Here is an 85,880-nt window from a genome sequence, read left to right as displayed (position 1 = left end):
CGCGACTCATAAGTGCTCGGTTATATGCGGGCCAATTGGTTGTGCGGTAGATTTTGTGTGCAGGCTTCTTCATTTGAAAATTATATCGCTGAAAAAGCCTTTACAGATAGGTTTGTGCAACAAAGCCACTATAAACAAAAGAAAATAAAACTGTATCATTCATATCATATGTAATTGACTCTACAGAATAATCCCAACCAAATGTTTCCAATAAAGATTTGCAAATAACATTCTTTACAGAATCTGATTTTGCATACTCTTCTAACAAATATATTTTATCTTTTGGAAATGTATAATTATCCATCTGATATATTAATTTAATAGTTGCACCATCTCTGTATATATCTTTCCAAACTGTATATGCATTATTTTTCTTTGGCAGCGTTTGTTTAACGTCGAGAATTGCATCATCTACAAGCAACAAATTTTCATCAGCACCGCTTTTTGCCGTACAACTAACCATTAACATAACAAATATAAATAAACTTAGTATTTTCATCTAATTCTCAAAATAATTTTCAGTGTGAAAATATGTACAATGGATTTATCTTACAAGATTCCTCCACGTTCTTCTTACTTCAATATTGAAACGCATTCAAGGAAATTAAGAAAAAATCAATCATAGCCACCGCTCCCTAAATTTTGTAGAATAGCGTTTTTACCCCATGGTGCTTTTCTATGACCGCTTGGACTGCTCACGTCACTGTTGCGACAGTCGTTGAAAAAGACGGAAAATTCCTATTTGTTGAAGAACATACAGAAGGTGTGACCCATACTGTATTTAATCAACCAGCAGGTCATGTCGAAGCTGGCGAAACCATCATTGAAGCAGCCATTCGAGAAACCATGGAAGAAACAGGTCACGATGTAGAAATCACGAACCTTCTAGGCATATATACTTATACTCCCCCGATGTTCCCTGATCGTACTTATTTCCGTTTCTGTTTCTTAGCTAAAGACATTCAGCACCATGCCGATGCACAATTAGACACAGGTATTGTCGGTGCAGTATGGATGACGCTTGATGAACTCATTGAGTCTGCTCGTGCGCGCAGTCCATTAGTCATCAAAGCTGTACAAGATGCTCTTTCAGGTCAAAAATTTCCTTTATCGCTCATTTACGAGCACCAAAATTCTCCCTTAATTTCAAATTTGGATGCTTAATCCTATGCAACAACGTGTCATCGTCGGTATGTCTGGTGGTGTAGATTCTTCTGTATCTGCAGCACTTTTACTTCAACAAGGTTATCAAGTTGAAGGTCTTTTCATGAAAAACTGGGAAGAAGATGACGGCACGGAATACTGTACGGCAATGGAAGATCTTGCCGATGCTCAAGCCGTTTGTGACAAAATTGGTATCAAACTTCATACCGCAAACTTTGCGATGGAATATTGGGACCGTGTCTTTGAGCATTTCTTAGAAGAATATGCCGCAGGTCGTACACCAAACCCAGATATTCTCTGCAACAAAGAAATTAAATTCCGTGCATTTCTAGACCATGCTGTGAACTTAGGAGCTGACTTTATTGCGACAGGCCACTATTGCCGTCGTGGTGAAACGCTAAAAAATTCACGTGGTGAAGAGTATGCCCCTCTACTGCGTGGCGTAGATCAAAATAAAGACCAAACCTATTTCCTACATGCAGTGCATGGTCGTGAAATTAACAAGACCTTGTTCCCTGTGGGTGAAATTGAAAAACCACAAGTACGTAAAATCGCTGAAGAATTAGGTCTAATCACCGCGAAGAAAAAAGATTCAACAGGAATTTGTTTTATTGGCGAACGTCGATTTAATGACTTCTTAAAGCAATATTTACCTGCTCAACCCGGAAAAATCGTCTTAGACACGGGTAAAGAGGTTGGTGAACATCACGGCTTAATGTACTATACGCTCGGCCAACGTGGTGGCATCGGTCTTGGTGGTCTAAAAGGTGCTGAAGAAGGCGCTTGGTTTGTACTGCATAAAGATATCGAAGGTAACCGCCTAGTCGTTGGTCAAGGTCATGAACATCCACTCATGCAAAGCACCATTTTATGGTCTGAAGCGATTGATTGGGTGGCTGGCGAACAAGAGATTCCTGAATCAGGTTTCCGCTGCACAGCGAAAACTCGTTATCGTCAGCCTGACCAAGACTGTACATTATTTAAAGACTCTACAGCGCCAAATGGTGTGCGTGTCGAGTTCGATGAGCCACAACGTGCTGTTACACCGGGTCAAAGTGTGGTGTTCTACACCGGTGAAGTTTGTTTAGGTGGTGGTGTGATTCATCATACCAATGCCCCTAAACCGGATTTTATTGAATAAGGATTGTTTCGGATGACAGAGTTACCGTTTCAACAGCCTCAAACTCTGAATACTCGCCAAAATCGCGCATTGGCGTTAGCTGCTGTTTTTCAAGCGACACAGCTAACCCATATGACCGCATTGACGGGTACGCAAAGTATTGGTGAAAGCGGTAATTTTTATTTTGAACATCTCATCAAAGCCAGTTTGAATATCCGTCCTAAATCCAATCAGTCCAATCAAACGCTCGATTTTTTTGATAAATTGGCGGATATTTCTCTCGGTTTAAAAACTTTAGAAAGCAGCATTACCCAGCCATTTAACACTTCCCCAAAATCTAGATTGCCTAAACTTGCAAATACTAAACTTCCAATGACCTATGCAATGACTTTATTGCAATTAGAAAAGAAAGTGTATAGCAATCCGAAGTTCGTTGAAATTATTGAACAATCCCAACAAAAAATCCTAAGACAGCTTTCATTTTTCGATAATAATTATTTACATCCAAGTATCATTGCAAACCTTGCCCAAACCTATATTGAAACTGCGGGTTCGATCAATCCTCGCATTATGGTTCGAGGCAACGCTGAAGCATTTAAAGATACAGCACATACCAATCGCATTCGCGCGACATTATTCACAGGCTTACAAATGGCTCACTTGTGGCGTCAGCTCGGCGGTAGCTCGTGGGGTATGATTTTCAGCAAGCGTAAGCTGCTCCAAGATATTCAAGATCTCGCTCGTTTACAGTATCAGGTGGTTTAACTGATGGCTGTGATGAACTTTGTTTTACGTTTAATTCCAATGTTTAAGGAATCGCTATGAACGCTTTAACCGCACTTTCTCCATTAGATGGACGCTACGCTAGCAAATGTGATGCTCTACGTCCTTTCCTCTCTGAGTTTGGTTTAATCCATGCTCGTGTGACTGTTGAAGTGCGTTGGTTACAAGCGCTTGCGAACCGTCCAGAAATCACTGAAGTTCCTGCATTCAGCGCTGAAACAAATGCAGCACTTGATGCAATTGTTGCGAACTTCTCTGAAGACAATGCAAACCGCATTAAAGAAATTGAACGTACAACAAACCATGACGTAAAAGCCGTTGAGTACTTCTTAAAAGAGCAAATCGCACATATCGATGAGCTTAAAAATGCAGGCGAATTCATTCACTTCGCATGTACATCTGAAGACATCAACAACTTGTCTCACGCTTTAATGCTTAAAAATGGCCGTGAAGTTTTAGTTACAGCAATGCAGCAAATCATCGATTCAATCGTTGCTTTGGCTGAACAACACGCTGAACAACCAATGTTGTCTCGTACACACGGTCAAACTGCAAGCCCAACAACTTTGGGTAAAGAAATGGCGAACGTGGCTTACCGCCTTGCACGTCAAATCAAACAATTCAAACAAGTTGAATTACTTGGTAAAATCAATGGTGCAGTAGGTAACTACAACGCGCACTACTCTGCTTACCCAGAAATTAACTGGCCTGCTCATTCACAAGCATTTGTTGAATCATTAGGTTTAGAATTTAACCCGTACACCACTCAAATCGAACCACATGACTACATGGCGGAACTTTTTGATGCGCTACGTCGTTTCAACACAATCTTAATCGACTTTAACCGTGACGTTTGGGGCTACATTTCACTTGGTTTCTTCAAACAACGTTTGAAAGAAGGCGAAGTTGGTTCTTCAACTATGCCGCATAAAGTAAACCCAATTGACTTCGAAAACTCTGAAGGTAACTTGGGTATTGCAAATGCAGTACTTGCGCATTTAGGCGAAAAACTTCCTGTATCTCGCTGGCAGCGTGACTTAACTGACTCTACTGTTCTACGTAACATGGGCGTTGGTTTTGCACAAAGTTTGATCGCATTTGAAGCTTGCTCTAAAGGTATTGGTAAACTTGAATTAAATGCTGCACGTATTCTTGAAGACCTTGATCACGCTCAAGAAGTTCTTGCAGAACCGATTCAAACTGTTATGCGTCGTTATAACGTTGAAAAACCTTACGAAAAATTAAAAGCCCTTACTCGTGGCCAAGCAATGACCCGCGAAATGATGGTTGACTTCGTAAATGGTAACGAATTAGAAGCTGTTCCAGCTGCTGACCGTGCACGCCTTGCAGAAATGACACCTGCAACTTATACAGGTAATGCATCGACTCAAGCAAAACAAGTTGCTGATTTAATTTCTAAGATCTGATTTCTAAAATCTGATTTTAGATAGATCAAAAAAACGAGGCATCATGCCTCGTTTTTTGTTTCCACCTATATACTCCTACTCCCTTTGGGATGAAGAGCATGCTCCGCAAGGAGATAGAAAATTTAGACGTAATTTTATTCTGCAGGGCAATATTTCGCCCAATCATCTTTCATCCGTTGTAATTCACAGCCTGTTAAAACATCTGAGTAATAAACATAATATGTGGCATTGGGATACTGAATTTCATGGCGAAACATCATGCCGCGCAAAGATACAGAGAGCTCTTCTGGAAAATCATCTGTTAAATTAAGTTCTTCAAACTCATAGTTAAAATAACAATTTTGAGTCGCAATAAATGCCTCAACAACGGCCATAGTTACTTCCAAATACTTAAACATCGATATTCATCTGAGTTTAATACAATCTTTTTAAAAATACATATCCCCAGCCGCAAACTAAAGACATTTGAAAAAATAATGCACAAATTCTAGCACCGTCTAACTAACACTTTTCATCGCATTATGGCTATACTTGCCGCGAATTATAAACATTGCACACCGATAAAAAATTTGAGCTTTGCCTTTTCATGATTGATTTCAAATTAAAACTTAAGCACATCTTAGCTTTTGCGTTATTAACTCTTGCCATTGTGATCGCCAGTATCCAACCTTTAGAAATGGAAGCGTATATCCTCCATCAAATCGGCACAGCGTTTATGCTGATCGTGTTACTCGTTTTCCTCTATAAAATAGGGCTAACTTTCACAACAGTTTGCCTGTATCTTGGCTTTTTACTGATTCATGTCATTGGTGCCCATTATTTATATTCTTATGTGCCTTATTCTGAATGGACACAAGCTCTCCTCGGTTTCAATCTTGACCAAAGCATGGGATGGAGTCGGAATATGTATGATCGGCTTGTACATCTTGCCTATGGTTTGCTGCTCTACCCGTTCTTTTATCGCATATTTCAAATCTGGCTACCGCAGTTAAAAGCCGGAACACTCTTTTTATTGGTCGTACAATTCGTCATGGCGACCAGTTTATTTTATGAATGGATCGAATGGCTGATTGCCATTGGCTTATCACCAGAGGAAGCTGAAAATTACAATGGGCAACAAGGTGATATTTGGGATGCACATAAAGATATGCTACTTGCAACACTTGGTGCGATGATCACTGGCGGCCTTTTATATTTCAATCAGAAAAAATCCTAAATAAAAAAAGCACTCATCAGAGTGCTTTTTTTATCGCTATATTCATGAATGGATGTATTAATTATTAATAGAGTGGTAGCACATTTAAGGATTGATCTAACGGATCTAAAGTGCCCCACGCTGTTTGGAACGCTGCATTCGAAACTGCTGTCCCACCCGATACAGGGTTGATAGACGCATTTAAATAAGATGAATCATCTGATATTACATCAAGAGCATTGTTTGGCTCTTGATTGATCAATAAGCTGTTCAAATTGATTTGATCATCAGAAATAAAAGAGCTTGTTTCATTTAAGCCAAAGCTCGAAACACTTTGCTGTGCAAGTACATCAAACACAGTATTATCACCTGTTAACAGTGATGCCTGATCATGTAATTCAACCGAAGCCTGTTCTTCTGACATCAAGAATAAACTCACTTTGGCAACTGTCATCGCTTCAACGGTAAAATCAAATGCTGAGCTTTTGGCACTGGTATTTCCAGCCAGATCCGTTTGGGTAAAACTATAGCTATACTTACCTGCCGCTAAGTCAGATTCTGGTGTATACAACCATTTCCCACTAGTATCCGCTTTGACTGTTGCTACAGCGACGCCATTTTTATAAATGGTAATCGTGGCATTGGCCTCACCTTTACCTTCAAAACTTGGGGTTGAATCTTGAGTGCTCTCACCCTGCTTAATGGTGAGCTTTGTAGTATCGCGATCATCATACACAGTCGTCAATGTCGGCGCGGAAGGAGCAATCGTGTCCTTTGTTCCAATGACTTGCGTGCTCTTTGAGCTATTGCCAGCCGCATCTGTCGCAGTCACTTGGACAACATTATTATCTGTTATTGCGCTGCTTAATTTCACCGTATAGCGCCCATCGTCGCCTACAGTTGCAGTACCAAGCGTATTTCCTGCACTGTTTTTAATGGTAATTTTGGCACCAATTTCAGCGCTTCCCGACACTTCTGTACCATCTGTATTGATTGTTGCTGTTGGTGCAACGGGTGCCGTATTATCCGTTCCAGCAGTGACATTTAACGGTATCGATTGATTGCCTGCCGCATCAACCACAATAATGGTTGTCTTATTACTATCCGACAGTGCTGGGGACAATGTTAGTTTAAATTGACCATTGGCATCTACCGTAGTGGTAGCAATGACTTGTAAATTTGCATCTAATATTTGAATGGTGCTATTGGCTTCGGCAGTACCAACCAGTTCAGTTCCGGCTTTATTCACTTCAATCTTAGGTTGATCAGGTCGAAGCGTATCTTTGCCCATCTCAACTGACTGCGCTTCAGATTTGTTGCCGGCTTTATCTTCTACAATGACTTTAGCCGTCTCACCTGCTTGTAAAGTATTACTTAATGCAATGGAGAAATTGCCATCACTTGCCGCAGTCACAGGCCCACCTAAAAGCGTTGTGCCATCTGCAGCATAAACATAAACTTTTGAACCCGCTTCGGCAAAACCAGAGACAAACTTACCGCTTTCATCCACTTGTGCATTTGCAGCGTCTGGGGCGATCGTATCTTTACTACCCGTTAAAATCGTCGATTGAGAACTATTTCTCGCCTTGTCTTTCGCGTACAAAATCACGCGATTGCCGTCTGTAATCGCGTCATCTAAAGTAATTTTATAGTTGCCATCGGCATCTGCTTTAGATTGACCAATCGTATTGCCTTTCGCATCTACGATATAAACCGTTACACCCACTTCCGCCTTACCGGACACGACTTTTCCGTCACTATCAAAACTTCCAGTTGGCGTACTTGGCGCTGTTTTGTCATTGCTAGAGGATTTATCATCTTCTTTGTCAAATGCCAGCAGGTATACCGCTTCTGCACCCAAGATCGCCAATCCTGCCTTAAGTAGTGATGGCGAACCATCATCCTCACTTGCAACTTCCGTAGCTTGAGCAGGTGTTGTCGCTTGATTTAACTGTGTCGATGCAGCTAAAGGTTGCATAAATTCATTCACAGAGCGATAGCTCACCGTTTTGCCATCGACATCAATTTCAACCAGCTCAAATTGCTCTGGCCCACTATGTAAAACCAAAGAATTATCAGAGCCAAAGTCAGCTGTATAAAAATCATCAATCACGATTTTTTGACCATTTTTCAGGGTAATCACACATTGATTCCCTACTCGATGGATCGATTGAATATCGATTGGCTTGAGTTCTAACTGAATAATTGAAGGTTGAGATATTTGTATTTTGTTGGCATGAGTTTCTTTTAAAATCGTTTGATCTTTCTTCGATATCACGACAATTTTTGTCATTTCGCCCTCAGTGTTATTATGTAATAAACATCTAATAAATAATTAGTTAAGTACCTTATCAAATTGGTGCTGAACAGACAAACCCTAATATATAATTATTTATTGAGTAATTTTGGCATAGAAAAAGCCAATGTAATATATGAGTTGATTCGTATTACTAAGTATTGGGTAATCTTCTAGATTCATAAAAATATAAGGTTTAAAAAGACAACATATGCTAAAAGATAAGCTTCTAACTACCTAAAATGCTATTTTTACTAGGAACACTCTTCCAGTCCCAGAATAATTACTCACACATTATAATTAAACAAAAAAGAACCGTATTATTTATTTCATTCATGAGAATTATCATATTTCGAACACTGACTAAAATGGCTATTTCTTGAATGATAAAAATTAATATTCCATTCTTCATCCAATTGTCTAATGATATCCCCCTCTTCATTATCTACATTTTTAATTAATATCTTCGGGGGAATAATCTCTAACTGGCGACTATTTTGACAATAAATATATGACTGGGCCATTTTTTTCAGAAAAACCCATTCGTTTTTCTTCAAAATTTCATCATGATAAATTAAAAAATCAGCAATACTGAAATCTTTATAATGGATACTATAAAGTACATCATGCGAGGAGTAAGAACTATAACTTCCTTCCAATATAAGAATATTGCCAAAAATTTCTTGGGCCTTTTGCTTCAATTCTAAATTTATTGGGTGTTGGCTATCCGTTATTTTAATTTCCTCAGACTGCTGATTATTAGAAATATAGTCAAAAACTAAAAAAGAAGTAAGGATAAAAAATAATAATATCAAACGAAAATTAAATACAGATTTCAGTTTTAAAGCCCTTTATTTGAGAAACCCAACCATTAAAAGCCAATCTTTGGATTGGCTTTTAAACTTAAAGAATTAAAGCTTTGGATCACGCAACTGCACAAGACTCGAATTGGCTTTACTCAATGACTCCATCACTTTAGACATGACTGCAGGAACCAATGAGTCCGCAATTTGTGCTGCTTGTAAGCCTAACTTCTCACCAAGCGTTGGCTTTTTGCGGGTTTCAATCATATATACATCATGTTGTGGCATGAGACTTAACAGATATTCATCTGACGTTTGGAGCTTATCGACTAGATTAAGATCAATGGCATCTTGACCATACCAATGCTCACCTGTTGCAACTTTATCGACATTAAGCTGAGGACGGTATTTTTCAACAAAGTGTTTAAACAAGTTATGCGTTTGCTGCAACTCTTCTTCAAATTTGGCTTTACCTTCAGCCGTATTTTCACCAAACATAGTGACGGTACGTTTGAACTGACCTGCTGTATACAGTTCAAAATCGATATGTTTTTCTTTCAATAAACGGTTAAAGTTTGGCACTTGTGCAACCACGCCAATCGATCCCACAACTGCAAATGGAGCTGAAACTATTTCATTTGCAATGCAGGCCATCATATAGCCACCACTTGCAGCAACTTTGTCCACACAAATGGTTAAGTTAAATCCAGCATCACGTAAACGTACCAATTGTGCTGCAGCTAAACCATAGCCATGCACCATCCCGCCTGGGCTCTCTAAACGTAAAACCACGCGGTCGCGCCCAGCTTTTGCTGTCGCTAAGATTAGGGTAATTTCTTCACGTAGACTTGTTACCGCAGATGCAGCGGTATCACCATTAAAATCGATTACATAAATTTTTTGGTTATTCTTTTTACGTGCGCGCGCTTCTTTTGATAATTGTTGGCTTAGTTGCAGCAGCTCAAGTTTAGATGCAGTCGTTTGCGCAATTTTTTTTCGTTGTTCATTAATACGTGCATTTAAATGGCTTACACGAATTTCCGCAGGCAACTTGGGATTATGAAATAGCATAAAATTGAAACTCATTTAATTCATATTTATGTTGTATAACATGTGGGTTGCATCACAAAAATTCAATCTATTTTTTGAAAATAATTCTCATTGAGCCAAATTGAGCATTTTATTTTTATCAAGACTTTTTGACCTAATTATTGACTTCATAAAAAAAGAGCCTTTCGGCTCTTTTTTAGACAGACTAGATTAGCCAAAACGCCCGGTAATATACGCTTCAGTCAATTGATGATCCGGTTGAGTAAAGACTTTTTCAGTGGAATTCACTTCAATCAAATCACCCAAATGGAAATATGCGGTACGGTCAGATACACGTGCTGCTTGTTGCATCGAGTGCGTCACAATCGCAATGGTATATTGCGCTGAAAGTTCAGTGATGAGTTCTTCTACTTTTGCAGTTGCAATCGGATCGAGTGCTGAACAAGGTTCATCCATCAAAATCACTTCAGGACTGACTGCAATGGTTCGCGCAATACATAGACGTTGCTGCTGACCACCTGAAAGCCCCGTACCCGGTTGGTTCAAACGATCTTTCACTTCATCCCAAAGCCCCGCTTTACGCAGGCTATTTTCTACAATTTCTTCCATGTCATATTTATCACGTGCCAAACCATGAAGTTTTGGACCATAAGCGACATTATCAAAAATTGACTTAGGAAATGGGTTCGGCTTTTGGAAAACCATACCCACTTGGGCACGAAGTAACACCACATCGAGATTTGGATCATAGATATCTTGATTATCCATGAGCACTTGCCCTGTCACACGACAAGAATCAATCGTGTCATTCATACGGTTGAGCGTACGTAGAAACGTTGACTTACCACAACCAGACGGTCCAATAAAGGCGATCACTTCATTTTCATAAATATTCAGATCAATTCCTTTGATCGCTTCAGATTCGCCATAGTACACATGCACATCATTTGTACTGATTTTCACATTGCTCGATTTCGCATCTTTTTTCGCGCTAGATTGCGTATCGAATTGTGACACAAACGCAGTATTGGTTTGTTTTTGGCTGCCTTGGGCAGAGGTAAATTGTGTTTGTTCTGGATTCACGGACTTATCCTGATATAAGGAATTCTTTTCAGTTGTAATGACGCTATTCATATAATGCCCTCAATTACCAGCGTACTTCAAATTTCTTACGTAACCAGATGGCTAAACTGTTTAAGCCGATCATGAGAGCAAGAAGTACAATGATTGCTGCTGCGGTACGTCCTTCAAAGAAGTTACGTAGCTCATTACCTTGCCAAAGGAAAATTTGTACAGGTAATGCAGTGGATTGATCTAAAGGAGTGGCTGGTACACTTGCCACAAAGGCACTCATACCAATCAATAATAATGGAGCAGTTTCTCCTAGGGCTTGCGCAACACCAATAATGGCACCGGTTAAGATACCTGGTAATGCCAGTGGCAAGACGTGGTGAAATACAGTTTGTAAACGTGATGCACCCAAACCTAAAGCGGCTTGGCGGATCGATGGAGGAACAGCTTTTAAAGATGCACGTGTTGTAATAATTACGGTTGGTAGTGTCATTAAACTCAAGACCAAACCACCAACCACAGGTGCCGAAAGCGGCATGTGCATCCAACCAATAAAAATCGCAGCACCGAGCAAACCAAAGACAATCGAAGGAACCGCTGCTAAGTTGTTAATGTTGACTTCGACAACATCGGTAATCCAGTTTTTAGGTGCAAATTCTTCTAAGTAAATTGCGGATGCTACACCGATTGGAATCGAAATAATGATCACGATCAGCATCATAAATAACGACCCCATAAACGCCCCTGCTAAACCTGAAGTTGCAGGTGAGCTACGAGAGTCTGGATTTTTAAATATTTCAGTATTAAATGAGTTGGTGATAACACCGTCAGCTTTGAGTTTATCTGCAAGTTGGCGTACTTCTGGGCTCAATTGTTGCTGTTCATCAGGCAAGCTGCGGTCAATATTACCAGCCAACCAGACATCGACATTAGCATCTGCAAGGATTTTAAAATCTTGTTTTTGACCAATCAATGACGGATCTGCCATTACCATGTCACGTAAGCGATAAGCTTCTGAACTTGTATATAAACTGTTGAGATCATCACGTTGTGAGGCAATCGCTGGATCTTTTGCTATGATGCCATTTACGATGAGCGCATCCCAATCCACCATGCCCATTTCAGTTTGCCAAGCAATGTAACGCTCTTGGAACTGTGCAGGTGATTCACCTTCTTTTTGAATTGGTTTCGCACCAACTTTGACAATGTTTGGATCAAAAAACACAGGTACCGTCATTGAGCTTTGCCAAAATGCAGGTAAACCTTTGGCTAAAATACTACCAAACAATAGCACGACGAAAAATAAACCAGTCACTACTGCACTAAAGCCCAAGACACGGAAGGTCTTTTCTTTACGATGTCTTTTCGCCAAAGAGTTTTCAATGATTTTCTTACGTTTTTCACGAAGCTCAGCGGCTGCATGTGAATCAAATTTTTGATCCATGTTTGATGTATTCGTCGTACTCATTCGTATTGCTCACGGTATTTACGCACAATGTACAGTGCAACAATATTCAGCCCTAAGGTAATCACAAACAGTGTTAAACCGAGTGCAAAAGCAACCAATGCTTGAGGACTCGCAAAGTCTGTATCACCTGTTAATTGGTTTACGATGGTAATGGTGACTGTAGACACTGCTTCGAGCGGATTAATGTGTAGTAAAGGACTGTTCCCTGCTGCAAGTACCACAATCATGGTTTCACCAATTGCACGAGATGCTGCCAATAAGAATGCACCGATAATGCCCGGCAAAGCTGCAGGTATCACTACTTGGCGAATAGTTTCTGATTTTGTTGCACCCAAACCGAGTGAACCGTCACGAAGCGCGCGAGGAACTTGAGTAATGATGTCATCAGATAATGATGAAACGAATGGGATAATCATAATCCCCATCACAAAGCCTGCTGTTAGAGCACTGGTTGCATTAATATCGAGTCCAATATATGCGCCAAGCTGTTTTGCAAAGGGTCCAATAATCATTAAGGCAAATACACCGTAAACGATGGTTGGAATACCTGCGAGAACTTCTATGGCAGGTTTTGCCCAAGCACGGAAACTTGGCTTTGCATATTCAGCCAAATAAATCGCAATCATCAGACCAACCGGAACAGCTACCAATAAAGCGATACCACTCACCATGAGCGTACCCCACAATAAAGGTAATAAGCCATAGCTGCCTTCTGCACTTCCCGAAGTACTAAAACCTGGGTTCCATTCAGTACCAAAGAAGAAATCGAGTGGACTGACAAAACTAAAGAAACGCATGGCTTCACTGAACATTGACATCACAATGCCAACTGTTGTCAGGATTGCGACCCCCGAACACAGTGCCAATGCGATATTAATAACTTTTTCGACTTGGTTACGTGCACGATATTTTTCTGCGATGCGGCGTTTAGCCATAACTAAACCAATCAATGCCGCACAAATCACAACGGCTAATTTTGCATATGAGCCGATGTTTTCAATTTTCTTTAACTGTTCTGCTGCTGCAAGTTCATATGCAGCTGGCGTATCACTTACTCCAAAACCAGAAGCAATCGCTTGGACGCGGTCAGCCATTACGCTTGTGCTTGCAGGATCTAAACCTAAACGAATATTTTCTGGGACATTATTTAAAATAACGTGTTGAAAAATACTCGGTTCAACCAAGTTCCAAACAATCAAGATTAAAAAAGCGGGAATCCCACACCATAAAGCGACCAAAACACCATAATAGCCCGGTCGTGAATGCAACATTGCTGAGTTATTGCCTTTACCTGCAAGTTTGCGACTTTTGGTCAGTCCAACTTGATAAGCGATTGCAATAATTGCGAGCAACACACCAATTAGTAGCAGATTCATGTAATCTCCACTGTTTTTTCAAAAGCCCTTCTTGAAAAAACTGTTTCTTTGCAAAAAGCCAATGGCAGGTCAATCCTGCCATTGGCTGTTTCAATCCAATTATTTAACTGCTTTACCAGCTTTAAAGTTTGCAAGAACTACAGCGCGCTCTTTATCAGACATTGAAATTAAGCCTGCTTTTTCTAGCTTAGAACCTTTACCTGATACTTTTTTACTTAGGAAGAATTCTGTGAACTCTTTTAAGCCTTTAATTGATTTTAAGTGCTCACCCTTTACATAGAAGAACAATGGACGAGATACTGGGTATGAACCATTTAAAATTGTCTTCTCAGACGGCGCTACATTATTCACTGTTGCTACACGTAACTTGTCACGGTTTTGGTCATAGAAACCTAGACCGAATACCCCTACCGCATTAGGTGAAGTTTTTAAGCGTGCCAATGTCTCTGTATAGTCACCTGCGATTTCAATCACACGACCATCTTTACGGAATGTAGAACATGCCTTTTTCTTTGCATCTTTATCTAGCTTCGCAAATGCTTGGTAAGTTTCACAGCCAGCATCGACCATTTTTTCTTGGAACACTTCACGTGTACCATGGTTTGATGCAGGAATAACTAAAGTGATTGCTTCGTTTGGTAAAGTTGGGTCGATTTGATTCCAACGTGTGTATGGGTTTGGAACCAATTTACCTTTTGAAGGTAATTCAGCAGCAAGTGCAGCAAATACGTGCTGTGGGCGAAGTTTGAATGCGGCTTTTTTAGCGTTTGATGCAAACACGATACCGTCATAACCTACTTTAATTTCTAAGATTTGGTTAACGCCCGCTTTTTTACATGCGGCCAATTCAGTACCTTTAATTTTACGAGATGCGTTTGCAACGTCAATTGTGTTATCGCCTACACCATTACAAAATTGTTTCAAACCACCTGAAGTACCGCCTGAACCTACGACAGGTGCTTTAAATTGTGGGAATGTATTACCAAACTCTTCTGCAACAATACTTGCATAAGGCAGTACAGTTGAAGAACCAGCAATTTGGATCGTGTCACGAGCTGCATTTGCAGTTGTAGCGACTGTTGCCCCAGTAGTGAGTACCATAGCAAGTGCGATATGATTTAAGCGCATTCTCATCTCTCTTAATTGATGCATTTATTGGAGTACGCCACTTTTATTTTTAAAGTCTTGTACTTTTTCGATATCTGCATTTTGATTTTAGAGTATGACAGTTAGGTTACATCTTTATGACGCTTTTATGATAATTGATGATTGCTCATTGATTTAAATATAATTCTTTATTTTTCAATACGTAATGAAATTTATCAAAGTATTGGTCTTATTGATTTCTACTTTGATATTCGTAAGAATTCATGTCACTGTCATATTTTGTCTTATTTTCTTTTTTCAAATTGTCCTCTTTTTCTGAATGATGCACATTTGCATGTTCGATTTTTTATTCCATGTTATTCCAATAATTGAAATTTCATTACATTTTTAGTTAGCTCAATATGCAACTTTACATAAAAACAGAGCCTAAAATAACCAGTAAAGCCATTGCGACATTTAATCCAGACTTGCCTGTGCATATGACTTTTGAAAAACATGACTGGCACTTACTTGCGAAATATTGGTATCCGATTGCACTCGCTCGAGACATTACAAAACAGCCTTATGGCACCATGCTTTTAGATATGCCGCTCGTCATTTATAAAATGGGAGATGAACTGATTGTAGCTAAAGATGCCTGCCCACACCGCGGCGTACCCCTAAGTTTAGGCAAAAATGATGGTCTAGGGGTAGTTGCCGATATCATGGCTTACGCTTTGGTGAATCTGGTCATTGTAACCGCATCCCTGCACATCCTGAGCACAAAATTTCACCTCGCTTTAACTTGCGTACTTATGCCGCTGTTGAGCGTTATGGACTGATATGGTGCTCACTTACTGCCGCCAAAGATGCTGCACCGAATATCCCTGCAATGCCATATTGGGATGAAGCCGAGTTTCAGCAACTGGTGTGTCCAACGGTCGATTTTCAATGTTTTGCAGGCCGGCAGCTTGAAGGCTTCATTGATGTCGCGCATTTTGCTTGGGTACATCCCGATACCTTTGGCGACCCTGAAAATGTAGAAGTGCCTGACTATAAAACCATTGAGACTGAAACAGGATTTAATGCAGACTATTGGAGCAGTGTTGGGCGCTACCCGATTGGATTAGAACAGCGCGGACAAGAAGGCTTTGAATGGCTGCGGCATTTTGAGATTCATCTACCCTTTACTGCAACGCTCACCATACATTTTCCAAACGACAGCAAGCAAGTAATTATGAATGCGGCTTCACCGATGACCGCCCGCTCTACTCGCCTATTTGCGCCTATCTGCCGTAATTATGATAAGGACTTGCCTGTAGAAGATGCTTATGACTTTAACCTGAAAATATTTGAGGAAGACCGTCTCGTGTCTGAATCACAAAAGCCTGAATATTTACCGTTAGATTTAAGCATCGAAGCGCATTTCCCGGCGGACCGCAGTTCCAGCATGTACCGCAAATTATTGCGTAAAAAAGGTTTTAGTCCATTATTTGCGGCATAACATCAATATCGTATTGCATTCACCTCACCCTAACCCTCTCCTACAAGGAGAGGGAAACTCCTTTACAAGCCTTATATTGGTTATAAATATTGTGGTATCTCATTCATCAAATGATAAACATCAATGAATATCGCGACTGGCGACAGGAATGTCACTATAAGGTAATGGTCACATGGATGTACCTTTTACCTGAGAAGGATTTTAGATACTTTGATCCCTCAAAGTAACAATCTGCCTACTCAGTAAACTATCATCACTCAATGAAAAATTGCGGCCATGCAATAAATTAAGCGCCTTTTCATTTTTTAAAAAAAAGGAGCTCTTACGAGCCCCTTCTTCTACAATTACAAAATGACAATTAGTCAATTGCAGGTGTATATGTACCATCAGCGATTGGGCCTTTGATACGATCCGCTTCTGCTAGCACAAGAGCAAGCAAATTCTTCACGTTGTCTAAAGTCGCTACTGGACTTAAAGTCGTCATTTTCAATGATTGAACTTGACCTACTTTAGTTACACCAATATTCGCTTCACCCCGAGCAAACAATTCGTCTGCAACGTTTTGGTTCAATGTATCTAACAATTCAGCTGGGTAACCTGCTGGTACTACACGGAACAATACCGATGCAAATTGAGGATCAACCAGCATTTCTAGACCGTCAGTGGCAGTAATATAGTCTGCAACATCACGTGTTAGACCTACACCATGATCAATCATCGAACCGTAAAGCTCTTCACCTAACGCTTCAACCGTCATCCACAATTTCAACGCGTCAAAACGGCGAGTTGTTTGTAGTGACTTAGATACTAAGTTAGGAACGCCATGCTCTTCATCATAAGCAGAGTTTAAATACTCAGCTTCATAATGCATGAAACGATAGTTCGCTTCGTCTTTCAGCAAGAACGCGCCACATGAAATCGTTTGGAAGTAATGCTTATGGAAATCAAGCGTTACCGAGTCAGACAGTTCAATACCATCTAACATTGAACGATAGTCATTTGAAAGAATCAGTGCACCGCCCCATGCTGCGTCGATATGCATCCACGCGCCATACTTGTTGGTGATTGCACGCACTTCTTTCAATGGGTCAATTGCGCCTGCATCGGTTGTACCCGCAGTTGCAACCACACATGCTACAATTTTACCTTCAGCTTGAAGGTGCGCCATGGTTTTCTCAAGCGCGTCTATATCCATGCGTGCATTTGCATCTACAGGAACAGTGACAACAGATTGGAAACCCATACCCATCATGGCCATGTTCTTTTGCACAGAGAAGTGTGCATTTTCAGAACAGATCACTTTTACGTTACGCATTGCTTCCGCAGGTACGCCATCACGCTGAACAGACCACGGGTTACCGTTTTCGTCTTTCCAGTTTTTAGCAATACATGCATCACGTGCAAGCAAAACACCCATTAAGTTAGACTGCGTACCGCCAGAGGTGAATACACCTGCTTGACCTGCACCATAGCCAACTTTTTGGCGAAGCCAATCAATCAATTGAACTTCCATCAATGAACCTGCAGGGCTTTGATCCCATGAGTCCATAGATTGGTTAGTCGCGTTGATCAGTACTTCAGCGATTTGGCTTGTCACCATCGTTGGGCAATGCAAATGCGCTAAAGAATGTGGGTGATGTACTTTTAAGCTTTTGTTTAAGAACAGCTCAACCATACGGTCTAGTGATTTTTGTACACCCATACCTTCTTTAGAAGGATTGAATGCAATTGCACTACGAAGCTCTTTAATACTACCGCCGGTGTACATTTTGTCATTTTGCAACCATGCAGAAACGGCTTTTACCGCTTCGCCCATTGCTGACTGGTAGTCAGCAATAGATTGTGCATCATTGCAGAATAACGCTTTACGATGTTCTGCAAAATCAACCATTACGCGCCTCGAACTGCAACTAGTGCTTCAGCAAGTGCTTTCTTGAAGCGAACGATCACTTCTTCACATTCAGCTTGGTTAATGATCAATGGGCAAAGTAAACGAATGACTGTACCGTTACGACCACCTTTTTCTAACAACAATTTGTTGTTAAAACATGCTGCTTGAATTGCTGCTGCCAATTGAGAATCACCTGGTAAAGAACCCATGTGATCTGCTTTTTGACGTTCATCAACAATTTCAACACCAATCATCAAACCACGGCCACGTACGTTGCCGATACATGGGAATTCTACCGCTAATTTTTTAATTTCAGCTTGTAAGAAGTCACCACGCTCTTGTGCATTTTGCGCAAGATTTTGCTCTTTGATGGTTTTGATTGTTGCAAGACCAGTACCCATAGCAAGTTGGTTACCACGGAATGTACCCGTGTGACCCGCTGGTTGCCATGCGTCAAACTTACGTTTAATGCCCAATACTGCAAGTGGTAAGCTACCACCTACCGCTTTAGACATTACAATAACGTCTGGCTCAATACCTGCATGTTCAAAGGCAAACATTTTACCTGAACGTGCAAAGCCCGCTTGTACTTCATCAAGAATCAACACGATGTTGTGCTTTTCAGTCACTTCGCGGATTTTCTTTAACCATTTTACAGGTGCAGTCACTACACCGCCTTCGCCTTGGATTGCTTCCAAGATTACAGCTGCAGGTTTCGTTACACCGCTTTCTACGTCTTCAATGAAGTTTTCGAAATAATACGTTAATGCATCAACACCCGCTTCACCACCAATGCCTAATGGGCAACGGTATTCATGCGGATACGGCATAAATTGAACACCTGGCATTAAGCCGTTCACAGCGTTCTTCGCAGACAAGTTGCCTGTCATTGCTAAAGAACCGTGAGTCATACCATGGTAACCACCTGAGAAGCTGATTACTGAGCTACGACCAGTGTAAGTTTTTGCTAATTTAATTGCTGCTTCTGTACCATCTGCACCAGACGGACCACAGAACTGTAGGCAATACTCTTCTTTACCACCAGGTAATTGCTCAAGTAGTGCTTCAGTGAAAGCATCTTTTAAAGGCGTTGTTAAATCCAAAGTATGCAATGGGAGACCACTTGCAAGTGTATCTTGGATACTTTGAATTACCGCAGGATGATTATGGCCTAATGCCAATGTTCCTGCCCCAGCTAAACAATCGAGGTACTCTGTACCTTCAACATCAGTAACCCAACAACCTAAAGCTTTTGCTATCGCAAGTGGAAGTTTACGCGGATAGCTACGAACATTGGATTCCATCTGGCTTTGGCGAGTCAAATAGTATTCGTTAGTAGAATTAGTGGCAGGGTTTACAGAAGAAACGCTCATATCGAATTACCATCTCTGATATGGGTTGAAAGAAATAAGTCGGGTGACTTGCGGTCCTTTGACTCGGTGCTTTATGAGTTTCTAGTTAGCTTTAAAAGCTCTTTAAGTATGGGCTAACTAGGAGGCGGATGATACAGACTTTTTCAAGAAAATAAATCACTTTTATGATCAAATAAAAAGATAATTTAGAGAAAAAACAGATCTATTCCATGGATATCTTGAATTATCATCTTACAGTGTGACAAAACAAAGAAAACCTTTTTATTTTATGCTTTTTTACAACTTATGAATGATTATTGTAATCTTCAATTATTAAAACAACTAAGCACTGATTATTTAAATAAATATTCATCAAGCACTACATTTATTTTTCTTGAAAGATTTACAATCCCACCACAGATTTTCCTTTAATCCATCATAATCACCTTTTAAGATAACAGCATAAGCTAAATTAGTCATTCTGAAAGAAGAATAGGTCATAACAATGCGTAAAATTATCTTATCTACTGTTTTATTAGCATCCAGTCTAGGTTTGGCAGCAGCAACTCAAGCAGCTGACCCACTCAATTACAACATCGTGAACATTCAAGCGGATGCCACTCGCCAAGTGTCGAATGACCAAATGCATGCCGTTTTATATATTGAAAAATCAAATAAACAACCGGCTGAACTTGCTACCCAAATCAACCAATTGATGACCCAAGCGGTGAACACAGCCCGTAAATACCCTGCGGTAAAAATCGAAACGGGGTCTCAAAGCACCTACCCGATTTATGACAATGACAGTCGTAAATTGAAAGAATGGCGTGGTCGTGCCGAAGTGCGTTTAGAAAGTACAGACTTTAAAGCAGCTAGCCAATTGGTGAGCGAGTTACAACAAAATTTCCAAACTCAATCCATCAGCTTTAGCGTGTCAGATGCACAGCGAAAAAAAGTAGAAAATGAACTCATGGTTGAAGCCTCTAAAAACTTCCAACAACGCGCGCAAACATTGTCACAAGCGTGGAATAAGTCAGGCTATAACTTGGTGAATATCAATTTAAATACCAGCAATTATGGTGGTCAGCCAGTTCCGCGTATGGCGATGATGAAAGCTGCAAGTGCCGATACTATTCCTGAACAAGAAATGGCAGGTGGTGAATCTAAAATCACGGTCAGTGCAAATGGCTCTATCCAGTTCAAATAATTAAATTCATTTTAAGAAACCGTGCTTTAGCGCGGTTTTTTGACTATAAATTCCATCTAATCTTTATTTAAACCAAACAGTATTTCACCCGTTCATCAGATGCAACAGGTGGTAAATATATAGGGCAACCACGTACCTTCTTCTTACAAAACTTCATTCGACTTTTAAACTGGTCTAAATATAAAGATCCCACCAAGTGTGGGATTTTTATTGAATAATATATATGGACATCCATATATTCATATGTAAAGATATATGAAAATCCATATATACAGATAAACATGGAACAGACTGAATTTTTCAAATTACTTGCAGATGAGACTCGTCTGAACATCATCATGCTGTTGGCTTGTAAAGGTGAACTCTGCGTCTGCGAACTCACTGAGTCCCTTGAATTGAGCCAACCTAAAATTTCGCGTCATTTGGCATTACTGCGTTCATCAGGTGTGCTGAGTGATCAACGTAAAGGTCAATGGGTCTATTACTCCATTCACCCTGCACTGCCTACTTGGTGTACACAAATACTCGATGTCATGCGTCACCAAGAACGATTTAAAGACCTCGATTTAAACTCCCCGAAAGGCACTACCACATTGTGTGAAACGCTATGAATTTTTTATTTCTATGTACTGGCAATAGCTGCCGCAGCATTTTATCCGAAGTACTTTTTAACCAGCGTGCCCCTGAAGGTTTCCGTGCTTATAGCGCAGGCAGTAAACCTTCAGGACAAGTCCACCCATTTACCTTAAAAACCCTACATAACCTCAATCTACCGACTGAGGGCTTGTCGAGTAAAACCATCACAGCATGTGAACAATACCAACCCGATGTGGTAATTACTGTCTGTGGTTCTGCAGCTCAAGAAGCTTGCCCAATTTACTTAGGCTCTGCCATCAAAGCACACTGGGGTTTAGAAGACCCTTCCCATTTAGAGCTTGCAGATGACGTAAAACTCGCAGCTTTTCTTGATACCGTGGCGCATATTAACCGCCGTTTAGATGCTTTATTTGCACTCGATTTTACGCAATTAAGTCGCGAAGAACTCAACCAAGAAATCCAAAATATTTCAGAGATTCAATAATGGCTGCTGCAAAACTGTCATTTCTAGACCGCAATCTAACGCTATGGATTTTTATCGCAATGGGGCTAGGCATTGCGATTGGCGTGTATATTCCAAGTGCTTCAAGGGCTTTAAATCAACTCAATATCGGTGATGTCAATATTGCGATTGCCATTGGTTTAATCCTGATGATGTATCCGCCTTTGGCTAAAGTGGATTACAAAGCCCTGCCTGAAGTGTTTAAAGATAAACGTACCTTATACCTTTCACTACTTCAAAACTGGTTAATCGCACCTTGCCTGATGTTTATTTTGGCGATCGTTTTTTTACAACACTACCCTGAATACATGACCGGTTTGATTCTGATTGGTTTAGCACGTTGTATTGCGATGGTTCTGGTTTGGAATGATTTAGCTTGTGGGGATAACCAATACGTTGCGGCTTTAGTGGCATTTAACAGTATTTTCCAAATTGCATTTTTTAGTACCTACGCATGGTTCTTTTTGAGTTTTTTACCGCCATATTTTGGTATCGAAGCACAAGTGATCCAAGTCAGCTTTTGGACCATCACACATGCAGTATTGGTGTATCTAGGCATTCCCTTCCTGCTCGGTTTCCTAACGCGTGCCATATTGGTAAAACAAAAAGGTCTGGATTGGTATAAAAATCAATTTATACCCAAAATCAGCCCCATCAGTTTAATCGCATTACTCTTTACCATTGTGGTGATGTTTAGCCTCAAAGGTGCAGATGTCGTGAGCCTTCCGATGGATGTACTGCGTATTGCCATCCCCCTCACGATCTACTTTGTGGTGATGTTTTTCATTAGCTTTTTGATGAGCAAATGGATGGGCAATAACTACGCCAAAACCACTGCGATATCCTTTACAGCAGCAGGTAATAATTTTGAACTTGCCCTCGCTGTTGCCATCGCCACCTTTGGCATTGCATCTCCGATTGCATTTACCACGATTATTGGCCCATTGGTTGAAGTGCCTGTGCTTATTGCATTAGTGAGTGTATCGCTCTGGCTAAAACGCAAATGGTATAAAGAGAACTAAAATGAAGCTCCCCAATATTCAACTAGATTTACTTGAAACACCGCGTTTTGAACAAGTTCAAGCTAAAGCACTTGAACATCCGCCACGCATTCTGCTGCTATATGGCTCTAACCGTGAACGCTCATTTAGCCGCCTAACGGTATTGGAGGCGGGTCGAATCCTTGAACATTTTGGTGCAGAAGTCAAAATTTTTCATCCTAAAGGTCTTCCACTACCGGAAGATGCTGAAACCTCCCATCCCAAAGTTCAGGAATTACATGAATTACTTGCATGGTCTGAAGGCATGGTTTGGTGTTCGCCAGAACGACATGGTGCGATGAGCTCTATATTGAAAGCACAAATTGATTGGATTCCTTTAGCCGCAGGTGCCATTCGTGCTACTCAAGGTAAAACGCTGGCGTTAATGCAAGTCAGTGGTGGTTCGCAATCTTTTAATGCTGTTAACCAAATGCGCATCCTTGGGCGTTGGATGCGGATGATCACGATTCCAAATCAATCTTCCGTTGCAAAAGCATTTTTAGAGTTTGATGAAAATGATCGCATGAAACCTTCCTCCTATTACACTCGCATTGTCGATGTGATGGAGGAATTATATAAATTTACCCTACTCACACGTGGTCAATCTGCCTACCTCACAGATCGCTATTCTGAACGAGTTGAAAGTGCGGAAGAACTCTCTAAACGAGTTAATCAAAAGAACCTTTAATGAAAAACTCCTGCATCTGTGCAGGAGTTTTGGTCTAAAATATCCATCCGTTTCAACTTAAACTAATAATTTATAAAATAATGTCGTTGAATCTATAGTACCTGTAGGGCTCAATGCAAATTGCGGGATGATCCCAGCTTTTATAAAGTTAAATTTTTCATATAGCTTTTCAGAGACATCGCCTGTACGCGTATCAAGTACAAGTAATTTCAAGTTCAAGTGTTTTGCTTTATCTTCTGCAAGTGTTAATAGTTGGTGAGCAATGCCTTGCTGACGTACCTTTGGATGCACCATAAGTTTTTCAATCTCAGCACGATGCAGTGCATTGGCTTTGGTGGCACGAACCAATTGTACTGTGCCCACAATTTCACCGCTTTGTAGCGCCGCCCACAAAAAGGTTTTATGCTTTTGAATATCCTTTGCCACAGCAGACCAATATTCATCATAGTGCGACTTAGATTCTTTAGTTAAAAAACCCAGTGATGCACCATCTTGCACACATTGTGCCAATAATTCACACAGTTGAGCCTGCTCATCTTTTAGATCTTGAATGTTTAAATATTGAATTTCGCTCATCTTCTTTTCCTCTTATTTCTATTTTTATCGTTATATTCAAATGGCATGCCATAAAAAATCCCGCTCGGAAGCAGGATTTTGATTTTCAATTTAGTAAATCGACATATGATTGCGATGGATCATTTCAAGTGATCGGGCTTCCCCTAAAACTTGATGAACTTTATCTGAGGCCAAACCTTTAACGATTTCTGCCGAGCGTGAACTGAAGTTTACACGACCGACGGCAACACGATGACCTTGTGTATCGACACATTCCACCACATCACCACGTTCAAAATGCCCTTCAACTGCTTTCACGCCTACAGGTAATAAACTGCGGTGATTATCACGTATTGCCTTTACAGCACCATCATCAATCACCAAACGTCCAGCTGTTTGTAAATGTGCAGCTAACCATTGTTGATGGGCTGTCACACGATCATTGTCCGTAATGAATAAGGTACCGAGTAATTCACCTGCCATCACACGTGAAAGCACATTATCGCTATCACCGCTCGCAATGACTGTTGGACAACCAGACTTGGCTGCCAAACGTGCCGCACGAACTTTGGTCAACATACCGCCACGACCGAATTTACCGCCGCCACCAGCCATATCGAATAATGATTCATCCATTGCGCGTACTGTATGAAACAGTTTTGCATCTGGATTGGAACGAGGGTCTGAGTCAAACATGCCTTCTTGGTCAGTTAGAATCACCAAAAGGTCTGCATGAACCTGACCTGCCACCATCGCAGCCAAAGTATCGTTATCACCAAAGCGAATTTCATCGGTAGAGACCGTGTCATTTTCATTAATGACAGGAATCACGCGCCAATCAATCAGGTGTTGCAAGGCATCACAAGAGTTGAGATAACGACGGCGGTCAGCCAAGTCATCATGCGTTAACAGAACTTGTGCTGTACGAATAGAACGCTGTTCTAAAACGCTTGACCAAGTATGAATTAAGCCCATCTGACCAATGGCAGCACAAGCCTGTAGACTAGGTAGATCTGTGGGTCGGTTGTCCAAATTCATACGAACCATCCCTTCAGCCACAGCACCGGAAGACACAAGAATGATCTCGTGTCCTGCATTGTGTAGTTCTGCAATTTGTCCCGCCCAATGCGAGATTGCATCCAGATCTAACCCTTTTCCGTTTGCTGTGAGTAGTGATGATCCGATTTTAACAACGATACGTTTACAACCCTTGAGCTGACGTTGCCCATCTACCACTTCTATCATCTTGTCCTCAGACTTGTTTGCTTTGACACTTATTCAGCAATTAACGTACGTAGTACGATTCTGCCTCATCATCACCGTCTTCAAATTCATCATCAAAGTCTTCACCTTGACCTGCCAGACGTTGTTGACGACGCATTTCACGATATGCTTCTTTCGCAGCAAGCGTTTGCTCACGTGTTTCAGCTTCAAGCTGATCACGGAACGCTTTAACTTCTGCAGCATATTCAGGATCTTCAGTTTCGCGTTCGCGCTGCTCTTCAATTTGATCCATCAGGTAATACACAACGTCTTTAGTACCTTCAAACGTTAAACCTGAAGTTTTGAATACAGGGCCTTTCCACTGCAACTCTTCGAGAATGTGATCACACCATTCATCACGCGTTTCAGCCGCCAATTGGTCTACTTTATTGAGTACCAATACAACAGGTAATTTTGAAAGTGTTGGAGAGAATTTTTTCAACTCTTCCAAAATTGCTTTTGCATTGTACGCAGGGTCTGATCCATCAATCGGTTGAACATCTACGATGTGCAATAAAATACGTGTACGAGCCAAGTGTTTCAGGAATCGAATACCTAGACCTGCACCTTCTGCCGCACCTTCGATTAGACCTGGAATATCCGCCATTACAAATGAACGGTGACTATCGGCATCAACCACACCTAGGTTTGGCACCATAGTGGTAAATGGATAATCTGCAACTTTTGGTTTTGCTGCTGAAACTGCACGGATAAAGGTTGATTTACCCGCATTTGGCATACCCAACAAACCAACGTCTGCGAGTACTTTTAATTCAAGACGAATTTCACGATATTCGCCTTTTGAGCCGTGTGTACATTTACGTGGAGAACGGTTGGTTGAAGATTTGAAGTGAGTATTACCCAAACCACCTTCACCACCTGCTGCCACTAACACACGCTGACCGTCAGCCACTAAGTCGCCGATGATATCGCCAGATTCTGTATCTACAATTGTTGTGCCCACTGGAACGAGCAATACGGTATCTTCACCGCCACGGCCTGAGCAGTTCGCTCCACGACCATTTTTAGCACGTTCTGCACGGAATTTACGTGTATAACGATAATCTACTAGGGTACTTGTGTCGTTGTCGGCTTGAACGTATACGTTACCGCCACGACCACCATCACCACCATCTGGACCACCAAATGGTACGAATTTTTCACGGCGAAAACTGGCTACGCCATTGCCACCGTCGCCAGCCTCTACGGTAATGACTGCTTCATCAACAAAGCGCATATTTGCCAATCCTCTAAAAACTTTAAAACCGCTTATTCTGCCATATTTTAAAGAATTTCTCGAACAATATTATTCAGCAATACTATAAATTTCATTTATCTTGGTACTGATGCAAATTTTTAGGAAAATCCGCACCTCGCTCGAAAATCTTTAGCTCATCATCAAAATACCGTTGATAAATGGCAAACGAATTTCACTCCCCATTTCCGAAAGCTATTTACGTGCATTTTCCTTGGCTTCAATAATTTCAGGCAATGTTCGTTCAACCCAACCAATCAGATGCATTAACTTTTCTGCAGCCTGTGAGCCCATTAAAGTCAGTTGATATTCAACTTTGGGTGGCACGACTGGATAGACTGTCCGTAGGATAAAACCATCTTGCTCGAGCATTTTCAGCGTTTGAGCCAGCATCTTTTCGCTCACCCCTTCGATCCGCTGCTTAAGTTCACTAAAACGGTGTACCCCTTCAGTCAAACAACGCAAAACTAATACTGACCATTTATTGGTGAGATGTTCCAATATTTCTCGAGATGGACAATCTGTGGATAAAACTTGACCTAATAATTTACTTGTAGCGTATGTGTTCATTAAATCTTTCCTCAAAGTCACTAACTTACTTTTTGGTACGTACTTACATTTAGTAAGTTAACAGATTAAGATTCAACCATCAAGATCATTTATTCAACAATCAGAGGGTTTAAATATGAAAATCGCAATTACAGGTGCAACAGGTCAACTAGGCCAATTGGTCCTTCAATTTTTATTGAAAGAAACCGCGGCCGAAAACATCATCGCTTTAGTTCGCTCAACAGAAAAAGTAGCATCTCTACAAGCTCAAGGCATCGAACTTCGTCATTTTGACTATGATCAACCAGATACACTGGTTCCTGCACTACAAGGTGTCGATAAATTATTACTCATTTCTGCCAATGAAATTGGTCGTCGTACTCCACAACACAAAGCCGTAATTGATGCTGCAGTAGATGCGAAAGTTCCATATCTTGCTTATACCAGCCTGTTACGTGCTGATACATCGCCATTGGGTTTATCTCAAGAACATCGTGAAACAGAAAGTCTGATTCAAGCTAGTGGTTTAACCTATACCTTCTTACGAAATAACTGGTATGTCGAAAACTATCTTGCTGCTGCAGGACATGTGGTTGAAACAGGTACCTTATTTGGTGCGGCAAAGGATGGAAAAATTAATGCAGCGACACGTGCTGACTATGCTGAAGCTGCTGCAAAAGTACTTACAAGCTCTGGTCATGAAAATAAAACCTATGAACTTGCAAGCTCAGACAGTTTCACATTGGCACAGCTTGCTGAAACCCTACAGCAAGTTTCAGGTCAAAATGTTCACTATCAAAATTTAACTGCAGAAGACTACACACAAGGCCTATTACAAGCTGGCTTACCTGCTGGTCTTGTAGATGTGATCGTCGATGCTGATATCAACAGCATTGACGGTGCAATGCAAAGTGATCGTAAGGACTTGGAACAGTTACTCGGTCACCCAACCACTTCTCTACGTAGTGCTGTTGAAGCTGCTTTAAAATAAGATCAAACCAACAAAAAAGCCCGAATTGATTCGGGCTTTTTTTTGAGTTAAATCTAACTTATGGATGTACATTTTTTATCGGCAAATCCATATTCATATCTAAATTTGCCTTGGTATTACGCTCTGCGTTGTACATCGTGGCATTAAAGGTTGCGATTTTTCGCATGGTCATCGGGTCATTGAGTTTTAGCTGTGGTGCAAACTGATGTACCACGTGCAAATCAACTTTTTCATTAAACTCAAAATACACAGGACCATTAAAATTAATTCGAATCGGAATGTTATAGGTTCGTTTTAAGTGAAATGGGACATCCAGTTTTATTGGTATATCCATTTTTAGCGGAAACTTCGGCACAAGTTTATTTTTAATCACCAAATCTGTGGTCGCCTCAAGTGGCATCGTCTGGTTAATTTGAATATTGGTGGAATAATCAATATCCACAGAGATGGGAACCTCTACACTAAACTGCAAATCTGCCAGATATTTTCCCTTCAAGGGTAGTTGCAGCTTCCGATCTAAAGCAATCTGCGTATCCAACGTCCCAATAGACTGCGTTTGCAAATAATTACCAACGGAAATTTTGGTGGGTAGTGAATGCGACAATTGAATATCAGCATTTTTTGCACGTACTTGCATCGACGCATAAATATTTAAATACAACCAAAATAGTACCGCAACCAATAACGCAACTGCGATAAAACTCAAAATGATGCGCTTCGCCGATTGAAATATCCACATGGCTTACTCCTGAGCTTTCGCTTCAGTTTTGGCATGCTCTCTGTTGAGTCGCATTGTTTTTAGTGGAATTACCAATTCACCCTTTTTAATTTGAACCGGCAACGTATTTTGCACATCCACTGTCGCTTTTAATGCCGTTTTAATTGGAACATTTAAATTACCTTCAATAGGAATGTTGGTTTTTAAATTTGCATTCAGTGGAATATGTAGGTTTTCTTTCAGTACGGTTTTGACTGGCGCATCAAATTTTAAATGTACTTTTTGCTCCAAAGGCACATTCATATTTACTGGAATATCCAATTGTATCGGGATATCACCTTTGAGCGGCAAAGTCACATCCTGCCCCATGACTTTAACTTTCACTTTGGTATTCACAGGAAGGTTTTGATTCACTTTCAAAGTTTCACGCACTGGAATCGTGGTCTTAATCGGGACTTGATTATCAAAATACACCCGTGGCGTCAGCGTTTGAGTTAAGGGAATATTTAAATTTTCATGTATCGGAATTTCAGCATTCACCCTCCCTGTCACGTCCACATCCAAGGCATCATGAATTTTGACTTCGGCTTGTAACGGCTCTTGCAGGTCAATATTGACGTCCTGATTTTCTAGCGGGATATAAATATTAAAGTGCTTAAACACCCAAATGGCGATAAGTACACCACAGAGCGCAGCAAACACAATAAATGCCAATCCACTGAGCATGTGCTTTGCTTGCAAACTAAATTCCTTTTGCTTTTTATTTTTTACAGTCTCATTTTGAACACATTATACAAACCAGTTTGCAATTTTTTGTATTTAATTCTTTAATAATTTCATTAACTTAAAACTTGAATATTTTAGTCAGCTTTTCATTATAAATGACTCACACTCATCTAACAGTGGCAGAAAAAACAAGAACTTTTGATGCTTTTGATCAATCCATTCGTCATCTATGCCTTAAGTTTTTAACCCATACTCTTTAGATAAAAAAAGAGCCTCAAATGAGGCCCTTTTTTTACAGCGTGAACTAATTAAGCATTAGTTTCAGCAGGAACTTTTGGATAGCTTACGCCGCCCATTTGCTCAGCAATACGCAATACTTGGCAGCTATAACCCACTTCGTTATCGTACCAAACATAAGCAGTTAAACGGTTACCAGAAGCGATTGTCGCTTGAGCGTCAAACACACCAGCAGTACGTGAACCGATAAAGTCAGACGATACAACTTCAGTTGAGTTTGTATAACCGATTTGACCTTGAAGATTAGAGTTGATTGAAATTTGGCGAATGTATTCATTCACTTCTTCACGGTCAACATCTTGACCCAAAGTAAGGTTCAAAATTGCAAGAGATACGTTTGGAGTAGGTACACGTACTGAGTTACCAGTCAATTTACCTTGAAGAGCAGGAAGTGCTTTAGCAACAGCTTTAGCAGCACCAGTTTCAGTGATTACCATGTTTAAAGTAGCAGCACGACCACGACGGTCAGCTTTATGGTAGTTGTCGATCAAGTTTTGGTCGTTTGTGAACGAGTGAACTGTTTCAACGTGACCATTAATCACTGTGTACTTGTCATTTAACACTTTAAGTGTTGGTGTAATCGCGTTTGTTGTACAGCTTGCAGCAGAGATGATTGTATCTTCATCAAGGATGTCAGCTTGGTTCACACCGTATACAACGTTCTTCATATCACCTTTACCAGGTGCAGTTAGAATTACGCGTGCAGCACCTGGACATTTAAGGTGCTGTGCAAGACCTTCAGAATCACGCCATTTACCTGTATTATCGATTACAAGTGCATTGTTAATACCGTAAGCAGTGTAATCAACTTCAGATGGGTTAGACGCATAGATCACTTTGATGAAGTTACCGTTAGCAATGATTGCTTCGTTTTCTTCATCAACAGAAATCGTACCTGCGAATGGACCATGAATAGAGTCACGACGTAACAAAGACGCACGTTTTTCTAAGTCACCGTCAGATGATTTACGAACAACGATTGCTTTAAGGTTAAGACCACGACCTAGACCAGATTGGCTGATCATCAAACGTGCAAGGATACGACCGATACGACCGAAACCGTAAAGTACAACATCACGGTTTTCAACGTTAGTTGCATTGCCTTCAAGTGATTTCACAGCGTCAGCAACGAATGCGTCAACATCACCGCCTTTTTCTTTGAACTCAACAGCAAGTTTGCCAAGATCAATTTCAGCAGTACCGATGTTTTCGATTTTCGCCAAAGCTTCAAGAATTGGGAAAGTGTTCACAACTGAAAGTTCAACGTCAAGTACGCGAGTACGACGATGCGCTTTAAGAATTTGGATAACCGAACGGTTAATTAAAGAACGACCGTATACTGTAGCTACGATGTTTTTTTCACGATATAACTGACCCACTAGGGCAATCATACGTTCCGCGATTTCTTCACGGTTTTTCCAGCGACCTTGGTGCTCTGCATGTAGGGCAACGATAGTGTCTTTGCTCACAGATACGTCCTCTAATTAATTGTAAATCTAAGCATAAATTTCAAAACCCCACAATTGTAATGGAAAACTGAAAATTAATGAATCTAAAAGCAGATTTCGACAAGGTTATTTTGTTATATATTCACTATCAATTTTCAAAATAATCATGATTAGTATTATGATTTTATAGCCGAAAGTTGAAAAACTGGCTTTTTCGCAGATTTTTGTCACAAAATTTCAAATGTAGTTTTATCAACCAGATCTCTGCATATTTAGCTCAAAGATGCACGAATATTTATAGTTTTCAAATTGTGCTGTTTTTTTATTTTGCTCAATTTATAGTATTTTTACTGATGTTAAGCTCGTAATAATAATTTCACATTTTTAAATGATTTTTAAGAATATTCGATGGAGTCTTACACCTGAGTTTTGAATAAAGGGTTTAGCCTTCAGCTGGAGGTACTCTTACGAAACGTTGTTTCTCATTTGGCAAAATGAGAAGCGAAGCTTCGTAAGGAAACCATCTTGCGGAGCAATGCTCCTCACCGCAAAACTCGTTCACTACCGTCAATTTATTCAAAGTATCGCAAAAACATTTTTTATTAGAAGTAACCTTGTCTTAGACAATTGCGGATAACATTACCGCGTATCGTTCTTTTATTTGAATTAAATTACGCCTCTAATGTTACTGCCTAACATTAGTTTTAAAGTCAGATCAATATTTAAAATTCAGTTAATTTTTCAGATTCTCAGCAAACTTTTCCAGATTAAAATCAAAGAAATTTACACTCAGCTCTAATACTTTCGGTAGTGCATTTAAACCATTCTCTCCAGCATTAATCGCAAAATATCTCCGATCACTAAAAGACTGCACCTTTAAGGCATTTTCACATGACTCAAAATCAAGATTGACGAGCTGTGGCGCATGTTCCTTTAGCAACATTAAAACCTGCATATAAGTCTGGCGCTTTTTTTGCTGCTGCGCTTTTAAAGTATCGGCTTCAAGGCTTTCATACTCCCCTGTTTTCGTCATGCGTTTGGAAAATCCAACATGCGCGCCATGGGCACCCGTATTTTCTACAATTACGTCTTTAGCAAAGATCTTCTGTTGATCATCGACCGGCTGCAAGATCGCCTTCAGCGCCGTATGAATTTGCTGTGACTGCTGATGATGTAATTCCCACTCATCTTCGTTTTGAACATGAAAAATTTGAGCACGCCGTTTCAACAAAAGCACCTGCCAAGCCTGTAGTTGAAGTCGCAGTCGTTTTAACTCCAAACTCGCCTCAAACTTCGGGCAGCTACTTAAGACGTTTAGACTCGTGATGAGCTTCTGAGATATTTGCATGCTATGGAAAAATAAAAAATCATGCTGTATCTGCTCACTCAGTTGATATTGAACAGTCTGATGCAATGGCTTCAAGATCAATGTATTGAACTGCTGCTCAAAAGTAGGTAAAACCGTCACTAATTGAGTGGCATCCTCTACATGCAGCATTAAAAGTAGATGCTTATCTACCCGTATATGTAGTTGCTGCATTAAATTTTGCAGATCTAAATGTATAAAACCTGCAATAGATGCCAGCTTAGAGACTTGAATTTTTAATTCGTCTATTTGCTGATTCTCTAAAGCAGTAGTTAAATCTAAAGCCAACCCATCAAAAACGTCGTCTGCTAGGGCGTCATTATGTTTTGTCGATAAAAACCGAGTTGCTGAATACTGCGTCGTCCAATCTAAATCAGGCGACAAAATATAAATAAACTCAGATGTTTGTACAATTTGTAAATAACGCGTTTTTTGTTCACGCTTTAAATAATATTTAAAAATCGGATGTTGCCAAACCTCAGATGATTTTGGGATAGAAGCATCAAAAACTTGCCCTAACATATGTGACTTTAAGAAAATTTCGATCAAGAAAATTTTAACTTGCAGAGCAGTGAGTTGACGTGCATCACTCGGCGCAATCAAATCCATTTCACGAATGATTTGTGCGGCATTTAAAATGAAATGCTGATGTAATACATTTTTTTCATACTGTAATTCAAAATCTTCTTCGGCATCTATTTTATTGATATAGGCTAGGTTTTCTTCTAATTTTTGCGCAACTTGAATACTCATTGTCAATATTCGAAGTTCTTCGAGCTGTGTTGCCAAATACTGTGCATGCTCACGCATGACATCATATTTTAGTACTTTCATCAGCATGCCCAAATTCATCGGTACATCTCTTTGATACGACTGTGATGAAGACTCCCAACGAATACCTTTTTGCGATAACACCTGCTGTATCTGTGCTAAATTGGATTGATCAAGATCAGTGCATACTTCAGATACAATACTCCGCCAATGCTGATCCAACACAGGCTCTAGCTGTAAAAGTTTAGCGCTTTGATGAAATGGGACAACCACTGACTGCTTCCTGTATCTTGGTTCTTTAATCGATCTTTTATCGATTTCAGTTTATTTTTATCTAAAATAAATATTTTTGTACACCATCATTCAATACTGTTCTTCCTAAACAATGAATTGAATCATGGCGTGTTTTAGTTTTCTAAGTTTAAAATTTTCTTAAAAAACAGCAAGTGTTAATTGTGAACTGATCAATTTATCGTACCAATATTTTCAGTCTAAGAATCGATTCGATCATTTAACGCTTTTACATTTTTAGCTAACGCACGTTCATTTTGCTTTTGTTTAAACAGATGCAAGATGCCTTCTATCACCAACAACAACACTGCACCCCAAATTGGAATATAGGTCAGCCATTCTTCGGCTTCTACTCGCTCACCCAATGCGATCGATGCAAAGGCTAACAAAACGGGCTCTAAATAACTCAACAAACCAAAAATCACAAATGGCAAATAACGACTCGCCAACATATAGCTACCTAAGCCAAGCGCACTCAGAAAACCCAGTCCTAAAACCGCCAAAATCAGATACGGGAATAACGACATCAGCGCTAAACTATCGCTATGAATAAATCCTAAATAAAAGGCTACAGGCAAAATTAAGCAAAGATCCCACCAAAAACCACCCAAATGATCGGTTTTAAAGGTACGACGTAAAAAGAAATAAATCGGATAAGCCACAGCGACATAGACAGTTTCCCACGCGATACTGCCAATACGCCAAATTTCGTGGCCGACCCCTAAAATTGCCAATGCCACGGCAGCCATCTGCCATTTAGACAGCTTTTCTTTATACAGTACACATCCAACCAGAACCATCACTAAGGGCAATAGAAAATACCCTAAAGATACTTCTAGCCCTCGGCCATTAATTGGTCCCCACAAAAACAACCAAAGCTGTGTAGTACATAAAAATGAACTAATGATTAACCAAATGAGAAAGATCGGTTGCTTGACCACACGCCAAAAAATTTCACTGACTTTGTTTAAATCTTTCATCCACCACATAAATAAGGTTAAAAATGGCAAGGTCGCTAACATGCGCCATGCAAAAGTTTGCTCGCTATCTAGAGGTTTTAAAAAGATGGTAAAGAAATACAAAATACCAAAAGTGACCGATGCCAATACAGACAATGCAACGCCTTTATACATCTTTCACTCCAGTCCCGAATACACCATAAATTTGATATTTTGCTTGATTGATCAAGCTTTTCGCAGAGACATTCTAGCAAATAAAAAACCATGCACAGGCATGGTTTTTTAGCATTTGTTCAAATATTTAGATTTATGGTTTTACTGTCTGCTTGGTATGAATTATATCTGATAAGTCATAACCGACAGATTGAGCATAATTCAGATATTCCTGAATCACTTCCTGATCTGGATGAGCCGAACGAGAAAGCACCCACATATATTTACGACGGGGTTCACCTACCAAAACTGTTTGATAGTCTTCATCGGCTTTGAGTACCCAATAATCACCACGCCCCACAGGCAACCAACGAATGGCTTCTGGTAAGAAACTAACTTTTAATTTCGAGTTAAACGGTGCATTTTGTACAAATGCCTCGCCTATTGATTGCTTCTTGGTACCATCTTTAGATACACAGCGATTATTGACATTAATGTTGCCATTTTCATTTAGCGTGTAAACCGCAATCACATCACGGTCACAGCTTTTTTGAAAAACCATAGGCTTACGAGCTACTTCATACCACATACCTAAATAACGATCGAGCTCAACTTTTTCCACAGTCTGTAATGGTTTCGTCTGTGCATAGGCCATTGTGGCTGCACCCAAACCAATTAACACTGCTGCGCCAAGTGCAATTTTCGCGAGCTTAAAACCTGCTTTGGGAATATTCGTTGTTGTCATTTTTATGCCTCATTTCGATGCAAAACATTCGATGAAAATTAAGTAATTCTTTCTCTCGTGTTTTTACTCTAGCGGAAAAAATTGCCCTAAAAATCATTTTCTTGTCTGAATTATGTATGTAATTCAGACAATATTCCGCATCTTGTCTAACAAAATTATGAAATCATCTGTGCTTTTAAACGCAAGATTTCATCACGTAATCGAGCAGCTTGTTCAAACTGCAAATCTTTCGATGCTTTCAGCATTTCTTTTTCCAGCTTGTTCATATGTTTTGCTAAAAGTTTTGGATCAGACATCAAATGACGTTCATCTGCAGTTAACGCCTTAGCCTGATCTGAAATTTTTGCATCGATTTCATCATCTGTCAGCACTTCACCTGTATCAATATCATTGACGTTTTGACGCACTGCACTTCGTGGCGTAATGCCATGCTCAAGATTAAATGCGATCTGTAAATTACGACGACGATCCGTTTCATCAATGGCTTTTTGCATGGAGTCGGTCATACGATCTGCATATAAAATCGCTTTACCATTTAAGTTACGCGCTGCACGACCGATGGTTTGAATCAAAGAGCGCTCAGAACGTAAGAAGCCTTCTTTGTCTGCATCTAAAATGGCGACTAGAGACACTTCTGGCATATCTAAGCCTTCGCGCAGTAAGTTAATACCAACGATTGCATCGTACACACCCGAGCGCAATTCATGGATAATTTTAGTGCGCTCAACAGTGTCGATATCTGAATGTAAATAAGCGACTTTAATGCCGTATTCTTTCAAATACGAAGTTAAATCTTCTGCCATGCGTTTGGTTAGTGTTGTGACTAACACACGCTCATTTAAATCTTTACGATTATTAATTTCTGAAAGTACATCATCCACTTGTGTTAGGACTGGACGTATTTCAATTTCAGGATCGACCAAGCCTGTAGGTCGAACCACTTGCTCAACGACTTGTTCAGATTTTTCAATTTCATAATGTGCGGGGGTTGCACTAACATAAATGGTCGACGGAACAATCCGCTCCCACTCTTCAAATTTCATTGGTCGGTTATCGAGCGCACTTGGTAAACGGAAACCATAATTCACTAAGTTTTCTTTACGCGAACGGTCACCTTTATACATAGCCCCAATTTGCGGAACAGTCACATGCGATTCATCGATGATCAATAAGGCATCATCAGGTACATAATCAAACAAAGTCGGCGGTGCTTCACCTGAAGGACGACCTGACAAATGCCGTGAGTAGTTTTCAATACCGTTGGTATAGCCAAGCTGCTGCATCATCTCTAAATCATAACGTGTGCGCTGTTCGATACGTTGAGCTTCGAGTAATTTATCATTTGCACGAAAGAACCCCAGTCGGTCTGTGAGTTCTTCACGAATCGTCCCAATTGCACGCTGCAAGTTATCTTTAGGCGTCACGTAATGACTCTTTGGATAAATCGTAATACGTGGCACTTTACGGACCAACTTGCCCGTCAAGGGATCAAACCATCGAACTGAATCAACTTCGTCATCAAACAATTCGATACGAATGGCATTTTGATCCGATTCTGCAGGGAAAATATCAATAATTTCACCACGGATACGGTATGTGCCACGTAGGAATTCGAGTTCATTTCGGGTGTATTGCATTTCCACCAAACGACGAATGATGTCATCACGGCTGATACGGTCACCTTCCACGATATGCAAAAGCATACTCATATAGGCATTCGGGTCACCTAGACCATAAATGGCTGAAACTGACGCTACAATAATTGCATCACGACGTTCTAATAATGCTCGGGTTGCCGAAAGACGCATTTGGTCAATGTGATCATTAATCGATGAGTCTTTTTCAATAAAGGTATCTGAAGATGGCACATAGGCTTCGGGCTGATAATAGTCATAATAACTAACGAAATATTCCACAGCATTATGCGGAAAAAAGGCTTTAAACTCGCCATAAAGCTGTGCAGCCAAAGTTTTATTATGCGCCATAATAATTGTTGGACGTTGCGTGCGTGCTATTACATTTGCCATGGTATAGGTTTTACCTGAACCTGTTACCCCTAAGAGCAACTGATCATGCATTCCTTTTTCAATCCCCTTCACCAATTTCTCAATCGCTTGAGGCTGATCACCTGCCGGCTGATATTGTGTTACCAGTTCAAAAGGCTGTTCCTGCATCACACTCTTCTTCAACAGTTTTATATGGCTTTATTATGAGGGCAAAGTTGCACAAAACAACGCTAAATTTATGTAAATACCAGAGGCGTGTACGGACTGTAAAATTATAATTCAACATAAACCCATAGATTTTTCTCATGTTTGAAAAATAATTCGCCTGATTTCGCATGTTTTTCTTGAGGAAACTCTTGGCTCTAAAAAAACTCAAGAATAAAGCGTTCATTTATCCCTTATTGATACTTGACCTATATAAATTTCACCTGCAACATGAACAAAAGGACGCCACAGATCAAACTTATGACTTACCAATATCATGACGAAAGTATTGTTAAAAACCTACCCGAAGATACTATTTTTGTTTTTGGCAGCAATATGGCAGGTCAACATACTGGCGGTGCAGCGCGTACTGCCCTAGAGCATTTTGGTGCAATGAATGGTATTGGTCGTGGATGGGCTGGTCAAAGTTTTGCTATTCCAACAATGAATGAGCATTTACAACAAATGCCATTGTCTCAGATTCAACATTATGTTGATGATTTTAAAATCTATACCAAGAATCATCCGAAGACCAAATATTTCATTACTTCGATTGGCTGTGGTGTCGCTGGCTATAAAGTTGAAGAAATTGCTCCCATGTTTAAGGGGATTTCCAGAAATGTTATTTTTCCAATTTCATTCCGTCCTTTCGTTGAAAAAGCTTTACCTAAACTTACTTCGAAACTTCTACATACAATTTTTCAAGACTCGGTAATTTTTGCACCTTCGGCAGATGAATTGGTTGATGTTCTGGCCTTAACAGATAATGAAAAAAGTCTTGCGAAAATTGTGCTGAATACCCAAATGTACCCGACAGATAGCAATGGTCGTGACCGTATTTTTGAAATTGAAGATATTTTGCATGCCCTGAATGGGAAAATATTTGAGTTTCAAAGCAACTCAGAAGGCCCAATGATGTTTGGCGGCGTCATTTTAGCCCTACTTGAACTGTACAATATTAATGAAAAAGATTTCATTGATGTTTGGAAAGCTGAACGTGAAATCGCTGCACCAAAGCCTGAAAATAAAGCTCGTAAAGCCAGCCGCTAAAGACTATTTTCACCTCATTTCCCCCCAAAAAAAGCCAAAGTCTAAATTGGCTTTTTATCTAAGGTGGATTAACAACTTTTAGCGACATTGGTCACATTAAAAATAAATTTTATTTCACATATCACATTATTTTAATATCATTTTTTTCGTCTTATACTACTTGCTGACATTATTATAAAGAATGACGAGCACATAAAATAGACATGCTAGATTCTCCTTTTTTTGAGCTATCCCCCATTGCCATGTGGCTTGAAGATTACAGTGAAGTCAAAAAACAATTGGATCTCTGGCGTCAGCAAGGTGTGCAGGATCTCTCCACTTTTCTTCAACAAGATGAATCACGTATTCTGCAATGTGCAAGAAAAATAAAAATCTTACAGGTCAACACAAAAACGTTAGAACTGTATCAAGCGCGTGACTTTGAACATTTATGTCAAAACCTTGATCTCGTTTTTCAGGCGGAGATGTGTCAAACACATATTAGAGAATTGGTTGCATTATGGAATGGGGAAACACATTTTTCCCATTCTGCCGTAAACTATACACTCAGTGGGCAACGTTTAGACATTCAACTCAAAGGCATCGTCCTACCAAATCATGAGCAGGATTTATCAGCAGTCTTAATTACAACTGAAGATATCACGTCTTATACCGAAGCTTGCCGTTTACAAGAACAAAGTCGTCATTTAGCGGAAGCGCGTTTCCATTATTCGCCAACCTCTCTTTGGGTAGAAGATTTCAGCCGGATTAAAATAAAATTAGATCAGCTTCGCGCTTTAGGTATAGAAGATTTTGTGACATTTTTGGATGTTCACCCCGATTTTGTACAAGAGTGTATTAAGGAAATACTGATCGTTGATGTTAATCAGGCCACCCTTGATTTGTTTGGCGCTTCGGACAAAGAAATCTTGCTCAAAAATGTACATAAAGTATTTGCCAAAGAGATGCTTCAAACATTTAAAGAACAACTGATTGAACTTTGGAATGGTAATCTACATCATCAACGTGAAGCTATAAATTATGCACTTGATGGCAGTATTCGCCACGTCTTACTACAATTTACTGTATTTCCTGATTATCTCGACGACTGGAGCACCGTGCAGGTTGCATTAACCGATATTACCGCACGTAAAAAGGCTGAAAATTATCTTGAGTATTTAGGTAAGCACGACGTATTGACCAAACTCTATAATCGTTCATTTTATATAGCAGAACTCAAGCGTCTCGAACGCAATCAATTACGTCCTGTTTCTTGTATTTTTATTGATTTAAATGGACTAAAAGAACTCAATGACAGTATTGGGCACGATGCTGGTGACAGTATCCTCAGACGTCTGGGCAACATTTTAAACCAACTTATTCAGCATACGCCCTATTCTGCTTCGCGCATTGGCGGTGATGAATTTGTCATACTTTTACCGGGTGCTGATGATGCAGCATTGCAAAACTGTTTACAAAGTTTGAATGAGTTGTTATTGGTCGATAACCAATTTTATTCAAATCAACCGATGAGTATATCAATTGGTTCTGCCACCAATACTTTGAATGAGCGAATGGAAGATATGCTTAAACGTGCTGATCTTGACATGTATCGTCAGAAAAAAAAGTATTATCTCAATAAAGACCGTAGAATTCAGTCTAAAATACGCAATTAGCATCAATCATTTGCAATAAAAAAGCCATGGTTTGAACCATAGCTTTTTTATTTAAATCTTTTAACGCTTACCCATCGAACGACGTGTACCGCGTGGTGGCATCCAAGTACGATCAGCATAACGCTGAGGTTTTGGACGCATATCTTCAAAGATTTCATCCGAAGCATTATCTTCAGCTTTTTTAATCGGAAAAGGCAAATTGACTAAAGCCTTTTTCTTGGGAGGGTTTTGCGTACTCATACGAATAACTCAATTGAATCTGGCGCTATTGTACAAAAAAAATGGTTTTGGTGTAAAAGGCTTTGAGTGATTAGACTCGATTGGCATATAAAGACTCACTGATCAGCTATGAATTTTATATCTATAGAGGACAACAGCACAAAAAAGTGCTTTGAATATGGTCGTTTTAAACTATTTTATTGACCCAATTCAACCAATACACTGTCACTTATGTCAATAAATATTGAATATTTACAAAGAGATAGAATCATTTCAAAATTTCAAAAAAGTAAGATTTTTTTACACAAATACCTACTTAAAGCCCTCAAATAATACAAATCATCAAAAATGTTACAGGACTATTACGTTTATTCTTGTTTTCTATAACATTTTTTACGCACTAATTTTGAATAATGGGCACTTAGAAAAATTATTATCAATTTACGGACATGGAGTCCTTTCAAATGAAAAAAAGTGTATTGTGCATTGCTGCTTCTATGGCAGCCCTACCTATGCTCAGTCATGCAGACTCACCATATTTTAGTTTAAAAGATGGCGATGGCTTCAAACGTTTTTCTGTCTCTGTTGGTGCCTTACATGTTATGCCACAAGGTAAAGCGCAGCCATTTCGTGTAAATACTGCCATCAATGAAGGCTATGAGGCAGAAGTCGGTGATGTTAAAACACAAACAGTAAAAGACAATATTCGAGAAGGATACAAAGTCCCTCCACTGCTAGCAGGTGCACTAGATCTTTTAGACACCGTTCCTGCTTCAATGAGTGGTAAAGCCACGATTTCAGGGCTTGAACAATGGGACAATCCAGGGACAGGTCTTGAAGCAGACGACGTCACCACGCTTGGGATCATGACCAACTATTTCTTCACTGACAATGTATCACTAGAAATGAAAGCGGGTATTCCGCCAAAAGTTGATTTACAAGGCTCAGGGAAAATTTATGCACCATTTTCTGCCATTGCAAAACCACTAGGCGGTGCACTGGGAAATCTTGAACTTGAAAACGATATTTTCATTACCGACTTAGGTGCACATGGTGCCGCAGCTTCTGCACGTGCATGGACTCCGGCTGCTGAAATCCAATATCACTTTGGTAAAACTGGCGTCAATAAATTCCGTCCCTATGTGGGTCTAGGCGTGATGTATGCCTACTTCAATGAATTGGAAATGAATCCACAAATTGAGAAAGATTTGATTGCCGCAGGTCACATGATTGCTAACATTAAAGAAGGTAATGCAGGCGCCTCTTTAGAAGGAAAGCCAAGTAAGGCTAATCCAAAAGTTGATTTAGAGGCAACTGATGTATTTGCTCCGGTTGCGACGGTGGGCTTCACTTATGATTTCAATGATAAATGGTTTGCTGTTGGTTCTGTTAGCTATGCACACCTTCAAAATGAAACAACCATTACCGTTACAGATGCGACACACGGCGAACTGATCAAATCTAAAGCGGATATTGAAGTAAACCCGATCCTTGCATATGCAGGTATCGGTATGCGTTTCTAATTAATAACCTGAATATAAAAAAGACGGCTACAGCCGTCTTTTTTATTAGGCTATATATGGTCTTTTATTCTGAGATATCTTTTCAATCTCTTTTAAACACTTTTGAATTTATGCTGAGGCAATTTCCTTTATTCATCCATAGTTACCTATAAAAAAAATTTATTGTTTGGTGAATTAAATTTAATCGCAACTCTGCGTTTATTCGAATACCATTGGATTAAATTTAAAAAATGTAGACTGCTGTATGTCTGATACTCGTTTCTCAAAGCCCCTGATTTACATGCTCATCGGCAGTGCTATTATTTTGGCATTGTCTTTAGGGGTGCGTCATGCATTTGGCCTCTATCTCGTGCCGATGAGTGATGAATTCGGTTGGGGACATAACGTATTTAGCCTTGCCATTGCCATGCAAAACTTAATTTGGGGTGCTGTGCAGCCAATTACTGGGGCTTTTGCAGATAAATATGGCAGTAAGATCGTGGTCGCCGTCGGTGGTGCATTATATGCCCTCGGACTATTACTCATGGCCGTCAGCTCCACCGGTTTACTGCTTAATTTAAGCGCAGGTTTAATCCTAGGTTTGGCTCTCTCGGCCACTTCATTTCCAGTATTACTCTCGGCCGTAGGACGTGCAGCGCATCCAGACAAACGTAGTTTAGCCATGGGTATTGCCAGTGCCGCAGGTTCTTTTGGTCAGTTCATTATGCTGCCCTCTACATTACTGCTACTGCAAAAATTGGGTTGGTCTTCGGCTTTGGTGGTCAGCGCCATTTTAATTGCGCTTATTATTCCTTTAGCTTGGATGCTAAAAGCACCAATGTATGTTGCACCAAATGCAACTAATACGCATGAAGCCTCTCTGACTTTTAAACAAATTTTGCAATTGGCTTGGGAGCATAAACCCTTTTGGTTTCTAGCACTCGGTTTCTTCGTCTGTGGCTTCCAAGTGGTGTTTATTGGCATCCATCTTCCGGGATATTTAATCGATCATGGCTTTAATGCCACTACGGGCACTATTTTCCTAGCGCTCGTTGGACTGTTTAATATTGTCGGCACCTACACAGCTGGTTGGCTCGGTGGCAAATATTCCAAACCAAAGCTGTTGATGGGACTGTATGGATTACGTGGTATTGCCATTATTGCCTTTCTTTTGCTGCCTTTAAGCACATGGACAATCTATGCTTTTGGCGTCATTATGGGTCTATTATGGCTTTCTACCGTACCACTCACCAACGGTATTGTGGCCAATATGTTTGGCGTTAAATATCTCAGTATGCTGAGTGGTATCGTGTTCTTTACTCACCAAGTCGGTTCATTTTTTGGTGGCTGGTTGGGTGGTGTGAACCACGACATAACCGGTAACTATAATGCCATTTGGATTTTTTCGATTGTCCTGAGTATTTTTGGGGTATTGGTTCATTTCATGGTTAATGAGGAAAGTGTCATTCATGACTAATTCAACATTATGGTTCAGACTCAGTATTGCTATCAGTATTCTGGCCTTGTTAGCCTTATCCATCGGCTTATGGAGCCAAACACCTGAATTATTTGAATACTTTAACCAAGCGTTTTGTGCGCATTAAAAACGTATTGAAATCTTAATTCCGACCCAAACTGCTGTTTTATCAACACTACAACAGCAGTTTTTTAGCTATTTTCTACACGATTCAATAAAAGCTGCATTTTCAGCATATTAGTATTAATAATACGTTTTTTCATAAACTTAGCTTATTTTTTAATTTTCCATCCTGTGCTTTCTTCCATAGATTAAGTCTCAATAAAGAACAAATTGAGAACTTATGAAATGACCGCATTAACTCAACTTTCGCAAGCCATCCATGATGCTCCACGTTGGCATCAAGCAGAACAATTTCAAGATGGCAATGAAATTCGTATTGAAGCGCAACATGACCAAGCTTTGGGGGCTGTGGTTTATGGTTTAGATGCGCGTAAAGCACAGTCTGGGGAAACCATCTATCGTTTAAAACAAGCGCTGGCAGAACACTTGATTTTAATTTTCAAACATCAAAGTCTAGATGATTTACAGTATCTCGCGTTTGCAAGCTACTTCGGTTCAATCTTCCGTCCCGGTGCAGATATTCCAGTGTTAGCGTCACAAGATGATACCGGTACACCACCAGACGTGGTACCTGTGTCAAATGCAGTCGGCAAAGGTGACTACACTGGACATGGTGAATTGGCTGCGCATGCAGACCATCAGTGGACTCCGCTGCCATCTTTTGGTTCATTACTCTATGCCATTGAACTACCGCAAGACGGTGGACAAACCTCATGGTATAACACCATTAAAGCCTATGAAGCTTTAGATGAAGCGACACAAAAACACTTAGACCAACTTCAACTCATTACCTATAACCCATTTGTCCGTGCCAAAAATAATAAAGGCACAACGGGATATGGCGCTACACCGCTTTACCGTTTCAAAGACCAACCGATTGTTGGACATGCCTATCCACATCCGCTTGTACGTACCCATCCAGAAAGTGGCCGTAAAGGGCTGTGGTTAAATGAACGGTCTGAAGTGGAATTGGTTCATTATGATGATCAGTCAGGCAGTGAATTGATTGCATCTTTACGTGAACATTTATTGAAACCTGAGTTTCGATATGAACATCAATGGGAAGAAGGTGACATTGTGTTTTGGGATAACCAAGCCACTTTACACTCACGCCGCCCTTTCCCTTCAGACCAACGCCGCTTATTAAAGCGAATTAGCCTAGCAGGAGGACGACCATACTGATGTTGAACTTCATGCCAACAATAAAAAATAAATACCCCTGTAAAATCCGTGTTTGAGCAATAACCCCAAATAATTAAAATATTAAAACAATAAGAACACTGCTCAAATTACGGATGATCTATATCTAAGGCCTTAAAACCTGAAATCAAATGGTCTAACATCGCACGCACACCCGGCAGCATACCTTGTCGTGTTACGTAGGCAACATGGATGACCCCTTGCGGCAATTGCCATTCAGGAAACAGTTCAATTAACTCACCACTTTTTAAAGCATCACGTACAAACACTTTGGGCAAAGAAGCGATTCCCACGCCAGAAAGAGCAGCCGAAATCATCGCACTAAAACTGTCAGTTCTTAAGCGTGGATGAAATTCAATTTGTTGAGTTTCACTTTTTTCACGATGTCGGAAATCCCAAAAATGTTTAGGACGGTCAAAACCTATACACGGAAAATTTTGAATCTCAGCCAATTGCTGTGGTATTTCACGCTCGAAGAAAAGTTGTGGCGATGCCACCAAAACATGATCCCAAGCATCTAAATCTCGAACGATCAAATCACTATCCAATAAAGGCATGTTACGCACACGAATGGCTAAATCTACACCTTCCTCAATGACATCAACCCGATGATTGGTCGCTATCAGATGCACACTGATGTCTGGATATTGCTGCATAAAATCGGTGACCATTTTTGCAACAGGCATTTCCACCAAAGCCACAGGACAAGAGATTTTAATTTGGCCACAGAGTTGATCGTTCAACGTACTGAGCACAAAGTTTTCCGTTTCGCTGACTTCCTCTAAAATTTTTAAGCAGTGTAAATAGAACTGTTGTCCTATTTCAGTTACTGTAAATTTACGCGTATTACGCTGAATCAGACGCACCCCCAAACGGGTCTCTAATTCTGTGATACGGCGTGATAGTTTAGATTTTGTAATACCCAATGCTTCACTGGCTTTGGTATAACCTTGGTATTTCACCACTTGCACGAAATAGTAATAGTCATTTAAATTTTGCATGATTGTTTCATTTTTAGAATAATCTGTTGAGTTTTTCGCCCTGTCATTCCCTCACTATACCTCAATAATAGATCTCAGAAGCAATAAATTGAGGGCTGAATTATGAATTCAATCAAACGTGTTTATCATAGTGATCGTAGGACTTGGGTGGGCGATGGCTTCCCAACAAACTCTATGCTCCCTATGCAAGAAATGGGCAATCAAACCAGTCCATTCCTCGTTATGGGCTATACCGGCCAATATCATTTCTCTCCAAGTCATCATCAACGTGGTGTTGGGTCACATCCACATCGTGGGTTTGAAACAGTAACCATTGTTTATGAAGGAGAATTGGAGCATTTTGACTCCAAAGGAAATCACGGCAGCATTGCCAAAGACGAAGTGCAATGGATGACTGCGGGTCGAGGCATTATGCATGAAGAACATCATTCTAAAGATTTTACCAAAACAGGCGGAAATTTAGACATGGTACAACTTTGGGTCAATTTACCTCGTCATGCGAAAATGACTGAACCTCGCTATCAAGAACTGACTAAAGCCAATATTGCTGAAGTTAAACTTGCACAAAATGCTGGCGTGGTACGCGTCATTGCTGGCCAATTTGAAGATACATTGGGCGCCGCTGAAACCTTTAGCCCGATGAATGTATTGGATGTGCGCTTGAATGCAAATGCTGAACAGGAATTTTCATTCAACCCACAGTGGAATAACATGATTTTTGTATTAAGTGGGGCGATCGAAATTGAAGGTCAACGCTTTGATGCGAAACAGACTTTATATGTGAGTGACCAAGTATCGTCCTTGAAACTTAAATCTTTTGAAGCAACCAAACTGCTTATTTTAAGTGGCGAAGCTTTAAATGAACCGATTGCGGCACATGGACCATTCGTCATGAATACTGAAGATGAAATACGTCAGGCATTTTATGATTTTCAACATGGTCATTTTGCTTAAATATTTCCACGATAAAGTCCCAATAAAAAAACCGCCTTCTGGCGGTTTTTTTATATCTATGTTGGTATGAATTACGCATCACGCTTTCAACAGATTATTGCGTGACTTTTTGATAAAACGCATCTATTGCATTGACCATTTGCTCAAGTCCCGGCTGTTCCAAAGGATAATGTCCTGCATTTTTCAACAGCACGACATCGACTGGAACTTGGTGAATCCGTGCTAAAAATGGCTGACTTAAAGCCAAAGGCGTCCAGCGGTCTTGTTCAGGCTGCGTTAGTAAAATTGGGCAGACATCAAACTGCTCCGGTGGCGTGTCATTTTTATAATATAAATACGAATCTAGAAATTTAACCGATACACTATTCCCAGCTGACGTTTTATCTTTTAAAAAGACCTGCAATGCTGCGTCATTATTCACCAAGCGATGCATTTTACTTACCCACCGCATCGGCATTGGCAATGCTGAAAATGGTGTATGTGCTGTCACATGAGCCAGTGGGCTGCCCACGCGGCTCATAAATTTATTCAAAGAGACTTGATCACGCACAGTTTTATTTGAAGTGTCTAGAAAGGTCATACCGACGATACCTTTCACCTTTTTATTTTTTGCCGCCACGTGATAGGTCAACATACCACCTGCACTAAGCCCATACAAAACGATAGGACGATGATCTTTTTGTAGCTCGGCTTCAATGAGGTCATTACCTGCTTGAACCCAATCATCATAACGAATTTTTGAGCCCTTTTTGACTTGGGTGAGGCCATAACCGGGCATATCAATAGCGATAGTTTCATAGCCACGTTGTGCTAAAGGATAACCCAAAATCATCGACATTTGTCGACCATTTGTTCCCACACCATGAAACAGAATCACCTTCACTTTTGCCTGTGGATTCCGATAAGTATCTAAGTGAACAGTATGACCTTGCCAGTTCCACCACTCTTCTTTGGGTCGCTGCGTTTCGTCTAAATGGTATTCTTTGGGTAGATAGTGCTGAATTTCCTGCCAACTGTTTTGATCTGTATAACTTGCTAATGCTTGTGAAGCAAGTAGCTGATCATCTGCAAATGCCATGATTGAAAGTAACGATGCAATGCCACTCATCAACCACTTCAATAAAGCGCTCAAAATTTCTGATAAGGTGTCTGATTTTGGAGAAGTCATTTTTAGACAATTTTTTATGTGTATGTGCTGATGCTAATCAGCGGCGGAAACCGACGCCATGTGCATGTGGGACAGCACTATGTCACTTCGTCCAATTATCTTTTTCCCTGCTTAGCACTTCAAAATATTTTTGAAGCAGGATTTACATACTCCTGCAATAATCAGCCTTTAAGATCTTTTAACTTTAATAATTTTATCCTTTAGAAATTCATAACCTTACTTTTGATTTTAAATATTGGTAACGCATGAGCCAGTCCAAACCACAACGAAACCTTGTCATCTTTCTCACCTTTTTAAGATTAGGGTGTATTGCATTCGGTGGACCTGCGGCACATTTGGTGTTGTTTTTTCAATATTTTGTGAAACAAGAAAAATGGATAACAGAGCATGAATATGTGCATTTGCTTGCCTTGGCTCAAGTCCTTCCAGGCCCAACAAGTAGCCAGCTCGGCATGGCGATTGGATTTCAACTCAACCGCTATCAAGGTGCTTGTTTTGCATGGTTAGGATTTACTTTACCTTCAGCCCTGCTGATGTGTGCCGCGGCCACTTTAAGTATAAAACTCAGTAATCAACTCTCAACTTTATTCTTTCATGTTATTCAGTTAATTGTACTAGCCGTTGTTGCATGGGCATTTTGGCAAATGATGCGAAGCTTCTGTAAAACAAAATTTCAGTATCTAATCATGCTTTTAGCTGCATTTTTTATTTATTTCTTTCAATTTTCTCTAAATCAAGTTTTGGTGATTTTATGCGCTGCAATTATCGGTTTAGTTTTATCGTCAAATCAATTACGCAGCCAAAAGCCAAATATCACCAAAACAGTTCCACCCAAACATGACAGTTTTAGCCAAAATGCACATGAAAATACTCGCACCTCTTGGCTATGGCTTCTCGCCTTTATCAGCCCTTTTTTCGTTCTGCCATTCTTCGATATACAACATAGCAATGTATTGGCTTTCAGCTTAGAAAGCTTTTACCGCACAGCATCCTTCATCTTTGGTGGTGGACATATTATTTTGCCATTTTTACATCAGGACTTTGTCTCTACAGGACTGATCAGTAATGAAAATTTTGACTTAGGCTATGCCCTTGCACAACTCGTGCCGGGACCTTTGTTTAGTTTCGCCGCCTATCTCGGCACACTTTTACCCATGACTGATGTGCCAATCTTGAATGCCGCACTCGCGACGTTAGCGATATTTTTACCATCATTTTTATTATTGTTTGGCTTATTGCCCTATTGGAATAAATTGATGAAATACCCGATACTTTTTGGCACCTTAAAAATAATCAATGCGGCTGTCGTTGGTTTATTACTGTGTCTACTATTTCAAATGAGCCAAAAATACATCATTCAATGGACAGACTTTATATTTGTTGCCGTCGTTATTGCTTTACTTCGCAGCAAACTGCCAGTTTGGTTCAGCTTAATAAGCAGTTTTATCGGCTATTACGCTTTTTTAACTTTTCTGCCTTTTTAAACTTAAGCAAAAAAAACTAGAACTCAAGGAGTAAATTAATCCTCATCGATTAAGCTTGCGCCCTTGACCACAGTTTTCCCCTCGACTTGATCTAGTTGATAATGCTGCACATCACTATACTGTTTGATCATTTCAACCAGTTCATTGGAATGTGTGGTCAACCAAAGCTGCGTATAGCGACTTGCTTCGGCAATCAGCATCGCCAAGGCAGATAATAAATCGGGATGTAAGCTATTTTCTGGCTCATTCAGTGCCATAAAATTTGGGGGTCTTGGACTCAATAAAGCCACAGCTAAACACAAAAACCGTAAAGTCCCATCTGAAAATTCAGCACTTTCCAAAGGTCTTAAGATCCCTTGCTTTTGCATCATCATTTGAAAGCGCCCACCCATTTCCTGCACATAAAATTGGGTCTGCGGAAAGGCTTTTTCTAGTACTTCAAACAAGGTTTCACTGTTGCCACGCTCACGTAAAGTTTCAAAAGCCGCAGCTAAATTTGTACCATCATGCGCTAAAACTGGCGAACGAATGCCCACCTGTGGGACACGGATCGGTGAATTTCCACTGACTGAAAACTCATGATAAAAGCGCCAGTTTTTCATGGTCTCACGCACTTGTGAAACTTCGGGATATAAATGTGGGTCGGACAATTGTCCAAACACCGACTCTTCAGGTGTTAAAGACATCGGATAAGCAATCCGTTCTTCATCAACATTTTTAAGAAATGCCGCTTGGTTGGTTCTCTCTAACAACTCGCTCATTTTTCGACGTTGATAGCCGCTTAACCAAATCCCTTCAACTTTGACCAAAGGATCGAGTGCAAACAAGGTGATGAGCGGTTCAGGAAAACCAATTTCAAGTTGATATTCATAATGCTCCATCTCCACTGCAAGCTTCATGCGCTTAGGGTCTTTCGATCGATCACCCGCACGGTGACCACCTGCCCACATGATTTTTTGAATCCCGCCCTCATTTGCAATAGCTTGGGATAATTGGCCATTTGCAGCTTCATGCAGGAGACGTACAGCTTTATATAGATTGGATTTACCACAACCATTCGGACCACTGACAATATTCAGACGTGACAAGGTCAGACTCATATGATGAATAGATCGAAAACCTTGAATAGTCACTGAACGGATCGTCATGAGTTACCTAAAATGAGTTGGAAATGTTGATGATTATAAGTTTATTGCTTGTATATTTTTCATGCACTTTATTCTAACAATAAAAAACCCGCAAGCCGAAACTTACGGGTCTTACATTGCACAATCTAAGTTAAATTTAACCTTAGAATAAGCGGTTCATACCATTCAATGTTGCAACACGGTACGCTTCCGCCATAGTCGGATAGTTAAATGTGGTTTCTACGAAATATTTAATCGTATTGTTCGGGCTATTCATCACGGCCTGACCAATGTGAATAATTTCCGCAGCATTATTACCGAAGCAATGAACACCTAAAATTTCTAAAGTATCACGATGGAACAAGATTTTAAGCTCGCCCACGGTGTCACCTGTAATTTGCGCACGTGCCAAATGACGGAAAGATGCCTGACCCACTTCATACGGAATTTTTTCTTCCGTTAACTGTTGTTCAGTTTTACCAATCGAAGAAATTTCAGGAATTGTATAAATACCTGTAGGAATATCCGTTACAGGTGCAATTCCTTCTTCACCGCTCATGTTAGAACCAGCACAGCGACCTTGGTCATATGCAGCAGATGCAAGTGATGGCCAACCGATTACATCACCCGCTGCAAAGATATTCTCTACTTCAGTCTGATATTGATCATTCACGGTTAGTTGACCACGGCTGTTTGGTTTGATGCCTACATTTTCTAGACCTAAACCATCTGTGTTACCAGAACGGCCGTTACACCACAAAATCGCATCCGCTTTAATTTTCTTACCACTTTGCAAGTGAAGCACCACGTGGTCATCATGTGTTTCAAGATGATCAATCTGTTCGTTGTGGCGAATCAGTACACCCTGCTCACGTAAACGATATGACAATGCATCTGAGATTTCATCGTCTAAATAGCTGAGTAATTTGTGCTGTGTATTGATCAAATCGACTTTGTGGTCTAGACCAATAAAGATAGAGGCATATTCACAACCAATCACACCTGCACCATAAATGATGATTTTTTGGATTGAATAATCCAGATCCAAAATTTTATCTGAATCAAATACGCGAGGATGATTAAAGTCTAAAGCAGCTGGACGGTAAGGACGTGAACCTGTTGCAATCACTAATTGCTGGAATACTAAAGTTTCCGTCATACCTTCATTACTAAAAATCAAAACAGTGTTTTGATCTTGGATATACGCACGGCCGTGGAAAATATCAATTTTATTACGGTCATAAAAACGTGAATGCGTTTCAACTTGTTGTTGAATCACTTTATGCGCATTACGTAACACCTGTTTCATCGTGAACTGTTTCCATTCACCGACTTTTTGGAACATAGGGTCACGTTGGTAACGTAAAATGCTTGAAACGGTCTGACGCAATGCTTTACTTGGAATTGTTCCTACATGGGTACAGTTACCACCAAGCTGTTCACGCATATCTACAATTGCAACTCGCTTACCTGATTTAGCAAGTTTCATTGCAGCGCCTTCACCCGCAGGGCCAGAACCCAGAACTACCGCATCGTATTTCACGAAAGTTCCACTAACGACCTCTTTCTTACGTGGCATTCAACGCTCCTTTACAAATATTCTTTAATCTAGGCTGTATTATGACGTATATCCTAACTTTTTTGGATATTTAGCTCACATATATTATGTGATAACCACATTTATTATATGAATATCGTTTTCCCCCTATTTAAGCTCAAGTCCGCTATAATGATCGAGCTAATTTTTTGAATATCTCCTCGTCAAAAACAGTGGAAAAGTTGAATATGTCTGAGAACCGTAAACCTGTACAGGGTGTAAAACTTCGTGGCGCAGAAAAAGTCGCTCGCATACCTGTGAAGGTTGTGCCAACGGTTGAAACGCCTCGTAAGCCTGACTGGATTCGGGTCAAAATGGCTGCCCCTGATGAAGTTCAACGTATTAAAACAACTTTGCGCGCACAAAAATTACATACCGTGTGTGAAGAAGCGGCTTGCCCGAACTTACCTGAATGTTTCGGTGGCGGTACTGCAACCTTTATGATTATGGGCGATATCTGTACTCGTCGTTGCCCATTCTGCGACGTTGCGCATGGTCGTCCCAATGCTCTTGACCCAGATGAACCACGCCATATGGCAGAAACCATTGCCAATCTTGGTTTGAAATATGCCGTAATTACGTCGGTCGACCGTGATGACCTAGTTGATGGCGGCGCACAGCACTTTGTTGACTGTATTAAAGAAGCTCGTGACTTGAGTCCAAAAACACTTTTGGAAATTCTAGTTCCTGACTTCCGTGGTCGTATGGATGTTGCCCTTCGTATTATGACGGAGTGTCCACCTGATGTCTTTAACCACAACATTGAAACCGTGCCACGTTTGTATAAAGCAATGCGTCCGGGTTCTGACTACCAACACTCTTTAAACTTATTAAAAATGTTTAAAGAATACTGCCCAGATGTTCCTACCAAATGTGGTTTGATGGTCGGTATTGGTGAAACTGAAGAAGAAGTGATTGCGCTATTAGACGACTTAAAAGCACACGATGTTGACTATGTCACCATTGGTCAGTACTTACAGCCCTCTAAAGAACATGCCCCGATCGATCGTTTCGTTACACCTGAAGAGTTTGATCGTTACACTGCACATGGTCAAAAGCTTGGTTTCAAAAACATTTGGGCTGCACCAATGGTCCGTTCAAGCTACTTTGCTGACCGTCAATACTATGGTGAGCCAGTACCTGCGGTACGTCGTAAAACTGATCCTGCAAAGAAAATTGCAGTTCAAACGATTGAAGCTTAATCACGCAAAGATTTAAAACATCGCAAATTAAAGCCCTCATTGATTGAGGGCTTTTTTTGTGGCTTTCACACACTCAGCCTAATTCGTTTCCCAATATAAGATCTTTCGAAAATTGTCCGTTCCTTAAACGTTATCCAATATATCGAATCATCCAAGTTTACGTAATGTGACATTTTTTTGCCCGATAGGGATTGTATTGTGATTATTTATTAATCAATCTATTGATAACACATTATTAGCGCTTTCATTATATTCGCGCAATTGTCCAATCACACTCACCAGCCGAGTGATGCCATTTTGACAGTCTCATGCACTTTAAAATCAGAAAGACAAAAGATGAGATCATTTTTAAACGCATGTAGGCTGTTTTAAACGCATAACGCTCTGGCCCTTGTCACTGGAGCCATAACAAATGCTATTTATACTCAGTGCAGTACTCTTTATTTTTGCTCTTTGGGCCGTTTTTTTCTTTGAACTTTCACGAGCTGTAGGCGCAATAACACTGATATTTGTTTCAATTGCACTCGCCTTTTTAACCCCATGGTCATTAATACTTGGCATCCCGCTTATTGCTTTAAGTTTAGTTATGTTGATTGACCCACTGCGGCTCAATCTGCTCACCAAACCTGCCTATAAAACCTTAGCAAATGCGATGCCGAGTATGAGTACTACGGAACGTGAAGCGTTGGATGCAGGAACAAGTTGGTGGGAAAAAGAGCTATTTATGGGTGCGCCTGATTGGAAAAAATTTGAGGCTTATCCCTATCCACAGCTTAGTGCTGAAGAACAATCCTTCATTGATAATGAAGTCGAGCAACTTTGTGCCATGCTCAACGAGTGGGATATTCACCATAAACATAAAGACCTCCCACCAGAAGCTTGGCAATTCATTAAGGATAATGGTTTCTTAGGATTGGTGATTCCAAAATCTTACGGGGGCCGTGAATTTAGCTCATTTGCACAAAGCCGTGTCATGAGCAAGATTGCATCTCGCTCACTCACTGCCGCAGTCAGTTGTATGGTGCCCAACTCTCTTGGACCGGGGGAATTACTTCTACACTATGGTACCGAAGCACAAAAAGACCGATACCTCCCTGGCCTTGCAAAAGGTGAAGAAATTCCATGTTTTGGACTCACCAGCCCTGAAGCAGGCTCAGATGCAGGCGCTATTCCAGATACAGGTGTCGTCTGTTATGGCACTTTTGAGGGACAACAGGTGCTCGGCTTAAACATGAACTTCTCCAAACGCTGGATTACTCTTGCACCAATTGCCACCGTCATTGGTCTTGCATTTAAGTTATACGATCCAGATGGCTTATTGGGAGATAAAAATAAAACGGAATATGGTATCACCTGCGCGCTGCTACCGGCGAGTCATGACGGTGTCGTTACAGGCCCTCGTCATAATCCAGGCTCACCATTTATGAATGGGACAGTTGAAGGTAAAGATGTCTTTATTCCCTTAGACTGGATCATTGGAGGGATTGAAAATGCCGGCAAAGGCTGGCGTATGCTGATGGAATGTTTAGCGGTCGGTCGTGGTATTTCACTCCCTGCATTGTCAACAGCAGCCGGAGAAATGGCATATTTAAATGTTGGTGCATTTGCCAAAGTTCGTCAGCAATTTAAAATTTCTGTAGGTAATTTTGAAGGTGTACAAGAAGCATCGAGTGATATCGCATCAGATGCATATATGCTTGAAGCATTCCGCTATTTGGTGACTTGTGGTTTAAACCAAGGCGGCAAACCTGCTGTAATGACTGCAATGGCCAAATACTATGCCACTGAAACCATGCGGAAAGTGGTGAATCATGGCATGGACATCGTCGGTGGACGTGCTGTGCAAATGGGACCTCGTAATTTTTTAGCTTTGAATTATCAGGCCATTCCTGTGTCAATTACTGTCGAAGGTGCCAATATTCTAAGTCGCTCTCTGATGATTTTTGGACAAGGCTCAATGCGGTGCCATCCATATTTATTTGAAGAGCTACAATTACTTCAAGCCGAAGATAAAAACACTGCACTCAATGCATTCAATGAAATGCTCTTTAAGCACTTAGGGTATACCTTTAACCGAACTGCACGTGCTTTTGCTTATGCCTTCACTGGTGGCCCATCAGACTCACCTGCTTCAGCAGATGAATTTAGCCGCCCCTACTATAAAAAAATTAATCGATTCAGTGCTGATTTCGCGCTGACTGCTGATATGTGTCTCGGCCTTTTAGCCGGCGATATTAAACGCAAAGAAATGCTTTCGGGACGTTTGGCGGACATTCACTCTTATTTATTTATAGCAACGGCTATTCTTAAATATTATGAACAAGGTCAAAGAAGTGAAGCTGAACAATTACATGCGCAACTTGCATTAGATAAAGCTTTGTACAATGTTGAAGAAGCTTTCCAGGGCTTATTTGACAACTTCCCAATGCGGCTGGCAGCAAGCGTAGTAAAAATCATCTGCTTTCCGTTGGGACGAGTTGTTGCTAAACCGACAGACCGTTTAAAACGTGAAGTTGCCACTCAAATGATGCTAGACAATACTTTCCGCCAAGAACTGAAAAAGCACGTGTATTACAGCACTGCAGCAGATGAAGTTTCTGGTCGTATGGAAAATGCCTTTTTACAATTGTTGAAAATTGAACCGCTGTGGAACCAATTTAAAAAAGCTGAATCTAAAGGCCAATTTAAAGGTTTAACTTTTGAAGCACATATAGCCGATGCAATTGCACAAAAATTCATTACAGCCTCTGAAGCTGAACAGCTCAGCACTTACAACATTCAACGTTATGACAGTATGCTCACAGATGTATTTGACATGCAGCTCATCCACGAACTTGAGTTATCCAATCCACATTTAACCGTTACACCAGAAGTAAAAAAGCAACAACACACCGATGATGAACCAGAAGCCTTCCTGCGTTATTAATCAACTTCTGCATCGCTTTTAAGCTTTATTTTTCTCAAAAATAAAAGCCATTCCACTGTTAAACAATGGGATGGCTTTTTTATACGACCATCAGCCAATGGTATCGCAGAGTCAAAGGTATAGGCTGTACTGCAAAATTACATCACAGAGGGTTTGCTGCATGTCACAACAAGATTATGAAAATGGCTTAAAAGTTCGTACTGAAGTTATGGGTGAAAGTTTCGTCAAACGTGCTCAAGACAATACCGTGCCATTTACTCAACCTTTGCAAGATTGGATTAATGAGCATGCATGGGGTTCAACTTGGCAGCGTGAAGGCGTTTTACCCCGTAAATATCGCTCACTGATTACCATTGCATTTTTAACTGCACAAAAAAGTCCAACAGAACTCAAAGGTCATGTCCGAGGTGCTTTAAATAATGGGGCGACTGTAGAAGAAATTCAGGAAGTGTTACTTCATAGTTTGCCATATTGTGGCGCACCGGCGACTCAAGAAGCCTTTCGTGCGGCACTTGAAGTCATTAATGACAATCAAAAATCTAAATAAGTTACTGCGTTATAAAACGGCTTTAGAAAACTACGATTATCGTGGTTTTCTAAAGGGTTTCATCTTGTTTTTAACTTAGGACCTTAAATGCAGTGAATCCCGAATCAAATCCAGTAGACATTAAAATTATAGAAGAATTCATTCACTTCAAATCGAACTTGATATCCCAATTCTGTAAGCTCAGCAGATAGACTTCGAATCTCTTCTAAAGCTAAGTGCTTGGGTAAAACCGTAAATACGGCGGTATTCCCCTGTTTGGCATTTTCTTCAATCAGCAAAGCCAAACGTGCCTTATATAAGGCGATATCTAAATTGGCTTGACTGGATAAAACTTTGGCATGTTCTGCGGGTAAAAAGCTCATATTCTTATACGCTTATCTGATTATTATTGCTTATAAATTAAGCCAAATTCAGCAAAGTGTGCAATGCTTTTTTGTAATTAATATTTCAATTTTAAAGCACATTGTTTGGCCCAAACGATGCACGTCAAAGCGTTATGCAAAAAAGAATTCAAAAAAATCCCTCATGAAGAGGGATTTTCTATACTAACGTGGTAATGGAATATATTGCGAGTCACTGTTTTGAGTTTGCGGTTTACGCTCTCCTACTTGTACCGGCAATGTCATCGCCTTACCATCTCGCTCAATATCAATTTGCATAGTGCTCAATGGCGCTTGCTGTGCAACGTAATTGATTAAATGTGAGGTCGAGGTAATTAGCTCATTATTCACTTTCATGATTTTATCACCACGTTTTAAACCTGCTTGTGCTGCAGGTCCATTACGAATAACATCTGCCACAATCACACCATTCACCCGTGGATCTAAAATATTTTCTTGTTTAATTGGAAGTAAACTAATACCTAACCAACCACGTACCACTCGCCCATCTTTTAAAATAGCGTTCAGCACTTGTTGGCACACTTTTGCAGGAATGGCAAAACCAATCCCCAAAGAGCCACCTGACTGCGAGAAGATCGCGGTATTTACACCAATTAAGTTCCCTGCAACATCAATTAAAGCACCACCAGAGTTGCCGGGGTTGATCGCAGCATCTGTTTGAATAAAGTCTTCGTAAGTGTTGATTCCCAAATCTGAACGACCTGTAGCTGAGATAATCCCTTGCGTAACCGTCTGACCCACGCCAAAAGGGTTACCAATCGCTAGGACGACATCACCGACTTCATTGCCACTTAGCTTAAATGGCAAAACTGGTAATTGACTCATTTCAATCTTAATCACTGCTAAGTCTGTATCTGGGTCTGTACCCACAACTTTCGCTTCAGCACGACGACCATCATGTAAAGCCACAACGATCTGATCGGCCTGTGCGATCACGTGGTTATTCGTCAAAATATAGCCATCTGGACGAACAATCACACCTGAACCTAAACTATTTTCGTTTTGATTGGTTTGATCTGGAAGTTGATTACCAAAAAACTCACGGTAAACAGGATCATTTAATAAAGGATGATCCAATTGTTTCACTTTTTGCGTAGTGAAAATATTGACAACCGCTGGAGCAGCAACTTTTACCGCAGCACTATACGAAACTACACCGCCTGTACGCGACGTATCAATGAGGGGCTCAACCTTTTCTGCAGGCATTTTAACCCCATCTGGGGCAATGGGTGCTTTAGGTTTTTGAACCTGTTGCCATGTAAAGAAACCGATGATCACAAGTATTAATAATACCCAAGGTAACCATGTAAAGGTCCGACGCACGTCTATATCCTCTAAATTTTATAATTCATTGATGGCTAAATAATTTATATCGTATTGTAATGTAATATTTTCAACAAACTTAAAAATAAATACAGAGATTTGTGATTCTTTAGTTACAATTTAAACAATCGTAAATTTTGATGCATCTCTTTGAGATTTTGGACAGTATATGGCTCAGTTAAGTGAAATTATTCAGTGGTGTGACAGCACACTCAAAGCACATGAATTTAAGGACTATGCTCCCAACGGCTTGCAAATTGAAGGCTCAGCAGAAGTGCATAAAATTTTATGTACAGTTACCGCATCACAAACAGCGATTGAAGCCGCGATAGCAGCGAAAGCTGATTTGCTATTGGTACACCATGGTTATTTTTGGAAAGGTGAAGCTTACCCAATCACAGGTATGCGTGGCAAACGCATCAAAACCCTGATCAAAAAAGATATTTCATTAGTTGGCTATCACTTACCTTTAGATAGTCACCCTACTTTAGGTAATAATGCAGCGATAGCAGATTTGCTCGAATTAGAGAATATTGAAGCCTTAGATCCTACTGAGCGCAATCCTATTGGTAATGTTGGTTATTTAAAACAAGCAATGACTCCAGCGGCGTTTAAAGACTTCGTTTCTGAAAAATTAGGATTTGATGTCATTCACCTGCCGGCAGATAAACCATCGATTCAAAAAATTGGTTTGTGTACGGGTGGCGCACAAGACTTTATTGGCAAAGCCGCTGCATTAGATTGTGATGCGTACATTTCAGGTGAAGTGAGTGAACGTACTTTTTACGAAGCTGAAGAATTAAATGTGCATTATTATGCATGTGGACATCATGCAACTGAAAGATATGGTGTACAACGACTCGCAAAAGCTATTTCAGAACAGTTCAATATTGAGTATAGTTATTTCGAATTAAACAACCCGATTTAATTTAAATCGTCTTGGTCTTTGGCTCAGTCCTTATACGTATATTTTCAGGCTTTATTCTGTATTGTTATTTATAAGCAATGCGCATTTTACTGCAAGAATCTATTACAATAACGGTACTTAATGTCAAAACCCAGCAAAATGCAAGGAATTGAAAACATGACAACGATTACTTTACCAGCGTTACCTTACGGTTACGAAGATCTTGCTCCGCACATCAGCAAAGAAACTTTAGAATACCATCACGACAAACACCACAATACTTATGTGGTTAATCTAAACAAAGCAATTGAAGGTACTGACCTTGCTGGCAAAACTTTAGAAGAAATCATCACTGCTGTTAAAGGCGATGCTTCTAAAGCTGGTATCTTCAACAATGCAGCTCAAGTATGGAACCACACATTCTACTGGAACTGTATGGCTAAAAACGGTGGCGGTAAAGCTACTGGCGCTTTAGCAGCTAAAATCGACGAAGCTTTCGGTTCTTACGAAAAATTCGCTGAAGAATTTGCAAATGCTGCTGCAACTCAGTTCGGTTCAGGTTGGGCTTGGTTAGTTGCTGACGAAGTAAACGGCAACCTTTCTATCCTTAAAACTTCAAATGCTGACACTCCACTTGCTCACGGTAAAGTTGCAGTGTTGACTATCGACGTTTGGGAACATGCTTACTACATCGACTTCCGTAACGCTCGTCCTAAATACATCTCTACTTTCTTAGAAAGCCTAGTGAACTGGGACTATGCAAACGCTAAATATGCAGGTCAAGCTGCTGGCGTTGAAAAATAAGTTTTAAAACTTATTCAAAAGTCAAAAAAATCACCCTTTTAGGGTGATTTTTTATGCTTTAAATATCATACGGCCACAACAAACAATATTACACAAAAGAATGAATCAAGAGCCATTACTAATCATAAAAGCAAAATATACCAAAATATTAGTGATGTTTATCTTTATCACTATAATCCAGTATGTGAGTTACTCTTATGTTCAAGAATCTATTAAATATAGCTTTAATTCAGCACTAATACTGACTGGATTATCAATTATGGAATTCGTCTTAATTTTACTTATCATCAAAAATGGACTGCCACAAATTAGATTTTTCGAAAGTCATTGTATAATTCAACTTTATATAATGAAAATTCAGTTTAACTATGATCAAATAGAAAGCATATCCATTAACAACACAAAAAGTCACTACAAACTATTACCTGTCGGTAATGAATATTTATTAAGGATTGTATTCAAACACAATCAAAATCTTTTTAATCTACTCCAAAACACCATTAAACCTGTTATGTCTTTTTCTAAATTTCATTTAGATACCTTCGCAAACCATCAAATTTTAGAAATATATTTATTATTCCAAATTATAATTCCTTTAGATCAAGAGAAACGCATAACTACGCTTAAAAATTTAAATCTACAAAATTTGACGATAAAGCAAATCAGCAACCTAGATGATATAAAAAACTTCAAAAATAACCGCTATTTAAGAAAAAATTTCTAGACTTGAACAATAAAAAAACATTCAAATAGTCATTTCATCAAATCTGCTTGACCACTTTAAAATTCATCCCTAAAATGCGCATCAGATTCTCCAATAGCTCAGTCGGTAGAGCGACGGACTGTTAATCCGCAGGTCCCTGGTTCGAGCCCAGGTTGGAGAGCCATCTATTCTTCCATAGCTCAGTCGGTAGAGCGACGGACTGTTAATCCGCAGGTCCCTGGTTCGAGCCCAGGTGGAAGAGCCAGATTCTAAAAAGCCCACTCATTGCGAAGTGGGTTTTTTATTGCCTACTATTTAACAAAGCATACCTACTTTTTTGTTTATGCTTTCCTAAAAGTATCCGTATAAGTACTAACTTGTCTGATTCGGCTATTTTTAAAACACTTAATTTGATTTTTCTGTATTTTATTTAAATCAGGCTTGACCACCCTCCCATACATCTTTAGAATCCACTTCAGATTCTCCAATAGCTCAGTCGGTAGAGCGACGGACTGTTAATCCGCAGGTCCCTGGTTCGAGCCCAGGTTGGAGAGCCAAATTCTAAAAGCCCACGCATTATGTCGTGGGCTTTTTTATGCTCTGACTTTTGTTTTAAGATAAGTATAACTTGCTCTATGACCTAAGCTATTCACTTAGCTCTCCGACCACATTAAAGAATAGTCAGAGCTTAAGTTTTAAAAACGCTTTATATTAAAGGTGTTTATATTTAATACATTCAGCCTAAATTTCCTTATTTTTTGCAATTCTGACTTGACCTCACTGCATTTGCCCCATAGAATGCGTGCAGATTCTCCAATAGCTCAGTCGGTAGAGCGACGGACTGTTAATCCGCAGGTCCCTGGTTCGAGCCCAGGTTGGAGAGCCAAATTCTAAAAAGCCCACGCATCATGACGTGGGCTTTTTTCATATATGTAGTTTATTCCGTGCCAGATCTCAGTCAGTTCATATTTTTTATTATTGGTTGCTTGGCAACTTTTGCCCTTGTCTGCTTAGTCTTTCCCAGACTGTTTAGAAGCAAACAAAAGTTTTTCCCACGTCGTGTAATCACTGCCTTTGAAAGTAAGATGTTTCATCGTTTAAATGAAGCATTTCCGAACTACCACATTTTAGCCCAAGTGGCTTTTAGTGCACTGATCACCAATCAAAATTATAAAATCAGAAATAGATTTAATCGAAAAGTCACTGATTTTGTCATACTTGACCAAACTTATGAGGTGCTTGTGATTATCGAACTGGATGACCCCAGTCATATAGGCAAAGAGCAAGAAGATGCTGAACGTGATGCAATGCTTGAAGAAGCTGGCTACCGTGTAATCCGCTATACCAGTATTCCAACAGTTCACACACTCAGGCATGATGTAAATAAATAGTTGTTAAATACCTAAAGTACAATCGAACATTGAGTGAATGCGCATTGCATTCACATCCATAACGTAAGCAGAATTTTATTGAGCATTTGACTCTTGAGCAGCCAGCACTTCTGATACTGCTTGGTCAGCCTCAGCAGCCAAAGCCGCATCTTGAGCTTCTTTTGCTTTAATACGCTCAATCATTTCAGCTTGTTGTTGCTTATATTTTTCTTGGTTTTTGGCATCACTATTGACTGCAAGAAAAGCCATGCTGACCAAAAATATAGGAATCAATAGCCCAAGTGCCATCAGAGTGATCATCTTTTTGGTATTGGGTTTTGGCTTAACTTCAGACATAACTATTCTTTCATATACATAAATAATTCGACGCCCAATATAGCAAAAAACAAAATTCGCTCAAGTATTCATAACATTCTTTGCTCGAACTAACTGTGCCCCTCATTTTTAAGGATTGAATGATTAGTAATCCAATATGCAAAAAAAAAGGAGACATGCTCCTTTTTTTATTATTGAAAAAACTTAGCTTGAAGCAGCTACTCCCTTACAATGTGGACTTTGGCTTGCATCTTTTTGCTCATTGGTTAAGACAATACCTGTACCTGCAGACATTTTAGCTTGAATAAATTCGACCGCTTGCGCATTTCTACAGATAATTGCCTGTGTATGACTTGCATTTGGCACAACGTCTAATTGATAACCTTCAGCATAATTTGCATCTGGGAAATACTTCTTCGCTTGTGTTTTCATATTTGCAAATAGCGCTTGCGTAACCACAGGAATAACTGCCTGATCATTTGCACCTTGAATAATATACACAGGCGCTTTAATTACTTTGGCAGCAGTTGCATTTGTCGCTGGCTGATTATCATTTAAAAATTTCTGAACAACAGGATCGGTATCAATTTTATTCAGATCAATTCCATACTGTGAAACTGTATGCGTTGGATCCTTTAAAAATTCAATCACAGCTGCTTTAAACTGTTCTTGCAAACCATTTGCGCCATTTGGATCGGCATAACTTAAACATGCACCGTCATCCCCTGTACGTCCATAGGCTTTTTCTGCAATAACACCAGCATCAGCAGTAAAAATATTTTTTAAATCATAATTTGGCTCATAGGCTTTAATACCTGAACTGGTCAATGCAGCATATGCCAAAAGCTCAGCATAGCCATCTGCAATTTGATCAATTAACGCTTGTGCTTGAACCTCAGAAAGCTGCCCCATACTAAGTGCATAACGCACTTGTGCCAACTGTTCATCCAATCTATTCAATCCATGGGGTTTAGGTTGACCGTTTGCATCAACATTTAGTTTTGGATCTAAATAGATCTTAATAATCGTGCCTAAACTCGACGCAGGTGCGGCTGCTACTGCACCTTTATAGTTAGTATCGGTATTCGCAAATTCCGCCGTGCCTAAGGATGCATGACCACCTTGCGATTGACCAATCGACATCCACTGACCATTGAGTTGCTTACCATAATGTTCTTTTGCCGCTTTAACTGCAGTAAGCGCCGAATTTGCCGCACTTGATAAATTAAGGTATGGATGAACTCCTTTGGTTCCTAAGCCTTCATAGTCTGGCGCCACAATTACATAACCTGCCGCCATAAGCGTGTTGGCTAGAATTTTAAAACGTGGATGAATTACATTTCTACTTGGCGCACACTCATCTCCTGCTCCGACTGTCCCATGCTCCCACACCACAACGCGATACCCATCTTTAGGTTGTGTAGCTTTTGGAAATAATACCAAGGCTGTTGCAGTCGCTGCTTTCCCCTGTACATTTGTCATGTTATAGGTCATGACTTTAATGGACGATGTATTGTCTACTGTATTGAAAGCATAATTTGCTTCAGACACAAATGTTGATTTTTGATTCGAAGATGATGAGTCATTATCATCGTCATTACACGCGGTTAAAGACAGCATAGAAACTGCAACTGTCAAAGCTAATGCTATTTTTGAACGTTTCATAAAATATCCTTTTTCATCATTATTCTTTAAACATGAAACTACATGCCTTTTTATTAATGCATAAAAAAAAGCACCCGAATAGGATGCTTTAGTTCAATTTAAACAGTTTCAGATCAATGACATTAAAGAGCCAATGCCATAAAAATTCCAATAAAAATCATAAACCCTACCCAACGGTTATGGCGAAACGCCCAAAAACATAACTGCGGATCACGGTCTTTAGTTTTAGTCCATTGGTAAATAAAATCGGCAGCCACAGCCAACATTGCAACTAAACCAAATGGCATCAAGAGATCTTCTAAATACAACGCAGAACCAATCAATACAATGCTTAGCGCCTGTAATAAAGAAATGATTTCAATATCGTATTTACCAAATAAAATCGCAGTCGATTTCACGCCAATTTTCAAATCATATTCACGGTCAGTAATAGCATATTGTGTATCATACGCAACCGTCCACGCCAAATTACCAAAGTACAATAACCAGCAAGTCAAATCAGGTGTTTGCCCCACAGCGGTATAGGCCATAGGAATCGACCATGAAAATGCCGCGCCTAAAAATACTTGTGGCAGATGCGTGTAGCGTTTCATAAAGGGATAAATGAACGCTAAAAACAATGCACCAAAGGACCAATAAAAAGTTTCTATCGGTAAAAAGAACAACATACATGCGCTAGCAAGCACCAAGATCAAGAACACATATATGGCTTCTTTAGCACTAATCACCCCAGTGGCTAAAGGACGATGCTTGGTTCTTTCCACAGCACCATCGACTTTACGGTCAGCAAAGTCATTAATCGCACAACCTGCTGCACGCATAAATATCGTGCCCAAAATCATGGGAATCAAAATACTGAATTGCGGTGTTCCTTGATTGGCAATCCACAGTGCCCACATGGTTGGCCAAAAAACCAGTTCCGTGCCAATTGGCTTATCGAAGCGACATAAATAGTAATAAGCTTCTAAACGCTGCTGCCAAGTAATCTGTTGCACCACGGCCATGACTGTCCTTCATCTGGTAATGTTATTTCTGCAAATATTGCTCAAAACTCGCTAAAAAAGTTTCCTGAACTATAAATTTACAACCATGCCAAGTATAACAGCTCTGACGTGTCCAACCATCGTCTAGCCACAGTACACGCCGCTCACACTTCGGATTGGTACGCTGAAATAAAAAATGTCCGATCGGTTTTTTACCAATATGCTGAAAAATCCGCGCACGTCCTTGTATGCTAAGGATTGGAAATATACTTTTTGCCTTGACCCACGGCTCAGCTTCACAGCCATATAAATAACTTTCACGTACCCAAGCTGTGTGCTGTATTGGCATTTGTAGCCACCGTGCATCTTGAAGCGTCATACGTTGAAATTGCTCAATACTCGGCTCAACTTTAAATACACCTTGGGCAAAATCTGTTAATTGTTGGGTTAATGAACCCGAAGCATACAACCATGTTCTTAATTCAGGAGACATTCTTTTATCCCGCATTTCGCATGCTTGACGCTGCATATTTCATTTCCCTTTAACCATTTGCTGAGTATAGCGAATCCCTAGTGTAACTAACTCAACATCGTTTTTCATGACCCATAGCTTGTTTTCAGTAAAATGAACAAAACCAAAACTGCTTAAGTACTTCATTACATTTGCAATCAACACAAACCTCACTTACACAGTATGATGTCGTGGATAACCACTAAATTACACAAGCATAATGTTTCCATTTTACCCGCTACATGTTTTTATTTTTTTCGTTTTACTTTGTGCCAATATCACGGCTCAAGCAAAATCTATTGCGCTCAGTTTTGATGATGGATTAAATCCAGTGTTTAACGCACAAGCGGAACAAATCAATGCCCAAATTTTAAAACATCTGCATGATCAACAAATCAAAACTATTGTCTTCCCTAGCCTGATTAAAATTGGCGATTATCAAGGTAAACAACTGATTCAAGCGTGGGGACAATCTGGCCATCTGATTGGCAATCATAGTGCACTGCACCAAAATCTGAATAAAGAAAATGTCACATTAAAAGATTATCTGCACAGCATTGAACATGCGGATACAGTGTTAAAAACGCTGCCGAATTACACACGTATCTATCGTTATCCATTTTTAAAAGAAGGTAATAGCGCTGAAAAACGTGATGCTGTCTATCAGTGGTTAGAGCAGCATCAATACCGCATTGGCGGTGTGAGTATCGATGCCAGTGACTGGTTTTATAACCAAAAATATCTCGACTATGCCAAACAGCAAGATCAGGACAAATTAGACCGACTAAAACAAGCATATATTGCTCACCTGCTTCACCGAGCAGATTATTATGACCAACTTGCCCAGCTCACCATAAATCGTTCACCACAGCATGTTTTACTTTTACATGTAAATGCTATTAATGCCGCATTTTTAAAAGATCTCATTACCGCCTTTCAGCAGCATGGCTGGACATTTATTTCAGCAGCAGACGCCCTACAAAACCCACTATATGCACAGCGCAGCCAAAACATCCCTGCGGGAGAGAGTGTGATTTGGTCCATTGCCAAAACCAAAGGATTAGAAAACTTACGCTACCCTGCCGAAGATGCGCCTTATGAAATCGACAATTTAAAACAGCATGGTTTGCAATGACGATTAGCAAATCACTTAAAGCTCAATAAAAAATGACCTGCAATATTGCAGGTCATTTTTTCAGTTCAATTTTTTAGTGTTGAATTAAAAGTTATCTGTCTTGGCAATGGCTTCAAACTTGCCTTGCGGCGTTTTTATTAAAACCAACCCTTCGGTCGTAATATAAAAACTTTCAGGGTATTCAAACTCCAATGCCAGCTCTGGGTTTTTCAACTCGACAAATTGAACCTGTTTATAGCCTTCAACGGTCCGCCCCACTTCCAAATAAGTCACTTCTGAGAAGTTAAGTTTAAATCCCTTTGCCTGATCCGCTGGATCAATCCAAGGGAAAAAACCGGTATGTTTTTTACGTGGTTTTGCCATGTTTAGATATTCATTCAACTCTTTGCTTTATCTTAACCCATCTCATAAAAAACCCGCACAAGGCGGGTCTTTTTACAGTGCAATTCTGTACAGAATTACAAGCTGTAGTACATGTCGAATTCAACTGGGTGAGTAGTCGTGTTAAGACGACGAACTTCTTCAGTTTTAAGTTCGATGTAGGCATCAAGCATTTCTTTAGTGAACACGCCACCTTTAAGAAGGTAATCATGGTCAGCTGCAAGAGCTTCAAGCGCCATATCTAAGCTATGAGCCACTGTAGGGATTTTAGCTTCTTCTTCAGGAGGAAGGTCGTACAAGTTCTTGTCAGCAGCTTCACCTGGGTGGATCTTGTTTTGAATACCGTCAAGACCAGCCATAAGAAGTGCAGCGAAACCTAAGTACGGGTTCATCATTGGATCTGGGAAACGTGCTTCGATACGTTTGCCTTTAGGGCTAGAAACGTAAGGAATACGGATAGAAGCTGAACGGTTACGTGCTGAGTAAGCAAGCATAATCGGTGCTTCGAAATGTGGAACTAAACGTTTGTACGAGTTAGTTGATGGGTTTGTGATTGCGTTCAATGAACGAGCGTGTTTGATCACACCGCCAATGAAGTACAACGCCATTTCTGAAAGACCAGCGTATTCATCACCAGCAAACAAATTCTTGCCGTCTTTAGAGATTGACATGTGAACGTGCATACCAGAACCGTTATCGCCAACCATTGGTTTAGGCATAAAAGTAGCAGTTTTAGCATATTGGTGAGCAACGTTCCAAACAGCATATTTGAACTGTTGAACTTCGTCCGCTTTACGAACCATGGTGTTGAAGCTTACACCGATTTCAAGCTGGCAAGATGCAACTTCGTGGTGATGTACTTCTACACGACCTGGGCCCATGATGTCTTCGATTTTTGCACACATATCTGCACGCATATCTTGTGAAGAATCAACAGGAGGAACTGGGAAGTAACCACCTTTCACACGTGGACGGTGACCAGAGTTACCCGCTTCGTAATCTTTACCAGTAGACCAAGCAGCTTCTTCAGCGATTAATGTGTGGCGCGCGCCAGACATATCGATGTCCCATTTTACTTCGTCAAATACGAAGAATTCTGGTTCTGGACCAAAATAAGCAGTATCACCGATACCAGTTGATTTTAGGTATTCTTCCGCACGGCGAGCAATAGAGCGTGGGTCACGTTCATAACCTTGACCAGTTGAAGGTTCGATAACATCACAAGTCACAACAACTGTAGCTTCTGCAAAGAACGGGTCGATAAAACAAGTTTCTGCATCTGGACGTAAGATCATGTCAGATGCTTCAATGCCTTTCCAACCAGCAATTGAAGAACCATCAAACATTTTGCCATCTTCAAACGTATCTTCGTCGATTGAATCTGCTGGGTAAGTTACGTGTTGTTCTTTACCCTTAGTATCAGTAAAGCGAAAATCGACCCATTTTGCGCCACTTTCTTGGATGAGTTGAAGGACCTTGTTCGCCATGCTCATTTTGCTCCGATGATTTTTTTGTGCACACTGAAGTGCGTGTTAGTAGTTGGTAGTTATTAAGCAATTACCGTACCAACTTTTAAAAGCCAAGCTAAAATATTGAATTCCTTATCAGAATAGAAGATTTTAGCTCCTAGCTTTTCGACTATTATACTGTGTGTAACAGTAAATGCACCATATTCAGCCACTCTTCATCACTTTTGTTTAAAAACTTCTCGCAGGTGTATCAAAATAGTGCAACTTGGTTTTGCACCAAAATGATTAATCGCTTTCAACGATAAAATCATTGAGATTTTATCAAAGCTTTAAGGTCGAATTTAAATACGATAGAAACTAATGGCTTAGCTAGTTATAAATGGAAAAATACTGGCGTAATAACTGAATTAATGATCGATATCTAGGTTTTTTGAGCCCGTAAAGTATCCATTTTTTGACGTTAATTTAACCATTTTGTTTTAATTTTAATCAATTTACCTTTACATTAATTGTGCTCCATTTTGGTGATTTTGCTTCAAAACGGTTCATATTTTTCCATCTAGAGCCTGAATTGCTATTTTTAACGACATCAAGCAGATCTTTTTAAAATATCAATTGAACATATTTTACCCACTTAAATTCAGCCTAATGTCTTGTTCAAATTAAATCCCAAATTTATAAGTCGAAAATTTATTGAAATGATTTCAGTTGCGATGAACTTTGGCGAAATTGTTCAGCAGAAATTGAATAATATTTGCTATGATTGGCTGCATTCTAAATATTTCACTATTTTTCTATTTAAAATATCCACACGATATTTGGGTCAATATACAACTATTTAGAATCATTTCGGACTATTCAAAGCACATTTAAGTGCATAAATTTCAAAGGTTAATACGCTCATGCTTTTGATGATCGAAAAAAAGTACTGAGATTCACACTACTCCCCATTAGTTCCTTTGACCTACATAACAGTCTGATTTGTTACAAAATAGGTTTGTATTAGTTCCTTTTAGTTCTTCTTAATCCGGTACATTTACGGGTAATATTGCGGGTAACCTTAAATTTACCCGTTCGTTACCCGTATGGCCTCCAATAAGCTTACAGATGCAAAAATTAAAACACTTAAACCGCAAGAGAAAGTTTACCGAATATTAGATTCAGATCGCCTGTATATTGAAGTTCGCCCATCAGGTACGAAAGTTTGGCGTTTTAAATTTACGCATCAAGGTAAAGAGTCATCTATGAGTCTTGGTGAGTATCCATCAATCGGTTTAGCTGATGCTCGCATTTTGCGTGAAGAAATGAGGGCAAAACTTGCCCGAGGGATTCATCCAGTTTTAGAGAGAAAGCAGCTCAAACTTGAAGAAGAAAACAAACTAACAAATACTTTTAAAAATGTTGCTTTAGAATACTATGCAGAGCGCCTAAGCTCTAAGACTGAAAACTACAAAAACCAATTTTCAGTTTCTATGGAAAAAGATGTATTTCCGGCTATCGGATCTAAAGACATTAAAGCCGTAACGTCAGCTGATGTTTTAGGTATTTTGAAAAATACTATTAAACGAGTTAGATCTCAAAAGAATCGTGGCACTGGTGAGGTTACAGCAATACAGAATAGGAAGTTTATTGGTGCTGTTATGCGATATGCCATTGCCACCCTCCGTGCTGAGAATGATCCAACATATGCTGTTCGTGATGTGGTTATCCGCCCTGAAGTTACCCATGCAAGGCCATTAAGTAAAGATGAGCGCATCAAGGTCAGAACTCGCTTAGAAACTTACGGCGGCACTGAAACGGTAAAAAATGCTGGTCTTATGCTGCTTTACACGATGCTTAGAACCATAGAAATACGTCGTATGGAATGGTCTTGGGTAGATTTTGACGATCGCATCGTAACTTTTCCTAAGGCTGCTATGAAAAAAAGCCGCGAACATATTCTTCCGATGTCAGATCAAGTCTACGCAATTCTAAAAAACCAATATTTAAACTCTGGTAATAAAGTTTATGTGTTCCCTTCGGTTTATAAATCGGATTCGATGCTTAACCAGATGACCCTAAATAGAATGTTTCAACATTTAGCTATTGAAGATGTTTCAGCTCACGACTTGCGTGCTACTGCTTCTACTTTGCTGAATGAATATGGCTATGATGACAAATGGATTGAAGCTCAACTTGCACATGCTGACGATAATAAAACCCGAGCATCATACAATCACGCAAAATATTTGGCTGATCGTAGGAAAATGATGCAAGATTGGGCTGATATGGTAGATGGATGGAAGCAATAAAGCCTTCTATTGTTTCTATTGTTTCTATTGTTTCTATTGTTTCTATTGTTGGTGGGTACTTCTTTCTTTGAAATACTTTATACAACTCTCTATAAATTCAGCATTTACGTGCTACAAGCCTAGAATATTATCGAGATTTTGTTCTTTCAGAATTGACCACATCTCTTTACTATTTCAGATGAAGAATTGCGATTAATATTTTTAACTTACAGAGTCATAACTTACCTTTTATGCTTTGTTTTCATTTTATAGTTTTAAAACAGTAAGCCGAGCCCAATTGAAAATAATGCACACAAACGAAACACTTCGTAATATATTTAGAACAATGCAAGAAAAAAAATTTTTACTATAAAAATATTTCAATCTATTTAATAAAATTTTTAAAATAAGCTCTTCTCAAGTTTGAATTTAAAACTAAATGGTAGCAAAACTTATCATATTTATTACGATGCTGATAATCATTATTATTCTGTTGAAATTCATTATTCAATAATATTTCTTTAAAATTCAAATTTGTTACTTCAATAACTAGTTTTGTATCCATGACATTCACCTTTTGAACATAATAATTATTAACTGGATAAAGCAACTATAAATCACTCAAAGTTAAAGGAGGTGTGGTCAATTCCCCCTTTAACCCTGCATCAGAGGCAAAAAACAACTCAATTATTTTTTTTATCTTGTTGTTGCTCTTTGTTTATTTGAGCCTGATCTTTTTTTGGCTCATTTTTACTCTGATTTTCACTATCTTGTTGCTGTTGCTTTTGTTTATCTTGATTGCTATCAAGTTGCTTATTTGTGTCCTGATTTTGCTTAGAACCTGATTGATTAGAATTTTGCATATCTACTTCCTTTATTTGTCATTAGTATTAGTGACAAATACACATTGGACCTTTTATTTATATATAGATACTCTTTAAATGTATCAAGAAATATTATCAACCTTTTAGTAAAATATATTCTTATATTTAATAGCCTGTTATAACTAAAAATCAAATTAATTATTTATTTTAATTTATTCAATTATATTTTATTACAAAATTAATCTGAAAAAATAAATATTGAGTGCTATTTATTTAATCTCCAATTAAAAAAGCAGGTTCGAAATGAAAATTTTAAAACTATTAGGTGTAAGTATTTTAGCTGGCTGTTTATACAAGAAAATAAAAGCCAAGAAAAAATCTAAATGTGCACTTAAAAATGATGCTGAAACTCAGGCATCAGCCACTAAATGAATTATTAAAAACTCATTATTTAGTTTTTAATACGTTCAATATCAAACAATTACTTACAGTTTATTTATATCGAGAACACTAATGAATAACGGTGTTTATTTACTTATTTTTAAAAGTATTAATATTGATTTTGGCACCGGAATTTTGGTTGTGAACAACAACATAGCCAATGGCGGCGATACTATATATTCATATACTGGCGAAATAAATGATACACAGATTGTGTTTGAGTTTATCAAACACAATATTGAAGCACATTCACTCTTCGGGAATGTTGGCAAACTTAAGCTTAATCTGACATGTCACCCAGAGCCTGAGGGCTATCTTATGAAAGGTAATGTAGAGAATATCCAGTCTGTCCCACTGGTCATCAAAGCTAAGTTTATTGGTCACATTGCTAAAGAGTCTAACTAGTAGCAGTTCAGCAATAATTTAAAAAGCATAGCCCTCAATTGAGGGCTTCTAGGTTGATATTTTTATCTCTAGATATGCGCTTATCTTTCTTAAATGCCCCATTTAATCTCCTTTTGCAAAATTTTTATAGCTTTAGTAATACTTACACGTATAACGTACATTGAGCTTTTAGTAATTTTCGAAATTTCTACATAACTAAATCCATAATAGAAATACATTACAAAATAAATCCTCATCTCTCCTGTAAGATTTCGATGCACATGGTCTAAAACCTCTAATGAAATATCTTCGTTAAAAAATAAGTGATCTGCAGAAAAGTGTTTTTGTGCATTGATTATACTGTTATTTTTTTTAACTAAGTTTTCGTGATACGTAGATGCTATCTTAAACAGCATCGATTCTGGTGAATCAAAATTACAGTTTTCTCTGCTTATGAAGTAAACACAATATACGGTAAAGAATGTTTGTTGGACTAAATCCTTACTCATTTCTCTATCATGAGTCAGTCTTTGTAATCTGTTTAACAGCCAAAAATAATATTCACCATATAAATCATCAAAACAGTATTCTCTAATATCAGTCATGGTACTTCCTAAAAATTTCAGAAAGTCTATAACTGGCCTGATCAATTCCAGAACAAATTTGAGCCACGTGTTTGTCATCTAGATCAATTGTCGATAGTTTTCTATTGAATGATCGCAACTCGTTATTTTGAATCCGAATTCCAAGTTTAATGCTGCGTTTAAGTCGGATATCAGGGAGTTGTGAAACATGACTCTTATAGTGATTTAACACTATAATTTCATTTACATGCATAATATACATCCAACCAATTGCCTGAAACTTATTAATATTAAATATATTGATAAGTAATGGTTTGAGGTTTATTTGCAATATTTCTATATCCACAATGCAATTCATATTTTTATTTTGTATTTTCATAAGTGAAAATAAATTTCTATATGTTATGTCTCGTTTAGAGACGCTCAAGATATCGTGCGTTAAATAGAATGAAATCAGTGTAGCCGTTCTTACTGATTTGTTAAAATTGGATTTAATCTCTCTTTCCAAAAAATCATTTAATTTTTTACAGTACTCTTCTGCATACATGTTAAGTGTTAAAGCTAAGTCTTTATTTTCACTTTGAATTATATCTACCATTCAGACTGCACCTTCTATTTTTATGAATCCCATACTCCTATAGACAGATCTAAACCAATTTTTTTTAAAACTTTTTAAAAATTATTCTCTTCACACCTGTCTAATACATATAAAACTTAGTCGCATGCCTTTTTAGAGGAAATTCAATTGCAAAAAATCAATCAAAACAGATTAATTATATGTAAAGAAAGTGATCCAGATTACTTACAAGCCGCTTGGGCTAACTATGATGAAGAGGGTTTTTTTATTAATATTACAAATTTTTATGGGACAAAACTTACTTTACTTAAGGGAAATAAAGTAAGTTTTAACGATGAAATTTGGCTAATAAAAGGACATGTTAACCTTTTCTATAAAAATTGATTTTTCGAAATTATCTATAAATTATATTTATAAATAATTTAAAATACTGTGATTTATATTATAAATCCTAAATTCCCATAAACCTTATTAATCTAGTCAGGTTTTACAAACACATCTAATAATAAAATTTACTCAATAGATAACAAGTTCTTAATTTTAATGATTTTTCAATTGTATTTTTTTGTAAATTTACTAAAAATTAACCGGTTTAAGGTGTCTATTCTATATAGGAGTAATTTATTTTAGGAGAGTGTTGTGTGTAACCAAGAATTCAAACATATTGAGATTTCTGAATTATTATTTAAATCATCTGATTCATTTGCCATAGAGCTAATAAAAACTCTAACTAACAATTTATTTTTTACAAGCTTTTCTAATTTTAAATTTTTCATACTTATCCAATATGAGTTTAATGAGATGTTCCTACAATCCATTACAAAAAATGATGATTTAATCAACTTTCACTCTTTCATTGAAACTGTTAAGTCTCACAACAAACTTCTTCTTTCTGATATTGTTAAGTTTAAAATTGAAAATAAGATAGTAGTCCCTCAAACTTATAAAATAACTAAAAATGAATTAGCTGCATGGTTATATGTTTATTTCTTTTGTGATTATTTTTCTTCGTTTTATTTTAAAGAAATAAATACGAATATTAATTATTGTTCAACTAAAAAGTATCTTTTGATTGATAACTTTAATAAAAAAAGAACTTGGAATCTTTTTAATAATTTTTTAAATAAAAACTATTTCAATGAAATTAATAAAGAGGAAATCTTAAGATCCATTGATAATTTTTCAACCAAATACATAAATATATTGGGTGAGAAAAGCTAGTGAAAGTAAACCAACAAAATATTCTGTTTGATCAGCTTTATTCTGAACATCATGAATGGCTTTTAAAAAGATTAACAGCGATGACTCGTAATCGCTATTTGGCTGAAGATATTACTCAAAGTACGTTCTTGATTGTGTATTTAAAGTACTATTGCCCCCATAATAGTAATGAAAAAATTAATTTCCCAAAATCATTCTTGTACACAATCGGTCGTAATTTACTTTTTAATTATTATGAACACGAGAAAGTTATTTCAGAAAATGCTGAAAATTTTACACTGTATTCCAGGATGTATTATGAATCGTCAATCAATAGCAATCAGCTTATGGATGAAGTAAAGCAGCTACTCGACCCTAGAGAGCGAGATATTTTTATTTTGTGGTGTTTTTATGGTTACACACTCAAAGAAATTAGTCAGTTTGTGCATTTATCCCCCTCTAGAGTTTTTATAAAACTGAAAAACTCAAAAAAGAAATTACGATCCAGCTTAAGTGCCAACTCGTAAGCCAGCCTTAGCTAGAATGAAAATTCCTTTTACTTTATTCCAGTACTATCATTATTTTTATAAGCATTCGCCAATTTAATATCATAGCTATTCTTAGCATAAGCAATACCGTTATAACCACGCGCAAAAGCTTTCCAGTCCTTATTTTTAAGCGCATTCACCAAGCCATTCACTTGAATGTACCGACACATAGCTTCTAATTGCGTTGATTCATCTTTATACATCGCATTTATAAATGCTTGTAGAGATGAATATCCTAAAGCTTTCCAGTGATAGCCCATGACCTGCCCAATCCCCCAACTAGCCGACTCTAGTGCTGAAGCCCGATGATATTGCGCAGCAGCATTTAAGCGACCATGTTGAGCTGAATACAGACCGTAGCCACCTGTACTTTTACTGCATAGATCTGGCCGCTTAATTATCATTTGATCAGCAATTTTAGATTGGCCATTGGCAATCAAGCGCTGCCGCATCACATGCCTTTCAAACAAAATGACGGGGGTATTGTCGGCATTAAAGCCAGATCCTTTACATTCAACTTCTATCACAGCCCGCAATGCTGCAGTTTCAATCCTTAGCAATTTTGCTTGGGTTGCAATTTGTGCTGTTGTTAATTTTTTACTCATTTCACTTTCCTTTAGGCATAAAAAAAGCACCTTTCGGTGCGTATGTAATAAAACCAGCCTCTCAGTCAGTAGCCGATTCACATTCTCTAAATATATGTACAGACAATGATCGTGAAAAGAATTGCTATAAATCGCCATGCTGCCATATCACACAATCCATTTCATTAATGCTGTTATGGCGACTATTGCGCCTGTAAGACTACCAACCACCAGTGAAATAGACTTACCCCACGCCATAATGATGGCTACTTTTCCTGTATCTTTTTCGCTCATTTTTCCCTCTATGCTGATATCGGGTTTGGTGTTAAAATTATCTGACATGAATATTTTTCTGATCCTTTTATTAAAGTTTTGGAAATAAAAAAAGCCAAGAATTGCAGTTCTTGGCTTTTTACTTTTTAAAATGTTTGGTTATTTTCTAAAATCATTTCTGGCATCTTTCAGCTCTTTCACAACTTCAATAATGGTCTTACCTTCCTGTTTATTGATGAAGTTAAATGTCCAACGCACGATAGCCCAACCGGGTAAACCACAGATAAAGAAGAAACCACCTAGGGCAATCATTCCCCATATATCAGTTACCCATTCATGTAAGCCCCATTTCACGATAATGAATGCACCACCGGTCAGACTCGATACAACGGTGCAGATTAGGCCAACAGCCCATTCTTGTGGTGAGCGCGGTAGACGCATCATAATGACGACCGTTGCAACCAAGCAGATGGCCAGTGTGACTGCAACTGCAGCACCGTAAAATTTTAAAAAAGCTGCGAAACCACTTGTAGAGACAGGCTCCATTTAATTCCCCTAATTTTTAGGTATAAAAAAAGCACCTTTCGGTGCCATTGTTTAAATGATTCAGACTTCTATCTGACTGTGTTGACCTGATGGAGCTGGCCGTAAGATTTGTTGATTTGAAATGAAAACGCGTTGCCCAATGTTGTAGGCTGTCCCGCTTGTGCAAAGCACTGGTCCAGATGCCCCATCCACTTGAACACGATATTCAGGATGACTTGCAGAAGTGATTGTTCCAATTAATTCTGAATGAGTTGGATTCAACAGTTTACGAAGTTCAAATAAAGGATTAGTCACGATGGATGCGCTCCACTTTAATGGATTCTGTCACTTTGCCATGACTGAATGAACCGCTCACAGAATCAACAACGCCCCACCACTGTCCGTGGAATGCCACAGTTTTACCTGGCAACATCTCACCAATATCTAGAGCGACTGGCAAACCTGATAAAGTGTGAAATTCCTGAATATTGGCTTTGATTAACTCCATCTTGCCAAAGCTTGCACCTGACACGACATCAAACATTGGACCACTCACAGCTTCAAGAGGAACATCACCTGCAGTATTGCGCTGTTTCACAGTCAGGCTGTCACCACTTCGACTATTCACGACATTAATGGCATTGAAGTCGGCGATGTAATCCTTGTTTTGTTCAATGACTTGTTGAATCACGATACTTTGTGAAATCAGAATATCGTAGTCGTCCACAGTCATAGCATCCCAATAGCCCTTTTTATAACGAGGCAAGATTGAAAGCGTATTACCTGATTTTTGGCTATAGATAAAGCCGCCACCAGCTTCGACCACTTGTTTAATCGCGTCCATTGGTGCAAGTTCGGCATAGCTCAGACTCTCAACCGGTACAATCCAACCAACGTCATCAATCAACTTCCAGTCCAGTTCAGTACCAGATTGTGCTCGATCAATTTCTGCTTGCGCGAGCTGTACAGAGGTTCGCTCATTGTCTTGGATAAATGATCGCTTATTGGCGTAATCCGCTGCATTCAACGCTGTGACACTTCGACCATCATAAGTGTATGACTTGTTCGCAAACTTAATTGTCTCTGTTTCAGTCTCAAGTAAAACATGATGTTCAAAGCCATTGATCATTAATTTCAAAATCACCGGCTGATCATTTAGAGGCTGTAACTTCTCTTTTTCCGTTTGCGCCACAGTAATCGAATAAGACCAGCACCATGTACTACGGCTGCAGTTATAGGTGCCGTTAATGACTTTAATCGGCTCATCATTATCTAAGCGTTCAGCACTTAAGTTATTCACGATATACCACCATTTTGGATTATTCCGCTGCGGAATATATTGTTTTGCACATTTGTCTTCATCAAAGTTGAGCACAATATTAAAGCGACCCACTTTTTTTGATGGACAACAAAAATTTAAATGAACTGGCTGCCGTTTAGGCTTTTGGTCAGGCTTTGGCCAAGGTTGGACTGGATGTTTTCTGTAGTGAATGGACTTGGCTTTATCCCATGGCAAATCAGACTTGGTGACAATCTCAAGCCCCTTATCCCACTCGAATGAAAAGCGCTTTTCGAATTGCTCAGCGACTTCATGTGAATAAGTGAATTGCTTGCGCCTGCGAATCATTTCTTGCCATCTTGATTCACGGTTGTGACGTAGCTTGATCGATTCTTCATGCATGTAAAGTTGGTGAATAAATCGAGTCTCTCCTTGCTCCCAAACCATGTAAGCATCAGAATTCAAACCAGTGGTTTGCTCATGCGTAGATCTAACAGCATGATTCAATGAGCCGGCTTGTTCAAACCGAACATCCACTTGGTTAGAAAGTACTAAACTCCGCTCATAAAAAAGAGCCTCATTTGAGACTCTTAATATTGGCTTAGCCCACGGTATTTCCATGACACTTAAGCGGGCAATCGCTTTTTGATACTGCGTATTAAAGCCATATGACACGCCTACCAAGTGATTGATGTCAAATAGCGCTTCAAATTGTGCTGTCAAACTAGTTTGAATTACAGTATCAATTGCACCGTACTGATCAATCCTTACTGCCCAAAATTCAGCAGTAAAACTATTTTGAACAATTACATCGAGCTGCGAGAGCTGACCTGATACAACATTAAATTCCGCATAAAAGCCCGTATTAATCTGTGCATCAAGTACGTCATTGCTATAGCTCTCAGCACTAAATTCAACAGCAATTACTGTACTAACAATCGCATTGAGTGATGCAATATTCTGATCATCAGCGCCAAAATCAAGATTAGTCGAGCTCGTAGCAGGCTCTTTAAAGCTGAGGTTTACCTGGTGTCTATTTGGTGGAATATAGTTCGACACATGCCCACCTCATTTATATTGATGGTCGTAAAATCAGTGAGTTCATCATTAAGGTACTACCGATTACCAGATTTGGATTTGCCAATGCAATATCAGTTCCAACCTCAAAATCAGCAACCGCTTTTCCTTCACCATTGAAAAGACGAGCCCAAATGGCAATGCCTGCTTGCGTTACTGTACCTGCATCTGTTTGATGAAGCTCAATATTGTCTAGATTGAGCTTTTTAAAACATGGCTTGGGGAGGGTTAAAACGACTAGTTTCGCTGCTTCATCTCCCACAACAGCTAATGATGCTGGCTTTTCGTCGCTGTAAAAAATAAAGGTAGCATTTGCGCTACCTTGATCTATGTAATTTGCTAATGCTTGCAGTTGAGCAAGTCCGGCTTCCAAAGAGGTTTGGATCATTTCACATTGTCCTGTGTTGCCAAGTTGTATTCTTTTAATGGGTCTATCGCAATCACATAGTTATTATCTGGGTTACCGAATGCTCGATATTTCCCCTTACTATCAGATTTTACGGCACTCAATAGAATACCTGTTGTTCTGCTATAGACACGAACATCAGCAGATAAAGGAACACCATTTTTTGTAGTGATTCCAGTAATCAATGATCGCGATGTATGCATTGATGCGCTTGTTAATTGAAATACTACTGGCACTGATTAACCCTCATAGATTTTGAAAAATAATGCGCCTTGTGTGGCAGTACTGCTAAATTGTGTGCGGTATCTTCTAATCATGTAATTAACCCCATCACCCTGATACATCGCTCCGCTCACTTCTGATGTCGCATTGTTTATACAGCATTGCACTAATGGAAGCTCCCCAAGAATGTAGTTATTGGGATCAACCATATAGAAAGGTGATAAATGATACCCAAATGTTGGGTCAGGTTTAGTAGCGTTAGCAGTAGCACCAGATGAGACGTTACCAAAACCACTGATCAGCTTAAAACTGGTCGTATTGGCTAGTGTACCTGTGTAATCATATAAACTTGCAACCCATTGCTGTGCAGGTGTTGTTAAAGGAGTGGTTGCTGAAATATTATTATTCCATGCGTTATAGCTCATTTCGCTAAGCAGAAATGGCTTGGGAGCGCCATTCGTTTGTATTGCACCGAATCCATAAGGAATTTCAAAGTTAGTATTAGTTGATGCCCTAATGACTAAATAAAAGGTGCTGTCATCACCGACTAAAAACCATTGGCGAACCCCTGCTGCGGGTGTGACTGAATCACTGATTGAGCCATCGCCAATTGCATACTTCCATTTTGCCCATCCACCATAAGCTCCTTGGCCCACCCAGTTGCGGTCTGGCGCACTCTGGTTAAAAGGTGACTGCGTACCCAATATATCATCAATACCAATACACGATTCTAAAATACCAACCTTGGCAAACCGCGTATATGTTTCCGGATAAATAGGATCTTTAGTGCCATCAACACGCAGATAAAACGGATTTTCTGCAAAATTTTTAGCCTGGTATACCGCCTTACCCAAATCACTAAATGGCTTAGACCACCCTAGAGGTGCAAGTGAAGCACTCAAAGTTCCAGTTTCAATTAAATCAGGCAGCTCAACTTCAAACTCAACTGTATTCGTTGTAACCCCTAAGATTTTAAATTCACTGTTTAAAGCGTTATAAATAGATCCTGTAATATTGATGACTTGAAACTGTTTATAACTATGATTGGTGTTGAATGTTAGGGTAGCTACACCACTGCTGATAGCAACTGAAGCAATAGCTCGGTGGTTGTACCCAGTTACTAAACATGTATCTAACAAATCCGTCACAATATCCCATGCATTTGACAGCACAGGTGATCCAGTATCATCCGAGCTAAACCACTTAATTAAGCCTGACATTTAAAACCTCATAAAAAAAGACCGCGTAAAGCGGCCATAATTGAATTAAACTTTTAATCAACTCGATCAATATCACCGCGCAGCATGATTTGAAATGCATCCGAGATTACTGCAGGTTCTGACTGCTTCACAGTACGAATCACCCAGACCGGGAAATTACAAGCAATGGTATTAAAACGAAGAACGTTGCCATTGGCCCAGCCTGCTCCCCATCCTTCTTTTTTAATCACAAAGTAAGGTGAACCTGTTACAGGGTTAATTGGGGAAAAGTCAGTGTTAATAGTTCCTGTTGCAATTTGCCCTGTATATTCACCCACACATTTAAAGTTGGTGCCATCAGTAAACTGAATGTACCAACGTTCTTGAATGGCACCTTTGTTTGTGACATCAATCGGATACAACGCATCATTGTAATTCGCACTGATTAACGTACCCGTTGGCTCATCTAACCATTGATTTGACCAGGCCTGTTGCACGAATTTACGGGTATAACGCGCCTGCATGTCATTAATGACCAATGCAGAACCAACGATCGTACTTTCAGCTTCATAATTATGGGTTAATGGCTTAGTAAAAGTGACTTGGCCATTAATTTGCACATCACGGATCTGCCCCATATCTTGATAACGATATTTGGCAGTTAATGGCTCAACCAAGCCCAACAGCGTAAAATCACCACCAAGCGTCACGCGACCGTAATCATAATCTACGGTGTACAGGTCATAACCCACTTTAACGCCGTTTGCATCTTCAAGCTCGCACCATGCAATGCGCTGATCATTTAAGTCATAGGTCGTACCAGCAATCGCACTTGGTAATTCTTGCGACTTAGTTGAGCTGACAATACCAATACCACCGACACGAAAAATCGGTACACGTCCATCAATCGGTAAGCGCGTGGCAGACAAGCCCAGTAATTCAGAATCAATCGGCAGATAGGTATAGGCAATAGCGTTATAGCGGACGCTTGAAGCATCCACCCATACCGGCACATTGATATAAACCTTACCGGCTTCTTCGTACTCAAGCAGCGGATCGTACCAATCATGAGCTTCTATCTCCGCACGATTATCAACTGTAACTTCAGTTTTGGTGTGAAAATAAATCTGCACAAAACCATTATCCCAGTTCACCTTTCCATGAGCACGAGATGTTTCAATCACCCCGTTTTCATCAGCAGTCAAAGTGAGCTGACCATGCTCCAATGTTCCAACAACGACAGTCAGTGACTGTACTCGCAGCGGAATCACTAGTGTACAAAAAGCAATCTTATTGACCGGTGGTAAATCCGTTGTCGTGGTCAATGACTGCAGCTGAATAGAGTTGTCGGCATTCGGCGTCCAGCTATCAATTTCGACAACACCTGTACCATACTGAATCACACCAGACTGGATACCTGAGTTATTAGCAGGATCAACATTGCGATACAAAATGCCTGAGCGATCTAAAAATGTATCATTGCCCACTTTAAAACGCGCTGAACCCGTTAAAATCTGTTCATCAAAACCAGAAGATAAATCTAATTTCAACTTATCAACCGTTAAAGTATGTGTAGCTGAATTTGAACCTGACGTGTCGCGGTACCGGACTTTAACATCCACTGTATTAAAGGCTTTTAATGTGGTTTCGCTGCCGATTATGCTAGATGTTTGCGGACTATAAAAAGACATACAACCTCTCTGTGTGCCTGTATTGATCTTCGTTAAACCAATCAAATAGGTTCACACAATGCTAATAAGGGATAGTGAAAATCAAGCAGTACCGTATGTAACAGCTGCTTCAAATTTAGTTATGAACTGCTTGTGAACCGTTTGTGGCGTGACTTCGCATATGCCCGTTGAATAGTTAATTGAACCTTGCACTTCACCACGGCTATTCACCAAATTACCCAATACGCTTGTCACTGGTACATCAGTCAATAAAACACTCTCTGTTATATTCCCTGTTTGATTAGATACTGGAATTTCTAGCTCAACACTATTAGGTTGAATGGCAGAGCCTGTACCAATTGTGAATACCAGCTTTTGATTTGAGTCTGGGATAACATCATTCTTGGTTTGTGTAAGCGAAGTACCAAAGTTATAAATCACATTAAAAGCTGTCGATTTCTGTGGCAGTTTATTAGGAATAATCTTGCCTGTGCCTAAGGCGTAATTAATTGAGCCCGTAGCATCACCAGTAAATTTTCCTTGAGCATTAGAAGTTACCGTTTTCGTAACACCCTCTAACAACCAAGTCACTGTTACACCAGGTAAAACCCCTAAGTGTTCTAGATCAAACTCAAAGGCAGCTTTATCTACGCTCAAATTTGATCGTACAAAAGTCACAATCGGCGTACCCCAATTGAGTAAAATCACACTATCCACATCAGGCAACGCACCTGCAGTTAAAAGCCATGACCCTGTTTCATAGTTGATCATGCCTGAACCAAAGGAACTATTTGCTGCTCTTAACTGCCCAGATCCATCATCCTTAAGCTCGTAAAACTTACCTTGTGCCATATAGGAAATAGACAATGCACCTGGTGCAGGGATCGGAATCAACACACCTGACCAATTTGTACTTTGATTATTCTGAGTGACTGGAATGGCACTACTCTGGTAATACTGATTTGGTGCAGCCGCCGGCTTAAACGTAATGCTTAAACTCATGGTGCCGGTTGGTGCGGCTGAGGTCCATTTCACCAGGCCGCGCTGATAGTCGATCGTACCAACCTGTGTGCCCAAAGAGTTCTTGAGCAAACCGCCTTGATCTGTAATGGATTGGCCTTGCATGGTAAATGCTAGACTGCTTGGCATTACCGCAGAACCGATATACAAGTTCTGGCTTTCACTCACGACTTGCGATGGATAATTTACAGTAATCAAACCATCACTGCCCGGCACCAACACAGCACTTTCACCTGCAGCATTTACATCAATGATCGGTGTTTCACTTTGAGCAGATGGAATCAATTGGGTAAACATTGAATCAGCGTTAACCGTGTATTCACCCACGGTTGCATCAGATGCCAATTGAGTTGATGAATAATACAAACCAGTATCAGCAACGATCGTATCGCGAAGAACCGTTTTGGACATTGTATTACCGGCATACCACTGACGTGCTGAAAGTCCAACAAAGTCGCGCTCCAAAGGATCGTTGATTTGATAAGTCGCTACCTTGTATTCAACAGTTTTTTGATCAACCACCATGACTGATATACGTGTTTCAACTTTGGTAATTCGAACATACTGTTCAAATTGAAGTGCTTTTCCCTCATCCGAAATGAGTACGATCGTATCGCCAACATTTGCTTCAGTTTCTTCTGGAAACATCACCACCTGGAGTGATGACATCCCTTGCCAATGTGTGTCGAGAGGCGTTCCTGCTATCTGCCCACCTTTGGCCAAGTAGTTCTCAACACGGTTTTGAGCAGCTTGGCGTTCATCAGTCCAGGACTCAGTGCTAAATAGTAGTGCTGATACGTTTGGATCTTCGGGTAGCTCAGAAACAAATACAGTGGCACCCATAAGTAAATCTGTGTCATTCGTGGTCACAGCTGGAAAGATCTTACGCATCGATACATCACCGACAGTACGATCAAGCTCGGAGATGTCATTGAACAAGTTATTACTCAGACCATCTACAACAACTTGACCGTTATATTTCCCACCGCCGTCGCTATTATCGGTGTCACGTTCAGCGTGATAGATCACTAAATCTTTGGTTTCAATTGGCATTACTCACTCCAAAATCTGAGCGTTAAATTCATTGGATCATCCAGCGATACCGGTGGAAAACCTTTCACAGGTGTTGCCTCTAACGCACCATCAACATGATTGAAAACCACGTTAAAAATACGTGTGTCATGTGCCCATTCAAATTGAATCTGAAACTGTTCATTGAGCACTGACCAGGCCTGCAACTTACGAACTACACCTAATGAGGCCCACCCCATTCCACTGTCGGCAGGCTCTAAAGTGATTGGCCGACCTGAAAGCTTAGTTCCCTCTTGAATAATGGGTGTCCCATCCATGGCATATTCCAATGACTGCTCTTTGGCCTTCCAGCTAAATTCATCAGACCAAAAAAAACCGTCTTCAATTGAGACGGTTTCTGATGTTGAGATGCGTTTTATTTTCATGTTGATTTACTCAATGTACCCAACTGTTTAAGCATCGCCTCAAGGCTTGATTGACTCTCAGCTGATCCTGTTAGTTGCACTGTTTCATTACCTAGTTTGAGTTCATAGGAAATGGTTTTTGATGAAGAGCCTAATCCACTCGCCTTGGTAGACACATTATTAGGCGCATATTGCTGCATACGCTCTAACTCCGCATTCACTTG

The 85,880-nt window shown here is 39.6% G+C and carries 82 protein-coding genes, 4 tRNA genes and 2 pseudogenes (1 of these 88 running past the window's edge); 38 read left to right on the top strand and 50 right to left on the bottom strand.

Annotation, left to right across the window (positions count from 1 at the left end; all coding sequences use genetic code 11):
* Positions 1–100: 100 nt before the first annotated feature.
* Positions 101–499, bottom strand: a complete 399-nt coding sequence (locus tag FTU80_RS02790) for a hypothetical protein (RefSeq protein WP_180084176.1) — start codon at positions 497–499, stop codon at positions 101–103.
* Positions 500–678: 179 nt separating this feature from the next.
* On the opposite strand from FTU80_RS02790, the gene FTU80_RS02785 reads away from it, so the two are divergent.
* Genes FTU80_RS02785 through purB form a run of 4 tightly spaced genes read left to right on the top strand, consistent with a single transcriptional unit; the run spans position 679 to position 4,494 of the window.
* Complete coding sequence (locus FTU80_RS02785) at positions 679–1,164, top strand: NUDIX hydrolase (RefSeq protein ID WP_180084175.1); 486 nt, start codon at positions 679–681, stop codon at positions 1,162–1,164.
* 4 nt (positions 1,165–1,168) lie between these two features.
* Positions 1,169–2,305 carry a tRNA 2-thiouridine(34) synthase MnmA gene (mnmA, locus tag FTU80_RS02780; RefSeq protein ID WP_180084174.1) on the top strand — a complete coding sequence of 379 codons (1,137 nt, stop codon included), beginning with the start codon at positions 1,169–1,171 and terminating at the stop codon, positions 2,303–2,305.
* A 12-nt stretch (positions 2,306–2,317) separates the two neighbouring features.
* A complete protein-coding gene (hflD, locus tag FTU80_RS02775; RefSeq protein ID WP_067762779.1) occupies positions 2,318–3,049 on the top strand; it encodes a high frequency lysogenization protein HflD in 732 nt (243 codons plus the stop codon).
* A gap of 56 nt (positions 3,050–3,105) precedes the next feature.
* Positions 3,106–4,494, top strand: coding sequence for an adenylosuccinate lyase (gene purB / locus FTU80_RS02770; protein WP_180084173.1), 1,389 nt, complete (start codon positions 3,106–3,108; stop codon positions 4,492–4,494).
* 134 nt (positions 4,495–4,628) lie between these two features.
* Here purB and FTU80_RS02765 read toward each other — a convergent pair whose 3' ends face one another.
* Positions 4,629–4,868, bottom strand: a complete 240-nt coding sequence (locus FTU80_RS02765; RefSeq protein ID WP_180060146.1) for a hypothetical protein — start codon at positions 4,866–4,868, stop codon at positions 4,629–4,631.
* Between the two features lie 212 nt (positions 4,869–5,080).
* Between FTU80_RS02765 and FTU80_RS02760 the strand changes: the two genes are divergently transcribed.
* The gene (locus tag FTU80_RS02760; RefSeq protein ID WP_180084172.1) at positions 5,081–5,710 is read left to right on the top strand and encodes a DUF2238 domain-containing protein; all 630 of its coding nucleotides are present in this window, start codon (positions 5,081–5,083) and stop codon (positions 5,708–5,710) included.
* A gap of 64 nt (positions 5,711–5,774) precedes the next feature.
* Here FTU80_RS02760 and FTU80_RS02755 read toward each other — a convergent pair whose 3' ends face one another.
* The 7 genes from FTU80_RS02755 to FTU80_RS02725 all read right to left on the bottom strand — a co-directional run bounded on the left by FTU80_RS02755 (position 5,775) and on the right by FTU80_RS02725 (position 14,881).
* Positions 5,775–7,982 carry an Ig-like domain-containing protein gene (locus FTU80_RS02755; protein WP_180084171.1) on the bottom strand — a complete coding sequence of 736 codons (2,208 nt, stop codon included), beginning with the start codon at positions 7,980–7,982 and terminating at the stop codon, positions 5,775–5,777.
* A 332-nt stretch (positions 7,983–8,314) separates the two neighbouring features.
* Positions 8,315–8,800 carry a hypothetical protein gene (locus FTU80_RS02750; RefSeq protein ID WP_180084170.1) on the bottom strand — a complete coding sequence of 162 codons (486 nt, stop codon included), beginning with the start codon at positions 8,798–8,800 and terminating at the stop codon, positions 8,315–8,317.
* A gap of 96 nt (positions 8,801–8,896) precedes the next feature.
* The gene (gene sohB / locus FTU80_RS02745) at positions 8,897–9,859 is read right to left on the bottom strand and encodes a protease SohB (RefSeq protein ID WP_078190186.1); all 963 of its coding nucleotides are present in this window, start codon (positions 9,857–9,859) and stop codon (positions 8,897–8,899) included.
* Between the two features lie 189 nt (positions 9,860–10,048).
* Positions 10,049–10,972 (bottom strand): phosphate ABC transporter ATP-binding protein PstB, encoded by a 924-nt coding sequence (pstB, locus tag FTU80_RS02740; protein ID WP_218948527.1) that lies wholly within the window; start codon positions 10,970–10,972, stop codon positions 10,049–10,051.
* A gap of 13 nt (positions 10,973–10,985) precedes the next feature.
* Complete coding sequence (gene pstA / locus FTU80_RS02735; RefSeq protein ID WP_078191850.1) at positions 10,986–12,377, bottom strand: phosphate ABC transporter permease PstA; 1,392 nt, start codon at positions 12,375–12,377, stop codon at positions 10,986–10,988.
* Entirely contained in the window at positions 12,374–13,753 is a 1,380-nt protein-coding gene (gene pstC, locus FTU80_RS02730; RefSeq protein ID WP_180084168.1) for a phosphate ABC transporter permease subunit PstC, read from the bottom strand. The genes pstA and pstC overlap by 4 nt, the downstream gene beginning before the upstream one ends.
* Before the next feature lie 99 nt (positions 13,754–13,852).
* Complete coding sequence (locus FTU80_RS02725) at positions 13,853–14,881, bottom strand: substrate-binding domain-containing protein (protein ID WP_180084166.1); 1,029 nt, start codon at positions 14,879–14,881, stop codon at positions 13,853–13,855.
* A 410-nt stretch (positions 14,882–15,291) separates the two neighbouring features.
* Between FTU80_RS02725 and FTU80_RS02720 the strand changes: the two are divergent.
* Positions 15,292–16,343, top strand: a pseudogene (locus tag FTU80_RS02720) (Rieske 2Fe-2S domain-containing protein).
* 358 nt (positions 16,344–16,701) lie between these two features.
* On the opposite strand, the gene FTU80_RS02715 reads toward FTU80_RS02720, so the two are convergent.
* Positions 16,702–18,234, bottom strand: a complete 1,533-nt coding sequence (locus FTU80_RS02715; RefSeq protein ID WP_180084164.1) for an aspartate aminotransferase family protein — start codon at positions 18,232–18,234, stop codon at positions 16,702–16,704.
* Entirely contained in the window at positions 18,234–19,607 is a 1,374-nt protein-coding gene (locus tag FTU80_RS02710) for a diaminobutyrate--2-oxoglutarate transaminase (protein ID WP_180084162.1), read from the bottom strand. Before FTU80_RS02710 ends, FTU80_RS02715 begins: the two co-directional genes overlap by 1 nt.
* 484 nt (positions 19,608–20,091) lie before the next feature.
* Here FTU80_RS02710 and FTU80_RS02705 point away from each other — a divergent pair, with 484 nt between their 5' ends.
* The 6 genes and pseudogenes from FTU80_RS02705 (at position 20,092) to arsH (ending at position 23,620) form a co-directional block, all read left to right on the top strand.
* Positions 20,092–20,793, top strand: coding sequence for an SIMPL domain-containing protein (locus FTU80_RS02705; protein WP_180084160.1), 702 nt, complete (start codon positions 20,092–20,094; stop codon positions 20,791–20,793).
* Between the two features lie 74 nt (positions 20,794–20,867).
* Positions 20,868–20,961, top strand: a pseudogene (locus FTU80_RS16510) (hypothetical protein); the annotation flags it as partial.
* Between the two features lie 113 nt (positions 20,962–21,074).
* Positions 21,075–21,404: a metalloregulator ArsR/SmtB family transcription factor gene (locus FTU80_RS02700; protein WP_078191857.1), complete on the top strand. Its 330-nt coding sequence runs from the start codon at positions 21,075–21,077 to the stop codon at positions 21,402–21,404.
* Positions 21,401–21,874: an arsenate reductase ArsC gene (locus FTU80_RS02695; RefSeq protein WP_180063376.1), complete on the top strand. Its 474-nt coding sequence runs from the start codon at positions 21,401–21,403 to the stop codon at positions 21,872–21,874. The genes FTU80_RS02700 and FTU80_RS02695 overlap by 4 nt, the downstream gene beginning before the upstream one ends.
* Positions 21,874–22,914 carry an ACR3 family arsenite efflux transporter gene (arsB, locus tag FTU80_RS02690; protein WP_180065640.1) on the top strand — a complete coding sequence of 347 codons (1,041 nt, stop codon included), beginning with the start codon at positions 21,874–21,876 and terminating at the stop codon, positions 22,912–22,914. Before FTU80_RS02695 ends, arsB begins: the two co-directional genes overlap by 1 nt.
* Position 22,915: 1 nt before the next feature.
* Positions 22,916–23,620 (top strand): arsenical resistance protein ArsH, encoded by a 705-nt coding sequence (gene arsH, locus FTU80_RS02685; RefSeq protein WP_078191860.1) that lies wholly within the window; start codon positions 22,916–22,918, stop codon positions 23,618–23,620.
* Between the two features lie 57 nt (positions 23,621–23,677).
* On the opposite strand, the gene FTU80_RS02680 is transcribed toward arsH, so the two are convergent.
* The 4 genes from FTU80_RS02680 to FTU80_RS02665 all read right to left on the bottom strand — a co-directional run bounded on the left by FTU80_RS02680 (position 23,678) and on the right by FTU80_RS02665 (position 27,263).
* Entirely contained in the window at positions 23,678–24,196 is a 519-nt protein-coding gene (locus tag FTU80_RS02680) for a GNAT family N-acetyltransferase (RefSeq protein WP_180084158.1), read from the bottom strand.
* A gap of 90 nt (positions 24,197–24,286) precedes the next feature.
* Positions 24,287–25,420 carry a glutamate 5-kinase gene (proB, locus tag FTU80_RS02675; protein ID WP_078190202.1) on the bottom strand — a complete coding sequence of 378 codons (1,134 nt, stop codon included), beginning with the start codon at positions 25,418–25,420 and terminating at the stop codon, positions 24,287–24,289.
* Positions 25,421–25,460: 40 nt separating this feature from the next.
* Positions 25,461–26,675, bottom strand: a complete 1,215-nt coding sequence (cgtA, locus tag FTU80_RS02670) for an Obg family GTPase CgtA (protein ID WP_078190204.1) — start codon at positions 26,673–26,675, stop codon at positions 25,461–25,463.
* Positions 26,676–26,888: 213 nt separating this feature from the next.
* Positions 26,889–27,263, bottom strand: a complete 375-nt coding sequence (locus FTU80_RS02665; protein WP_078191873.1) for a helix-turn-helix domain-containing protein — start codon at positions 27,261–27,263, stop codon at positions 26,889–26,891.
* A gap of 115 nt (positions 27,264–27,378) precedes the next feature.
* On the opposite strand from FTU80_RS02665, the gene FTU80_RS02660 reads away from it, so the two are divergent.
* Positions 27,379–28,233, top strand: a complete 855-nt coding sequence (locus FTU80_RS02660; RefSeq protein WP_180084156.1) for an SDR family oxidoreductase — start codon at positions 27,379–27,381, stop codon at positions 28,231–28,233.
* 58 nt (positions 28,234–28,291) lie between these two features.
* Here the strand turns inward: FTU80_RS02660 and FTU80_RS02655 are convergent, their stop codons facing one another.
* The 7 genes from FTU80_RS02655 to uvrB all read right to left on the bottom strand — a co-directional run bounded on the left by FTU80_RS02655 (position 28,292) and on the right by uvrB (position 37,884).
* The gene (locus FTU80_RS02655) at positions 28,292–28,972 is read right to left on the bottom strand and encodes a hypothetical protein (protein WP_180084155.1); all 681 of its coding nucleotides are present in this window, start codon (positions 28,970–28,972) and stop codon (positions 28,292–28,294) included.
* Positions 28,973–28,975: 3 nt separating this feature from the next.
* Entirely contained in the window at positions 28,976–29,677 is a 702-nt protein-coding gene (locus FTU80_RS02650) for an MFS transporter (protein ID WP_218949002.1), read from the bottom strand.
* A gap of 308 nt (positions 29,678–29,985) precedes the next feature.
* Positions 29,986–31,443 (bottom strand): glyceraldehyde-3-phosphate dehydrogenase, encoded by a 1,458-nt coding sequence (locus tag FTU80_RS02645; protein ID WP_078191876.1) that lies wholly within the window; start codon positions 31,441–31,443, stop codon positions 29,986–29,988.
* 712 nt (positions 31,444–32,155) lie between these two features.
* Positions 32,156–33,832, bottom strand: coding sequence for a hypothetical protein (locus tag FTU80_RS02640; protein ID WP_180084153.1), 1,677 nt, complete (start codon positions 33,830–33,832; stop codon positions 32,156–32,158).
* A gap of 218 nt (positions 33,833–34,050) precedes the next feature.
* Entirely contained in the window at positions 34,051–34,983 is a 933-nt protein-coding gene (gene rarD / locus FTU80_RS02635) for an EamA family transporter RarD (protein ID WP_180084152.1), read from the bottom strand.
* Positions 34,984–35,116: 133 nt separating this feature from the next.
* A complete protein-coding gene (locus tag FTU80_RS02630) occupies positions 35,117–35,707 on the bottom strand; it encodes a lipocalin family protein (protein WP_180084151.1) in 591 nt (196 codons plus the stop codon).
* Between the two features lie 155 nt (positions 35,708–35,862).
* Positions 35,863–37,884 (bottom strand): excinuclease ABC subunit UvrB, encoded by a 2,022-nt coding sequence (uvrB, locus tag FTU80_RS02625; protein WP_180084150.1) that lies wholly within the window; start codon positions 37,882–37,884, stop codon positions 35,863–35,865.
* A 294-nt stretch (positions 37,885–38,178) separates the two neighbouring features.
* Between uvrB and FTU80_RS02620 the strand changes: the two genes are divergently transcribed.
* Together FTU80_RS02620 and FTU80_RS02615 are read left to right on the top strand one after the other, a co-directional pair.
* A complete protein-coding gene (locus tag FTU80_RS02620) occupies positions 38,179–38,967 on the top strand; it encodes a hypothetical protein (RefSeq protein ID WP_180023438.1) in 789 nt (262 codons plus the stop codon).
* 197 nt (positions 38,968–39,164) lie between these two features.
* Positions 39,165–40,622: a sensor domain-containing diguanylate cyclase gene (locus FTU80_RS02615; RefSeq protein ID WP_180084192.1), complete on the top strand. Its 1,458-nt coding sequence runs from the start codon at positions 39,165–39,167 to the stop codon at positions 40,620–40,622.
* A 60-nt stretch (positions 40,623–40,682) separates the two neighbouring features.
* On the opposite strand, the gene FTU80_RS02610 is transcribed toward FTU80_RS02615, so the two are convergent.
* Complete coding sequence (locus tag FTU80_RS02610; protein ID WP_078190224.1) at positions 40,683–40,862, bottom strand: hypothetical protein; 180 nt, start codon at positions 40,860–40,862, stop codon at positions 40,683–40,685.
* Positions 40,863–41,305: 443 nt separating this feature from the next.
* Between FTU80_RS02610 and FTU80_RS02605 the strand changes: the two genes are divergently transcribed.
* The 4 genes from FTU80_RS02605 to FTU80_RS02595 all read left to right on the top strand — a co-directional run bounded on the left by FTU80_RS02605 (position 41,306) and on the right by FTU80_RS02595 (position 45,125).
* Positions 41,306–42,364 carry an OmpW family protein gene (locus FTU80_RS02605; RefSeq protein ID WP_180084149.1) on the top strand — a complete coding sequence of 353 codons (1,059 nt, stop codon included), beginning with the start codon at positions 41,306–41,308 and terminating at the stop codon, positions 42,362–42,364.
* Between the two features lie 244 nt (positions 42,365–42,608).
* Entirely contained in the window at positions 42,609–43,820 is a 1,212-nt protein-coding gene (locus FTU80_RS02600) for an MFS transporter (RefSeq protein WP_078191884.1), read from the top strand.
* Complete coding sequence (locus FTU80_RS16365; RefSeq protein ID WP_257221407.1) at positions 43,813–43,947, top strand: hypothetical protein; 135 nt, start codon at positions 43,813–43,815, stop codon at positions 43,945–43,947. The genes FTU80_RS02600 and FTU80_RS16365 overlap by 8 nt, the downstream gene beginning before the upstream one ends.
* 221 nt (positions 43,948–44,168) lie before the next feature.
* On the top strand, positions 44,169–45,125 hold the full coding sequence (locus tag FTU80_RS02595) for a TauD/TfdA family dioxygenase (RefSeq protein WP_078190229.1): 957 nt from the start codon (positions 44,169–44,171) through the stop codon (positions 45,123–45,125).
* Between the two features lie 107 nt (positions 45,126–45,232).
* On the opposite strand, the gene FTU80_RS02590 is transcribed toward FTU80_RS02595, so the two are convergent.
* A complete protein-coding gene (locus FTU80_RS02590; RefSeq protein WP_180084148.1) occupies positions 45,233–46,144 on the bottom strand; it encodes a LysR substrate-binding domain-containing protein in 912 nt (303 codons plus the stop codon).
* Between the two features lie 102 nt (positions 46,145–46,246).
* Here FTU80_RS02590 and FTU80_RS02585 point away from each other — a divergent pair, with 102 nt between their 5' ends.
* Positions 46,247–47,098: a pirin family protein gene (locus FTU80_RS02585; protein ID WP_180084147.1), complete on the top strand. Its 852-nt coding sequence runs from the start codon at positions 46,247–46,249 to the stop codon at positions 47,096–47,098.
* A 94-nt stretch (positions 47,099–47,192) separates the two neighbouring features.
* On the opposite strand, the gene FTU80_RS02580 is transcribed toward FTU80_RS02585, so the two are convergent.
* On the bottom strand, positions 47,193–48,176 hold the full coding sequence (locus tag FTU80_RS02580) for an alpha/beta hydrolase (protein ID WP_257221413.1): 984 nt from the start codon (positions 48,174–48,176) through the stop codon (positions 47,193–47,195).
* Between the two features lie 335 nt (positions 48,177–48,511).
* Here FTU80_RS02580 and chrA point away from each other — a divergent pair, with 335 nt between their 5' ends.
* Entirely contained in the window at positions 48,512–49,750 is a 1,239-nt protein-coding gene (gene chrA, locus FTU80_RS02575; protein ID WP_180084145.1) for a chromate efflux transporter, read from the top strand.
* A 35-nt stretch (positions 49,751–49,785) separates the two neighbouring features.
* Here chrA and FTU80_RS02570 read toward each other — a convergent pair whose 3' ends face one another.
* A complete protein-coding gene (locus FTU80_RS02570) occupies positions 49,786–50,898 on the bottom strand; it encodes an AAA family ATPase (RefSeq protein WP_180084144.1) in 1,113 nt (370 codons plus the stop codon).
* Between the two features lie 142 nt (positions 50,899–51,040).
* Complete coding sequence (sthA, locus tag FTU80_RS02565) at positions 51,041–52,456, bottom strand: Si-specific NAD(P)(+) transhydrogenase (RefSeq protein WP_078190237.1); 1,416 nt, start codon at positions 52,454–52,456, stop codon at positions 51,041–51,043.
* Between the two features lie 206 nt (positions 52,457–52,662).
* Between sthA and lipA the strand changes: the two genes are divergently transcribed.
* The 3 genes from lipA (at position 52,663) to FTU80_RS02550 (ending at position 57,149) form a co-directional block, all read left to right on the top strand.
* The gene (lipA, locus tag FTU80_RS02560) at positions 52,663–53,676 is read left to right on the top strand and encodes a lipoyl synthase (protein WP_180004941.1); all 1,014 of its coding nucleotides are present in this window, start codon (positions 52,663–52,665) and stop codon (positions 53,674–53,676) included.
* Positions 53,677–54,088: 412 nt separating this feature from the next.
* Entirely contained in the window at positions 54,089–56,602 is a 2,514-nt protein-coding gene (locus FTU80_RS02555) for an acyl-CoA dehydrogenase (protein WP_180084142.1), read from the top strand.
* A gap of 160 nt (positions 56,603–56,762) precedes the next feature.
* The gene (locus FTU80_RS02550; protein ID WP_180084140.1) at positions 56,763–57,149 is read left to right on the top strand and encodes a carboxymuconolactone decarboxylase family protein; all 387 of its coding nucleotides are present in this window, start codon (positions 56,763–56,765) and stop codon (positions 57,147–57,149) included.
* Between the two features lie 104 nt (positions 57,150–57,253).
* Here the strand turns inward: FTU80_RS02550 and FTU80_RS02545 are convergent, their stop codons facing one another.
* Positions 57,254–57,511: a hypothetical protein gene (locus tag FTU80_RS02545; RefSeq protein ID WP_078190243.1), complete on the bottom strand. Its 258-nt coding sequence runs from the start codon at positions 57,509–57,511 to the stop codon at positions 57,254–57,256.
* Between the two features lie 183 nt (positions 57,512–57,694).
* Entirely contained in the window at positions 57,695–58,873 is a 1,179-nt protein-coding gene (locus FTU80_RS02540) for a S1C family serine protease (protein ID WP_078191894.1), read from the bottom strand.
* 169 nt (positions 58,874–59,042) lie between these two features.
* Between FTU80_RS02540 and FTU80_RS02535 the strand changes: the two genes are divergently transcribed.
* The 7 genes from FTU80_RS02535 to FTU80_RS02505 all read left to right on the top strand — a co-directional run bounded on the left by FTU80_RS02535 (position 59,043) and on the right by FTU80_RS02505 (position 62,678).
* Entirely contained in the window at positions 59,043–59,801 is a 759-nt protein-coding gene (locus tag FTU80_RS02535; RefSeq protein WP_180084138.1) for a Nif3-like dinuclear metal center hexameric protein, read from the top strand.
* Positions 59,802–59,957: 156 nt separating this feature from the next.
* Entirely contained in the window at positions 59,958–60,584 is a 627-nt protein-coding gene (locus FTU80_RS02530; RefSeq protein ID WP_078192384.1) for a superoxide dismutase, read from the top strand.
* Between the two features lie 811 nt (positions 60,585–61,395).
* A tRNA-Asn gene (locus FTU80_RS02525) sits at positions 61,396–61,471 on the top strand.
* Positions 61,472–61,476: 5 nt separating this feature from the next.
* Positions 61,477–61,552, top strand: a tRNA-Asn gene (locus tag FTU80_RS02520).
* A gap of 216 nt (positions 61,553–61,768) precedes the next feature.
* Positions 61,769–61,844: transfer RNA gene (locus tag FTU80_RS02515), tRNA-Asn, on the top strand.
* A gap of 253 nt (positions 61,845–62,097) precedes the next feature.
* Positions 62,098–62,173 (top strand) — tRNA-Asn (locus tag FTU80_RS02510).
* A 22-nt stretch (positions 62,174–62,195) separates the two neighbouring features.
* A complete protein-coding gene (locus tag FTU80_RS02505) occupies positions 62,196–62,678 on the top strand; it encodes a DUF2726 domain-containing protein (protein WP_218948995.1) in 483 nt (160 codons plus the stop codon).
* 75 nt (positions 62,679–62,753) lie between these two features.
* On the opposite strand, the gene FTU80_RS02500 is transcribed toward FTU80_RS02505, so the two are convergent.
* From FTU80_RS02500 to FTU80_RS02485, 4 genes are all read right to left on the bottom strand, one after another.
* Entirely contained in the window at positions 62,754–63,014 is a 261-nt protein-coding gene (locus FTU80_RS02500) for a hypothetical protein (RefSeq protein WP_180084135.1), read from the bottom strand.
* Positions 63,015–63,197: 183 nt separating this feature from the next.
* Positions 63,198–64,658: a S9 family peptidase gene (locus tag FTU80_RS02495; RefSeq protein ID WP_180084133.1), complete on the bottom strand. Its 1,461-nt coding sequence runs from the start codon at positions 64,656–64,658 to the stop codon at positions 63,198–63,200.
* 122 nt (positions 64,659–64,780) lie between these two features.
* Positions 64,781–65,662 carry a 4-hydroxybenzoate octaprenyltransferase gene (gene ubiA, locus FTU80_RS02490; protein ID WP_180084131.1) on the bottom strand — a complete coding sequence of 294 codons (882 nt, stop codon included), beginning with the start codon at positions 65,660–65,662 and terminating at the stop codon, positions 64,781–64,783.
* Positions 65,663–65,684: 22 nt separating this feature from the next.
* Positions 65,685–66,170: a chorismate lyase gene (locus FTU80_RS02485; protein ID WP_111884531.1), complete on the bottom strand. Its 486-nt coding sequence runs from the start codon at positions 66,168–66,170 to the stop codon at positions 65,685–65,687.
* A 202-nt stretch (positions 66,171–66,372) separates the two neighbouring features.
* On the opposite strand from FTU80_RS02485, the gene FTU80_RS02480 reads away from it, so the two are divergent.
* A complete protein-coding gene (locus FTU80_RS02480) occupies positions 66,373–67,287 on the top strand; it encodes a polysaccharide deacetylase family protein (RefSeq protein ID WP_180084129.1) in 915 nt (304 codons plus the stop codon).
* Positions 67,288–67,371: 84 nt separating this feature from the next.
* Here the strand turns inward: FTU80_RS02480 and FTU80_RS02475 are convergent, their stop codons facing one another.
* Both FTU80_RS02475 and glnA read right to left on the bottom strand, forming a co-directional pair.
* Entirely contained in the window at positions 67,372–67,650 is a 279-nt protein-coding gene (locus FTU80_RS02475) for a hypothetical protein (RefSeq protein WP_180084127.1), read from the bottom strand.
* Between the two features lie 95 nt (positions 67,651–67,745).
* Positions 67,746–69,161, bottom strand: coding sequence for a type I glutamate--ammonia ligase (gene glnA / locus FTU80_RS02470; RefSeq protein WP_171263711.1), 1,416 nt, complete (start codon positions 69,159–69,161; stop codon positions 67,746–67,748).
* A gap of 1,061 nt (positions 69,162–70,222) precedes the next feature.
* On the opposite strand from glnA, the gene FTU80_RS02465 reads away from it, so the two are divergent.
* Positions 70,223–71,428: a tyrosine-type recombinase/integrase gene (locus tag FTU80_RS02465; protein ID WP_180084125.1), complete on the top strand. Its 1,206-nt coding sequence runs from the start codon at positions 70,223–70,225 to the stop codon at positions 71,426–71,428.
* Between the two features lie 662 nt (positions 71,429–72,090).
* On the opposite strand, the gene FTU80_RS02460 is transcribed toward FTU80_RS02465, so the two are convergent.
* Positions 72,091–72,270 (bottom strand): hypothetical protein, encoded by a 180-nt coding sequence (locus FTU80_RS02460; protein WP_180084123.1) that lies wholly within the window; start codon positions 72,268–72,270, stop codon positions 72,091–72,093.
* Between the two features lie 264 nt (positions 72,271–72,534).
* On the opposite strand from FTU80_RS02460, the gene FTU80_RS16360 reads away from it, so the two are divergent.
* The gene (locus FTU80_RS16360) at positions 72,535–72,663 is read left to right on the top strand and encodes a hypothetical protein (protein ID WP_257221406.1); all 129 of its coding nucleotides are present in this window, start codon (positions 72,535–72,537) and stop codon (positions 72,661–72,663) included.
* An 81-nt stretch (positions 72,664–72,744) separates the two neighbouring features.
* Positions 72,745–73,077, top strand: coding sequence for a GrlR family regulatory protein (locus FTU80_RS02455; RefSeq protein ID WP_180084121.1), 333 nt, complete (start codon positions 72,745–72,747; stop codon positions 73,075–73,077).
* An 89-nt stretch (positions 73,078–73,166) separates the two neighbouring features.
* Here the strand turns inward: FTU80_RS02455 and FTU80_RS02450 are convergent, their stop codons facing one another.
* Both FTU80_RS02450 and FTU80_RS02445 read right to left on the bottom strand, forming a co-directional pair.
* Positions 73,167–73,661, bottom strand: a complete 495-nt coding sequence (locus tag FTU80_RS02450; RefSeq protein ID WP_180084119.1) for an RNA polymerase sigma factor — start codon at positions 73,659–73,661, stop codon at positions 73,167–73,169.
* Positions 73,654–74,238, bottom strand: a complete 585-nt coding sequence (locus tag FTU80_RS02445; RefSeq protein ID WP_180084117.1) for a hypothetical protein — start codon at positions 74,236–74,238, stop codon at positions 73,654–73,656. Before FTU80_RS02445 ends, FTU80_RS02450 begins: the two co-directional genes overlap by 8 nt.
* A gap of 147 nt (positions 74,239–74,385) precedes the next feature.
* On the opposite strand from FTU80_RS02445, the gene FTU80_RS02440 reads away from it, so the two are divergent.
* The 3 genes from FTU80_RS02440 to FTU80_RS02430 all read left to right on the top strand — a co-directional run bounded on the left by FTU80_RS02440 (position 74,386) and on the right by FTU80_RS02430 (position 75,944).
* Entirely contained in the window at positions 74,386–74,601 is a 216-nt protein-coding gene (locus FTU80_RS02440) for a hypothetical protein (RefSeq protein WP_180084115.1), read from the top strand.
* A gap of 255 nt (positions 74,602–74,856) precedes the next feature.
* Positions 74,857–75,438: a hypothetical protein gene (locus FTU80_RS02435; protein WP_180084113.1), complete on the top strand. Its 582-nt coding sequence runs from the start codon at positions 74,857–74,859 to the stop codon at positions 75,436–75,438.
* On the top strand, positions 75,438–75,944 hold the full coding sequence (locus FTU80_RS02430; RefSeq protein WP_180084111.1) for a sigma-70 family RNA polymerase sigma factor: 507 nt from the start codon (positions 75,438–75,440) through the stop codon (positions 75,942–75,944). Before FTU80_RS02435 ends, FTU80_RS02430 begins: the two co-directional genes overlap by 1 nt.
* Positions 75,945–75,973: 29 nt before the next feature.
* Here the strand turns inward: FTU80_RS02430 and FTU80_RS02425 are convergent, their stop codons facing one another.
* The 12 genes from FTU80_RS02425 to FTU80_RS02370 form a co-directional block, all read right to left on the bottom strand.
* Positions 75,974–76,570: an N-acetylmuramidase family protein gene (locus tag FTU80_RS02425; RefSeq protein WP_180084110.1), complete on the bottom strand. Its 597-nt coding sequence runs from the start codon at positions 76,568–76,570 to the stop codon at positions 75,974–75,976.
* Positions 76,571–76,717: 147 nt separating this feature from the next.
* Complete coding sequence (locus tag FTU80_RS02420) at positions 76,718–76,891, bottom strand: hypothetical protein (protein ID WP_180083822.1); 174 nt, start codon at positions 76,889–76,891, stop codon at positions 76,718–76,720.
* A 90-nt stretch (positions 76,892–76,981) separates the two neighbouring features.
* Positions 76,982–77,368, bottom strand: coding sequence for a hypothetical protein (locus tag FTU80_RS02415; RefSeq protein WP_180084108.1), 387 nt, complete (start codon positions 77,366–77,368; stop codon positions 76,982–76,984).
* A 60-nt stretch (positions 77,369–77,428) separates the two neighbouring features.
* Entirely contained in the window at positions 77,429–77,662 is a 234-nt protein-coding gene (locus FTU80_RS02410) for a hypothetical protein (RefSeq protein WP_180084106.1), read from the bottom strand.
* Positions 77,655–79,685, bottom strand: a complete 2,031-nt coding sequence (locus FTU80_RS02405; protein WP_180084103.1) for a hypothetical protein — start codon at positions 79,683–79,685, stop codon at positions 77,655–77,657. The genes FTU80_RS02410 and FTU80_RS02405 overlap by 8 nt, the downstream gene beginning before the upstream one ends.
* A 13-nt stretch (positions 79,686–79,698) precedes the next feature.
* A complete protein-coding gene (locus FTU80_RS02400) occupies positions 79,699–80,091 on the bottom strand; it encodes a hypothetical protein (RefSeq protein ID WP_180084101.1) in 393 nt (130 codons plus the stop codon).
* Positions 80,088–80,312, bottom strand: coding sequence for a hypothetical protein (locus tag FTU80_RS02395; protein WP_180084099.1), 225 nt, complete (start codon positions 80,310–80,312; stop codon positions 80,088–80,090). Before FTU80_RS02395 ends, FTU80_RS02400 begins: the two co-directional genes overlap by 4 nt.
* A gap of 36 nt (positions 80,313–80,348) precedes the next feature.
* Positions 80,349–81,551: a hypothetical protein gene (locus tag FTU80_RS02390; protein WP_180084097.1), complete on the bottom strand. Its 1,203-nt coding sequence runs from the start codon at positions 81,549–81,551 to the stop codon at positions 80,349–80,351.
* A gap of 53 nt (positions 81,552–81,604) precedes the next feature.
* The gene (locus FTU80_RS02385; protein ID WP_180084095.1) at positions 81,605–83,221 is read right to left on the bottom strand and encodes a hypothetical protein; all 1,617 of its coding nucleotides are present in this window, start codon (positions 83,219–83,221) and stop codon (positions 81,605–81,607) included.
* Between the two features lie 81 nt (positions 83,222–83,302).
* Entirely contained in the window at positions 83,303–85,273 is a 1,971-nt protein-coding gene (locus tag FTU80_RS02380) for a hypothetical protein (RefSeq protein WP_180084093.1), read from the bottom strand.
* Positions 85,273–85,677 carry a hypothetical protein gene (locus FTU80_RS02375; protein WP_180084091.1) on the bottom strand — a complete coding sequence of 135 codons (405 nt, stop codon included), beginning with the start codon at positions 85,675–85,677 and terminating at the stop codon, positions 85,273–85,275. The genes FTU80_RS02380 and FTU80_RS02375 overlap by 1 nt, the downstream gene beginning before the upstream one ends.
* Positions 85,674–85,880, bottom strand: the 3' portion of a protein-coding gene (locus FTU80_RS02370; protein WP_180084089.1) for a tape measure protein. Its footprint extends 3,441 nt past the window's final position; only the last 207 of its 3,648 coding nucleotides appear in the window; its start codon lies beyond the right edge, outside the window — the gene reads right to left on this strand; it ends in the stop codon at positions 85,674–85,676. The genes FTU80_RS02375 and FTU80_RS02370 overlap by 4 nt, the downstream gene beginning before the upstream one ends.

Origin of the sequence: Acinetobacter sp. YH12145 (assembly GCF_013418335.1) — a bacterium.
Taxonomy (GTDB): Bacteria; Pseudomonadota; Gammaproteobacteria; order Pseudomonadales; family Moraxellaceae; genus Acinetobacter; species Acinetobacter amyesii.
The sequence above is the reverse complement of the archived record's forward strand: the minus strand, read 5'-3'. Positions and strand labels throughout refer to the sequence as shown.

What these genes read in the sequence shown, in the direction of transcription:
- FTU80_RS02585 (WP_180084147.1), top strand. Translation starts at nt 46,247, where the DNA reads ATGAATTCAATCAAACGTGTTTATCATAGTGATCGTAGGACTTGGGTG.
- FTU80_RS02785 (WP_180084175.1), top strand. Translation starts at nt 679, where the DNA reads ATGACCGCTTGGACTGCTCACGTCACTGTTGCGACAGTCGTTGAAAAA.
- hflD (WP_067762779.1), top strand. Translation starts at nt 2,318, where the DNA reads ATGACAGAGTTACCGTTTCAACAGCCTCAAACTCTGAATACTCGCCAA.
- FTU80_RS02660 (WP_180084156.1), top strand. Translation starts at nt 27,379, where the DNA reads ATGAAAATCGCAATTACAGGTGCAACAGGTCAACTAGGCCAATTGGTC.
- proB (WP_078190202.1), bottom strand. Translation starts at nt 25,420, where the DNA reads ATGATAGAAGTGGTAGATGGGCAACGTCAGCTCAAGGGTTGTAAACGT.
- FTU80_RS02605 (WP_180084149.1), top strand. Translation starts at nt 41,306, where the DNA reads ATGAAAAAAAGTGTATTGTGCATTGCTGCTTCTATGGCAGCCCTACCT.
- sohB (WP_078190186.1), bottom strand. Translation starts at nt 9,859, where the DNA reads ATGCTATTTCATAATCCCAAGTTGCCTGCGGAAATTCGTGTAAGCCAT.
- sthA (WP_078190237.1), bottom strand. Translation starts at nt 52,456, where the DNA reads ATGCCACGTAAGAAAGAGGTCGTTAGTGGAACTTTCGTGAAATACGAT.
- FTU80_RS02710 (WP_180084162.1), bottom strand. Translation starts at nt 19,607, where the DNA reads ATGAGCGTTTCTTCTGTAAACCCTGCCACTAATTCTACTAACGAATAC.
- FTU80_RS02600 (WP_078191884.1), top strand. Translation starts at nt 42,609, where the DNA reads ATGTCTGATACTCGTTTCTCAAAGCCCCTGATTTACATGCTCATCGGC.
- FTU80_RS16360 (WP_257221406.1), top strand. Translation starts at nt 72,535, where the DNA reads ATGAAAATTTTAAAACTATTAGGTGTAAGTATTTTAGCTGGCTGTTTA.
- FTU80_RS02620 (WP_180023438.1), top strand. Translation starts at nt 38,179, where the DNA reads ATGACTTACCAATATCATGACGAAAGTATTGTTAAAAACCTACCCGAA.
- FTU80_RS02475 (WP_180084127.1), bottom strand. Translation starts at nt 67,650, where the DNA reads ATGGCAAAACCACGTAAAAAACATACCGGTTTTTTCCCTTGGATTGAT.
- FTU80_RS02420 (WP_180083822.1), bottom strand. Translation starts at nt 76,891, where the DNA reads ATGTCAGATAATTTTAACACCAAACCCGATATCAGCATAGAGGGAAAA.
- FTU80_RS02655 (WP_180084155.1), bottom strand. Translation starts at nt 28,972, where the DNA reads ATGTGGATATTTCAATCGGCGAAGCGCATCATTTTGAGTTTTATCGCA.
- FTU80_RS02725 (WP_180084166.1), bottom strand. Translation starts at nt 14,881, where the DNA reads ATGCGCTTAAATCATATCGCACTTGCTATGGTACTCACTACTGGGGCA.
- FTU80_RS02715 (WP_180084164.1), bottom strand. Translation starts at nt 18,234, where the DNA reads ATGGTTGATTTTGCAGAACATCGTAAAGCGTTATTCTGCAATGATGCA.
- pstB (WP_218948527.1), bottom strand. Translation starts at nt 10,972, where the DNA reads ATGAATAGCGTCATTACAACTGAAAAGAATTCCTTATATCAGGATAAG.
- FTU80_RS02480 (WP_180084129.1), top strand. Translation starts at nt 66,373, where the DNA reads ATGTTTCCATTTTACCCGCTACATGTTTTTATTTTTTTCGTTTTACTT.
- cgtA (WP_078190204.1), bottom strand. Translation starts at nt 26,675, where the DNA reads ATGCGCTTTGTTGATGAAGCAGTCATTACCGTAGAGGCTGGCGACGGT.
- FTU80_RS02465 (WP_180084125.1), top strand. Translation starts at nt 70,223, where the DNA reads ATGGCCTCCAATAAGCTTACAGATGCAAAAATTAAAACACTTAAACCG.
- ubiA (WP_180084131.1), bottom strand. Translation starts at nt 65,662, where the DNA reads ATGGCCGTGGTGCAACAGATTACTTGGCAGCAGCGTTTAGAAGCTTAT.
- FTU80_RS02390 (WP_180084097.1), bottom strand. Translation starts at nt 81,551, where the DNA reads ATGTCAGGCTTAATTAAGTGGTTTAGCTCGGATGATACTGGATCACCT.
- FTU80_RS02595 (WP_078190229.1), top strand. Translation starts at nt 44,169, where the DNA reads ATGACCGCATTAACTCAACTTTCGCAAGCCATCCATGATGCTCCACGT.
- FTU80_RS02445 (WP_180084117.1), bottom strand. Translation starts at nt 74,238, where the DNA reads ATGGTAGATATAATTCAAAGTGAAAATAAAGACTTAGCTTTAACACTT.
- FTU80_RS02450 (WP_180084119.1), bottom strand. Translation starts at nt 73,661, where the DNA reads ATGACTGATATTAGAGAATACTGTTTTGATGATTTATATGGTGAATAT.
- FTU80_RS02500 (WP_180084135.1), bottom strand. Translation starts at nt 63,014, where the DNA reads ATGTCTGAAGTTAAGCCAAAACCCAATACCAAAAAGATGATCACTCTG.
- FTU80_RS02705 (WP_180084160.1), top strand. Translation starts at nt 20,092, where the DNA reads ATGCGTAAAATTATCTTATCTACTGTTTTATTAGCATCCAGTCTAGGT.
- FTU80_RS02755 (WP_180084171.1), bottom strand. Translation starts at nt 7,982, where the DNA reads ATGACAAAAATTGTCGTGATATCGAAGAAAGATCAAACGATTTTAAAA.
- FTU80_RS02570 (WP_180084144.1), bottom strand. Translation starts at nt 50,898, where the DNA reads ATGACGATCCGTTCAGTGACTATTCAAGGTTTTCGATCTATTCATCAT.
- FTU80_RS02680 (WP_180084158.1), bottom strand. Translation starts at nt 24,196, where the DNA reads ATGAGCGAAATTCAATATTTAAACATTCAAGATCTAAAAGATGAGCAG.
- arsH (WP_078191860.1), top strand. Translation starts at nt 22,916, where the DNA reads ATGAAGCTCCCCAATATTCAACTAGATTTACTTGAAACACCGCGTTTT.
- glnA (WP_171263711.1), bottom strand. Translation starts at nt 69,161, where the DNA reads ATGAGCATGGCGAACAAGGTCCTTCAACTCATCCAAGAAAGTGGCGCA.
- FTU80_RS02530 (WP_078192384.1), top strand. Translation starts at nt 59,958, where the DNA reads ATGACAACGATTACTTTACCAGCGTTACCTTACGGTTACGAAGATCTT.
- FTU80_RS02400 (WP_180084101.1), bottom strand. Translation starts at nt 80,091, where the DNA reads ATGATCCAAACCTCTTTGGAAGCCGGACTTGCTCAACTGCAAGCATTA.
- rarD (WP_180084152.1), bottom strand. Translation starts at nt 34,983, where the DNA reads ATGTATAAAGGCGTTGCATTGTCTGTATTGGCATCGGTCACTTTTGGT.
- FTU80_RS02590 (WP_180084148.1), bottom strand. Translation starts at nt 46,144, where the DNA reads ATGCAAAATTTAAATGACTATTACTATTTCGTGCAAGTGGTGAAATAC.
- FTU80_RS02700 (WP_078191857.1), top strand. Translation starts at nt 21,075, where the DNA reads ATGGAACAGACTGAATTTTTCAAATTACTTGCAGATGAGACTCGTCTG.
- FTU80_RS02665 (WP_078191873.1), bottom strand. Translation starts at nt 27,263, where the DNA reads ATGAACACATACGCTACAAGTAAATTATTAGGTCAAGTTTTATCCACA.
- FTU80_RS02650 (WP_218949002.1), bottom strand. Translation starts at nt 29,677, where the DNA reads ATGCTCAGTGGATTGGCATTTATTGTGTTTGCTGCGCTCTGTGGTGTA.
- FTU80_RS02375 (WP_180084091.1), bottom strand. Translation starts at nt 85,677, where the DNA reads ATGAAAATAAAACGCATCTCAACATCAGAAACCGTCTCAATTGAAGAC.
- purB (WP_180084173.1), top strand. Translation starts at nt 3,106, where the DNA reads ATGAACGCTTTAACCGCACTTTCTCCATTAGATGGACGCTACGCTAGC.
- FTU80_RS02790 (WP_180084176.1), bottom strand. Translation starts at nt 499, where the DNA reads ATGAAAATACTAAGTTTATTTATATTTGTTATGTTAATGGTTAGTTGT.
- FTU80_RS02545 (WP_078190243.1), bottom strand. Translation starts at nt 57,511, where the DNA reads ATGAGCTTTTTACCCGCAGAACATGCCAAAGTTTTATCCAGTCAAGCC.
- FTU80_RS02630 (WP_180084151.1), bottom strand. Translation starts at nt 35,707, where the DNA reads ATGACAACAACGAATATTCCCAAAGCAGGTTTTAAGCTCGCGAAAATT.
- FTU80_RS02415 (WP_180084108.1), bottom strand. Translation starts at nt 77,368, where the DNA reads ATGGAGCCTGTCTCTACAAGTGGTTTCGCAGCTTTTTTAAAATTTTAC.
- lipA (WP_180004941.1), top strand. Translation starts at nt 52,663, where the DNA reads ATGTCTGAGAACCGTAAACCTGTACAGGGTGTAAAACTTCGTGGCGCA.
- FTU80_RS02760 (WP_180084172.1), top strand. Translation starts at nt 5,081, where the DNA reads ATGATTGATTTCAAATTAAAACTTAAGCACATCTTAGCTTTTGCGTTA.
- FTU80_RS02380 (WP_180084093.1), bottom strand. Translation starts at nt 85,273, where the DNA reads ATGCCAATTGAAACCAAAGATTTAGTGATCTATCACGCTGAACGTGAC.
- chrA (WP_180084145.1), top strand. Translation starts at nt 48,512, where the DNA reads ATGAGCCAGTCCAAACCACAACGAAACCTTGTCATCTTTCTCACCTTT.
- FTU80_RS02695 (WP_180063376.1), top strand. Translation starts at nt 21,401, where the DNA reads ATGAATTTTTTATTTCTATGTACTGGCAATAGCTGCCGCAGCATTTTA.
- FTU80_RS02425 (WP_180084110.1), bottom strand. Translation starts at nt 76,570, where the DNA reads ATGAGTAAAAAATTAACAACAGCACAAATTGCAACCCAAGCAAAATTG.
- pstA (WP_078191850.1), bottom strand. Translation starts at nt 12,377, where the DNA reads ATGAGTACGACGAATACATCAAACATGGATCAAAAATTTGATTCACAT.
- pstC (WP_180084168.1), bottom strand. Translation starts at nt 13,753, where the DNA reads ATGAATCTGCTACTAATTGGTGTGTTGCTCGCAATTATTGCAATCGCT.
- FTU80_RS02505 (WP_218948995.1), top strand. Translation starts at nt 62,196, where the DNA reads ATGACGTGGGCTTTTTTCATATATGTAGTTTATTCCGTGCCAGATCTC.
- FTU80_RS02610 (WP_078190224.1), bottom strand. Translation starts at nt 40,862, where the DNA reads ATGAGTACGCAAAACCCTCCCAAGAAAAAGGCTTTAGTCAATTTGCCT.
- FTU80_RS02495 (WP_180084133.1), bottom strand. Translation starts at nt 64,658, where the DNA reads ATGAAACGTTCAAAAATAGCATTAGCTTTGACAGTTGCAGTTTCTATG.
- FTU80_RS02555 (WP_180084142.1), top strand. Translation starts at nt 54,089, where the DNA reads ATGCTATTTATACTCAGTGCAGTACTCTTTATTTTTGCTCTTTGGGCC.
- FTU80_RS02455 (WP_180084121.1), top strand. Translation starts at nt 72,745, where the DNA reads ATGAATAACGGTGTTTATTTACTTATTTTTAAAAGTATTAATATTGAT.
- FTU80_RS02395 (WP_180084099.1), bottom strand. Translation starts at nt 80,312, where the DNA reads ATGCATACATCGCGATCATTGATTACTGGAATCACTACAAAAAATGGT.
- FTU80_RS02460 (WP_180084123.1), bottom strand. Translation starts at nt 72,270, where the DNA reads ATGCAAAATTCTAATCAATCAGGTTCTAAGCAAAATCAGGACACAAAT.
- FTU80_RS02385 (WP_180084095.1), bottom strand. Translation starts at nt 83,221, where the DNA reads ATGTCTTTTTATAGTCCGCAAACATCTAGCATAATCGGCAGCGAAACC.
- FTU80_RS02535 (WP_180084138.1), top strand. Translation starts at nt 59,043, where the DNA reads ATGGCTCAGTTAAGTGAAATTATTCAGTGGTGTGACAGCACACTCAAA.
- FTU80_RS02550 (WP_180084140.1), top strand. Translation starts at nt 56,763, where the DNA reads ATGTCACAACAAGATTATGAAAATGGCTTAAAAGTTCGTACTGAAGTT.
- arsB (WP_180065640.1), top strand. Translation starts at nt 21,874, where the DNA reads ATGGCTGCTGCAAAACTGTCATTTCTAGACCGCAATCTAACGCTATGG.
- mnmA (WP_180084174.1), top strand. Translation starts at nt 1,169, where the DNA reads ATGCAACAACGTGTCATCGTCGGTATGTCTGGTGGTGTAGATTCTTCT.
- FTU80_RS02580 (WP_257221413.1), bottom strand. Translation starts at nt 48,176, where the DNA reads ATGGCATTTGCAGATGATCAGCTACTTGCTTCACAAGCATTAGCAAGT.
- FTU80_RS02485 (WP_111884531.1), bottom strand. Translation starts at nt 66,170, where the DNA reads ATGCAGCGTCAAGCATGCGAAATGCGGGATAAAAGAATGTCTCCTGAA.
- FTU80_RS16365 (WP_257221407.1), top strand. Translation starts at nt 43,813, where the DNA reads ATGACTAATTCAACATTATGGTTCAGACTCAGTATTGCTATCAGTATT.
- FTU80_RS02765 (WP_180060146.1), bottom strand. Translation starts at nt 4,868, where the DNA reads ATGGCCGTTGTTGAGGCATTTATTGCGACTCAAAATTGTTATTTTAAC.